Source organism: Streptomyces sp. SS8, from assembly GCF_054072955.1.
Genome location: NZ_JBSVCZ010000019.1, coordinates 1 through 114975 on the forward strand (window position 1 = coordinate 1; position 114975 = coordinate 114975).

Consider the following 114975-nt stretch of genomic DNA (forward strand, 5'->3'; position numbering starts at 1 on the left):
TCGGCCCTGGCCCGGATCAGCTCCTCCAGGCGTTCCGCGACCCGGCCCTCCAGGACCGGGCGGCGGTACTTCGGGCACCACACCACGTGGAGCCCGAGGTCGTACACATCGGCGGAGAAGTCCTCCCCACCGCGCTGAAGTGAGGCTTCCCCCGGCTGGATCCTGATGACGGTCTCCTCTATCGGTGCGTCACCGATCCCAGCATGCCCAACGCACCCCGCGCGGGTCCACCGCCCCCATTCACCCGAACGGGAAACCTCGCAGGTCAGGCAGCGGCGGTCCGCTCGGGCGCGGCGAGCCAGACGAGCCGGGCCGTGACGCCCGCCTCCCGCCCGAACCACCACACGGCCCGCTCCGGCGAGCCGAGCACGAACCGCGAGGCGCCGTCGGCGCCGCTCACCTGCGTACGCCCGTCCTCGTACACCGTGCCCCACGCGGCGACGCACCCGTCCAGCTCCCCGTCGCCCGCATCCCACACCTGGACCACGGCGAACTGCCGCGGCGCGAGGTCCACCACCATCGCCCGCAACTCCTCCTCGAAGCTCCCCGAGCCTGCGGCTCCGGGATTTCCGCGCGGTCCGGGGCCGCCGTTCTGCGGGGATACGGTGTTCATGAACGCCTCCTGCGGAAGGGGGGTGAACGCGACTGTGCGACCTGGCGGGAGCAGCCGCACCGGTCGCGGTGTGCCTCACCGTAGCGAGGTAGGTGGTATGCATTCCATCGAAGCAAAAGAATGCATACCCTTATCCACTCTCCGGGGCGACCACTGGGAACCGTGTACGAGCCAGGGAGAACGACCATGCCGCCGAGCAAGGTCCCACCGACCATCCGGCAACGACGCCTGGGCGCGGAGCTTCGCCGACTGAGAGAACAGGCGGGGCTGTCCGCCACCCGGGCCGGTGAACTCCACGGCACCACCCAGGCTCGCATCAGCGGCATCGAGTCCGGCGGCTACCCGGTGAGCGCCGAACGCGTACGGGCTCTGGCCCGCTTGTACTCGTGCACGGACCAGACCCTCATCGACGCCCTCGCCTCGATGACAGGCGGACGGACACGCGGCTGGTGGGAGGAGTACCGGGAGATCCTTCCGGCCGGAGCACTCGACCTCGCCGAACTCGAACACCACACGGTCTCGATGCGCATCGCCTCGGTGATCCACGTGCCCGGCCTCCTCCAGACCGCAGAACACGCACGCGCGGTCATCAGCGATGTCGTTCCCTCGCTCGCCCCGCCCGACGTGGAGCATCGCGTCTCCTTCCGGATCAAACGGCAGACAATCCTCTACAGAGACGAGCCGGTCCCGTTGACGGCGGTAATCCACGAAGCCGCCCTCCGCATGGGCTTCGGAGGCCCGGCCGTGGCCCGCGCTCAACTCACGCACCTCATCGAGATGGGCGAGCGCGAGAACATCACCGTCCTGGTGATCCGGTTCGGTGCGGGCACCTTCCCCAGTTCGGGGCAGTCCGTCGTCCACTGCCACGGCCCCGTGCCGGAGCTGGACACCATTCAACTCGACACGGACCACGGCTCAGAATTTCTCGACGCCCACGCACAGTTGATGAAGTACCGCACCGTCGTGAGTCGTATGGAAGGCTGCGCTCTCGCCCCAGCCGATTCCCGTGACCTGATGCACCGCATCGTCCGAGAGATCTGAGAAGGAGTGCGCATGTCCAACCTTGCCTGGCAGAAGTCCACTTACAGCGGCGAGGCCGCCAACTGCGTATACGTGGCCGCGAGCGACGACGGCACCATCAAGCTGCGCGAGAGCGACGGCCCCGATGCCGTTCTGACCACTACCCCCGAAAGGCTGGCCGCCTTCATACGCAGCGCGAAGGCCGGTGAGCTCGACCGCTTCACCGAGTCCTGACCTGGGCCGGGGTGCGGTGGGGGTCGGGTGCGTGCGGGGGTCGGGGCCGGTCCGGGGCGAACATTCCGGACGGCATGATTTACGGCCGTTGCCGTGCACCATCGGGTGGAGCGCCCATTGGCCGCAAATCACTCCCCTGGCCTCCGGCATGGGGAACCCCAGAGTGTCCGGAACATCCGCCCCTCCCCGCCCCCTCCCGCCGTCGCCCGGGTGCGGCCGGTTCCCGGCTGTTCGCCGCGCGGTGCCGTGATGCTCAGCACGTCGGCTCCGGGAACGGTCCCGTCGCATCTGTCCCGAAGCCCTGGGGTGCCGACGAGCCCTGCCGCCCTACCCGTCGGCAGGCAGGAGTCGGACCAAGCCGACCCGGCTGATGGTGGCGGAGGCCGTCCGGCAGCCGAGGGCCGTCGCCCTGCGCCTGCCGCCGGGCGACCGGGGCGGGGCGCACCGCGGTCAGGCTTCCGATCCGGCGGATTCCGCCGGCACGGCCTCCCCCGCCTCCGTTCCGTCGCCGCCGCCGACGGCGCCGACGGCGCCGACGGCGCCGACGTGCCGCAGCACGACGGCGGACAGGAACGAGAGCACCAGGGCGCACACCGCGGCGACGAGCATCGCGATGTTCAGCCCGGAGGTGGCCGCCTCCCTGGCCTGGTCGAGCCAGCCGGCGGGCATCCGGTGTGCCGACGAGACCGCTCCGGCGAGGCTGTCACCCGCCACGTCGGCCACCTCGGGCGGCGTACCGGCGGGGATCTCGTCGCCGATGCGGTCGCGGTAGACCGCGGTGGCCAGGCTGCCCAGGATCGCCACGCCCAGGGCGAGACCCAGTTCCTGCACGGTCTCCGACATCGCCGAGGCCGAACCGGCCTTCTCCGGCGGCGCGGCTCCCACCACCAGGTCCGTGCCCAGGGCCGCGATCGCCCCGAGCCCGAGGTAGACGAGGCCGAAGCCGGTCACCATCAGGGCGATGCCGCCCGAGGTGTCCACCTGGGTGAGCAGCACGTATCCGACCGTGGACAGCGCCAGGGCGGCGGCCACCACGATCCCCGGCGGCACACGGCGCGCGACCAGTGGCGCCCCGATCGCGGCCAGGAACATCATCATCGCGGGCGGCCCCATCCACAGGCCCGCTTCGACGGCGGGCAGTCCCTCCACGAGCTGGAGCTGCTGGGTGATCAGCAGCATCGCGCCGCCGACGCCGACCAGGCCGACGAGCAGGACGCTCAGCGCGGCGCTGAACGTGCGGTCGGAGAACAGGCGCACGTCCAGCAGCGGGCTCGCCAGCCCGCCCTGGCGCCGGACGAACAGCACCGCGAAGACCAGGCCGGTCACCGCGGCGGTGATCACGGGAACGCCGGGGCCGTCCTCGGCGAACCGCTTCACCGCGTAGATCACCGGCAGGATCGCGGTCAGCGACAGCGCGACGCTGAGCAGGTCGAACCGGCCGCCGTGCGGCGCCCGGTACTCGGGGATCAGCAGCGGCGCGGCCACCAGCAGCACGATCGCGACCGGGACCGCGAGGAGGAACGCCGAACCCCACCAGAAGTGGTCCAGCATCACGCCGCCGACCACCGGCCCGAGCGCCATGCCGAGCGCGAAGCTCGTCGCCCAGATGCCGATGGCCAGTGAGCGCTGGCGCTGCTCGGCGAACATGTTGCTGATCAGGGCCAGGGTGGAGGGCATCAGCGTGGCACCGGCGATCCCCAGGGCCGCGCGCGCGGCGATGAGCGTTTCGGCGCTGGGGGAGTAGGCGGCCAGCACGGAGACGGCTCCGAAGGCGGCGGCCCCGGTCATCAGCAGCCTGCGGCGGCCGATCCGGTCGCCCAGCGTGCCCATGGTGATCAGGAAGCCGGCGATCAGGAAGCCGTAGGCGTCCATGATCCACAGCTCTTCGGTGCCGCTCGGGCGCAGGTCCTCCGCCAGCGAGGGGAGGGCCAGGTACAGCACGGTGACGTCGAGGCCCAGCAGCACGGTGGGCAACGAGAGGACGGCCAGGCCCGTCCATTCCCGGGCACCGGCCCTGCGTACTGTCGTTGCGCTCATGGCACTCCCATGCGTTTCGAGTCCGAGAAGGTGCCCCGTCACCATGCCGACCGTCACGCACGATTTCCTGAGGGTCACCCGGCGATACACTGCGGCCATGCGTTACGGGGTGCTCGGCCCGCTGACCGTCTGGGACGCCGAGGGGCGGCCGGTCAGGGTCCCCGAAGCGAAGGTGCGTGCCCTGCTGGCGGACCTGCTGGTCCACGGGGGCGGGCCGGTTCCGGCGGACCGTCTGATCGAGGACCTGTGGGCAGGCGCCCCACCGGGCGGGTCGGTCAACACTCTGCAGACCAAGATCTCCCAGCTGCGCCGGGTACTGGGCCGGGAGCGGGTGGTCCGCGAGCCCGCCGGCTACCGGCTGCTGCTCGCGGACGACGCGGTCGACGCGCTGCGGTTCCAGGAACTGGCCGAGCGCGCCCGCGCCCACGGGGAACCGGCGGTCAGGGCGGGCCTGTTCGCCGACGCGCTCGCGCTGTGGCGGGGCCCGGCCTACGCCGATGTGGCCGGGTTCCTGTTCGCCCGCGCCGAGATCGCCCGGCTGGAGGAGCTGCGCCTCACCGTCGTCGAGGACCGGGCCGAAGCGCGGCTGACGCTGGGCGAGCACACGGCGCTGGCGGCGGAACTGGGGGATCTGGTGGCGCGGCATCCGCTGCGCGAACGGCTGCGCATGGCCCATATGCGTGCGCTGTACCGGGCCGGGCGGCAGGGCGATGCGCTGCGGAGCTTCCAGGAGCTGCGGCGCCGGCTGGCGGAGGAGCTGGGGGTGTCGCCCGGGCCGGAAGTCTCCGCGCTGCACGAGGCGATCCTGCGCCAGGAGCCGCGGCTGGCCACGCCCGCCGTCGGGTCGCTGTCGTGCCGTACCAACCTGCCCGCTGCGCTGACCCCGCTGATCGGCCGGCGCGAGGCGGTCGAACAGGTGCGGGCACGGCTGGGTCCGGGTGCGGACACCCGCCTCGTCACGCTCACCGGTCTCGGCGGAGTGGGGAAGACGCGGCTGGCGATCGCCGCGGCGCACGGGATGGCCGAACGGTTCCCCGACGGCGTGTGGCTGGTCGAACTCGCCGGTCTGGGCGCCGCGTCGGCCCCGGACGACATCGCCGAGCGGGTCATCACGGCGCTGGGCCTGTGCGACACCGCGGCCACGGAGCCGGACCTGGACGATCTGGTGGGCTGGCTGTGCCGGGCGGTGGCCGACAGGCAACTGCTGATCCTGCTGGACAACTGTGAGCACCTCGTCGAGCCGGTCGCCGTGTTCGCCAAGGCCCTGCTGTCGGCGGTGCCCGCGGGGCACCTGCTGGCCACCAGCCAGGAGGTGCTCGGCATTCCCGGCGAGGTGGTGCATCCGGTGCCTCCGCTGGCGTTGCCGCAGGACACCGCCTCGGAGGCGGTCGCCCGGTCCAGCGCCGTCGAGCTGTTCGTGGAACGCGCATCGGCAGCGGTACCCGGCTTCGCCCTCGACGCGGACAACGCGGCGGCCGTTTCCGCCATCTGCCGTCGACTCGACGGTATTCCGCTCGCGCTGGAACTCGTTGCGCCCCGGCTGCGGACGCTGAGCCCGCAGGAGCTCGTCTCCTGTCTGGACGACCGGTTCGCCCCGCCCGAGGTCCGGGTGCGCGGGCTTCCGGCCCGGCAGCAGACGCTGCGGGGCATGCTCGGCTGGAGCTGGCAGCTGCTGACCGCGGGCGAGCGGACCGTGCTGCGGCGCCTGGCCGTACACGCGGACGGCTGCACCCTGTCGTCCGCCGGGGCGGTCTGCGCCGACCGGGACCTGGACGCCGAGCGGGTGCCCGAACTGCTGTCCCGGCTGGTGGACCGCTCGCTGGTGGCCCGTGAGGCGAACCGGTTCCGGCTGCTCGAATCGGTGGCCGCCTACTGCGCCGAACGACTGGCGGAGGCGGGCGAGGAGGCTGCCGTCCGTGCGCGGTTCGTGCGCTTCCACACCGAGTCGGCCGAACGGGAGAGCGAGCGACTGCGCGGCCCGGACCAGCGGCGCTGCCTGGAGCGCCTGGACGCGGAGACCGTCAACCTGCGCCGCGCTCTCGACCTCGCGGTCACCGGGGGTGCCGCCGGGTACGCGGTACGGCTTGTGAACGCGCTGGCGTGGTACTGGTTCCTGCGCGGGCGGCTCACCGAGGCCCGCAGGTCGCTCCAGAGGGCGCTGGCCGCCGACGGCGGGACCGCTTCGGCCGCGCGCCTGGCGGCGCGGGCCTGGCTGACCGGCTTCGAGCTGCGCATGTCCTCGGCCGGTGGGACGCCGGTCCCGGCGGGTGAGGACCCGGCGTCCGGTGTCGACGATCCTGTGCTGCGGGCCCGGTTGCAGTGGTTCGTCGGCACCGGTCTGGCCGGCCGCGGCCACCACCGCGAGGGGTGGCGGCTGGTGGAGGCGAGCCTGGCCGGTGCGCGCGCCGCCCGGGACCGCTGGGGCGAGGCCGCGGCGCTGGTCGAACTCGCGGGCCACGATCCGGCCCGGGGCGAATCCCACGCGGAACTGGGCGCCGCGCTGTTCCAGGAGGCCGGTGACCGCTGGGGGCGGCTCCGGGCCGTCCGGGCCCTGGCGCTCACGGCCGACCTCGACGGTGACCACGCGCGGACGGAGCGGCTGCACCGGGAGGGCCTCCTGGCCGCCGAGGAACTCGGGCTGTGGACCGAGGTCGTCGAGGCACTGATCTGGCTCGGCAGGACCGCCCTGGCGGGCGGCCACGCCTCGCGGGCGGCGGAACTGTACGAGCGCGCGCTGTCCGTGTCGGCCGAACGGGCCTACAGCCGGGGCGAGATCCGTGCCGAGATCGGTCTGGGGCTCGCCGCGCGTCTCCGCGGCGACCGGGAGGCCGCCAGGCGCCATCTGAACCGGGCACTGGCCAAAAGCGGTTCGTGGGGCCACGCCGCCGATGCCGCGGCCGCACTCGCGGAACCGGGCAGAGACCGCCCACCCGCAGCCGGGCGACGGCGGTAGAGGACGGGGAGGGGCGGATTTTCCGGACACTCCGGGGTCCCCCATACCGGAGGCCAGGGGAGTTATTTGCGGCCAATAGGCGCTCCACCCGACGGTGCACGGCAACGGCCGTAAATACTGCCGTCCGGAATGTTCGCCCCGGACCGGCCCCGCCCCCGCACCCGTTCAGGAGGCAGGTGCGAGGAGTTCACCGCGGCACCAACGGCCCGTGCCGGCGACCAGGAGAACCTGTTCCAGTGGCCGAAAGTTTTTCGGCCGATCCCTTTCTCCCGACCGGAACGGAGCTTGGTCGCACACGGTCGGCATTTGAGGGGGAAAACGCTTGCACCGAGCACTGGCGCATGTGTTCAATGGCGCCGCCCGAGTCCGTGTGCGGCCCTGTCGCCCGCCCCCGGACGGGCATCAGGGAAGGAAATCCAGTGACGGTACCGCAGCCCGCGACCACGCCCCCCTTGCGCACTCCGGCCGCCGTGGCGGTGGTCGTGGCGCTGGCGGTGGCCCTGTTCTCCCTGAGCACGGTGGAGACCCTGCCGGTCGGCCTGCTCCCGGTCATCGCCGGGGACCTGGACGTGTCGAGGTCGGCGGTGGGCCTGCTGGTGACCGGCTACGGCCTGGTCGTGGCGGTGGCCTCGGTGCCCCTGACGCACCTGGTCCGCAGGGTGCCGCGGCGCGCGCTGCTCATCGTGCTGCTGAGCGTCTTCGTCGCCGCGAACCTGGTCTCCGCGGCGACCCCGGGCTACTGGGTGCTGCTCGCCGCGCGGATCGCGGTCGCGCTGACCCACGCGGTGTTCTGGTCGATCGTCGCGGCCACCGCCGCCGGACTGTTCCCGCCCGAGGTGCGGGGCAAGGTGGTCGCCGGGCTGTTCTCCGGGTTGTCCCTGGCCGCTGTCGTGGGCGTGCCGGCGGGCACCTGGCTGGGTCAGCAGGCGGGCTGGCGGATCCCGTTCACGGTGATGAGCGCCTTCGGCCTGCTCGCCCTCGTCACGATCGCGGCCCTGCTGCCGCCCGTGGCTCCGGGGGGCGGTCACGCCTCGGTCGGGGCCGAACCGAGTGCCCGCCGGTTCGCGGTCCTGATGGTGACGACCGCCCTGGTGATCTGGGGTGTGTTCAGCGGCTACACCTACATCACCGCCTTCCTCACCGATGTGGCCGGATTCCCGCAGTCGGCCGTGGCCCCGGTGCTGCTGGCGTCGGGGGTGGCCGGGATCGCGGGCACCTACGCGGCCGGCGCCCTCGTGGACCGCCGCCCCCGGCACACCATGGCGTCGGCCGTGGCCCTGCTGGCGACAGCGATGTGGGGGCTGTACCTGTCCGGCGGCACCCGCCCCGCGGCGGTCTGCCTGGTCGCCCTGCTGGGGTTCTCCATGGCCGCCATGACCACCGCCCTGCAGAGCAGGATCCTCCAGGTGGCGCCCGGCAGTACCGAGATCGCCTCGGCGGCAGGATCGGCGGTCTTCAACGTCGGCATCGCCGGCGGCTCCTTCACCGGCGGTCTGCTGCTGCCCACCGGGGCCGGGGTGAGGGGGGCGATCCTGGTCGGTGGGGTGCTCACCACCGGGGCGCTCGTGGTGCTGCTGTGCGAGCCGTGGGCCGCCCGCCGCGAACCTGTCCGGGAGGGCCTCCCGGAAAAGGCCCCCGCGTTTCAGGGACCCGGCGAACGGATTCCTTCCTCCGCGTTAACCCGGGGTTGCGGAATCGGTCGCCCCGGGGGAATTCCTTTCCGATCCGGAAAACGAATGGAATGAGCACCGCCGGAGGAAGGCGTCCGCCGATAGTCTGGCGCCGCCTCGTGGATCAGCGCGGGGCAGCCGCGGGAGCGTCCGAGGGGAGGGCGTTCCGATCGCGGTTCCGGGGGTGCGGTGGAGGCAGGGGGGAATCGCCGCGCGGACGACCGCGCGTTCCGGTACACGCAGGCGCCCGAAGGCGCCGAATTCGCTTCTCCGCCGCCCCGGAATCATCGCCGATTCACCGAAGGTGAGGACGACCCGTGCGACGCATGACCTCCGTTCTTCTGGCTCTGAGCGCTCTGGTGGGGGCCTCCGCGCTGACCGCCCCGGCGGCCGTGGCCGCCCCCCAGACCGGCCGCCCGGCCGCCGCGCAGACCGCCGTACCGGCCGGCTGGGAGGTGGTCGAGGGTGACGAGGTGGCCGCTCCGAACGGCGAGCGCTCCCCCGCCGCCCAGGGGCCCGCCGCCCAGAACCTCACCGAGCAGGGCTCGGAGGCGGACGAGGTCTCCCTCATCGCGATGCAGTCGGTCCGCAACCAGCGGTTCGTGACGACCGAGAAGAACTACCCGGCCCCCAACACCGGTGCACTGCGGGCCCGTTCCGCCGAGTACGGCGGTTCCTGGGAGGGCTTCGCCTTCGAGTGGGACGACACCACCGAGACCTACGCCCTGAGGTCGCTGGCCAACAACCTGTACGTGGCGGTGGAGAAGAACTTCACCGGCAGCTCCCAGAACCTGCTGCGCGCCCGCTCCACCGGTGTGGGCGGCTGGGAGCGGTTCGTCGTGTACTACAACGAGGAGCTGGACCGCTGGGCGCTCCAGTCCACGCTGAACGGCCTCTTCGTCGCCATGGAGAACGGCTACACCGGCTCGCTCCAGTACGCCCTGCGCGCCCGTTCCGCCCAGATCGGCGGTTCGTGGGAGGAGTTCGCCTTCTACGGGCTGGAGGCCTGAGCCCCGGCCGGACGGACAGGCGCCCGTACCCCACGTCCCGGGGGTACGGGCGCCTCCGTGTGCGCACCGCCCACGGCGTACCGGCCGCCGGGGCGGGGGTCAGGCGATGCGGTCGAGGATCAGGGGGGTGGGCTCGGCCGAGGCCGTGTCGGCGATCCCGATCGCGTCGCCGGCAAGGGCTTCGAGTGCGTAGTCGAAGCGCTCGGGGGTGTCGGTGTGGAGGGTCAGCAGCGGGGCGCCGGCGGTGATCCGGTCGCCGGGCTTGGCGTGCAGCTCCACCCCCGCACCGGCCTGCACCGGGTCCTCCTTGCGGGCGCGGCCCGCGCCCAGGCGCCAGGCCGCGACGCCGACGGCGTACGCGTCCAGCTTCGTCAGGGTGCCGGAGGCGGGGGCGGTCACGGTGTGCCGTTCGCGGGCGGTGGGCAGGGGCGCGTCCGGGTCGCCGCCCTGGGCGGCGACCATGCGGCGCCAGTGGTCCATGGCCGAGCCGTCGGCGAGCGCCCGGGAGGGGTCGGCGTCCGGCAGTCCGGCGGCGGTGAGCATCTCGCGGGCCAGCGCCAGCGTCAGCTCGACGACGTCGGCCGGGCCGCCGCCGGCCAGGACCTCCACCGACTCGCGGACCTCCAGGGCGTTGCCCGCGGTCAGGCCGAGCGGGGTGGACATGTCGGTGAGCAGGGCGACGGTCTTGACCCCGTGGTCGGTGCCGAGCCCGACCATGGTGGAGGCCAGCTCCCGGGCGTCGCCCAGGTTCTTCATGAACGCGCCGGAGCCGACCTTGACGTCCAGGACGAGCGAGCCCGTGCCCTCGGCGATCTTCTTGGACATGATCGAGGAGGCGATCAGGGGGATCGCCTCGACGGTGCCGGTGACGTCGCGCAGGGCGTAGAGCTTCTTGTCGGCCGGGGCCAGTCCGTCGCCGGCCGCGCAGATCACCGCGCCGACCGAGCGCAGGACGTCCATCATCTCGTCGTTGCTCAGCAGCGCCCGCCAGCCGGGGATCGACTCCAGCTTGTCCAGCGTTCCGCCGGTGTGGCCCAGGCCGCGGCCGGAGAGCTGGGGAACGGCCGCGCCGCAGGCGGCGACCAGCGGGGCGAGCGGCAGGGTGATCTTGTCGCCGACGCCGCCGGTGGAGTGCTTGTCGGCGGTGGGGCGGGGCAGGGAGGAGAAGTCCATCCGCTCGCCGCTGTGGATCATCGCGGCGGTCCAGCGGGCGATCTCCTCGCGCTCCATGCCGTTGAGCAGGATCGCCATGGCCAGGGCCGACATCTGCTCGTCGGCGACCTCGCCTCGGGTGTAGGCGTCGATGACCCAGTCGATCTGGGCGTCGCTGAGACGGCCCCGGTCGCGCTTGGTGCGGATGACGGAGATGGCGTCCATCGGGGGGTGTCGCTCCTTGGGGGTCGGGTGCGCCGGGCGCGGGTCAGGGGCCGGTGGAGCCGGTGGGTCCGTCCGCGCCGGCGAGGTGGTCGGGGCCGAAGGCGTCGGGGAGGAGGTCGGACAGCGGCCGGACGCCGGAGGCGGTGTCGACCGCCAGGTCCGGGCCGCCGTGCTCCCACAGCAGCTGGCGGCAGCGGCCGCACGGCATGAGGATCTCGCCGCGACCGTCGCAGCAGGTGAAGGCCACCAGCCTGCCGCCGCCGGTGGCGGCCAGCTCCGAGACCAGGCCGCACTCGGCGCACAGCCCGATGCCGTAGGAGGCGTTCTCCACGTTGCAGCCGCCGACGATCCGGCCGTCGTCCACCAGCGCGGCGGCGCCGACCGGGTACTCGGAGTACGGGACGTAGGCCCGGGACATCAGCTCCCGGGCCCGCTCCCGCAGCGCCGGCCAGTCGGCCCGGCCGGCGCTGGTCGCGGGGGACTCGCTCACTACTTGCCCTCGCCCTTCCGGTAGGCGTGCCCGTTGGCCTTGGGCATCCGCAGCCGCTGCGCGGACATGGCCAGCACCAGCAGCGTGGCGACGTACGGGGCGGCGCTGACGAACTGGCTGGGCACCTGGTCCACCGAGGAGTACCAGACGAACAGCACCAGGCCGCAGACCGCCGCGACCGCGCCGGTCAGGTACTTCTTCCGGTAGATCGCCCAGGCGGTGGCCAGCACCAGCAGGATCGCCAGCAGCAGGAGCAGGGCGTGGACGTTCTGGCCGCCGCCGCGCAGGTTGAGGCTGTCGGTGTAGCCGAACAGGCCGGCGCCCAGGGCGAGACCGCCCGGCATCCAGTTGCCGAAGATCATCGCGGCGAGGCCGATGTAGCCGCGTCCGCCGGTCTGGCCCTCCAGGTAGATGTTGGAGGCGACCTCGGCGAGGAACGCGCCGCCCATGCCGGCGAAGCCGCCGGAGATCATCACGGCGATGTACTTGTACTTGTAGACGTTGACGCCCAGGCTCTCGGCCGCGATCGGGTTCTCGCCGCAGGAGCGCAGCCGCAGGCCGAAGCCGGTGTTCCACAGCACCCACCGGCTGAGCGGGATCATGGCGACGGCCACGATCGTCAGCAGGGAGAGGTTGGTGACCAGTCCGCCGAGCAGCCCGGCGACGTCGGAGACGACGAACCAGTGCTTGGCGTTGAGCGTCGCCATCGCGTCGGACAGCCCGGGGACGGTGATCTGGCCTATCGACTCGATGGGCGGGGACTGCTTGCTGGTGCCGCTCTCCATCTCGGCGAAGGTGAAGCTGGACAGGTAGCGGGTGGCGCCGACGGCGAGGATGTTGATGGCCACACCGGAGACGATGTGGTTGACGCCGAAGCTGACGGTGGCGATCGCGTGCAGCAGACCGCCCAGCGCGCCGCCGACGATGCCCATGACCACGCCCGTCCACGGGCCCCACTGGACGCCGGCCCAGGCGCCGAACCAGGTGCCCAGGATCAGCATGCCCTCCAGACCGATGTTGATCACACCGGCCCGTTCGGCCCACAGGCCGCCCAGTCCGGCCAGTCCGATGGGGACGGCCAGCCGCAGGGCGGCGGAGGTCTGTCCGACGGAGGTGATGCCGTGGGCACCGGTGATCAGCCGCACGGCGGAGACGAGCACCAGCAGGCCCGCGATCACGAGCATCCACTCGGCCAGGGTCAGCCGGCGGCGGGCGGACTTCTTCGGCTGCTGTGCGGCCGGCCGCTCGTCGAGGACGGTGCTCATGCCGACACCTCCTTGCGGTTCTTCGGACCGGTGCCGTCGCCCTCGCCTGCGGCGGCGGCCTCGGCGGCGAGCTCCTCGCCGACCTTCTGCTGCTGGCGGCGCAGGCCGTAGCGGCGCACGGACTCGTAGCTGATGACGACCGCCATCACGATCAGGCCCTGCATGATCGTGGCGATCTCCTTCTCGTAGCCGTTGTAGTCGAGCGTCGGCGACGCCTTGTCGAGGAAGGCGATGAGCAGCGCTCCGAGGGCTATGCCGAGGGGGTGGTTCCGGCCGAGCAGGGCGATGGTGATGCCGGTGAAGCCGACGCCCGCGGGGAAGTCCAGGCTGTAGGTGTGGGCGTCGCCGAGCAGGACGGGCATGCCGGCCAGGCCGGCGACCGCGCCGGAGATCAGCATGCTGGTGAGCACCATGCGCCTGGCGTCGACGCCGCTGGCGGAGGCGGCGCTGGGGCTGGCGCCGGTGGCGCGCAGGTCGAAGCCGAACCGGGTGCGGTTCAGGACCAGCCAGTACAGCAGGCCGCACAGGGCGGCGACGGCGGTGAAGCCGTAGATCTCGCCGGCCGCGCCCATGTCGATGCCGGGGAACCAGCCCGACTCGGGGATCTTCCCGGTGGTGAGGTTGTTGCCGCGCGGCTCGCCGAACTGGGCGGGCAGGACGAGGTAGGCGATGATGCTGGTGGCGATGGAGTTGAGCATGATCGTCGAGACGACCTCGCTCACCCCGCGGGTGGTCTTCAGGATGCCCGCGATGCCGGCCCAGAAGCCGCCCACCAGCATCGCGACGACCAGGATCAGCAGGACGTGCAGGGGGCCGGGCAGGGTGACCGAGGCTCCGACGACGGCGGCGGCCATGGCGGCGAGCCGGTACTGACCGTCGACCCCGATGTTGAACAGGTTCATGCGGAAGCCGACGGCCACCGCGAGCGCCGCCAGGTAGTACGTGGCGGCCTGGTTGACGATGAGCACCTGGATGTCGGCGTGCATCGCGTACTCGGCCATCAGCACGTACGGCTGGACGGGGTTGAGGCCGGAGGCGACCAGCACCACCGAGGTCAGCAGCACGGCGACGACGATGGCCAGCACCGGCCCGCCGAGGGCCAGGACCATCCGGTCCCTGTCGAACTTCTTCATCGGTCCTCTCCCCCGTCCCGGCCCGTGGCGGCGGTCCCGTCGGCGGCTGCTGCGGCGGCTTCGACCGCCGCCTCGTCGTCGAGACGGCCACAGGCGGCGCCGGTCATGGCGGAGCCCAGGGCCTCAGGGGTGATCGTGGCGGGGTCGGCTTCGGCGACCAGTCGGCCGCGGTACATCACGCGCAGGGTGTCGGACAGGCCGATCAGCTCGTCGAGGTCGGCGGAGATCAGCAGGACGGCCAGGCCGGCGCGGCGCGCGGTGCGGATCTGGTCCCAGATCTGCGCCTGCGCGCCGACGTCCACGCCGCGCGTGGGGTGGGCGGCGATCAGGAGCCGGGGGGTGTGGCTCATCTCGCGGCCCACGATCAGCTTCTGCTGGTTGCCGCCGGACAGGGAGGCCGCGGTGACGTCGATGCCGGGGGTGCGCACGTCGTACTCGGCGACGATCCGCTCGGTGTCGGCGCGGGCGGCCTTGATGTCCAGCCAGGGTCCCCTGCTGTTGGGGGGCTCGGTGACGTGCCCGAGTATGCGGTTCTCCCACAGGGGGGACTCCAGCAGCAGTCCGTGGCGGTGGCGGTCCTCGGGGATGTAGCCGACGCCGCCCTCGCGGCGGCGTCGGGTGGGCCAGCCGGTGACGTCCTCGTCGCCGAGGACGATGGTCCCGCCGTCGGCCTGGCGCATGCCGACCAGCGCCTCGATCAGCTCGGTCTGGCCGTTGCCCTCCACGCCGGCCAGGCCCAGCACCTCACCCTTGTGGATGGTGAAGGAGACACCGTCCAGGATGGTGCGGGCGCCGTCGACCGGGTCGTGGCCGGTGAGGGTGAGGCCGTCCACCCTCAGCATGGGGGTGTCGGTGACGGTGGACTCGCGGGTCTCCGGGGAGGGCAGCTCGGCGCCGACCATCAGCTCGGCGAGCTGCTTGACGGTGACGTCGCCGGGGGTGACGGAGGCGACGGTGGTGCCGCGCCGGATGACGGTGATGTCGTCGGCGACCGAGAGCACCTCGCCCAGCTTGTGCGAGATGAAGATGACGGTGAGGCCCTCCGCCTTCAGCTCGCGGAGGTTGGCGAAGAGCGCGTCCACCTCCTGCGGCACGAGCACGGCGGTCGGCTCGTCGAGGATGAGGATGCGGGCGCCGCGGTAGAGGACCTTGAGGATCTCCACGCGCTGCCGGTCTGCGACCCCGAGGTCCTCCACCACGGCGTCGGGGCGGATGCCCAGGCCGTAGGCCTCGGAGATCTCCCTGATCCGGGCGCGGGCCTTGGCGCCGATCCCGTACAGCTTCTCGCTGCCCAGGACGGTGTTCTCCGCGACGGTGAGGTTGTCGGCCAGCATGAAGTGCTGGTGGACCATGCCGATGCCGCGGGCGATGGCGTCGCCGGGGTCGGAGAAGGCGACCTCCTGGCCGTCGACGGCGACGGTGCCCTCGTCCGGCTTCTGCATGCCGTAGAGGATCTTCATCAGGGTCGACTTGCCGGCGCCGTTCTCGCCGACGATGGCGTGCACGGTCCCCTTGCGGACGGACATGTGGATGTCGTGGTTGGCGACGACGCCGGGGAAGCGCTTGGTGATCCCGGTCAGTTCGACGGCGGGAGGACTGCTGGACGCGTTGATGGTGCACTCTCCTCGGGCTAAGGAGTGGCTCGTAGGGAGCACGGCGGGGGCGGGTGGCCACGGGGCGGGCCGGGGGCCGTGCGGGTGAGGGCGACGCTACCGCCTCGACGGTTGACTACGCGCGTAGAGCGTTTTCCGTGCGGTGGGCCCGGCCGGAAGGGGGCCGCCGCCGCGGGCGGTGCGGTCCTCCTCCGGCCGGGCCCGTGCCGGGGGCTGTGCCGGGGCCGCGCCGTCCGTGCGGGCGGCGGCCGGACGTCCCGGGGGACGCCCGGCCCCGCTCTCACTCCGGCGCCGGGCCGGATCGGCCGGGCGGGGAGGGTCAGGACCCGGCGCTGACCTTGATCTCGCCGCCGACGATGCCCTCCCGGGCCTTCTTCACGGCCTCCTGCAGCTCGGTCATCTCGGTGAAGGCCGGGTTGGAGTCGGACAGGTTCACACCGCCGGACTCCAGGTCGAAGCGGCTCTCACCGCTCATCGGCTCACCGTTCTGGACGGACTCGACCAGGTTGTAGACCGCGCCGGAGACATCCTTGGTCATGGAGGTAAGGATGTTGTCCTTGTACTTGGCCAGCGTCTTCTGCTCGTACTGGTCGGAGTCGACGCCGATGACCCACTTGTCCTTGGCGGCGACCGCCTCGATGACGCCCTGGCCCGCGAGGCCGGCGGCGTGGTAGATCACGTCGGCCTTGTCGTCGAGCTGGCCGCGCGCGGCCTCCTTGCCGAGGTCCGGCTTGGAGAAGCCGTCCATGTTCGGCGGCTGGGTCAGGTACTGGGTCTTGACCTTGATGGACTTGTCGGTGTCCTTCACGCCCTGGACGAAGCCCGCCTCGAACTTCTTGATCAGCGGGACCTCGACGCCGCCGACGAAGCCGACGACCTTGGACTCGGTGGCCTTGGCCGCGGCCACGCCCGCCAGGTAGGAGCCCTCCTCCTCGCTGAAGACGAGATTGGCGACGTTGTCCGCCTGGACGGTGTTGTCGTCGATCAGGCCGAAGGTGGTCTTCGGGAACTTCTCGGCGACCTCCTCGATCGGCTCGGCGTAGGCGAAGCCCACACCGATCACGGGGTTGTAGCCCTGGCGGGCAAGGTCGGTGAGGCGCTGGACCTTGTCGGCGTCCGACTCGCCGTCGGAGGGCTCGACGTCCTCGCCGCCGATGCCGAACTCCTTCTTCGCCTTCTCGAAGCCGGCGTAGGCGGCGTCGTTGAACGACTGGTCGCCACGGCCTCCGACGTCGTAGGCGAGGGCTATGCCCTTGCCCTTCTTGGCGGAGTCGGAGGAGTCCGAGGAGCCGGACTCGGTGGATGTGCCGCCACACGCGGTGGCGCTGAGGGCGAGGGCCGCGGCGGTGCCGACCGCGGCAGCGAGCTTGCTTACCCGGCGCAAGAGGACTTCCCTTCGCTCGAAGCGCCTCCGTTGGCGCTGGCTTCCGCCGCATCGTAACGCGCGTAGATGCCAGGAAAAGGGCTCTTGCGGAGCCGTTATCAGTTCGGTGTTAACGGGTGGTGCCCGCACCCTTGTGGAGGGTGACGCGGAGGCGTCCCGCGGGATGCCGGGCATCGCGGGCACCGGACGGCGGGGCGGGCCGCAGGCGGTGGCGCCGGGGCCGGGTCCTTCCGCCCGGCCGCCTCCCACCTGCGCTTTCCCGCCCGCCGCGGAGGCCGGACGGCGAAGGCGGCGGGCCCGGGAGCGTGACGGCCGGAGAGCGGGGACGCCCCGCCGGCCGCCGTCCGGGAGACGGCGTGAGACTGGTCACGTGGACCGGGCCGGGCAACCTCCCGCGCAGCCGCGGCTCTTGGGCCGTACACCCCGCCCGGCCTCCCCCGCCCGGCCTCCTCCGTGCGGCCGGCGCCGTACGGCCCCGCGCGCTCGCGTCCTACTCGCGCTCGGCGTCGAGCAGGGCGGCGGCCGTGAACAGCTCGACGCCCGCCGCGATGGCGCTCTCGTCGACGTCGAAGTCGCCCTGGTGCAGGTCGCGCGGCGCGCGGTCGCCCGGCGGGCGCACTCCGAGGCGGGCCATCGCGCCGGGGACGTGCTCCAGGTACCAGGAGAAGTCCTCGCCGCCCAGGCTCTGCTCGGTGTCCTCGACCGAGTCGTGGCCGCGCCGGGAGACCATGGCGTCGCGCAGCAGCTCGGCGGTGGCCCGCTCGTTGACCACCGGGGGGACGCCGCGGATGTAGTTGAGCTCGAACTTGGCGCGGTGCAGCGTGGCGACCTCGTCGATCGCCGCGTGCACCAGGTCGGGCGCGACCCGCCAGGCGGGCAGGTCCAGGCAGCGGATGGTGCCGGACAGCTCGGCGTGCTGCGGGATGACGTTGGGGGCGTGGCCCGCCTCCAGCCGTCCCCAGGTCAGGGCGAGCCCGGCGCGGGTGTCCACGCGGCGGGCGAGCACCGCCGGGACCTCGGTGACGATCTTGGCCGCCGCCGTGACCAGATCGGTGGTCAGGTGCGGGCGCGCGGTGTGACCGCCGGGGCCGTCGAGGGAGAGCTCCAGCCGGTCGCAGGCGGAGGTGATGGGGCCGGCGCGCAGGCCGATGCGCCCGGCCTCGACCTTGGGGTCGCAGTGGACGGCGAGGATCCGGCCCACCCCTTCCAGCACCCCGGCCTCGATGGCGTCGGTCGCGCCGCCCGGCAGCACCTCCTCGGCGGGCTGGAACAGCAGCCTCACCGAGTGCGGCAGCCCGCCGCGGCGCGCCAGGTCGGCCAGGACGATCCCGGCGCCGAGCACGGCGGTGGTGTGGACGTCGTGGCCGCAGGCGTGCGCCCGGTCGGGGACCGTCGAGCGGTAGGGGACGGTCTTGGTGTCGGGGATGGGGAGCGCGTCGATGTCGGCGCGCAGCGCCAGCATCGGGCGCACGCCCGCCTTGGCGTCCGCCCCGCCGGGGTGGACGTCGCAGATCAGTCCCGTGCCACCGGGGAGCACCCGGGGGGTGAGCCCGGCCTTCTCCAGCCGCTCCCGGATGGCGGCGGTGGTCCGGAACTCCTGATGGCCCAGCTCGGGGTGCATGTGCAGGTCCCGGCGGAAGGCGATGAGCTCGGCACGGAGGGCCTCCGGCACGGCGCCGGGCAGCGGCGTCTCACCGGTGGTCCGGATACTGGACTCTGGCGACAACAACTGGCTCACCCTGTCGAGGGTAAGCCCAGGTGACAGCCGTGTGCAGAGAGAACGGTGAAAGTTCACCCTCCGCAGGGGAGAAAAAACGAATCAGCGGTCGCATACGGCCTGGTGCGGATGGGTATGCCCTTCGATTCTGCTCCACCCGTTCTCCAGTCCGGCATCCGGGACGGGGGCGTGTTCACGAGGCGGGCGGGGCCGACGGCAGCCGCCGCACCCCCCGCGCGGTGCCGGTGACGCCCGAGAGGAACCCCCGGGCGCGCGGCGAGGCGCCCTCCGTCAGCCAGGCCGGGTCCACGTCGCAGACCGCGACCGTCACCCCGGTGCCGGCCAGGGCCAGCGGGAGGGTGTGGACGACGGTGGAGGGGAAGCTCACGATGGTGCGGCCGATGGGGCCGCGGCGGGCCACCAGTTCCAGCGGGAGGTCCGGCCGTACGATCTCCAGCCCCGTCCCGGCCGCTATCCGGTGCAGCTTCTCCGCGCTCTCGCGGCGGTGGGCGAAGTAGCGGGTGGCGCCGTGCTCCCGGGTCAGGGAGGCGACGGCCTCCAGATAGCGTTCGGGGTCCACCACACCGGTCTCGACCAGCGAGGTGCCGACCAGATCGGTGCCGCCGGTGAGCGCGGGCGGGCCGAAGCGGGCGCGGGTCCAGGCGAAGTCGTTGCGGGTGACCGAGACGTGCTCGGGCGCCTCGACCGGCATCGAGCTGAACACCTCGACCCGCTGCCGCGCCGACGGCGTCATCCGGCGGCGGGCGGAGGCGGAGACGGGCGCGAAGAGCGCGGCGCGCGCTCCCCCCGCCCCCTTGCGGTGCCAGCGCACCAGGCGCTCGCCGCGGGCGAGCTGGGTGACGAACTCCATGGTGGCCGTACCGTCGTCGACCACCACCACACCCCGCGGGCCCCCCGGCGCGGCCGGTCCCCCCGGTGCGGCTCCCCGGGTGCGGGCCAGGGAGAGCAGCAGCTGCACATACCGCGAGAACGGGTCGCCCACCACGATCCGCGCGGCGCGGCGCAACGGGCCCAGCAGGGAGGCGACCGTCCTCAGCGGCGCGCCCGCGCCGCCGCGCGCCTCCTCCCAGCGGACCGCGATCCCCTCGTCGCGCGCCAGCTCGGCCATCCGCCGCAGCTGGCCGCGCGTCATCGCCTCCCGCGGCGGCAGCACGACCACGGTGAGGCCGCCGTCCTCCTCCGCGCCCCGTGCGGTGTGGGCCCACTCCAGGACGTTGAGGAGCTGCACCGGGCTCTCGACGAAGGCGAGGGTGCCCGAGCGGCGCCCGGTGCGCCCGAGGACTCCCGGAGCGCGGCCGGGGCGCGCCCCCCGACGCGCCTCGGCCGTGCCCGGCCTGCGGGCCGGCTGCGGCGGGACCCCGCCCGGGGTCCCGCCGGGGACTGCGCCTGCGTTCACCCTGGATCGCCCCGTCAGCCCGTCGTTCCCGTCAGACCGCTGCCGGCTCGCGGCCGGCGGCGGACTCCTCGGCCTCGGCCACGACGCCCTTGACCCGGCGCAGCTTCTTCATCGGCCCGATCTCGCTGTCGTAGACCTTCTTCACACCGTCGCCGAGGGACTCCTCGATGGTGCGGATGTCGCGCACCAGGCGCTGCAGGCCCTGCGGCTCGACGGAGGCGGCCTGGTCGGAGCCCCACATCGCGCGGTCCAGGGTGATGTGGCGCTCGACGAAGGCGGCGCCCAGCGCGACGGCGGCCAGCGTGGTCTGCAGGCCCGTCTCGTGGCCGGAGTAGCCGATCGGCACGTTGGGGTACTCGGCCTGCAGGGTGTGGATCATCCGCAGGTTGAGCTCCTCGGCCTTGGCCGGGTAGGTGCTGGTGGCGTGGCAGAGCACGATGTTCTCGCTGCCCAGCACCTCCACCGCGTGCCGGATCTGCTTCGGCGTGGACATGCCGGTGGAGAGGATGACGGTGCGGCCGGTGGCGCGCATGGCGCGCAGCAGCTCGTCGTCGGTCAGGGAGGCGGAGGCGACCTTGTAGCAGGGCACGTCGAACTTCTCCAGGAAGGCGACGGACTCCACGTCCCACGGGGAGGCGAACCAGTCGATGCCCCTCTTCTTGCAGTAGGCGTCGATGGCCCGGTAGCCCTCCTCGTCGAACTCGACGCGGTGGCGGTAGTCGATGTAGGTCATCCGGCCCCAGGGGGTGTCGCGCTCGATCTCCCACTGGTCGCGCGGGGTGCAGACCTCCGGGGTGCGCTTCTGGAACTTCACGGCGTCGCAGCCGGCGTCGGCCGCGGCGTCGATCAGGGCGAACGCGTTCTCCAGGTCGCCGTTGTGGTTGATGCCGATCTCGCCGGTGACGTAGACCGGGTGGCCCGGGCCCACGGTCTTGGCGCCGAGGGTACGGAGGCGGGGGCTGGTCATGCTCAAGACAGTTCCTTTCCGAGGATCCACGAGGCGATCTCGCGGATCGCACCGGCCCCTCCGGGAGTGGAGGTGACCGCGCGGGCTGCGCCGCGTACGACGTCGTGGGCACTGGCCACGGCGACGGGCCAGCCGACCAGGCCGAAGCACGGCAGGTCGTTGACGTCGTTTCCGACGTAGAGCACGCGCTCCGGCGCGATGCCCTGCTCCTCGCACCACTGCTTGAGGGCGAGGTCCTTCCGGTCGACGCCGTGGAGCACGGGGATCCGCAGCTTGCGGGCCCGCGCGGCGACCACCGGGTTCTCCTCCGTGGACAGGATCAGCAGCGGCAGTCCGGCGCGGCGCAGGGCGGCGATGCCGAGCCCGTCGCCGCGGTGGACCGCGACCGTCTCCCGTCCGTCGGAGTCGACGTACACCCGGTCGTCGGTCTGGGTGCCGTCGAAGTCGAGTACGACCGCGTCGACGTCGTCGCGGGCCGGAAGTGCGCCGGGGCGCCCGTCCGTCCCGCCGTCGAGCAGCGGTGCGAGCGCGCGGGCGCGGGCGAGGTCGTGCGGGTCGTCGACCTCCAGCACGCGCGCCGGGTCGGTGCGCACCAGTTCGGTGCGGCCGAAGAAGCGGTGCCCGGCCGCGCGGAAGCCGTCGGCGCGCATCGCGTACGCGGCGCCGGTCTCCAGCAGGTCCTGCGGCCGGTCCTGGCGGCGCGGGCGGTGGGCCTTGTCGTGGTTGACGCCGTGCCCGTCGCCCGCGGCGCCGTCGAAGTCCCCGGCGTCCCCGTCGCGCCAGACGAAGCCGTGGAAGGGGGCGACGGTCAGCGCGCTGTCGGCGCCGCCGGCCACCGCGGCGGCCACGCCCTCGACGTCCTCGCGGGTGAGGAAGGGGCTGGTGCACTGCACCAGCAGCACCACCCCGGCCGCCCGTCCGTGCCGCTCGGCGTGGACGTCCATGGCGTGCAGGACGGCGGCCTCGCTGGTGGCGGTGTCGCCCGCTATGTCCGCGGGCCGCCGCACGACCTCGGCGCCCGCGCCGCGGGCGGCCTCGGCGATGGCCTCGTCGTCGGTGGAGACGACCGTGTGCGTCACGCCCCGCGCCGCCAGGCACTCCCGTACCGCGCGCACCACCAGCGGCACTCCCCCGACGGTGGCGAGGTTCTTGGCGGGCACGCCCTTGGATCCGCCGCGGGCGGGGATCACGGCGAGGACCACGGGGCTGCCGGGGGCATTGGGGGTGCTGGGGGACACGGGGGCGGCTCCTTGCCGGTCTGGGGTTCGCGGGGTGTCGGGCGCGCTCACAGCTCCCCCATCCGGCGGATGACCGGCGCCACGCGCTGGACGCCGTGGCGGTACGCCCCGCGCGCCGCGTCCCGCACGGCCGCCCGGACGGCCCGGCGCAGCCCGGAGGCGGGCCGGCCGGCCGGCGCTCCCGGCCGGGGCGCGCCCGAGGGGTCGAGCCCGTGGCGGGCGAGGATGCCGGGGAGGTAGCCGGGGGCGGTGGCGGGCGTGTAGTAGGGGTCGACCGGCGGCAGGGCGGGGCGGGCCAGGAGCTGCGCGACGCGCTCGCGGGCGGCGTCGAAGGCCGCCTCGTAGGGGCCGGCGGCGACGACGCCGTGGCGGGCCGTCCACGCCGGGTCGGCCTTCGGCAGCAGCCCGGAGTCGAGCCGGTCCCAGGAGGTCAGGCAGCCCGAGCCGATGAAGTGGTGGTTGCCCAGTGCCTCGCGGACGCCGAGGTCGGTGAGGATTGCGGTGGGGATGCCCCGGTGCAGCGACTCCAGGGCGGCGGTGGAGCTGACGGTGACCAGCAGGTCGGTGCGGTCCAGCACCTCGCCCATGTGGCCGTAGACCAGGCGGCAGTTGTCCGGCAGCCCGCCGGGGATCCGCGCCGCGAGCTTCTGGTAGGGCTGCTCCTCGATGTGCGTGGTGTGCTCGCCCGGCCTGCTGCGCAGCTTCACCAGCACCTCGCGGCCGGGGTGGCGGCGGGCGTGCCCGGCGGCGCGGCGCAGCAGGTACTCGCGGTCGGCGCGGGAGGCGGGGACGGAGGGCTGGACGGCGAAGACGACCGTGTACGGCCGCTCGTCCGACTCCCGGTACGGCTCGCCGCCGAGGAAGGGCAGCGCGCACTCCACGACGGCGCCGGCGTCCGCGCCGACCCCCTCGTAGACCGCGCGGAAGCGCTCGGCGTCGTGGGCGGAGTTGGCCAGGACGACGTCCGCGCCGTGGCGCAGCAGCAGCCCGTCGGCGAGCTTCTCGTAGACGACGCCGACGTAGCCGGTGACGGTGACCGGGCGGCGCCCGTCCCCGCCGAGGCGGTGGGACAGCCCGTGCAGCATCGCCTGGACGGTGCCGCCGACACAGGAGAGCACCACCACGTCGTAGGTGTCGCGGCCGGCCTGACCCAGGAACTCCGCGGCCGTCACCTCACGCAGCGAGGCGGCGCGCACGCCCACCTCGTCGAGCTGGCGGGCGGTCGGGGTGGCCCGGCCGCGCAGCAGCAGTCCGTCGATGCGCGCGCCGGGGACGATGCGGTGCGCGGTGAGCGCACCCCATTTCCAGCGGGTGTCGGAATCGGCGAGAACGGCGATACGCGTTGTCGTGTCCGGGGAATCCGAAGCGGTACGTGATGGCACGTCGAAGACGCTAGAAAGACATTCCGATTCTCGGCCCAACGCGAATACAACAGACGGTTAACAGCACACCGACGGAAGGCCAACCAGCCTTCCGGAAAACGGGGTTCACCGTTCCGCCACCGCGATTTCACCCTCCCGTACGTCCCTGGACAGCACCGATGGCGGTCGGACCCCTAACCTCTGCGGAGTGGTCAAGCTCTCCGTCATCGTGCCGTTCCGCAATGTTCGGCCGTACGCCCCCGACACGCTCCGGAGTCTGCACGCCAACTCGGCGGACTTCGGAAAGGGGGACATCGAATTCATTCTGGTCGACGACTTCTCGACCGACGGCACCTCGGAACTCCTGGAACGCGCGGAAAAGGAAATCCCCGGCTCGGTCGTCGTACGCCACCGGGCGCAGGGCGGCGTGGCCCGCGCCCGCAACACCGGTCTGGACGCGGCGCGCGGACGGTACGTCACCTTCCTCGACGCCGACGACTGGGCCGCCCCCGGCCACTACCGCGAACTGCTCGCCGCCGCCGAGGCGCTGGGCTGCGACTTCCTCCGTACCGACCATGTGCGCAGCACCGGCCGCCGGCGCACCCTGGTCCGGGCGCCCGAGGGCCGCCGGGGCACCGTGCTGGATCCGCGCGACGCCATCCTCCCCGCGCACCGCACCACCGCCGTCGACTACGCCTACGCCTGGGCCGGCGTCTACCACCGGCGGCTGCTGGACCGCGGCCTGCTGCGCTTCGACGACGGTCTGCACACCGCCGAGGACCGGCCCTGGATCTGGCGGCTGCACCGCGAGGCGGCCTCCTTCGCCGTGGTCGGCCTGACGGGCGTCTTCTACCGGCGCGGGGTGGCCACCTCGCTCACCCGGACCGGCGACGAGCGGCAGCTCGACTTCCTGCGCGCCTACGACCTGCTGGTGGAGGAGACCTCCCGGGACCGGGAGGCCGACGCGCTGCTGCCGAAGGCCGTGCGCACCTACTGCGCGGTCATCCACCACCATCTGACCGGCGACCGCTTCGAGCCGCGGCTGCGCCGCACGCTGCGTGCCCGCTGCGCGGCGGCCCTGCGCCGGATGCCCGGCGAGCTGGTGTCGCAGGCGCTGGACTCCATGGACGCCGAGCGCGCCGCGCGGCTGCGCCGGCTGCGCCGCCGCCCCGCCGCGTCCCCGACGGGGGCCGCCCGATGACCGCGAGCCGCCGGAACCCCTCTCCCGTGCGGCTGCTGGTGGCCTCCACCCCGCACGGCGCGGCGCTGCTGGCCGCCGCGGCGGACGCGGGCCTGCTGGGGGCGGCACGCGAGCGGCTGCTGCTGGTCGCGAACACCGCCCCGGTCCCCGAGACCGTCCCCGCCCCGGACGCCCTGCCCGGCTTCCGGCCGCTGCGCGACCGCTTCGGCCGGGTGCTGTCCTGGAACGCCGCCCTCGCCCCCCTCCACCCCGCCGCCTGGGCGCCGCGCCCCGACGACGCGCCCCTGTGGGAGAGGCAGTTGCGCTCCCTGTGGGGGCTGGGCGACGCGGCGGTCGAGCTAGTGGTGGAGCGCGTCGAGGCGGGCCCCGGGCATGCGCTGGCCCGGATCTTCCCCGACGCGCCGCTGACGGTGTACGCCACCGGGCTGTCCGCCTACGGGCCCACCCCCGGCAGGCTGGACCCGCTGGTGGGCGCCCGGGCGCGGCGGCTGCTCCACCCCGGCCTGGTGCCCGGTCTGCGGCCGCTGCTGCTGGCGGAGTTCGGCGTCGAGGCGGAGACGGTGCCCGGCGAGGCGCTGCGGGCCGTCGCCGCCCGGGCGGCGCGGGAGCTGCCGGACACGGGCGCGCCCGAGGGCTCGGTGGTGCTGCTCGGACAGGACCCGCACGCTCCCGGCGCGCTCCCTCCGGGTGAGGAGGAGCGGGTGTACGGGCGGCTGCTGCGCGGTCTGCGGGAGGCCGGTCACCGCGCGGTGGTCCTCGCGCCCCACCCCGCCGACCCCGCGCACCGGGTGCGGGGGCTCGCGCGGCGGGCGGCGGAGCTGGGCCTGGAACTGTACGAGCCGCAGAGCGCGCAGCCGGTGGAGGCGCTGTACGAGCGGCTGCGCCCGGCACTGGTGACCGGGCGCTCGTTCGGGGCGCTGCTGGCCGCGAGCGTCGTCCACGGCCTGCCCGCCTCCCACGGCGGTACGGCCGTCCCCTTGGCCGGCGCGGGCGCGTACGAGGGGGGCGGGCCGGTCGCGGCGGTGATCGCGGACGCGCTGCTGCCGGGCGGGGCCGCTCCCGCCCGGCCGACCGGCATCCCCGATCCGGCCGGCACCGCCGAACTGGCCGATCTGGCCGATCTGGCCGATCTGGCCGATCTGGTGCGGGCGGTGGCGTTCTGTGCGCAGCCGCGGGTCGATCCGGGACTGCGCGGCGAGACCGAGCGCTTCCTGGCCAACCACCCCGAGGAGCACGTCCGGCGCTGGTTCCCGCGCCGTCTGCTGGCCTCCCTCGCCCTGCCCGGCGGGCTCCCCGCCGGGCTGGGGCCGGTCGTCCGCAGTCCGGCGGTGCGGCGCGCGGCGCGGCGGGCCCGCGCGCTGGGGCGGCGGGCGCGCCGGTGAACGGGCCGTGCGGAAGGCGCCCTTCCGGGAACCGGCGCGGGGACGCGTACCGGGGCTCCTACGGCCGCCGCGGCCCGTGTCGTTCGTCACAGCCGCACGCCCGCCCGGACCCCGGCGGTCCCATCACCGCAGGGTGGACGGTGTGTCGGGGACGGCTTCGCCGCCGGTGCCCGGCCGCGGGGTGATCTGCGTCTCTGTTTAAACGGCACGGGTCCCCTCATGCTGGAGATCCACGACGCCCATTCGCGGCGATCACGGACACAGAGGCACCAAAGGCGCACCGGCGCCCGCACACCGGCGCGCCACGAGGCGAGACGAGGCAACCACCATGGGCCACACGACGGCGGCGACCATCCCGGCACTCCGGCTCCGTACCGGCGGCCCCTCCGAGGAGGACCGCGAGAAGCTGGTCGAGCAGGTGCTCGGCTGGACGCTCACCGTACTGGTCTCCGTGATCGTCACCGGGCTCGGCCTGCTGTAAGGCGCCCCCGGCACATGGAGAACGCCCCCGGTGGAGGACCACCGGGGGCGTTCTCCATGTGTGCGGTGGCCTGAACCCGGCCGTGCCGCGCCGTCTCCCGACGTGCTCAGAAGGCGTCGGTGGGGACGTAGGCGCCCCACACCTCCCGCAGGGTGTTGCAGACCTCGCCGACGGTGGCGCGGGCCCGCAGCGCCTCCTTCATCGGGTACAGCACGTTGTCGCTGCCCTCGGCCGCCTTGCGCAGCTCTGCCAACGCCCCGTCCACGACCGCCTGGTCGCGCTCGGCGCGCAGCCGCGCCAGCCGCTCGGCCTGCTGGGCCTCGATGGCCGGGTCCACCCGCAGCGGCTCGTACGGCTCCTCCTCCTCCAGCTGGAAGCGGTTGACGCCGACGACGACGCGCTCGCCGGAGTCGGTCTCCTGGGCGATGGCGTACGCGCTGCGCTCGATCTCGCCCTTCTGGTAGCCGTGTTCGATGGCGCTGACCGCGCCGCCCAGCTCCTCGACCTTGCCCATCAGCTCCAGCGCGGCGGCCTCGACCTCGTCGGTCATCGACTCCACCACGTACGACCCGGCGAAGGGGTCGACGGTGGCGGTCACGTCCGTCTCGTAGGCCAGCACCTGCTGGGTGCGCAGCGCCAGGCGGGCGGACTTGTCGGTGGGAAGGGCGATGGCCTCGTCGTAGGAGTTGGTGTGCAGCGACTGGGTGCCGCCGAGCACCGCGCCCAGGCCCTGGACGGCCACGCGCACCAGGTTCACCTCGGGCTGCTGCGCGGTGAGCTGCACGCCCGCGGTCTGGGTGTGGAAGCGCAGCATCATCGACTTGGGGTTCTTGGCCCCGAACTCCTCCCTCATCACCCGCGCCCAGATCCGGCGGGCGGCGCGGAACTTGGCCACCTCCTCCAGGATCGTGGTGCGCGCGACGAAGAAGAACGACAGGCGGGGCGCGAAGTCGTCCACGTCCATCCCTGCCGCCACCGCCGTGCGCACGTACTCGATGCCGTCGGCGAGGGTGAAGGCGATCTCCTGCGCGGGCGTCGCCCCGGCCTCGGCCATGTGGTAGCCGGAGATGGAGATGGTGTTCCAGCGCGGGATCTCGGCCCGGCAGTACTTGAAGATGTCCGCGATCAGCCGCAGCGAGGGCTTGGGCGGGAAGATGTAGGTGCCGCGGGCGATGTACTCCTTGAGCACGTCGTTCTGGATGGTGCCCGTCAGCTTCTGCGACGGCACGCCCTGCTCCTCGGCCACCAGCTGGTAGAGCAGCAGCAGTACGGCGGCGGGGGCGTTGATCGTCATCGAGGTGGAGACCTCGCCCAGCGGGATGCCGTCGAACAGCACCCGCATGTCGTCGATCGAGTCGATCGCCACGCCGACCTTGCCGACCTCGCCGTGCGCGATGGGGGCATCGGAGTCGTGGCCCATCTGGGTCGGCAGGTCGAAGGCGACCGACAGGCCCATGGTGCCGTTGGCGATCAGCTGCTTGTAGCGGGCGTTGGACTCCACCGCCGTGCCGAAGCCGGCGTACTGGCGCATCGTCCACGGCCGCCCGGTGTACATCGTCGGGTAGACGCCCCGCGTGTACGGGTACGAACCGGGCTCGCCCAGCTTCGTCTCCGGGTCCCAGTCCCGGAGTGAGTCGGGTCCGTAGACCGGCTCGATCGGCAGCCCGCTCTCGCTGAGCCGGTCCTTGCCGGTCCCGCGGCCAGTCTCGCGTGCCATGTTCGGTGCCTCCCGCTTCGTCGCCCTGTCCGATACGGACTGTAGCGATCGGCTGGAGAGCGGCGGGAGAGCCACAGCCTGGGACCTTGCTCACAAACGAGCGGGGTGGTGCGCGGAAGGGCCCGCGCGGGCGACGCGCGCGGAACCGCCGGGGGGTGGTCCGGCGTCCGCGGTTCGGGCAGTCTGGCTGCCGGGAACGTACACAGGTGGGGAAAGCCGGTGAAGGTCCGGCGGAGCCGAGGGGGTTTCGATGTCCTGGGGGGATTCCACACGGCGCGGGCCGGCGGGCCGTGCCGCGCTCGCCGCGGCGGCGGCTGTGCTGCTGGGGGCGGGGTGCACGGCGCAGCAGACGGGCGCTCAGGCGCAATCGCCCGCGGCGCTCACGGCGTCGCCGCCCGCGCCGTCCGCGGCGCGGAGCACACCCGCGCCCGATCCGACACCGACGCCCACGCCGACGCCCACGCCGTCCGCGAGTGAGGAGGGGGAGCGGCCCACCCCGACACCGCCGGCCACCCCGCCGGTGTCCGCCTCGCGGCCCCCGGCGCCGCCCGGGACGCCGACGGCCTCCACCGCGCCGCCCGCGCCGGCGCCGATGATGCGGGAGGGCGCGCAGGGCGAGAAGGTCCGTGAACTCCAGGCGCGGCTGCGCCAGGCAGGGCACTTCGACCTCAACCCGACCGGCTACTACGGCCCGGTCACCACCGCCTCCGTGTCCGCCTTCCAGAAGCGGCGGGGTCTGACGGCGGACGGGCAGGTCACCCGGGCCACCTGGAACGACCTGACGGCGCGGACGAGGACCCCCACCCGGGCGGAGCTGTACCCGCCCACCACCCGGCCGGTGTCCGATCCCGATCCCAGGTGCCTGAAGGGCCGGGCGCTGTGCATCAGCAAGGAGAGCCGGACGCTGGCCTGGATGATCGACGGGAAGATCGTCTCCGCCATGGACGTGCGCTTCGGCTCGGAGCTCACCCCGACCCGCGAGGGCGAGTTCGGCGTGACCTTCAAGAGCCGGGACCACCACTCCACGCTCTACGACACCCCGATGCCGTACGCGATGTTCTTCAGCGGCGGCCAGGCGGTGCACTACTCCGCGGACTTCGCCGCCAACGGCTACAACGGGGCCTCGCACGGCTGCGTCAACGTACGGGACAGGGAGAAGATCGCCGCGCTCTTCGAGCAGGTGAGGGTGGGCGAGAAGGTGATCGTCTACTGACGTCTCCGGCGCCCCTCCCGAGCGGGGCGCGGGCCGGTGCGAACCGGGGTGAAGAGGCGCGGGCGGGGCCGGGGGAACGTGCCCCGCCCGCGCTACGCGCATCCCGCAGGTACGGGGGGAACCTTGGGTGGCGCGCTCGCCGATGACCAGTCGGCTTGTTCTGTACTGCGTCCGTGGCCCGAAAAGTGTCACACCCGCCGGGTGGCGGCTCCGGTGAGGCCGGTCACACGGCCGCCGGGGCGTCTTCAGGGGCGCGTTCCGGCACGTGTTCCGGCGCGTCTTCCGGCGCCTGGCCGGCGCGTGTTCCGGGGGTCGGCCCGGCCGGGGTCAGGAGGCGGAACCGGCCGGACCGGTGCCCGCGGAGACGGCCGGAGCGTCCGGGAGCCGTCCGGGGGCCGTGGGGCCGGTCGTCCCGATCCCGGCGGGGAAGGTGTCGCCGTCCTCGGTGTCGGGCAGCGTGTCGCCGCTCTCCTCGGGGACGGCGTCCCCGCCCTCGGTGCCGTCGCCGGTGCCGCCCTGGCCGCCGTCCGTGGCGGGGCGCTCGGAGTCGCCCGTGCCGGAGGAGCCGCCCGACGACCCGCCGGACGACCCGCCCGAGGAACCCCCGGAGGAGCCGCCGGACGACCCGCCCGACGACCCGCCGGCCGCCGCACCGGAACGGCCGCAGTAGCCGTCCACCTTCTCCGTGCCTCCCGCAGCCCGCTCCAGTTCGGCGCGTTCCCGCCGGCCCAGCTCACCGCCCAGCAGCTTCTCGCACAGTTCCCGCGGACGCTCGTCCACCCGAGGCTGCCCGGAGCCGGCTTTCCCGGCCCGGTCGCCGGTGCCGTCCGTTCCCGGGGCCGGCGAGCCGGTCTCCGCCGGCCGCCCGTCGGGGCCGGTGCCGGCCGGATCGCCTTCGCCCGGGACTCCCTGGCCGCCGAGCTCCTCGTCCTCTCCCGCGCCGTGCTCCCCTCCGCCGCCGTTCTCGGGCCGGCCGGAGAGCGAGTCGGCGGTGCCGGCCGGCGGCGGGAGGAGCCCGTCCGGCTCGGTGGACACGCTCGTCGACGGGGCGGGCGAGCCGTTCCCCTCCCCGAACGGCGCGGGCAGCATCCCGCTGCCGGCCGCGATGGCGACCCCGCCGAGCACCCCGCCGAGCGCCAGCCCGGTGATGCCCACCCGCAGGGGGCGGCCGAGCGACCGCAGCCGGCTCCGGCGCCCGGCGGCGCCCGCTCCCGCCGCGGACCGTGCGCGGGCCGCCCGGAAGGCCGCCAGCGCGGCGGCCTCCCCGGGCAGCTCACCGTCGTCACGTGCGCCGGGCACGGCGGTGCGGCCCGCTGTGGCGGCAGCGGCCGCGGGGACGGCGGCGAGTCTGTCGAGCGCCTCGGCCAGTGCCGGCGCGCCCGGTTCGTCCGCGTACGGCGAGGGGTGGGCCGACCGGCCGCGCAGCAGACGCTCCGCGGCCTCCTTGTCCAGCCAGCTGTACCGGTCCTCGGCCCTCACGTTTCCCTCAGCGTCCGTCTGGCCTTTTCCGTCACACTCCGTGCGGTTCCGGCCCTGGGTACGGGCACCCCTTCACCGGCTCCTTCCTCCCCCTCCAGCAGTTCCGCGAGCTTCCGCAGACCCCGGTGCGCGGCGGTGCGCACCGCGCCCGGCCTCTTGCCCAGCACCTGTGCGGCCCCCTTGGCGTCGAGGCCGACGACCACCCGGAGCACGACGGCCTCGGCCTGGTCGCGCGGCAGCCGGGAGATCAGGGCCATGGTGTGCCCGGTGCCGATCGACTCCAGGGCCTCGTCGAAGGTGTCGGATCCGGCGGGCAGCACCGCCAGTTCGTTGTCGTCGTCGACCGGGCTGGAGACCGGCCGCCGCCCCCGCGCCCGGATGTGGTCGAGCGCGCGGTTGCGGGCGATCCGCGCCGTCCAGCCGCGGAAGCGGTCGGCGTCCCCGTCGAACCGGTCGATGTCCCGGGCGATCTGCAGCCACGCCTCGGAGGCGACGTCCTCCGCGTCCGCGTCCGGCACCAGCGTCCGCACGTATCCCAGCAGGCGGGGATGCACGGCGCGGTAGACGGTACGGAAGGCGCATTCGTCCCCCTCGCGCGCCGCCCGCACCGCTGCGGTGAGTTCCGCGTCTTCCCCCTGCACGCCTTAGTCCTGCCCCACTTCGCGATGTAGCGCTCGCCCGCGCCCCTGGCCTGGCGCGGTCCCGCCGTGATGCTTCGATCTGCGTCTATGCGAAGCAGAACGCTACGACCTAGTGTGCGCTCCCGTCCATGCGGACGGGTCGGTAGTTACCGAGTTGAAGGCGGCGGGGAGGGCACGCGAACGGGCGGCGAAGACGGGGCGGAGGGAGTGTGGGGAAGAGGGCGGGCGGGGGAGTAACAGTTTTCGGCCTCCCGGCGCTGATGGGTTTGACGGACCTCGCTCGGCGCGGCGGTCCGTGCTCGACGACGGCCGGGGTCTCTCCTGTGGGGGGTGGCGACCCCGGCCGTCTTCGTACCCCCGGCCCGGCCACGGGCGGCCTGTAACGGTTGAGTACCTGCCTCTCCCCCGGAGTGACGTTTCCTCTACGGTGAGCGCCTACCGAAGGGTCCCGTGACGGACGCGGGGCGAGCGAGTCTCCGGACGAACGATCCAGACGACAAGGGGCGGGACACTTGAGTCCGCGAAGAACACGAGCGCGTAGAACATTGAGTCTGAAGAGGCGCACCTGGCTGACCCTGGGCGCCGTCGCGGTGGGCGGAGCCGGTGTGGTGACCGTCGCCGTGGCCAACCCGCCCGAGGGCAAGGGGAACCCCGTGACCGCGTCGCCGGTCAAGGTGTACTCCGTGAGCCTGAAGACCAGGGGCGAGGGGCACAGCGGTGTGACCCGCCGCGACACCAAGCCGTTCAGCCTGCTGGGCATCTCCTGGCCCCGGGCCACCGCGGAGATCGGCGGCCGGGCCGAGGTGCGCACCCGCGACATCGAGACCGGCCGGTGGACGCCGTGGCAGGAACTGGACCTGGACATCCACGTCCCCGAGGGCGAGGAGGGCCGGGAGGCCACGGCCCGCGGTGCGACCGCGCCCCGCTGGGTCGGCCCCTCCGACGGCGTCGAGGCCCGGGTGGTCTCCGCCGACGGGCAGACCAGTGACGAGTTCCCCGCCGGGATGCGGCTGGATCTGGTCGACCCGGGCGTGACGCCGCGCGAGGCGAAGGAGGCGAACGCGGCCGACCTCGGCCCGGCGGCCTTCGAGACGGCCGTGGACACGGGCATGCGGCCCGCCGCCTACGTCGCCGAGGACCCGGCGCCCACCGCCACCGCGAGCGACCCGGCCGGCGCCACCTCGGCCTCGCCCACCGAACCGGAGCCCACCCAACCGGAGCCCACCGGGACGGAGTCCACCGCTCCGGGCACCACCGAGCCCACTCCCACCGGGACGGAGTCCACCGAGCCGGGCGCCCCCGAGAGCCCGACGGCCGACCCGTCGCCGGAACCGACCGTGCCGACCGCGCCCGATTCCACGGTCACCCGGCCGCCGATCGTCTCGCGCGCCGCCTGGGGCGCGGACGAGTCCATGGTCGAGGAGCCCTCGGCGTACCTGGAGGACGGCATCAAGGCCGCCTTCGTCCACCACACGGCGCTCGAGGACATCAACTACACCTGCTCCGACTCGGCCGCGATCGTGCGGTCGCTGATGACGTTCCACGTCAAGAGCAACGGCTGGAACGACCTGGGCTACAACTTCCTGGTCGACAAGTGCGGCACGATCTTCGAGGGCCGCCACGGCGGCGTCGACCTGCCCGTGGTGGGCGCGCACACCTACGGCTTCAACAGCTACTCCACCGGCATCGCGGTGATCGGCAACTACGCCGCGGGCGACGTGCCCACCCCCGACGTGACCGGCGCCGTCGCCAGGGTCGCCGCCTGGAAGCTCGGCCAGTACGGCGTGGACCCCACCGGCAGGGTGACGCTCACCGCCATGGGGAACACCGGCGTGTGGAAGGAGGGCGAACAGGCCACCCTGCGCACCATCTCCGGCCACCGCGACGGCTACAACACCGCCTGCCCGGGCCAGACGCTGTACGAGGAGCTGCCGGAGATCCGGCGCTTCGCCGCGAGCCCGGCCGCGAGCTCCGCCGCCCCCACCGCCGACTTCAACCGCGACGGCATGGGCGACATGGCCGTGGGCACCCCCCGCGCCGCCGTGGGCGGCAAGGCCAAGGCGGGCACCGTCAGCGTGGCGCCCGGCGGCGTGGACGGCCCGGTGGCCTCCGCCAGGATCACCCTCTCCCAGTCCAGCCCGGGTGTCCCCGGCGCCTCCGAGGCCGGTGACAGCTGGGGCGCGGCGGTCGCGTACGGCGACGTCAACGGCGACGGGCACGCGGACCTGGCGGTCGGCGCGCCCGGCGAGGACGACACGGTGGGCAACACCGACTCCGGTGCGGTGACCGTCCTGTACGGTCCCGGCTTCACCAAGGCCAAGTGGCTGGAGGCGGCCGCCGCGGACCGCACCGGCGGGGCCCGGTTCGGCTCGACCGTCGCCGTCGGCGACTTCGACAGCGACGGCACCGCCGACGTCTTCACCGCCTCCGCCCACGGTCCGGCCAAGTGGTGGGCGTTCGACGTCGCCGGCGGCACCGTGCGCAAGGGCACCCTGAAGACCGGCACCACCGGCACCATCGACTCGCTGGCCTCCACCACCGGCGACTTCAACCGCGACGGCTACACCGACGTGGTGCTCAACCACCGGGACTCCGGCGGCACCGGCCGGCTCACGCTCCTGAACGGGTCGGCCGACGGCCTGACCTACGTGGGCATGTCGTCCGTCAAGGGCGGCCGTTCGGTCGCCGCGGCCGACATCGACGGCGACGCGTACGCGGACCTGATCGTCGGTCAGCCGTACGCGGCCGAGTCCAGCGCCTTCCGCGGCGGCCAGATCACCGTGCTGCCCGGTTCGCCCGACGGGCCGACCACCACCGGCCGGAAGGTGTTCCACCAGGACACCTCCGGCGTCCCGGGAGGCGCCGAGGCCGGCGACGCGATGGGCTGGTCGGTCTCGGCGGGCGACGTCAACGGCGACGGGCACGCCGACGTCCTCGCCGGCCTGCCCTTCGAGGACCTCACCCGCGACGGTGCCAGCCGCAAGAACGCGGGCATGTCGATCCTGCTGTACGGCACCTCCTCGGGGCTGAGCTCCTCCGGCGCCATGAGCCTGCACCAGGACACCTCCGGTGTCTCCGGGGTCTCCGAGACCGACGACCGGCTCGGGGCGGGCGTCCTGCTCGCCGACATGTCCGGCTGGGGACGGGCGGACCTGGCCGTCGGCGCTCCGGGGGAGAACTCCTTCGACGGGACGATCCTCCAGTTCGACGCCGGCAGCCGGGGCGTCTCCACCTCGGGCGCCGTCTACTACAGCCGCTCGGCCATGGGCACGCCCTCGGGCGCCTGGCTGGGCTATCCGCTGGCTCCCTGAGCGAGCGGACGGTGCGCCGCCGTTGAAAGGCGGCCGTTGAAAGACGCCCGGACGGCCGGGCGGCCGCCGGGCGGCCCGCGGCGGAAACGGCGAGGGACCGGACGGGAGTTCCCCGTCCGGTCCCTCGCCGTTTCCGCCTTCTCCCGGGCGCGGCAGGGGTGTTCGCCTTCGCCCCGCGCCGGATCCGCACGGGCGGGGCCCGCGTGAGGCCGCCGTGTCGACGCGCCGCGCGGGAGCGTGGAAGGATCCCGTCCGTGAGTGATGCGGCGGATTGCGGCGACCGGCTCCACCCGGAGCACACCGGGGATCTGAACGCTGCGATTCTCGGTGTGCGGCGGGGCGACGAGGCCGCCTTCCGCGCCGTCTACCGCCGCCTCAACCCCGAACTCCTGCGCTACGCGGCCGTCATCGTCGGCCAGGACGCGGAGGACGTCGTTGCCGAGACGTGGTTACAGATAGCCCGGGACGTGCTGAGCTTCGAGGGGGACGGCGCCTCCTTCCGCCGCTTCGCCCTCGCCGTCACCCGGAACCGGGCCCGCGATGTCCTGCGTCGCAGGAGGAGGCGTCTGCGGGAGATCACCGTACCGACCGACGAGTTACCCGAACCGCGCGCGTCCGGCGCCCCCGGCGGGGAGGCCGCCCCGGACACCGCGGAGGTGGCCGGGGCGAAGCTGTCGACACGTGAGATCGTCTCCCTCATCGGCACTCTGCCCGTTCCGCAGGCCGAGGCGGTACTTCTGAGAGTGGTTCTGGATCTGGACACGAAGAGCACGGCCGAGATCCTCGGCAAGCGGCCGGGGGCGGTGGCGATGGCCCTGTCACGAGGTCTGAGGAAACTGGCCAGGCTGGTGGAACGGCCCGAGGCAACGGCGGTACGGAGGTGAACGAACCGATGCGGGACGGGGAGGAAGGCGCCCGTGTGACCGAGGCCGCGCTGCGCCGTCTGATCGCGGAGGGCTCCCGGACCGGCTCCGGTCCGCGGGGCTCCGGCGACCCGCCGTCGGACGACGGTCTGCGCGCCCTCGCGGCCGTTCTCGGCGCCGCGGTGCCGCCGGTGCCGCCGCCGGGCTCCGGTGCGCTCAAGGGCGAGGAGGAGGCCCTGGCCGCCTTCCGGGCGGCCCGCGAGGAGCGGGCGGCCGCCGCCACCGGAGCGGCCGCCGGCCTGCGGGGCCGCCTGGCCCGGCTGACACGGCGTCTGGGCCGCACCCGTACGGGTGCGCTCGGCGTGGTCGCGGCCGCCGTCCTCGGCAGCGGGGTCGCGGTGGCCTCCGGCGGGGTTCCGTTCCTGCCCGGGGGCGGTCCCGGCGGCACGCCCAGTGCCTCCCGGGCCCCGGACACCGCCTCCACTCCCCCCGTCCCCGCGTCCCCGAAGGCCCCCACGACCGGTGAGGCCGGCCCGGCCCGGCCGCGCCACGACGGCTTCGGACCCGGCGCCGTGCCGCCCTCGAAGGCGTCGCCGCGGATCGTCGCGCTGTGCCGGGACCGGCAGCGCGACCCGGGCGGTCCGGACGGTGCCGGGCGCAAGCCGCTGGTCGCCGCCGCGGGCGGACGCGACCGGGTGGCCGAGTACTGCGAGGCGGTCCTGGAAGGCCCGGCGGCGCGGCCCTCCCCCGCCGACGGCGGCCGGGGCGGCGCGGAAGGGAACGGCGGGAGCGCCGGCAATGGCGGCAACGGTGCGACGCCGGACATCCCGAACCGGCCCGACCGGGCCACCGGCGGCAACGGCGAGACCGGCAACGGCCAGGAGAACGCCGACCCCGGGACCCCCGGAAGCGGCAATGGGAACGGCGGCGACCGGGGCAGCGGAAACGCCGGCGGCCGGGGCGACGCCGGCCGGAACGGCGACCGCCCCGGCGCTCCCGGCAACGGTGACGGCACCGGCGGAACCGGCGGCCGGGACACCGGGAACCCCGGCACGGGCAGCGGCACCGGAACCAGCGGCCGGGGCAGCGGGAACGGGGCCGGCGACGGAACCGGGAACGGCGGCGGCCCCCGGGCCGAAGCCGCGCAGGCCCGCGGTGCCACCGCGGGCCGCCCCGAGCCCGCCCCACCGCGGAACGCCGTCCGCTGACCCCGCCCCGGGGCGCTCCGCGCACCGGGCGGGGCACCCCGTAGGGTCGGGCCATGGATCTCCGACTGCCCTGGCCCCGCGGACGGCTGGTCGCGGCGGCCGCCGCCGTCGCCGTCCTCTTGGGGGGCGGTGTGTGGGCGGCCCTCCCGGACGACGCCCCCGCCGTGCGCCACACCGAGTACAGGCTCACCCTGCCCGAATCACCGGACGACGGCGGGAGCGGTGGGGACGGCGGGGACGGTGAGGACACCGTCCGGATCGACACCTCGTACTTCACCTCCGGCGACCCCGGCATCCGCCGCCCCGCGGTCCTGCTGGGCCACGGCTTCGGCGGCAGCAAGGCCGAACTGCGCGGCCAGGCCGAGGAACTGGCCCGCTCCGGCTACGCGGTGCTGACCTGGTCGGCCCGCGGCTTCGGCGCCTCCACCGGCCGGATCGGGCTGAACGACCCCGACCGCGAGGTCGCCGACGTCAGCGCCCTGATCGACTGGCTGGCGAAGCGGCCCGAGGTCCGCCTCGACGGCGAGGGCGACCCCCGGGTGGGCGTGGCCGGCGCCTCCTACGGCGGCGCGGTCTCGCTGCTGGCCGCCGGGTACGACGAGCGGGTCGACGCCGTCGCCCCGCGCATCACCTACTGGGACCTGTCCGAGGCCCTCTTCCCGGACGGCGTCTTCAAACAGCTGTGGACCGGGATCTTCTTCACCACCGGCTCCACCGTCGCGGGCGACGGCGCCCCCACCGCCGGGCCGGCCTCCGAGCGGGCGGGCTGCGGCCGGTTCGCCACCGAGCTGTGCGAGATGTACGAGCGGGTCGCCGTCGCCGGAGAACCGGACGAGGAGGCCCGCGAGCTGCTGCGCGAGCGCAGCCCGGCGGCCGTCGCCGACCGGATCGACGTACCGGCGCTGATCCTCCAGGGCCGCGCCGACTCCCTCTTCCCGCTCGGCCACGCCGACGCCATGGCGAAGGCGATCCGCGCCAACGGCGCGCCGGTGGCGGTGGAGTGGATCGCGGGCGGCCACGACGGCGGACCCGACGAGACCGAGCGGCTGGACGACCGCACCCGCGCCTGGTTCGACCGCCACCTCAAGGACGAGGAGGGGACGGACACCGGCCCGGCCTTCCGCGTCACCCGCACCGGCGGCATGGACACCACCGACGGCGAGACACGGCTGCGGGCCGCCACCGCCGAGCGCTACCCCGGCCTGGCCTCCGGCGCCCGGACCGTGGAGCTGCGGGGGCGTGAGCAGACCTTCGCCAACCCGGCCGGCGGCGGCCCGCCCGCCGTCTCCGCCGTACCCGGTCTGAGCGCCGTGGGCGGGCTGTCGGACCTGGGGGTCGGCCTGTCGGTGGACTACCCCGGCCAGCACGCCCGCTTCGAGTCGGCGCCGCTTCCCGAGGCCGTCCAGGTCACCGGCGCGCCCTCGGTGCGCGTGGAGGTCGCGTCCTCCTCCGGGGAGGCGGTGCTGTTCGCCAAGGTCTACGACGTGGGCCCGGGCGGGCGCCAGACGCTGCCCTCCCAGCTCGTGGCGCCGCTGCGGGTCACCGTGGCCGGGGAGGGCCGGAGCGTGGAGGTGCGGCTGCCGGCGATCGACCACCGCTTCGAGGCCGGGCACCGTATGCGGGTGGTGCTCTCCGCCACCGATCTGGCCTACGCCTCGCCGGTCGAGCCCGCCGCCTACACCGTCTCCCTCGCGGAGGACGGGCTGAGCGTGCCGACCGCGCCCGGTCTGGCCGTCGAGGCGGCCGGCACCCCGTGGTGGGTGTGGGGCATGCCGGCGGCCGGTGCTGCCGCGGCGGTGGTGCTGCTGCTGACCGGACGCCGCCGCAGGACCGCACCGGCCGCGCCGCCCGCGTCCACCGGGACCACCGAGCCCGCCGCACCCGCCGCCGTACCGGAGAGGGACCCCGCACGCGAGGACGTACCGCTGGAGATCACCGGCCTGTCCAAGCGGTACGCGGGCTCGGCCGACCGCTACGCGGTGCGCGATCTGTCCTTCCGGGTGGAGCGCGGCCAGGTGCTCGGCCTGCTCGGCCCCAACGGCGCGGGCAAGACCACCACCCTGCGGATGCTGATGGGCCTGATCACCCCCGACAGCGGCGAGATCAGGGTCTTCGGCCACGCCATCCGCCCGGGCGCGCCCGTGCTGTCGCGGGTCGGCGCGTTCGTGGAGGGCGCGGGCTTCCTGCCGCATCTGTCGGGCCGGGCCAATCTGGAGCTGTACTGGCGGGCCACCGGCCGCCCCGAGGAGGACGCGCACACCGAGGAGGCGCTGGAGATCGCCGGGCTCGGCGACGCCCTGGAGCGCGCGGTGCGCACCTACTCGCAGGGCATGCGGCAGCGCCTGGCGATCGCCCAGGCCATGCTGGGCCTGCCGGACCTGCTGATCCTGGACGAGCCGACCAACGGCCTGGACCCGCCGCAGATCCGCGAGATGCGGGACGTGATGATCCGCTACGCGGCGGCCGGCCGTACCGTGATCGTCTCCAGCCATCTGCTGGCCGAGGTCGAGCAGACCTGTACGCATCTGGTGGTCATGGACCGCGGCGAGCTGGTGCGGGCGGGCCCGGTGGAGGAGATCACCGGCTCCGGCGACACCGTGCTCGTCGGGGTGCGGGGCCCGGTGCCCCAGGCGCTGCCGGAGAAGGTGGCGGCCCTGCCCGGTGTGGGTTCGGCCGTGGCCGTCGACGAGGGGCTGCTGGTGCGGCTCGACGGCGCCACCACCACGCAGCTGCTGACCGAGCTCCTGCGGCTGGATGTGCCGGTGGAGCGCGCCGGGCCGCACCGCCGCCTGGAGGACGCCTTCCTCACCCTGATCGGAGGAGAGCGATGACCGCCACCGCCCCCACTCCCCCTCCCGCGCCCGCACCGGACCCGTCCGGCGCGGATCCGTCGGGCGCCGCACCCGGCTACCGCCCGCGGCACACCCTGCCGCTGCGGGTGGAGGCGGTGCGCCAGCTGCGGCGCCGCCGCACCCTGGTGACCGGCCTGGTGCTGGCCGCGCTGCCGTTCGTGCTGATCGCGGCCTTCGCGATCGGCGGCGAGCCCGAGCGCGGCGGCCGGCGCATCAACCTGATGGACACCGCCACCGCCTCCGGGCTGAACTTCGCCGCCATGGCGCTGTTCGTCTCCGCCGGTTTCCTGCTGGTGGTGCCGGTGGCGCTGTTCTGCGGCGACACGGTGGCCTCCGAGGCGAGCTGGTCCTCGCTGCGCTATCTGCTGGCGGCCCCCGTGCCGCGCTGGCGGCTGCTGCTGAGCAAGCTGGCGGTGGCGCTGGCGTTCAGCGCGGCGGCGATGGCGCTGCTGCCGCTGGTGGCGCTGGCCGCGGGTTCGGCGGCGTACGGCTGGGGTCCGCTGGAGCTGCCCACCGGCGGCACGCTGCCCGAGGGCGAGGCGCTGGGCCGGCTGACGCTGGCGGTGGCGTACGTCTTCGTCGGCCAGCTGGTGACGGCCGGGCTGGCGTTCTGGCTGTCCACGGTCACCGACGCGCCGCTGGGCGCGGTCGGCGGCGCGATCGGGCTGACGATCGTGGGCAACATCCTGGACGCGGTCACGGCGCTGGGCGACTGGCGGGAGCTGCTGCCCGCGCACTGGCAGTTCGCCTGGGCCGACGTCTTCCAGCCGGAACTGGAGACGGGCGGGATGCTGCGGGGCGCCTCGGTGTCCGTGGCGTACGCGCTGGTGCTGTTCGCGCTGGCCTTCCGCCACTTCCGCACCAAGGACATCGTCTCGTGAGCCGCCCGGCCGCCTGAGCCGCCTGCCGCACGGGCCCCTCTCCTACGTCACCCGGTCCGCCAGGGCCCGGAAGTCCTCCCACTCCAGGGCGGGCGGGGAGGGGTCCCACAGCTTCTGCGCCACGGCCCGCAGCGGCATGCGCACGCCCCGGGCGACCTCGGCCGTCGTCTGCGCTTGCGACAGGTCGCACCAGACGGCCAGCATCCCGCCCACCACCCGGTCCGGCCCGGTCAGCTCCGCCGGTTCGGGCTCGGTGCCGCGCAGTACGGCCGGGGTCCACTCCTGGTAGATCCGCTCCCCGGTCGGATAGGTGAACTCGTTGGGCTCGCCGAGGACGTAGTAGAGGTACTCGTCGTTGAGGTTGACCACCTCCCAGCCCTCGCGCAGGTACTCCCCGGGCGGCCGGGCGCCGATCTCCTTGCCCGTCCAGTAGGCCACCTGCCTGGGGCGGCTCGGTTCGACGACTCCGCCGGCGTGCTGCCCGTCGTTCCACACCTGGGGTGTGAAGCCCGCCTTCCGCACGGTCTCGGCGCGGTCGTTGAGCCAGGCCGTGGCCAGGTCCCGCACCCGGGCCCGGGAGCCGTGCTCGCGGCGGGCGGCCTCGGCCAGCTCCGGGTGGGCGGCCTCGGGATCGGAGCGCATCAGCGCCCGGTACTCGTCGCCGCCCAGGTGCCAGTAGGGGCCGGGGCCCGTCTGGTCGCGGAAGAGGGGGGCGTACTCGCGCAGCAGGTCGTCCACCAGGCGTGCCGAGCGCGGGTCGGAGATGTCGATCGCGCCGGGGGCCGGGTCGCCGTCGGCGTCGCGCAGCTGGAGATCGGGGTGGGCGTCGAGCACCGCGCCGAGGTGGCCGGGCGAGTCGATCTCGGGGATGACGGTGATGTGCCGGGAGTTGGCCAGCTCGACGATCCGGCGCAGTTCGTCCTTGGTCAGGTGGGGGTCGGAGACGACCTCGGGGTGGGAGTCGCTCTCCACCCGGAAGGCCTGGTCGTCGGAGAGGTGGAGCTGGAGCTGGTTGAGCTTGAGGTCGCCCATCTCGCGGATGCGGTCCTCGATCCACGCCGCGTCGAAGTGCTTGCGGGCGATGTCGAGCATGAAGCCGCGCTGCGGGCGGTCGGGCCAGTCGCGGATGGTGCCGCGGGGGATCGAGCCGCCGCCGCGGAGGGCCTGCAGGAGGGTGCGGGTGCCGTGGAAGACGCCGGCGTCGGTGCGGCCGGTGACGATGACCCGGCCGGTGTCGGCCCTCAGCACATAGCCCTCGCGGCCTCCGTACCCCTTGTCGGAGTTGGCGGAGTCCAGTCTCAGTTCGACGTCCCCGGGTCCGGCCGGTCCGCCGGAGTGCTCCACGTCCAGCTCCCCGGCGAGCAGCTCGGCCTCGTCGGCGAGCGGTCCGCCGGGGTCGGCCACGACGCGGGTGCCGGGGGCGGGCTGCCAGCCGATGCCGGGCTCGGGCTCCCACCGGCGTACGGCGGGGACGGTGGCGGGGGCGGCGGGCAGGGTGACGGCCGGTACACCGGGGGCCCTGCGGGGGCCCTCGCCCGGCTCCGCGCCGCCGTCCCCCGCGCCGTCCGGGAGTACCAGCAGGGTGACGGCCGTGACGGCGGCGGCCGCCGCGGCCACGATCGCGATGGCGGCGGTCTTCCTGCGGGGATTGCGTCTGCGCCTGCGTCCCATGAGGTGACCGTATTGCTCCTTTCCAGTCCTCGTCCGTCAACCATGCGCCCGGAACTCGTCTCGTCCGGGTGAAAAGAATCTTCCCGCCGACCGCCTTCTCCCACTTATCGTTACCGTGACGTCATCCCCCGTCACACGATCACCCCGGCCGTCCGGCCACCCTCGCCACCCCGGCCGCCCGCACCGTCACCCGCACTCCTGTCCTTCCGCGACGTCCCCGACTTCTCCCCGCGCCCGAGGAGCCCATGCGCCTGCCCCCTCAGCGAAGCGAGGCAACGCCGCTCCACCGCCTCAACGACGCCTCCCCCGCCGACCTCCGAGGAGCCCTGCTCGCCTGCTGCGGCAGCCGGCGGTGGGCCGAGAGCATCGCCGCCCACCGCCCCTACCCGGACGTCGAGGCGCTGCTCGCCGCCGCCGACGAGGCCAGCTACGACCTCACCGACGAGGACCTGACCGAGGCCCTGACCGGGGAGTCCGCCGCCGGAGCCGGGCCGGGCGGCCCGCTGTACGGCGGGCGGCACATCGCCATCACCGGCCCCGGCGCGCTCGCCGCGCACACCGCCCTGCGCGCCGCCCACGCCGCGTACGAGAGCCGCTTCGGCTACGCCTTCGTGCTGTGCGTGGACGGGGTGCGCGAGGAGGAGGCGCTCGGCCACGTCCTGGCCGCGATCCGCACCCGGCTGGGCAACGAGGCCGAGCAGGAGCGCGCCGTGACCGCCGAGGAGCTGCGCCGCATCGCGCGCGGCCGGCTGCTGCGGCTGGCCCGGGACGGAGTGCCCCCGGGACGGCCCCGGCAGCCGCCCCGCCCCGCCTCGCCGGGCGCCCGCGTACCGGCCCCGGCCCGTACCACGGCCCCCGGCCGGACTCCTAGCCCGTCCGTGCCTGATTGATCACATCTGACCCCCCGGAGGAACCGCACCGACAGGACCTCGTTACCATGGCCATCGGCCGGTGGACCGTACCCGGCCGGGCCAGACCGACACCGAAGCCGGCCGGCCCCGTAAACCGCTCCCGGAGGGTATTTCCGTGCCGGCTGGAACGCTGTACCGCGGCCGGGAAGGCATGTGGTCCTGGGTGGCTCACCGAGTCACCGGCGTCCTCATCTTCTTCTTCCTGTTCGTGCACGTCCTGGACACGTCGCTCGTCCGCGTCTCCCCGGAGGCCTACGACGACACCGTGGCGGTCTACAAGACGCCCATCGTCGCGCTGCTGGAGTACGGCCTCGTGGCCGCCATCCTCTTCCACGCGCTCAACGGCCTTCGGGTCGTCGCCGTCGACTTCTGGTCGAAGGGCACCAAGTACCAGCGCCAGATGCTGTGGACCGTCATGGGCATCTGGATCGTGCTGATGATCGGGGCGCTGTACCCGGTCCTCGGGCACGCCGTGAGCGAGCTGTTCGGGAGCTGACGACATGGCCTACGACGTAGACAACCCCGCCCCCGTCATCGAGCCGCCCCGCGCCCGCACCAGCCGGACGGCCAAGAAGTTCACGCCCGGCAACTTCGAGATGCACGCCTGGCTGTTCATGCGGCTGTCCGGCATCGTGCTGGTCGTGCTGGTGATCGGCCACCTGCTGATCCAGCTCGTCCTGGACGGCGGCGTCAGCAAGATCAACTTCGCCTTCGTGGCCGGTCGCTGGGCCTCGCCCTTCTGGATGACCTGGGACCTGCTGATGCTGTGGCTGGCGATGCTCCACGGCGCCAACGGTCTGCGGACCGTCATCAACGACTACGCCGAGCGTGACGGCACCCGCTTCTGGCTGAAGATGCTGCTGTACACCGCCACGGTGTTCACCGTCCTGCTGGGCACGCTGGTGATCTTCACCTTCGACCCGAACATCCGCTAGAGCCGGGGCTGAGGCGCTTTCATCATGAAGATCCACAAGTACGACACCGTCATCGTCGGCGCCGGCGGCGCCGGGATGCGCGCCGCCATCGAGGCGACCAAGCGCAGCCGCACCGCGGTGCTGACCAAGCTCTACCCCACCCGCTCCCACACCGGCGCGGCCCAGGGCGGCATGGCCGCCGCCCTCGCCAACGTCGAGGAGGACAACTGGGAGTGGCACACCTTCGACACGGTCAAGGGCGGTGACTACCTGGTCGACCAGGACGCCGCCGAGATCCTGGCGAAGGAGGCCATCGACGCCGTCCTCGACCTGGAGAAGATGGGCCTGCCGTTCAACCGGACCCCGGACGGCACCATCGACCAGCGCCGCTTCGGCGGCCACTCCCGCAACCACGGCGAGGCCCCGGTGCGCCGGTCCTGCTACGCCGCGGACCGCACCGGCCACATGATCCTCCAGACGCTGTACCAGAACTGCGTCAAGGAGGGCGTGGAGTTCTACAACGAGTTCTACGTCCTGGACCTGCTGCTCAGCGAGGTGGACGGGGTCAAGCGCACCGCGGGCGTCGTCGCCTACGACCTGGCCACCGGCGAGATCCACGTCTTCCAGGCCAAGGCCGTCGTCTTCGCCTCGGGCGGCAACGGCAAGTTCTTCAAGGTCTCCTCCAACGCGCACACCCTGACCGGTGACGGCCAGGCCGCCGCGTTCCGCCGGGGCCTGCCGCTGGAGGACATGGAGTTCTTCCAGTTCCACCCGACCGGCATCTGGCGCATGGGCATCCTGCTCACCGAGGGCGCCCGCGGCGAGGGCGGCATCCTGCGCAACAAGGACGGCGAGCGCTTCATGGAGAAGTACGCGCCCGTCATGAAGGACCTCGCCTCGCGCGACGTCGTCTCCCGCTCGATCTACACCGAGATCCGCGAGGGCCGCGGCTGCGGTCCCGAGGGCGACCACGTCTACCTCGACCTCACCCACCTGCCGCCGGAGCAGCTCGACGCCAAGCTGCCGGACATCACCGAGTTCGCGCGCACCTACCTGGGCATCGAGCCGTACACCGACCCGATCCCGATCCAGCCGACCGCGCACTACGCGATGGGCGGCATCCCGACCAACGTCCAGGGCGAGGTGCTGGCCGACAACACCACGGTGGTGCCGGGCCTGTACGCGGCCGGCGAGGTCGCCTGCGTGTCCGTGCACGGCGCCAACCGCCTGGGCACCAACTCGCTGCTGGACATCAACGTCTTCGGCCGCCGGGCGGGCATCGCCGCCGCCGAGTACGCCGCGACCGCCGACTACGTGGACCTGCCGGAGGACCCGGCCGCGTTCGTCCAGGGCCAGGTCGAGGCGCTGCGCTCCTCGGAGGGCACCGAGCGGGTCACCGAGATCCGCAGGGCGCTCCAGGAGACCATGGACAAGAACGTCATGGTCTTCCGCACCGAGCAGACGCTCAAGGAGGCCGTCGAGGAGATCGCCTCCCTGCGCAAGCGGTACCGGAACGTGTCCGTCCAGGACAAGGGCAAGCGGTTCAACACCGACCTGCTGGAGGCCATCGAGCTGGGCAACCTGCTCGACCTGGCCGAGGTGACGGCCGTCTCCGCGCTGGCCCGCAAGGAGTCCCGCGGCGGCCACTACCGCGAGGACTACCCCAACCGCGACGACGTCAACTTCATGCGCCACACCATGGCGTACCGCGAGGTGGGCGACGACGGCACCGAGTCGATCCGGCTGGACTACAAGCCGGTCGTGCAGACCCGCTACCAGCCGATGGAGCGTAAGTACTGATGGCCACTCCCGTCATGGAGAAGTCCCAGGCCGGTGCCGGCGGCACGGCTGCGGACTCCCCCTACATCACCGCGACCTTCCGGATCCGCCGGTTCAACCCGGAGGTCTCCGACGAGGTCACCTGGCAGGACTTCGAGCTGGAGATCGACCCCAAGGAGCGCGTCCTGGACGCCCTCCACAAGATCAAGTGGGAGATCGACGGCACGCTGACCTTCCGGCGCTCCTGCGCGCACGGCATCTGCGGCTCCGACGCGATGCGCATCAACGGCCGCAACCGGCTGGCGTGCAAGACGCTGATCAAGGACATCAACCCGGACAAGCCGATCACCGTCGAGCCGATAAAGGGGCTCACGGTCCTCAAGGACCTGGTGGTCGACATGGAGCCGTTCTTCCAGGCCTACCGGGACGTGATGCCCTTCCTGATCACCAAGGGCAACGAGCCGACCCGCGAGCGCCTGCAGTCCGCCGAGGACCGCGAGCGCTTCGACGACACCACCAAGTGCATCCTGTGCGCCGCGTGCACCTCCTCGTGCCCGGTGTTCTGGAACGACGGCCAGTACTTCGGCCCGGCGGCGATCGTCAACGCGCACCGCTTCATCTTCGACTCCCGCGACGAGGGCGGTGAGCAGCGCCTGGAGATCCTCAACGACCGCGAGGGCGTCTGGCGCTGCCGCACCACCTTCAACTGCACGGAGGCCTGCCCGCGCGGCATCGAGGTCACCAAGGCCATCCAGGAGGTCAAGCGCGCGCTGATCACGCGCCGCTACTGACGTCCCCCTCCGGGCCGCCCGCCACGGGCGGCCCGGGGCACGAAGGCGCCCGGCCGGGGAGACCCGGCCGGGCGCCTTCGCCGTGCGCACGCCCTCTGCCGGTCAGGCCGTGAAACGGCCGAGGGCCGGCATCGTGACCAGCAGGGCCGCCAGCACTCCCAGGCCGGCGCCGGCCACCCGGCCGTATCTCCGCGACGCGAGCACCCCGGCCAGCGTTCCCAGGGTCACCAGCGGCACCGCGTACTGCGCGACGGCGATCAGGGCGCCGTCGAAGCGCAGGGGGCCGCGTACGCCGTCCTGGCAGGAGCCGCAGGCGATGGCGATCAGCGGCCCGATCACTCCCGTGAGGAAGCCCGTTACCAGTACCACCACCGCGAGCCCGGCCGACGCGGCCCAGTCGGCCGCGGTGCGCCCGGGTCGGCCGAGGGCAGGGGAGGACGAGGAGGAAACGGTGTCGGTGTTCTCCATGCGGTGGACGCTAACGGCCCTTCCGGGGCACGGCATGCGTCCTCGTACTCAGAAGCAGGCGGGGTTCCGGGCCTGGGCGGGTCAGGCCTGTACGGAGGCGAGTTCGACGACGGTGATGTCGGATTCGGCGCCCACCCGCACCGGCGGGCCCCAGGCGCCCGCGCCGCGGCTGACGTAGAGCTGGGTGTCGCCGTAGCGCTCCAGGCCGGCGAGGGTGGGGTTGGCCAGGCCCGCGAGGTAGTTGCCGGGCCACATCTGGCCGCCGTGGGTGTGGCCGGAGAGCTGGAGGTCGACGCCGTGGTCCACCGCGTCGTGGATCATGACCGGCTGGTGGGCCATGAGGACCACCGCGCGGGAGGGGTCCCGGTCGCCCAGCGCCCGCGTGAAGTCCGGGCCCTCGCCCTCGCTCTCGCCCGCGAGGTCGTTGACTCCGGCCAGATCGAAGTGGCGCAGCTCGCGGCGGGCGTTCTCCAGCGGCTGAAGGCCCAGCTCACGGACGTGGTCGATCCACTCGCCCGCATCGCCGAAGTACTCGTGGTTGCCGGTGACGAAGTAGGAGCCGTCGCGCGAGCGGAGCCGCGACAGCGGCTCGGCGGCGCTGCCGAGCTCGGCGACGGTGCCGTCCACCAGATCGCCGACGACGGCGACCATGTCGGCGTCGGCCCGGTTGATGGTGTCCACGATCCGCTGGGTGTGGGAGCGGCCCAGGACGGGGCCGAGGTGGATGTCGCTGACGACGGCGATGCGGTAGCCGTGGGCGGCCCGGGGCAGCTTGGCCAGGGGGACGGTGACGCGCTTGAGCTTCGGGCCGCGCATCACGCCGTACGTGCCGTAGCCGACCGTTCCGGCCGCCGCGACGCCCGCCGCGGCGGCCACGGTGCGGGCCACGAACAGCCGGCGCGACGGACCGGCCGGCGGGCGCTCCCCGGAACCGGCGCCGGCCGCGGTCGCGGTCCCGGGGCCGGGCTCCGCGCCGTCGCGGTCCGCGACGGCCGTACGCGCCTTCCCGGCCGCCGCACCGCCGCCCGCGCCCTCCTCGGCGGACGCGGCGGCGGAGGCGTCGGGGCGCGGCGCCGTCGCGGCGCCGCGCCCGGTGCCCTCCCCGGTCTCCTCGGCGCCGTTCCCGCTCGCGGGCGAGGCCGCCCGCCGCGCGTCCCGCCGCTCCAGGAAGCGGCGCAGCAGCGGCCGCACCGCCTCCCCCGCGAACAGGGCCAGCGTCAGGTAGAGCACCATGGCGAGCCAGAGGAGCCCCGGCCAGGCGAGGATCTGCTTCAGCGGGAAGGGCACGTCCGCCCGTCCGGCGATCTGCGCCGCGACGGTGATCAGCGGCAGCAGGACGAGCAGGGGCGTGCCCACCCGTCTGTACCAGGTGCCGCGCGCCGCCACGTCGCGCACCAGACGCCGCCACAGGTACCAGTGCACCGCCGCCAGGACGGCGATCACCAGCACCAGGACGCCCACGAACACCACGGCCATGCCCCGCTCCACTCTCCTGCCCCGTTGTCTGTCCTCAGCCGAACGTACCGGCGGCCGTCATGCGTTCCTTCGGCCGTCAGCCGTCGCGTGAGGCGCGCAGCGCCCGCAGACCGCGCAGCCCGATGACCCCGATGGCCGTGCCCAGCACCAGCGAGACCACGGCCAGCACCAGGTGGATCCAGAAGTACGCGGTCGGGTCGCCGGCGTCGTCGAACGCCAGGCCGCTGCTGTCCTTCCACAGGTTCCTGGTGAAGTTGGTCCACACGAACCAGCTCCACGCCCCGAAGGCGAGCAGGAACCACGAGACGGGGCGAGAGAGTTTCACACCTACAAGTATGTCTATCGGCCCAACGGAATCACTGACAGGGGCGTCTCCCGCCACCGCGATGGTCCTCTCGGAGGTTCCCCGCCGTCGCCGAGCCGATACGTTCGCTCCGTGTCGAAGACTCACCGAGTAATCGCCCGCGCGCGCCGAGTGCGCAGCGCCCGCGGCCTCACCGCCGCCACCGCTCTCCTCCTGCCCTGTCTCCTCACGGGTGCTCCGGCCGCGGCGCACGCCGTGTCGGACAAGCCCAGGGAGCCCTCCCCGCCCGCGCGGATGTCCGCCGTCGGCGGGGAACGCCTCGGCCTTCCCGGTGTCCAGATAGAACCGCGGGCCGGGGCCGGCACCCCCGAACTGCCCGACTCGATCACCTCGCGCGCGTGGATCGTCGCGGACGCCGAGACCGGCGACGTGCTGGCGGCGAAGAACGCGCACTGGCCGCTCGCCCCGGCCAGCACCATCAAGATGCTCTTCGCCGACACCCTGCTCCCGAAGTTCGACAAGGACCGGGTTCACCGCGTCTCGCGGGAGGAACTGCTCCGGGTCGGCCCGGGCAGCAGCATGGTCGGCCTCAAGGAGGGGCTGACCTACACGGTCGACGATCTGTGGAAGGGCGTCTTCCTCCGCTCGGGCAACGACGCGGTGCACGCGCTGGCCGAGCTGAACGGCGGCGTGGACAAGACCGTCCGGGAGATGAACGAGCACGCCGGACGGCTCGGCGCGACGGACACCCACGTCGTCAGCCCCGACGGCTACGACGCCGAGGGGCACGTCTCCTCCGCCTACGACCTCACCCTGTTCGCCCGCTCGGGGATGCGGAAGCCGGACTTCCGCGAGTACGCGGCCACCGTCCGAGCCCGGTTCCCCGGAGACGTGGAGAAGGGGAAGGACGGGAAGAACAAGCGCGGCACCTTCGAGATCCAGAACACCAACCGCCTGCTGACCGGCGCCCCCGGCCTGGAGCCGTACGAGGGCATCGCGGGCGTCAAGAACGGCTACACCACCAACGCCGGTTCCACCTTCACCGGCGTCGCCCAGCGCGGCGACCGGGTGCTGCTGGTGACCGCCATGCACCCAGAGGGGGGCGGCCTGAGCGTCTACGAGGAGACCGCCGACCTCCTGGACTGGGGCTTCGAGGCGGCCGGGAAGACCGAGCCCGTGGGCGAGCTGGTGCCGCCCGAGGGGGCCTTGAACGGGCTCGGCAAGAACACCGACGACAGGCCCGGCAACCAGGCGGGCGGGGCCGGCGAGCAGCCCGCCGGGCCCACCACGCCCACCGCGTCCAGGACGCACGGGCCGTCGGACGGCGCCGGTACGGCGCTGATGATCGTGGCGTCGCTCCTGGTCGCGCTCGGCGCGGGTGCGTACGGGGTGCACCGGCGCTGGCCGCTGCCGGGCATGGCCGGTACGCCCCGCCCGGGGCGCGGCCCGCAGGGCCCGGCGGTCCTGGGCGGCCCGGGGAACCCCGGTGCGCTGGAGAGGATCGTGACGAGGCCGCCGGCCCCCGGGAGGCCGGAAGGCGCCGGAGGCGCCGGTGAGGCCGCGGGGGGCGGGAGCGGGGGCGGGAAGGGGAGGACCGGCTCCCCGAAGGGCGTGAGGAATCCGGAGGAGGCCCCGAAGGGGGCGGAGAACTCCGGGGAGGGGCCCGCCGCCGGGCCCGGCGGGGCCTCGCCCCCCGAGCGCCCGGCGAAGGACGCCGGGACGCCCTGAGCGGTCCGGGCGCACTGAGCGTTCCCCCGGCCCGGGAGGGCCGCGGCCGGCCCCCTGTTCCGCGCGCCGGGGCGCGTCAGAGCGAGGGGGCCGGAGGCCTGAAGAAGTCAGGCTGCGGAGGCAGGGGCAGGGGCGTGGAACCGCCGAAGGAGAACTCTCTGCGGAGCCGCCACACGCAGTCCTCGCCCTGCTCGTACAGCGCGAAGCCCGTCACCGTCCAGGCGGCCTCGAAGTCGGCCAGCTCCGCGTACGCCCGGTCCATCGCCTCCTCGGCGATGCCGTGGGCGATCGTGACGTGCGGGTGGTAGGGGAACCGGAGATCCCGGGCGAGCGGGCCGTGCTCGGCCCGGATCCGCTCCTGGAGCCACCCGCAGGCCGAGGAGCCCTCGACGACCTGGACGAAGACCACCGGCGACAGCGGGCGGAAGGTGTCCGTGCCCGACAGCCTCATCGGGAAGGACCGTCCCGCCGCCGCCACCCGGGCGAGGTGCTCCTCGATCTCGGGGCGGCACGCGGGGTCCACCTCGGTCGGCGGCAGCAGGGTCACGTGGGTGGGGATGCCATGGGCCGCGCTGTCACCGAAGCCGGCGCGCCGCTGCTGGAGCAGGCTGCCGTAGGGCTCCGGGACCGCGATCGATACACCGAGCGTGACGGTCCCCACGTGCTTCTCCTTCCTCGTCCCTGCCGTTTGCTTCTCCCCCTGGCCGTCTGCCGCGCTGTCAGTGCTTGGCGGGTACGAAGCCCACCTTCTCGTACGCCGTGGCCAGGGTCCGCGACGCGACCTCGCGTGCCTTCTCCGCTCCCCTGGCCAGCACCGAGTCCAGCGTCTCGGGGTCGTCCAGATATTCCTGGGTGCGCTCCCGGAAGGGCGTCACCCAGGCGGCGACGACCTCGGCCAGGTCGGTCTTGAGGGCACCGTAGCCCTTGCCCGCGTACTGCTGCTCCAGTTCCGGGATCCCGGTACCGGTGAGGGTGGAGTAGATCACCAGCAGGTTGCTGACGCCGGGCTTGTCCTTCTCGTCGTAGCGGATCTCGGTGCCGGTGTCGGTCACCGCGCTCCTGATCTTCTTTGCGGAGGCCTTCGGCTCGTCGAGCAGGCTGACCACGCCCTTGGGGGAGGCGGCCGACTTGCTCATCTTGACCGTCGGCTCCTGCAGGTCGTAGATCTTCGCCGTCTCCTTGAGGATGAAGGCCGAGGGGACGGTGAAGGTGTGGCCGTAGCGGCTGTTGAAGCGCTCGGCGACGTCGCGGGTCAGCTCGATGTGCTGGCGCTGGTCCTCGCCGACGGGGACGCTGTCGGCCTGGTAGAGCAGGATGTCGGCGACCTGGAGGACGGGGTAGGTGAACAGGCCGACCGTCGTGGCCTCGGCGCCCTGCCGCGCGCTCTTGTCCTTGAACTGGGTCATCCGGGAGGCCTCGCCGAAGCCGGTGAGGCAGTTCATCACCCAGGCGAGCTGCGCGTGCTCGGGCACGTGGCTCTGGACGAACAGGGTGCAGCGCTCCGGGTCGAGCCCCGCGGCCAGGAGCTGGGCGGCGGCCAGCCGGGTGGAGGCGCGCAGCTCCTTCGGGTCCTGCGGGACGGTGATGGCGTGCAGGTCCACGACGGCGTAGAACGCGTCGTGGGTGTCCTGCAGATCGACCCACTGGCGGACGGCACCGAGGTAGTTGCCGAGGTGGAAGGAGCCCGCGGTGGGCTGGATGCCGGAGAGTACACGGGGACGGTCAGTGGCCATGGCGCCATTCTCGCAGAGGGCCGCCGCCGGGATCACCCGTGTTCCGCCTCCTGTGCGGAGCCGGGCACGGGGCCGGACGAGGCCCCGCGCAAGGCCCGCGCGAGGCCCGGGTGCGGCCTTTCGGACATGGGCCGTACCGGCGTGCCGGCGCACCGGAACACGCCGCGCCGGAGGGTTTCGGTGCGAAGCGGGCGTACGACGATAGAGATAGGCATCACACGCGGCGACCGCCGCACGATCGCCGGTGCACAGTCCACTCCGCCCACCCGACACGGAGCGTTCCATGGCCACCTCGGCAGAATCGTCCGCCTCCCCAGCCTCCTCCCCCGCCCCCGCCTCTCCCGGCTCCGCCGCGCCCACCGCTTCCGCGGGCACCGCGCGTACCGCCTCCGCCGAACTGATCGCCGCCGCCGACGCGCACAGCGCGCACAACTACCACCCGCTGCCGGTCGTGGTCTCCTCCGCCGAGGGGGCGTGGATGACCGACGTGGAGGGCCGGCGCTACCTGGACATGCTCGCCGGCTACTCGGCGCTCAACTTCGGCCACGGCCACCCCCGGCTGCTGGCCGCCGCCCACGCGCAGCTGGACCGGCTCACCCTCACCTCCCGCGCCTTCCACCACGACCGCTTCGCCGCCTTCTGCACGGAGCTGGCCGGGCTGTGCGGCATGGAGGCGGTGCTGCCGATGAACACCGGCGCGGAGGCCGTGGAGACGGCGGTGAAGACGGCCCGCAAGTGGGGCTACCGGGTCAAGGGCGTCCCCGAGGGGCGGGCGCGGATCATCGTGGCCGAGAACAACTTCCACGGCCGCACCACCACGATCGTCAGCTTCTCCACCGACCCCGAGGCGCGTGCCGACTACGGCCCCTACACGCCGGGGTTCGACGTCGTCCCCTACGGCGACCTGGAGGCGATGCGGGCCGCGCTCGACGAGAACCCGGACGACACCGTCGCCGTGCTGCTGGAGCCGATCCAGGGCGAGGCGGGTGTGCTGGTGCCGCCGCCGGGCTATCTGGCGGGGGTGCGCGAGCTGACCCGCGAGCGGAACGTGCTGTTCGTCGCGGACGAGATCCAGTCGGGCCTGGGCCGCACGGGCCGGACGTTCGCGTGCGAGCACGAGGGCGTGGTGCCGGACGTGTACGTGCTGGGCAAGGCGCTCGGCGGCGGCGTCGTGCCGGTCTCGGCGGTGGTCTCCTCGGCTGATGTGCTGGGCGTCTTCCGGCCCGGCGAGCACGGCTCCACCTTCGGCGGCAACCCGCTGGCCTGCGCGGTGGCGCTGGAGGTGGTCGCGATGCTGCGGACCGGCGAGTTCCAGCAGCGGGCGGCCGAGCTGGGCGAGCACCTCCACCACGAGCTGGGTCTGCTGGCGGGCGGCGGGGTGGTCGAGGCGGTGCGCGGGCGCGGGCTGTGGGCGGGCGTGGACGTCGTCCCGTCCCTGGGCACGGGCCGGGAGATCTCCGAGCGGCTGATGGAGCGGGGCGTCCTGGTCAAGGACACCCATGGCTCGACGATCCGCATCGCCCCGCCGCTGGTGATCTCCAAGGAGGACCTGGACTGGGGTCTGGAGCGGCTCGGCGCGGTGCTGGGCTCCTGAGCGCGGGCGCGGGTGCGCGGCGCCCTCGGCAGGGCCCCCGGCGGGGTGCCTCTCGGCGGATCACCCCCGGCGGGTCGTCAGAGGACGTCGCGCAGCACCGCGCACAGCGCCTCCACCGCCGGGGAGAAGCCGTGCTCGGGCGGGGTGCCGTAGCCGACGACGAGCGCGTCGCGTCCGGAGCCGGGCGCCGGGGCGGCGGCCGCCGGGTGGCGGAAGCGCGCCAGCCCCTCCAGGGCCACCCCCGCCCGACGTGCCGCCTCCAGCACCGGTTCCTCGGCGCCCGGCGGCAGTTCCAGCACGGCGTGCAGTCCGGCCGCGATGCCCGTGACGCGTACCGCGGGGGCGTGCTCGGCGAGCGCGGCCACGAGCTGGTCGCGACGGCGCCGGTAGCGCAGCCGCATGGCGCGCACGTGCCGGTCGTACGCACCCGAGTCCAGGAAGTCGGCGAGGGTGAGCTGGTCGAGGACGCCGCAGGTCTCGGCCGTCTCGCGGCGGACGGCCAGGACGGGGCCGAGCAGCGCCTCGGGCACCACCATCCAGCCCAGCCGCAGCCCCGGCGCCAGGCTCTTGCTGGTGGTGCCGAGGTAGACCACCCGTTCCGGATCGAGATCCTGGAGCACGCCGACGGGCCGGCGGTCGTAGCGGAACTCGCCGTCGTAGTCGTCCTCCAGGACCACCGCCCCGGTGGCCCGCGCCCAGTCGACGACGGCCGTGCGCCGGTCGGGGTGGAGGGGGACGCCGGTGGGGTACTGGTGGGCGGGGGTGAGGAGGGCCGCGCGCGCCCCGGCGGCGTACAGGGCGGACACGTCGGCGCCGCGGCCGTCCACCGGCAGCGGCACGGTGCGCGCCCCGGCGCGGGTCAGCAGGCCGCGGTGGATCCACAGGCCGTAGGACTCCACCGCCACCGTGGTGCCCAGCACCTCCCCCAGCAGCGCCAGCCCGCGCACGAACCCGGCGCAGACCACGATCCGTTCGGGGTCGGCGCGCACGCCCCGCGCGCGGGAGAGGTATCCGGCCAGCGCTCGGCGCAGTTCGGGCCGGCCGCGCGGGTCGTCGTAGCCGAGGGCCGCGCTGGGCGCGGCGGTCAGGGCGCGGCGGGCGGAGGTGAGCCAGGCGGCCCGGGGGAAGGCGGAGACGTCCGGCCGCCCGGAGCGCAGGTCGTGGAGGATCCGCGGGGGCCTGCGGGCGGGGGCGGGGTGCGGGGACCGGCACGGGAGGGCGGGGCGCGCGCCCGGCGGGCCGGCCGGCGCGACCGGTTCGGCGCGCGGCGCGACACGGGTGCCCGAGCCCTGGCGGGCCGTCAGCCAGCCCTCGGCGACGAGTTCGGCGTACGCGTCGGCCACGGTGTTGCGGGCGACGCCGAGGTCGGCGGCGAGCGAGCGGGAGGAGGGCAGCCGGGCGCCGGGGGCGAGGCGGCCGGTGCGGACGGCGTCGCGCAGGGCGCGCATCAGACAGGCGCGCAGGCCCCCCGGTCCGCCGAGGTCCAGATGGAGGTCGCTGCCGGCACCGACGACCGGGCCGTCGGGGCCATCGGCCGGATTGGCCCAGGATTCCCGCATGGAAGTGGACCATACTCCTGGGCTACCGCCCGCCTAGGGTCGTCACCATGACGACAGTTCACGAACACGGCCCGCGCATGAACCTCTGGAAGCTCGTCCCCGAGGTGTACAAGGGGATGGCCGCCTTCGAGGCCGCGGCGTCGAAGGGGCTGGACCCGGTCATCGCCGAACTGGTCAAGATCCGCGCCTCGCAGCTCAACAAGTGCGCCTTCTGCATCGACATGCACCTGACCGACGCCCGCAGGATGGGCATCGACCGGCTCAAGCTGGACCTGCTCGACGCCTGGGAGGAGGCCCACGGCCTCTACACCGAGAAGGAGCAGGCCGCCCTCGCCCTCACCGAGGCGGTCACCCGGCTGGACGGCGGCACGCCGCAGGGGCACTACGTTCCGGACGAGGTCTACGAGCGGGCGGCGAAGAACTTCGAGGAGACCGAACTGGCCCATCTGATCTCGCAGATCGTCTCCATCAACGCCTGGAACCGCTTCCAGGTGGCCACCCGCGCCGTGCCCGGCTCGCTCGGGGACAAGGGCCGGGAGTGACCTCCGGCGGCCGGGGCGCGGTGGACGCCTTCCGCGCCCTCCACCACCGCGGCGCGCCCCTGGTCCTGCCAAACGTCTGGGACGCGGTGAGCGCCCGCGCCTTCGCCGGCGCGGGCTTCCCCGCGCTGGCCACCTCCAGCAGCGCGGTGGCCGCCACCCTGGGGTACGCCGACGGCGAGAACACCCCGCCCGGCGAGATGTTCGCGGCCGTCGCCCGGATCGTCCGCGCGGTGGACGTACCCGTCACCGCCGACATCGAGCGGGGCTACGGGCTGGCCCCGCGGGAGATCGCCGAGCGGCTGCTGGAGGCCGGGGCGGTCGGCTGCAACCTGGAGGACTCCGAGCCGGCCGCGCGGGGGTCGGCCGACCAGGGGCCGGCCGACCAGGGGCTGGCCGATCCGGGGCGCCAGGCGGAGCGGCTGGCCGCGGTGTGCGCGGCGGCGGACGGAAGGCTGCTGGTCAACGCCCGGATCGACACCTATCTGCGCGGCACCGGCGATCCTCTGGCGGCGGCGGTGGAGCGCGGGCGGCTGTACGCGGCGGCGGGCGCCGAGTGCGTCTACCCCATCGCCGCGCCCCCGGACCATCTGCCGGTGCTGGTGGCGGAGATCGGCGCCCCGGTCAACGCCCTGTGCCGCCCCGGCACCCCCTCCCCCGCCGAACTGGGCGCCCTGGGCGCCTCCCGTGTCACCTTCGGCGGCTCCCTCCACGCCCGAGCCTCCGCCGCCGTCGCGGAACTGGCGGCCGGACTGTACGGCGGCCAGGGGCGTCTTTGAGCCAACTTGCCGGTGGCCGTGCCGCAATCGCGGCATCGGGTTGCGCACGGCCCGCCGGTTGGTGACGATCTATCAGGAGGCGCCGAGCACCGACACCCGGCCGACCACCCCGCGGCGCCGCCCCCAGGACCCCGAAGGCGACGCCGCGCGAAGCGGGAGGCGCCGGAAAGGACACGCCGGTGGCAGCGTCCCCCCTGCGCTTACCGGGCCGTCGGCGTGCCCGGTTCCGGGAGATGCAGCGCGACTGCGAGAGGCGCCTGGCCGAGATCGGTGTCGTCCCCGGTCACGACGGCGCAGCGGACGCCTCGGACCCGGCGGGCACCACCGGCGCCGGGGGCATCACGGCCGTCTGCGAACAGGTGGGCCGCCGGCGCGGGCGCACCATCCGCCTCGTCCCGATGGAGATGGAGGAGCCACTGCTCCACGGCCTGTGGATCGCCCTGCCGGACACGGACGTCATCGTCTACCGGGCGAACACCAGCAGGCCCCACCAGGAGCACATCATCGCCCACGAGCTCTCCCACATCATCTGCGAGCACGACTTCGGCGCGCTCCCCGGGCCGGCCGTCCCGGCCCACCTCTTCCCGGAGGCCGATCCGGACCTCGTACGCAGGTCGCTGAAGCGCTCCGCCTACGACGACCGGGCCGAGCAGGAGGCCGAGATGATGGCCTCGCTCCTCCTGGCCCACGCCCGCCGCAAGGCCGCCCCCGGCCCGGAGGACGCCGACGCCCTGCCGCCCGAGGACGCCACCGTGATGGCCCGCGTGGAAAGCGTCGTCGGCCGCGGATGATCTACGACGTCCTGTCCCACCTGTGCGCCCTCGTCGGCCTCGCCGCGTTCTGCTACAAGCTCCCCGAGCTCCTGCGGCGCAGGGGCGACCCGGCCCTGTGGGCCCTGGAGATCTACTTCCTGTGCTCCGGTGTCAGCTTCCTCATCGACCTCAACTGGCTGCGCGACGACGTCTCCCGCCTGTTCGGCTACCCGAACCTCACCACGCTCCTGACGCAGGCAGCGGTGGTCGTGCTGACGGCCGCCCAGCAGGTCGTACTGGTCCACTGGTCGCACCCGCCCGAGCGGGCGGCGGTGCTGGCCCGGCGGCGCGTGCTGGCGTTCTCCGCCGCGCTGGCGGTGCTGGTCGTGCTGTTCTTCGTCGTGGAGCCCTACCGGCAGACCGCCTCCGCCGAGGGCACCCTGCTGAGCAACATGCGGGACCGCGACTACGCGGGATACCTGCTCCTCTACATCACCGTCTGCGCGGTGGGGCAGGTCGGGGCCGTACGGCTGTCCTACCGCTACGCGCGCATCGCCCGCCGCACCTGGCTGCGCGCGGGCATGTGGACGGTCACCGCCGGCGCCTCGCTCATCCTGCTGTACTGCGCCATCCGCTACACCCAGATCGCCGGCACCCAGCTCGGCCACGACATGAGCGCCTGGGAGCCCGCCTACTGGCTGGCCGGGAGCGTGGGGGCGCTGCTGCAGGTGTTCGGCTGGACGGTGCCGTCCTGGGGGCCCGCCCTCTCCGGCCGGCTGCGCGGCTATCTCTCCTACCTGCGGCTGCGTCCCCTGTGGTGGGCCCTGTACGAGGCGGTGCCGGCGATCGCGCTCGAACCGCCGCCCAGGCGGCCGCTGGACCTGCTCCCGCCGGCCGACCTCGACTACCGGCTCCACCGGCGCGTCATCGAGATCCTCGACGGCTACCACGCCCTGGGCCCGCATCTGCCGCGCGACGCGGAGCGGGGCTCCCCGGCCGGCGAGGCCCGGTTGCTGAGGGCAGCCCTCGACGCGCGGGCCGGGGCCCCGGCGGACCCCCCGTCCCCCTTACCCGCCGCGCCGCCCCCGCCGGCCGAACGCCGGGGCGGTTCGGGCGAATCCGGCGACTTCGCGCAGGAGGTGGCCTGGCTGTCCGAGGTGGCCAGGGCCTTCGCCCGGCTCCCCGCGGCCCGTCCGGCCGCCTCACGGGCCGGGGCCGGACAGGTCACCCCCGAACAGGCCGCGGCGCCGCGGGGAAGCGATCACCCCTGAGCCCTGAGCCCTGAGCTCTGGACCCCTGAACCCCTGAGCCCAGATCCCTGACTTCTACCCCCCCTGCCTCCGCCAGGACCGACCCCGCCAGGAAACCGATGGAACCCCGCCCGCCCTCCCCGCCGGACGTCCGCGCCATGACGGCCGAACTCCTCGCGCTCGACCGGACGCTGGGAGCACGCCACGCCGCCCCCGGGGCGCTGCGCTCCGTGCGGGCGGTCGAGGCGGCCGAGGCTGCTTGCGGGGCGGGCACGGCGGTCGCGGACCCGGCGGTCGCGGACCCGGCGGACCTCGCGGAGTTCTTCGAGGTCGCCGCCTGGATCCTGTTCGACGCCGAACGGCACGGGCCGTCGTACCGCCTCAACCGGCGGGCGCTCGCCCTGATCCGCCGCCTGCCCGAGGACGAACGGTCCATCGAGCTGCTGGTGCTCTCCGTGCTGAGCATGCAGCAGGCCCACCTCATGCGCCCCCGCACGTCCCTGCGCACCTCCGCGGCCGTCCTGGCCCGGCGGGACCTGCCGCCGCGGGTGGCCGCCCTGTTCCATGTGCGCCGGGCGCGCGCGTACGCCCAGCTCGGCGAGCGGGCGCGGGCGCTGCGCTCCCTGGACGCCGCCCGGGAGATGTCCGCCGACGGCCCCTCGGAGCAGGACCCCGCCTGGAGCTGGTGGTTCGACCGCGCCGAACTCGACGGTCACCACGGGCTCGTCCTGGCCGACCTGGGAGACGCGGAGGGCGCCGCGGCCCTGCTCCACTCGGCCGTCGCGTCCGACGGCGGCCCCGCCTACCGCGCCCTGTTCGCCGCCGACCTCGCCCGCGTCCTGGCCCGCGCGGGCGCGTGGCGGGAGACGGACGCCCTGCTGTCCGCCCTGGCCGAGAGCGCTCCCCGCATGGGGTCCGTACGCGCCCTGAACTCCCTGCGGCAGGCGGTCGCCGCCGTCGGTGAGGGCCGCCGGGTGCCGCGCGCGCTGCGCGGCACCACCAAAGACCTGGCCGTGCTGCTCACACGGGAACTCCCGCGTGAGCGGCCCGGCGAAGGAGAAGCCCACCCCCCGCCCACCGAGCCGACGGAGCTTCGATGACACCGCGCACCTCCCGCCCCGCCCGCCGCACCCGCCTCGCCGTCCTGCTGGCGGCCCTGCTCTGCGCGGCGGGCGCCTCCACCGCCTTCGCCACCACGCTCCAGGAGCGGGACGCCAGACCCGCCTCCGCCCGCGCCGAGGCGTCCGGGACGTACAAGTCCCCCAACACCAAGCCGTACGTGCGCACCCAGCTCTTCTTCGGCACCGGCCGCCACGGCGGCGAGCCGCCGATCACCGAGGAGCAGTTCATGGACTTCCTGAACAAGTACGTCACCCCGCGCTTCCCCGACGGCCTCACCCTCCAGGAGGGCTACGGCCAGTGGCGCGACAGGACCGGCTCCATCAACGGCGAGCGCTCCTACGAGCTGATCCTGCTCTACCCCCGTGAGAAGGCCGAGGCCCGCGACGCCGACATCGAGTACCTCCGCAACCGGTACACCAAGATGTACGAGCTGGAGTCCGTCGGCCGGGTGGACGAGCAGGTCCGCGCCGACTTCTGAGCCCCCGCCTCCCCGCCCGTGTCCCGTCCCCCGCCGGATCGTCGCCCCGGCGGGGGACGGGTTCCGGCATCGATGCCCTTGCCTGGCGCATGATGGTGGCGTCCCCCGTGAGGCAGGCAGTCCGGCACGAACGTGCACAGCCACAGAGGGGGACCAACCGTGAAAGGCCCTGTGACGACACCGCTGCCCGACCGGGGACCGTACGACATGCTCCACACCCACACGCGGATCGAGCAGACCGGGCTGCCCGAGGGCCTGCGAGCCGAGCTCATCGGAGAGGAGGTCCCCATCCCTCCGAGACCCACGAACCACCACAACTGGATCTACGCCCAGCTGCATCGCTTGCTGGACGGGGGCACTCACGACGAACTGGTGGTCACCAACACCACCACCGTCGCCCTCCCCGCGACCGGCGAGCGCTACGTCCCGGGCGCATCCGTACCGGTTCCCCCTGCCGTGCGGCACGGCGGCGGCCGCATGGGGTTCCCTCCCGTCGACGTTCCTGTCGCCAAATAAAGTTGAGCGAAGGAACCACCTTGCCTACGGTTGCCCGATGGCATCGGTCAGACAGGTCCAGATCACATTCGACTGCGCGGCACCCGAGCGCCTCGCCCGCTTCTGGTGCGAGGTGCTGGGGTACGTCGTACCGCCGCCCCCGGAGGGATTCGCCACCTGGGACGACTACAGCGGCTCGCTGCCCCCTGAGGAGCGGGATTCGTGGTTCGCCTGCGTCGATCCCTCCGGCGTGGGCCCGCGGCTGTTCTTCCAGCGCGTCCCCGAGGGCAAGACCGCCAAGAACCGGGTGCACCTCGACGTGCGGGCCGGCACCGGTCTCGTGGGCGAGGAGCGCCTGGCCACGCTCGAGGCCGAGTGCGCACGGCTGATGGCTCTCGGCGCGAAACACGTGCTGACGCAGCGCGCCGATGGCGTCAACGAGTCGTGCATCACGATGCAGGACATCGAGGGCAACGAGTTCTGCCTCGACTGACCGCTCCCCGCGAACGGATCCGCTAAGCCCCGGAACGCCCTCCCCGGCTTCCCCGGCCGGTGTCAGTCCTGCGGGTTCGCCTGCCCGTGCGCGATGTCGACGACGATCCGGTTCTCTTCGGCCTTCACCCGGAACCCCGCCCGGCCGCCGCCTTCGGGGTCCACGCCGACCCCCACGCCCATCTCTCCCTCGAAGACTCCCAGGTCGCGTATCTCGCGGATGACGGAAGCGCCTTCCCGGTCCTCGAAGGCGGCCTGCGGCGTGACTCCGACGAAGACTATCTTCAGCCGGTGCTCGCCGGTGATGCGGACCTCCTCGCCCAGCCCGCCGTGGCGCAGCGTGTCCACGTACTCGGCGAAGTAGTCCGGCGCTCCGTCCGCGAACTCGAAGCTGATCCGGTCGTACGCGTCGTGGCCGCTCACCCGTACGTCCCTGAGCGCCGGAGCGGCGGACGTGCCCGTCCACCGGCCCTCTCCCGACTTCCTTGACGCGTCCTGCGGGGCTCCCGCCGGCCGGTCGCCCACTTCCGGAGACGGTGAGGGGGCGTCGGGGCCGGAGATACTCGCGGACTTCTCAGCCGTGGCGACGGGTTCCTCCGCACCGTTCGGGCCCCCGCCGCCGCAGCCGGCCGTGAGCAGGACGGCCGCGAGGGCGGTCGCGGACAGGACGGAACGGCGCGGCATGGTGAACTCCCTGACGTGGGCGGCCGGATGAGGACGGGCGGGGGGAACCCGCAGGTGAACGGTCGCACAGGCACGAGCCTTCCCCTCGGGGCGGACGACCGTTCCAGGAACCCGCCCAGCGTAGGGGGCCGGGTGGAGTCCGGCCCAAGCCGCCGTACCGCTCCGGTCCGCCAGGGTCCGGTGGGGAGGGCGCACCCTCCTCCAGGACAGCGCTCAGGCGCCCTCCGATTCGAGCCGCTTCAGCCAGGCGTCGAGGTGCGGACAGGCGGCGCGCAGCGCGTCCAGGCCGAGGAGTTCGATCGCGTCGGGGCCGTCCACGACCTTGTGGTACTCCGGGCACGCCTTGAGGATCCGCTTCGACGGAGCCGTGTCGGGACCGTCGTTGACGAGTTCGGGGCCGCCCGCCACCTCGACCTGTGCCGCCAGTTTGTCTCCCAGCTTCGGTGATTCGAGCAGCTCCGCGAGTTCGCGGGCCGCCGCGAGCACCCACGCCTCCGTCTCGTGCAGAACGAGGAACGGCAGGAAGCGGGCATCGCCGATGCTCCGTGCCATGGCCTTCTCCACGTACGCCACCCGCGCGTACGCGTCTCCGGCAGGCATGTCGGAATATCCCGGGGTGTCGGAGGGCAGCCCGTAGAAGTCGAGCAGGGTGGTCACCGTGTCGACCGCCGAGTTCCGCAGCAGCGCCCGGATGTCACGCTCGATCCTCGACCACGTGCTCACCCCGCCGCGGTTGTGCGGCTGCCCGGCCGCGCGGCGCGTCTTGAGCACCACCGGGGTGAGCCACACACCGCGCTCACTCAGTTCGGGCTGGAGGAGCCTCGCGACGACGTTCTCCTCCGTCTGGCCCTCCACCAGCACACAGGCCTGCCGCACCCCGGTCACCCCCGCCGCTTCCGCTCGGGCCTGGGGCGCCCGCCCAGGAGGTTCTTCAGCCAGAGATCGCCCAGCGAGTAGTCGTCGAGCCAGGCGGCCAGTTCTTCCGGGTCCGGGCGCCGAAATTCCGTCGCGCCGTTGAGGCGTTCGGCGACGACGAGTTCGTCGAGCGTGAACTCGTCGAGCAGTGTGACGGACTGGGTGGCCAGGAGGACCTGGCTGTGCACCGAGGCCGTCCGGAGCGATTCCGCCAGGACTCTGATCGCAGCGGGGTGCAGGCCGAGTTCCGGTTCGTCCAGGACCAGCAGCGCCGGGGGCTGCGGCTGGAGCAGGAGCGTGGTCAGGCAGACGAACCGCAGGGTGCCGTCGGACAAGGCCTCCGCCGGGAGGACGGTGTCGGAGCCGAACTGCTTCCACCGCAGGCGCACCCGTCCGCCGGAGTCCTCGGTGAGAACGAAATCGCGGAAGAACGGCGCGACGGAACGGACCGTGCGCACGATCCTCCGGTACTCCGCCGAGTGCTCCTCCCCCAGTCTCATCAGGAAGGCCGCGAGGTTGCCGGCGTCCGGGTGCAGGGCCTCGGAGTCGGAGGCGTAACCCGCCTGCTTCACCGGCGCGTTGCGGGTGGTGTCGTGGAAGTGGTAGACGCGGCAGCCGTGCAGTATCGAGAGCGTGTGCCGGGCGACTCCCCCGACTCCGCGCGGGCCCGACTCGGCCGCCTCCGGCAGCCGGGATTCCCGGTTGCCTCTGCCGATCTCCTCTCTCCACGGCTGTTCGTAGCTGGTGGAGTCGTGGAACTCCACCACCTCGCGTTCGAAGACCAGCTCCCCTTGGGCGGCAGGCACCAGAGCCGCCTCGTAGGCGTTGCCCAGATGCCCGTCCTTCGCCTGCACTCGCAGCTCGATACGTGCGGCGGTCCCTTTCGCGCCGTCGTGCAGCATGGCTTCCGCCCCACCGCGCAGGCCGACCTCCATCCGCAGGTCCCCGTCGGCGATGCGTCCGAGCAGTTCGACCGCGTCGATGAAGTTGCTCTTGCCCGCGCCGTTGGGGCCGACGAGGACGGTGATCGGTCCCAGGGTCAGCTCGGTCGCCCTGATCGACTTGTAACCGGTGACGGCGATGCTCTCGACCCTGCGTGACATGTGCTCAATCTATCTGCGTACGACTGCTCCGACGGCTCAGACATGCGTCCTCGTCTCCCGCTCCGCATCGGGTGGGGAGGGCGTGCCCTCCCCACCCGGCAGGCGCGCGGCCGTACGAGTCAGCCGCGGTGGGCGGCCTGGACGAGGAGGACCACGGCCACGGTGGAGACGGCCACCAGGAGGGTGGTCCAGGTGCACGACTCCAGGCGCCCGCGGCGCGTGCGGTGGGACATCACGCCCGGTACCCCCTCCGGTCCGGGCAGCCGAACAGGGCCGCGTGGTCGGCGGGTTCGGTGGGTCGGGCCGGTTCGGCGATGCGGCGGGCGTGGGCGGTGAGGGCGGCGGTCTCGTACGTCCAGCCGCGCCCGGTGTCCGCCTCGGCCCGGACGCGGGCCGGGTCGTGGAAGGCCGGCGGGGCCAGGCAGCCGCGCATCCCGCGCAGTATCGCGGGCACGTCCTGCCCGAGCAGTACGCCGTGGAGCACGCGCGGCAGGAGCCGGTACGGATCCTGCTCCGGCCGTACGGTCCAGCACAGCCGGTACCAGTGCCCGGCGCCGGGGGGCGGCGCGGTGGCGGGCTCCCGCGCCTCCGGCGCGGGGTGGCACGGGCAGGCGCACACCAGGTGGCGGACGCCGGGGACACCGCTGTCGCGCGGTTCGCCGTCGGCGCAGTGCCCGTGCCGGCCGATCACACAGGACGGGGAGCGGTACTCCGTCTCGTTCACCACCGGGCACCCCCGGCCGCCGCGTGGATGTTCCGGGTGTCCAGGTCCAGGCCCATGGTCGCCAGCCACAGCACCCGCCGCCGTCGCCGCGCCACCCGCTCGCGGGCCGCATGCTCGTGCGCCGCCCGGTACGGCCGCACCAGCGCCGAGTCCGCCCCGGCCGGCGGCCGGGCCTGCTCGCGGCTGTACGGCGAGCGCGGCACCGGGATCCGTGCCACCGCCCTCGCGCCGGTCGGCGCGGGCCGGGCGGCGACCGTCCGGCGCAGGGGCGCCGGGGCCGGGATCCTGCGGTGCCGGCCACTGGCCGGAAGCAGCCGGGCGAGCAGCAGCACGAGGACGGGACAGCGTGCCCGTCCGAGGGCACGCGCGATAAGGTCGCGCACGTCATCAACTCCTGTGTAGTTGGTGGCCACGCCCCCGGACCGGTTGCGTCGGTCGCGGGGGTCTTTCCGTTCCGGCGTGAAGCAAATCACACCGCGATGCATCTAGATGTATCACGGTGTAGATAGAGCTAGCCATGCGAACTGTTGTATGACTAGCTAGCTTCAAGGCATGAGCCTTGATCCGGAGTCGGGACGCCCGCTGTACATGCAACTGGCGGATGTGATCGAAGCGAAGATCGCGAGCGGTGAGTACGCGCCGGACCGGATGATCCCGGCCCCGGCCCGCCTCTCCGAGGAGTACGGGATCGCCCAGATGACCGCGCGCCGCGCCATGCGCGAACTGCGGGAGCGCGAACTCGTCTACACAGTGCCCGGCAAGGGTTCCTACGTCGTGCCCGAGCCCAAGACCTCAGACGGCTGACCCCGTGACCGAGTTCGAGTTCGACCCGACCCAGCCGAAGTGGGAGCAGATCGCCGATGTGGTGCGGAGGCGCATCCACAGCGGCGAGTACCCGCCCCGCCATCTCATCTCCGAAGTACGGCTCGAAGCGGAATTCGGAGTCGCACGGGTCACGGTCCGGAAGGCGACGGCGGCCCTACGGGAGGAGGGCCTGATCACCACGAGGCCGGGCATGGGCTCGTTCGTCGCCGACAGGGACTGAGCGGACGGTCGGGGAGAGCGACGGACACCGGCGCGCATCCCGGGCCCGGCCGCCCAGGCGGTGTCCCACCGGGGGCCGGGCTCAGTGCTCCTGGAGGAACCGCCGCGCGGAGTGGCGGATCCAGTCGCCGACGGCCTCGCGCAGAGCAGGGCTGGCCGCGAGCAGTTCCTCGCAGCTGGGCCATGCCTCCCTCACCCGCCGGACGGTGTCGACGGCGGTCTCGGCAAGCCGCCCGCCGGAGGCGCCGAACCTCCGGTCCAGGGTCGCCTCCAGCCGGTCGAAGGTGGCGGGGCGGACCGTCTCGAAGCGTTTGCTCCCGCCGAACTTCAGCCCCATGTCCTCGGGTTCGCCGTCCGGCGCGTACGCAACGGTGGAGACGAGGTCGTAGGCCGGGGCGAGGGTGGGCACGCGACGGTCGCGGTAGATCAGGGACCAGTTCTTCAGGTGGGCGTCGCCGTTGCCGACGACGACCGAGAAGGCGATGCGCCGCACGGCCTCCCGCAGCGACTCCAGGTCGTGGCCGCGGTAGGAGACGGCGGCCACCGTCTCGAAGGTCGACTGGTACTTGTCCTGCGGGTACTTGTCGCGGACCTGCGCGAAGTCCTCGATGTGGACAAGCGACCGGGTGCCGTCCGTGTGCCGGTCGAAGCGCCGGACGGCGTAGGCCCACACCTCGTCGTTCGGCCACATCCGGCCGGGCAGGCCGTCGAGTTCGTCGCGGTGCAGCAGGCGTACGTCGGGCGCCTCCAGCCCCACCGCCTTCGCCAGGGACATCATGGCGAACTCGTTGCGGGGCACGTCCGGGTGCCGGTAGTCGGGGAACTTGACCAGCCAGTCGCCGTACTCGCCGGCTGTCGGCACGGTGAGCCTGTCCCCCTTGGCCAGCATCGAGAACTTCAGGGCGATCCCGGCCAGGGAGAAGCGCCACGGCGAGTCGGGGGGAAGTCTGTGGGAGCCACCCCGCCGCAAACCCGGCTCCAGGTTCTCCGGCCACTCCCAGCCGTCGTCCGGCCCCTCGGCGGGCAGCACCTGTACGGCTCCCGGCAGGTCGTGTCCGACCTGGGCGAGGAGTTCCATCTCCCGATCCAGCGAGACCCCCCGATCGTCGGCGATCCATTCACGCAACGGCCCCTCGGGCAGAAGGTTGGAGAACCACCGTGGGAGGCGCAGCGCCGACGCGTACGGAGCGTGCAGGTTCTCCTCGAACCGCAAGCCGAGAACAGGGCGCGCGGGATCCTCCAGGTAAGAATCGTTCACCACGAAGCGGGTATGGTCACCCTTTTGACAGAGCGTCCCGATTCGGCGTCCGTACAGGAGGACCGCGTAGTAGGTCTCCTTCAGGGCGGTCATCTTCGGTGTTTTCCTGTTCACTGTGAGCGGTGCGGCGTATCAGAGCGGTTCATCGTCACCGTTGTCCAACTCGTCGAGACTGTCGAAATCCAGCGTCTGTAGCGATGGCGTGTCCTCGTAGCCCCACTCAGCCATGCGGTCGAGGAAGGCGGAAAGCTGGTTCGCGATCTTCTCCTGCCTGATGTGCAGGAACCCTTCACGATCGCCGCTGGCGAGGAGATCGGCCGTCTCACGATCCATGACGTGGGAAGCGAGAACGGCTTCCCACGTCTGGTCGTCGAGGTTGATGGGCTGCCCCGCCAACATCACTGGAATCTCCGAGACAGGATCGGTGGCCGTGGGAAGGAACACGCGGTTGCTCGCGTACAGCTGTTGCTGAGCGGTCAGCCCGCGCGGAAAGACCACATGAGCCGCCATGGCCGCTGTCTTCTGGTCACCGAGGAGCGTCGAGAGGTCCTGGGCATCGTAAGGTTCGCCCGTCATGAGGGAACGCGGACGCAGTGACCACCACGAACTGAGAATTATCTTTGCCGCCGCCTCGTTGGTGCGGAACCGCTCGATGGTCGGGAGGGAGCGGGGGGCCTCGGCCATGGTGTCCATCAGCCCTCTGATGGAACCGTGCTCGTCGCCCTTACGGATTCGGGCACACAATACCCGGCTGACCTGCGTAAAGCTTCCCTTGAAGACCGCCGGGCCCGACACCGCCACTCTCCAGTAAAGACGTCGCAGTAGCCGCAGCGTGTTGACCTCGGGGTCGGGGAAGTGCGCGAAGAATCGGGTCAGAACGACGAGGAGGGCACGGTAGGCGAGCAGGGAGAGATGCGGAACCCCGGCCTCGTTCTGCAGGAAGGAAATCGCGCGGACCAGAGCCTCCTCACCCTCCGCGTACGCGGTGTCCTGGTCCTCGTTCCCGAACTCCGGAGCCGTTCGGCGACCGGTGGAGGTGAACTCGTTGCGAATGTCCCGCGCGGGGTCCGGTCCGCGGCGAGCCAGGATTGAGGCGAGAACTGTGTCCGTATCAATGGTGCCGAACCCGGTTCGCGAGGCCACTCGGTCTGCGATACGGGAAAGATTCAGTCGCTCCTCCGCCCCGTCCTCGGGACCCGCGTAAAGGGCGGAGAAGATCTCAGCGCGGTTGAGCCGCTTTCCGTAGTTGTTCATCCGGTCGAAGATGTCCGTCAGAATATCAAGGTCGTCCTGGCGGACCAGATATGCGGGCACCTTGTACTGGCGGAGGGCTGTGGCAACCCGCTCTGCCTCGTCGAACAGGTCGGAGACCGCCTCACCCTCAGTACGAAACCACGAAAGGAGCTTTTTCAGGTCGAAGAGTACGGGCAAGGCAATGTGTTGCGGTTCCCGTGTCTTCGGCTGAGATATGAACTTTCGTTCCGCGAGGTCGTAGTAGACGGCGAACGGGTCGTGGAGATGCCCTTCCGGATGCAACGCGTTGGCAAGACTGGTAATGCGCTGCTGGCCGTCGACAACCCAGAATGCCTCCTCGTAGGCCGGGGCGTCGATCCTGAGCGAACCGAGCGTGAAGGAACGCTCAGGCGTCCGGCGGACCCAGAGGAGCAGGTTCCCGATCGGGTACCCCTTGACGATGCTATCGAACAACCGCAGCACGTCCTTGGTGGTCCAGCGGAAGTCGCGCTGAAAGTGGGGGACGTGCACCTTGCCGCTCCATGCCTGTGCGACAAGATCACCCAACTCGTACGTCGTAGCGCTGGGCTGGGTCTCCAGACCTGCGGCTCCCATAGTCATCGCCCTTCCGATCGAGTACCGTGACCAGCTTTGTCCGACTGGTGGAGATCGGCAATCGTTTTCCAGCCTCGGGAACCAGTCTGCCGTACGGCCACGGGCCCGGAACGCGCGAGTGCGTTCCGGGCCCGCGGCCGTGGGGGCCGCCCCCTGCGGGGCCGATCCTTACGGGGCCGGCTCCTTACGGGAGCCACTTCTCCCAGGTGGACTTGTTCTCCTCGGCCCACTTGGCCGCCGCGTCCTTCGAGGACATGCCGTCGCCGGCGATCCACTTGGCGACCTGGTTCTGCTGCTCGGTCGACCAGTTGAAGTTCTTCAGGAACTGCGCGGCGTCGCCGCCGTCCTTGGCGAAGTCGGCGTTGAGGTACTTCTGCAGCGGGGTGTCGGGGTAGGCGCAGGCGACCTTCTCGGGGTCGGCGTCGCAGCCCTCGGTGTACTCGGGCAGCTTCACCTCGACGAAGTCGATCTCGGCGTTCAGCCACTGCGGCGTCCACCAGTACGTCAGGAAGGGCTTCTTCTCCTTGACGTACTTCTTGATCTGGGTGATCTGGGCGGCCTCGCTGCCCGCGTAGACCGTCTTGAGGTCCAGGTCGAGGTTCTTGATGATCGCGTCGTCGTTGGTGGTGTACGACGGCGAGCCCTCCAGGAGCTGGCCCTTGCCGCCGCTCTCGGTGGTCTTCAGCTCGTCGGCGTACTTGTTGAGGTTCTTCCAGTCGGTGACGTCGGGGTTCTCGTCCGCGAAGTACTTGGGCACGAACCAGCCGATGTGGCCGGTGACGCCGAGGTCCCCGGCCTCCACGACCGTCTTGCGCTCCTCGACGTAGCGCTTCTCCTTCTTGGGGACGCCGCCCCAGTCCTCCAGGATCGCGTCGATCTTGCCGCCGTCGAGCGCGTCCCAGGCGACCGGCTCGTCCATCTGCTGGAGCTTGGCCTTGACGCCCAGCTCCTCCTCCAGGATGTGCTTGGCGACGGCCGCGTTGGCCTCGGCGCCGACCCAGGAGGGGACGGCGATGGTGACGGTGTCGCCGCCGCCGGAGGAGGCGGAGGTGTCGGCGGCGCCGCAGGCGCTGAGCGCGACCATGCCCAGGACGGCCGATCCGGCGGCCAGGGTGGTGCGTACACGTCTGCTGTTCCTACCGGTGTTCATGCCGGGTCTCTCTTCCTGTGGTGCGTACTTGTGCGTGTGTGTGGGGGGTGGTGGGGTGTCGGGGCCTCGGGTCAGCGCCGGTCGCGGGTGGCGGCGGGCTGGGTGACGCGGTCCAGGAGCACGCCGAGGCAGACGATCGCCGCGCCGGCGGTCAGGCCGATGCCCAGCTCGCTCTTCTGCAGGCCGTAGACGACGTCGTAGCCGAGCGCGCCGCCGCCCACCAGGCCGCCGATGACGACGATGGCCAGGACGAGGACGACTCCCTGGTTGACGGCCAGCAGCAGGGCGGGCCGGGCCAGCGGGAGCTGGACGTGGCGCAGTTGCTGGCCGGTGGAGGCACCCATGGAGCGGGCGGCCTCCAGCGCGCCGGGGTCGGTCTCCCGGACGCCTTGGGCGGTGATGCGGATGACCGCGGGCAGCGCGTAGACCACGGCGGCGATGATCGCGGCGGTGCGGCCGACGTTGAACAGCGCCACCACCGGGATGAGGTAGATGAACTGCGGCATCGTCTGCATCACGTCGAGCACCGGCCGGATGGCCCGGTCCACCCAGGGCACCCGGGCGGCCAGGACGCCGATCGCGACGCCCGGCAGCAGGGTGACCACCAGTGCGGCGAGCACCTGGGAGAGGGTGTTGAGCGAGGTGGGCCACAGTCCCATCGCGCCGATCGCCGCCAGCGCGGCCACGGCGGTCACGGCGGTGCGCCAGGTGCCCGTCAGCAGGGCGAGGGCGGCGGCGGCCAGGAGCAGCAGCCACCAGGGGGTGCCCTGGAGTCCGTCGCGCAGCGGGTTGAGCACCCAGCGGGCGAAGTTCTCCGACCAGGTGACGGTGCCGCCGATGAGGGGGATGCCGGAGCCGAGGTTGTCGGTGATCCAGCCGACGGCGGTGTTGACCGGGGCGGAGATGCTCACGGTCCACTGGTCGGGCCACTCCCGGCCCAGGGCGGCCGAACCGGCCGCGGAGGCGGCGGCGACGAGCGCCGCGGCGGCGGCCCGTACCGTCCAGGCGCGCCCGCGGCTCGCGGGGGCGCGGGTGTCGTCCAGTCGCGCGCCCGCGGCGGCGGTGGTGCGGTCCAGCCAGATCGCGATGAGCACGATGGCGATGCCGGGGCCGAGCGCCTGGCCGACGTCCACCCGCGACAGGGCGGTGAAGACCTCGTCGCCCAGGCCGCCCGCGCCGATGACCGAGGCCAGGACGACCATCGACAGGCACATCATGATGGTCTGGTTCAGCCCCAGCAGCATCTGCCGGCGGGCCAGCGGCAGCCGGGCGGTGACCAGCCGCTGCCAGGCGTTCGCGCCCAGCGAGGCGGAGGCCTCCAGCGCGGCCGGGTCGGCGCCGCGCAGGCCGAGCGAGGTGAGGCGGGCCATGGGCGGTGCCGCGTAGATGACGGTGGCGATCAGAGCCGAGGGCGTGCCGATGCCGAAGAGCAGCACGAACGGCAGCAGGTAGGCGAACGCCGGCATCACCTGCATGGTGTCGAACACCGGGCGCAGCAGCCGCTCGCAGCGGTCGGAGAGTCCGGCGGCCAGTCCGAGCGCCGCGCCGATCAGCGCGGCGGCGGCGACGGCGACGGCCATCAGCGCCAGGGTCTCCATGGCGGGCGCCCACAGGTCCAGCAGGCCGATCACGGCGAAGGTGCCCAGGGCGGTCGCGGCGGTGCGCAGGGCGCGGCGGCCGAGGTCCGCGCCGCCGGCGAACCAGGCGAGGGCGGTGGCGGCGGCCGTCACGCCCGTCCAGCCGAGCCCCTGGAGGAGGGCGAGGACGCCGTCGACGGCCAGGACCGCGTTGTTGCTGATGTGCAGCAGGAAGTACAGGAACAGCCAGTGCGACTCGCGGTTGTCGACCAGCCAGGCGTCGAGCGCGTCCAGTGGTGAGCGGACGTCGTGGGTCAGGGCGTCCGGCCAGCTTCCGCTGCCCCATGCGGAGGCGGCGAGAGGGACCGCCACGAGGGCGAGGAGGGCGAGGACGAGGAGTCTTCGGGCGGCCGGGCGGCCGGGAGTGCGGGCGGTCAGGCGGCGCAGGGGGCCGGGGCGGCCCGGCGGTCCGGCGGTCCGGTCCGGGCCGGAGCCGGGTCCGGGCGCGGTGGGCGCGGTCTTCCCGGGCGCTCCGGTCTTCCCGGGCTTACCCGGTTCCGGGGTCCGGGAGGAGGGGGCGGGAGTGGCGGTCGTCATACGGCGGCCACCTCCCCGCCGGTGGTATGGGAGCCGCCGGGGTCCGGGTCCGTTTCCGCTCCCGGGGCCGTGCCCGCGTCCGGGTCCAGTCCGGCGACGACGGCCAGCAGCCGGGCGTGGTCGACGACACCGAGGGTGCGGCCGTCCTCCACCACGCGGACGTGCTCGCCGCTGCGCGCCACGGCCTCGATCGCCTCGGCGACGACCGTGCCGGGGGCGAGGGCCACGCCGGTGTCGGCCTCGCCCGCCAGCGCCGGGCGCATCGCGCGGCGCACGGAGATGACCTGCTCGCGCGGCACGTCGCGGACGAAGTCGCGCACGTAGTCGTCGGCCGGTGCGGCGACGATCTCCTCGGGGGTGCCGAGCTGGACGATCTCGCCGTCGCGCATCAGCGCGATGCGGTCGCCGATGCGCAGCGCCTCGGACAGATCGTGGGTGATGAAGACCATCGTGCGGCCCTCCTCGCGGTGGAGCCGGATGACCTCCTCCTGCATGTCGCGGCGGATCAGCGGGTCGAGTGCGCTGAACGGCTCGTCGAACAGGAGGACTTCGGGGTCGACGGCGAGTGCGCGGGCCAGGCCGACGCGCTGCTGCTGGCCGCCGGAGAGCTGGCCGGGGCGGCGCTCGCCGAGTCCGGCGAGGCCGACCTTCTCGATCATCTCGGCGGCGCGGGCGCGGCGTTCGGCCCTGCCCACGCCCTGGATCTCCAGGCCGTAGGCGACGTTGTCGGTGACGGTGCGGTGCGGCAGCAGGCCGAAGTGCTGGAAGACCATGGCGGCACGGGTGCGGCGCAGTTGCCGCAACCGGGCCCGGTCCATGGCCAGGACGTCCTCGCCGTCGATGTGGAGGGTGCCGGCGGTGGGTTCGATCAGCCGGGTCAGACAGCGCACCAGGGTGGACTTGCCGGAGCCGGACAGGCCCATGACGACGAAGACCTCGCCGCGGGCGACGTCGAAGGAGACGTCGCGGACGGCGGCGGTGCAGCCGGTGCGCTCGCGCACCTCGGCGGCGGACAGCCCGGTCAGGGAGGTGTCGCCGGGGACGCGGCCGGCCCTGGGGCCGAAGACCTTCCACAGGTTCCGGACGGAGAACACCGGGTCGCCGGCCTGCGGCGTCGCGGTGTCGGGCGTTGGCGGGTTGGCTGGGGCTGCGGTCACGCGGCACCTCCCGGTGTCGTGGTGTCGTCGGACTCGTCCTGGGGCTTGTCGCCGGGCTCGGGGCGGTCGTCGCGGAGCAGGTCGGCGGCCTTCTCGCCGACCATCAGCACGCCGATCATGGGGTTGACGGCGGGGATGGTGGGGAAGACCGAGGCGTCGGCGATGCGGACGCCGTCCAGACCGCGGATGCGCAGCTTCGGGTCCACGACGGCCAGTTCGTCGTCGGCCGCGCCCATCCGGCAGGTGCCGGCGGGGTGGTAGACGGTGTGGGCGACCTTGCGGGCGTACTCGCTCAGCTCCTCGTCGGAGGTGATCTCCGGGCCGGGGCAGACCTCCCGCTTGAGCCAGGAGTCCAGCGGCGCGGTCCTCGCTATCTCGCGGGCGATGCGGATGCCGTCGACGAGGGTGCGGGCGTCGTAGTCCTCGGCGTCGGTGAAGTAGCGGAAGTCCAGGGCCGGTTTGACCGAGGGGTCGGCGCTGGTGAGGTAGAGCCGGCCGCGGCTGCGGGGCTTGGGGATGTTGGGGGTCATCGACACGCCGTGGGCGGGGCGTTCGTAGCCCAGCCGCTCGGGGTTGTCGGTGAAGGGGATCTGGTAGAAGTGGAACATCAGGTCGGGGCCGGGGGACTCGGGGTCCCGGCGGACGAACAGGCCCGCGTCGGAGTCCATCGCCGAGTTCTCGGGGATGGGGCCGTCGGTCTCCCAGACGATGACCGACTCGGGGTGGTCCAGCAGGTTCTCGCCCACGCCCGGCAGGTCGTGGACGACCGGGATGCCCAGGGCCTCCAGGTCGCCGGCCGGTCCGACGCCGGAGTGCAGCAGCAGCCGGGGGGTGTCCACCGCTCCCGCGCACAGCACGACCTCGCACCGGGCGGTCACCAGCATCTCCTCGCCGTCGGCGGTGCGGACGTGGACGCCGGTGACGCGTCGGCCGCCCTCCCCGCCGAACCGAAGGCGGTACGCCCAGGTCTCCAGCCACAGCTCCAGGTTGGGCCGGTCGCCGGCCTCCATGTGGGGGTGGAGGTAGGCGACGGAGGCGGAGGAGCGTTTGTTGTCCTCCGGGTGGTAGGCGAGGTCGAAGAAGCCGACGCCCTCGGTGAACGGCCTGGCGTTGAAGCCCTCCACGCGCGGTACGCCGAGGGCCGCCTGCGCGGCGTCGACGAAGTCGCGGGCGATGGCGTTGCGGTCCTTCTCGTCGACGGCGACGATGTTGTTGCGCAACCGGTGGTAGTAGGGCTCCATCGCGATGGCGTTCCAGCCGCTCGCCCCGGCGTCCTCCCACTCCTGCCAGTCCGAGGGCAGGGGCTTGAAGGAGATCAGGGTGTTGTGCGAGGAGCAGCCGCCGAGCACCCGCGCGCGGCTGTGCCGGATGTGGGAGTTGCCGCGTGGCTGCTCGGTGGTGGGGTAGTCGTAGTCGAGGTCGCCGCCGAGCAGGCCGAGCCAGCGGCGCAGGGTCAGTACGTCGGGGCGGTCGACGTCGGAGGGGCCGCCCTCGATGAGGGCGACGGTGGTGCCGGGGTCCTCGGCGAGCCGGGAGGCGATCACCGAGCCGGCCGTACCGCCGCCGATCACCACGTAGTCGTAGGTGGTGTTGCTGGGCATGAAGGTGGTGCTCCTACAGGGTGTTGCGTCAGGGATGCGCGGGGAGTGAGCGGGGGCGCGTGGAGGCGCCGGGGCGCTGGCGCGGGGCGCGTCAGCCGGCGAACCAGCGCACCGGGGCGGGGCGCAGGTTCTCGTAGACGTGCTTGGTCTCGCGGTACTCCTCCAGCCCGGAGGGGCCGAGCTCGCGTCCCACGCCGGAGCGGCCGAAGCCGCCCCACTCCGCCTGCGGCAGGTAGGGGTGGTAGTCGTTGATCCACACGGTGCCGTGGCGCAGCCGGGCGGCGACCCGGCGGGCGCGGGCGGTGTCGGCGGAGAAGACGGCGCCGGCCAGGCCGTACTCGGTGTCGTTGGCCAGGGCCACGGCCTCGTCCTCGGTGCGGAAGGTCTCCACCGTCACGACCGGGCCGAAGACCTCCTCGCGCACCACGCGCATCGTGCGGTCGCAGCGGTCCAGGACCGTCGGCCGGTAGAAGTAGCCGGTGGCCGGGAGGGTGTCGGAGGGCCCCGGGCGCTCTCCGCCGCAGCGCACGACGGCGCCCTCGGCGATCGCGGAGGCGACGTACTCCTCGGTCCTGTCGAGCTGCCGCTGGGAGACGAGCGGGCCGCACTCGACGCCGGGCTCGGTGCCGCGGCCGAGCCGGATACGGCGGGCGCGGCGGGCGAGTTCGGTGACGAAGCGGTCGTGGACGGTCTCCTCCAGGATGAGGCGCCCGCCGGCCGAGCAGACCTGGCCACTGTGGATGAAGGCGGCGTTGAGGGCCTGGTCGACGGCGGTGTCGAAGCCCTCCTCGGTGGCGCAGGCGTCGGCGAAGACGACGTTGGGGTTCTTGCCGCCGAGCTCCAGGGCGACCTTCTTGACCGTGGCGGCCGCGGCGGCGGCCACCTTGGTGCCACTGGCCAGGCCGCCGGTGAAGGAGACCAGGTCCACGCCGGGGTGCTCGGACAGGCGGGCGCCGACCGGGTCGCCCGCGCCGGTGACCAGGCCCGCCACGCCCGCGGGCAGGCCCGCCTCGGTCAGCAGCCGGATCAGGTGGACGGTGGACAGCGGGGTGATCTCGCTGGGCTTGACGACGAAGGCGTTGCCCGCGGCCAGCGCCGGGGCGATCTTCCAGCTCGCCTGGAGCAGCGGGTAGTTCCACGGGGTGATCAGCGCGCAGACGCCGACCGGTTCGTGGACGACGACGCTGTGCACGTCCGGGCTGCCCGCGTCCACCACGCGTCCGCCGGAGGTGTTCACGGCCTGGTCGGCGAAGTAGCGGAAGGCGGCGGTGACGTCGTCGACGTCGACGCGGCCCTCCTCGATGGTCTTGCCCGTGTCCATGGACTCGGTGAGCGCGATCTGCTCGCGGTCCCGCTGGAGGAGGTCGGCGGTGCGCCGCAGCAGCGCCGCCCGCTCGGCGACGGGGGTGCGCGGCCAGACGCCGGCGTCGAAGGCGCGGCGGGCGGCCTCGACGGCGGCGTCGACATCCTCGGCGCCGCCCTCGGAGACGACCGCGAGCACCGTCGCGTCGGCGGGGTCGAGGACTTCCCTGGTTCTTCCGGAGAGGGCGGGGCGCCACTCCCCGTCGATGTGCATGGTCTCGATTGCCGACACGTTCCGTACTGCCTTCCTCGCATGGTGCTCTTGCCGCCCGGCGGGCCGAGCGACCCGGTCCCATGCCCCGTACCGAGGAATTCAATCTTTTAATCCATGTCGAGTGGCATGGTTCACAGAGGAAACCATGATCATCTGGTCTCTATGTGAATCAATTTAAGGCGATGAGCGGATATGGAGGGCATTGCGGGCACTACGCGGCGCATCTGCCCGAGCACAGGGGGGCGGCCCGGTGCCGGAACGCCGCAGGCCCCGGCTCGGAAGAGCCGGGGCCTGCGGGTGCGCGGGCGCTCCGGGGCGGGGCCGGAGCGGGACCGGCGCGGAGTCGGCGCGGGGCCGGATCAGATGAGGCCGAGACCGCGGACGGCCTCGCGCTCCTCCTCCAGCTCCTTCACGGAGGCGTCGATGCGCGTGCGCGAGAACTCGTTGATCTCCAGGCCCTGGACGATCTCGTACTTCCCGCCGGAGCAGGTGACCGGGAAGGAGGAGATCAGGCCCTCGGGGACGCCGTAGGAGCCGTCCGAGGGGATGCCCATGGAGGTCCAGTCGCCCTCCGGGGTGCCGTTGACCCAGGTGTGGATGTGGTCGACGGCGGCGTTGGCGGCGGAGGCGGCCGAGGAGGCGCCCCGGGCCTCGATGATGGCGGCGCCGCGCTTGGCGACGGTCGGGATGAACTCCTCGGCCAGCCACTTCTCGTCGTTCACGGCCTCGGCGGCGTTCTTGCCCGCGACCTCGGCGTGGAAGACGTCCGGGTACTGGGTGGCCGAGTGGTTGCCCCAGATGGTGAGGCGGCGGATCTCCGACACCGGGGTGCCGGTCTTCTTCGCGAGCTGCGACAGGGCCCGGTTGTGGTCCAGGCGGGTCATGGCGGTGAAGCGCTCGGCCGGTACGTCCGGGGCGGCGGCCTGGGCGATCAGGGCGTTGGTGTTGGCCGGGTTGCCCACGACCAGGACCTTGATGTCGTCCGCGGCGTGGTCGTTGATGGCCTTGCCCTGCGGCTTGAAGATGCCGCCGTTGGCCTCCAGCAGGTCGCCGCGCTCCATGCCCTTGGTGCGCGGGCGGGCGCCGACCAGGAGCGCGACGCCTGCGCCGTCGAACGCCTTGTTCGGGTCGTCGGTGATCTCGATGCCGCTGAGCAGCGGGAAGGCGCAGTCGTCCAGCTCCATCGCGGTGCCCTCGGCGGCCTTGAGTCCCTGCGGGATCTCCAGGAGGCGCAGCGCGACCGGCACGTCCGGGCCCAGCAGCTGGCCGGAGGCGATGCGGAACAGCAGCGCGTAGCCGATCTGGCCGGCGGCGCCGGTGACGGTGACATTGACGGGAGTGCGGGTCATGGCGGTCTCCGTTTACCTGACAGTGGCGGCTGGGTCTCCGACGTATCTCTACATCAAGAGACCTGGCGTCAGGCTATCCGACGGCCCCTCCCCGGGGGCAGCCGCCCGCCGGAGGGGGGGAACGGCGGGCGGCCGCGGGGGGACGTACCGCACCCGTGGGGGGTACGGGGATTCGCCTGCCCCGGATTCCCGCCGTCATGCCGTCCGGAATCGGCCAACTCCCGCCGCGCGCGGGTATCCGCGTCCGGAGGCGGCACCGCGGCGGCGAGGCGGCGGATCCGGTGGCGGATCCGGTGGCGGATCCGGTGGTGACGAGGAGGTTCCGGACCCGGTCAGCGGATCGTGAAGTGGACGATGTCCTCCAGGAAGGGGATCTCCAGCACGGGTGCGGGCTGCGCCATCAGCGCCAGCAGCACGATCGCCGTGCCCAGCACCCCGTAGGTGACCACGTCCGTGAAGCGGGAGCGCACCGCGAGCATCCCCACCGACGGCACGGCCCAGCGCAGCACGGCGCCGGCGAGCAGGGACAGGCCGACGGTCAGCAGCCCCGCGCGGAAGTGGCCGAGCGTCACCAGCAGGCCGGCGGCCGCACCGGCCAGCACGCACAGCAGCGGCCACTGCCGCGCGGGCGCGGGGGCGTCCCCGGGGGCCGCCCGCCCGCCGCCCTCGGGCCGGGCGGTGTCACGGGTGATCAGCGGGAACCGCCGGGACGGGCGCCGGCCGGCGCCCGTCCCGGCGGTTCCCCCGGTCTCCCGGGCCTCGGCCCCTCCGGTCCGCCGGGCCCCCGTCTCAGCCGACACGGTCCGCACCCGCGGCATGCTCGGCCGCCTCCACCACGTTGGCCAGCAGCATCGCCCGCGTCATCGGGCCGACGCCGCCCGGGTTCGGCGAGAGCCACCCGGCGACCTCCGCGACGTCCGGGTGCACGTCGCCGGCGATCTTCCCCGTCGCCGCGTCCCGGCTGACGCCCACGTCCAGCACGGCCGCGCCCGGCTTGATGTGCTCGGGGCGGACCAGGTGCGCCGCACCGGCCGCCGCCACCACGATGTCCGCCCGGCGCAGGTGCTCGCCCAGGTCCCGGGTGCCGGTGTGACACAGGGTCACCGTCGCGTTCTCCGAGCGGCGGGTCAGCAGCAGTCCGATGGAGCGGCCGACGGTGATGCCGCGGCCGACGACGGCCACGTCCGCCCCGTCGATCTCCACCTTGTGGCGGCGCAGCAGCTCGACGATGCCGTTGGGGGTGCATGGCAGCGGGGCCCGCTCGTTGAGCACCAGGCGGCCGAGGTTCGTCGGGTGGAGGCCGTCGGCGTCCTTGGCCGGGTCCATCAGCTCCAGGACGCGGTTGGTGTCGATCCCGCGCGGCAGCGGGAGCTGCACGATGTAGCCGGTGCAGGCCGGGTCCTCGTTGAGTTCACGGACGACCGCCTCGACGTCCTCCTGGGAGGCGGTGCCGGGCAGCTCGCGCTGGATGGAGGCGATGCCCACCTGGGCGCAGTCGCGGTGCTTGCCCGCCACGTACTTCTGGCTGCCGACGTCGTCGCCGACCAGGAGCGTGCCCAGGCCGGGCTGGATGCCGCGTGCCTTCAGGGCTTCTACGCGGGCGGCGAGTTCGGTCTTGATCGCGGCTGCGGTGGCCTTGCCGTCGAGAATCTGGGCGGTCATGGGGGCCATCCTCCCGGATACGGGGGCCCGGTCTCCAATCGCGTCCGCACCACGCCGCGCCCTGGGCACGGAGAGTGAGAAGGACGTCGCGGAACGCCTCGCTCCCCCGGCCGGCCGGACCGGAGCGTTGCGGATTCGCCACAGCTCACCGTCTTGTCTGGACAGCATCATCCTCCCCCACCAGCATGGTCGCCGGTGCCGTGCCCGCGGGGGCCGACGGGTGCGGCGCACGGGGGAGGCACGTTCTCGTACGAACCGTTCCTCGCGCAGCGGAGCCGCGGGGGCGCCGCGGTGTTCCTCCGGACGTCCCCTGGACATCCCCCAGGCCCCGACCGTCCCCGTTTCCCGTTCGCTCGTAAGGAAGAAGTTCATGAGCCACCCGCAGGACCCGTACGGCCCGCCGCCGCAGTCCGGTTACGGCCACCCGCAGCAGGGGGTTCCGCCCCAGGGCGCGTACCCCCAGCACCCGCAGTACCCCCAGCAGCCCGGCGGGGCGTACGCCTCCTACTACCCCCAGCAGCCCCACGGCGGCGGCATGCCGCCCTACGCGGGCTGGGGCGCCCGGGTCGGCGCGACCCTGCTGGACGGTCTGATCGTCGGCCTGATCCCCGGGATCCTGATGGCCGTCGGATACGGGCAGTTCCTCGGCGCGGTCATCGACGCGGCCGACAGCTGCCCGATCGGCGACACGATCTGCGCGCAGAACGCGGCCGACGTGCCCGGCAGCGCCTGGCCGCTGATAGCCGTCGGCGCCCTGCTCTCCCTGGCCGGCCAGCTGTGGCTGATCCACAGGGAGGGCAGGACCGGACAGACCCCGGGCAAGAAGGCCCTGAAGATCAGCGTGCTGCGGGAGGCCGACGGGCAGCCGCTCGGCTTCGGCATGGCCTTCGTGCGCAAGCTGGCGCACTTCCTGGACGGCGCGGCCTGCTACATCGGCTACCTGTGGCCGCTGTGGGACGACAAGAAGCAGACCTTCGCCGACAAGGTGATCAAGAGCGTCGTCGTGAAGCGGCAGCAGTAGTCCCGTCCGCCGGTTCCTCCCCCGTTCCGGCACGTCCCCGCGTTCGCCGGGGATGCGCGGGCCGGTACTGGGAAGGGTGCTCCCCGAGGGAGTGGCGCGGCCCGCCCGGCGGGCGCCGCGCGAGGGCGCGGACACCGGGGGCCGTACCGCGGGGGACCGGGGTACGGCCCCCCGGCGTCCGGTCGCCGCACAGACCGCTCGGATGGACCGGAGGAACCGGAGGAGAACGCCATGAGCAGCTCCGACCCGAACACCCCGAACGACCCCTACCGGAAGAACCCGTACGACCGGCCTCCCGGAGGGCAGCCGGGCGGGCACCAGGACCACTACGGCGGCCCGGGGGACCAGCCGCTGGCCCCGCCGCCCGGCCCGATGGGCTCCCCCGCCGGACCGCCCGGGAGGCCGCCCGGGGCGATGCCGGGCAAGGTCAACTCGTCCCGGATGATCTTCTTCATCACCGGCGGACTCCAGGCCCTCTTCTCACTGCTGGCGATCGTCACCTTCGCCGCGGCCGAGGAGGACCTGGAGGAGACCTACGGCGACCTGGGCGTGGGCACCGGGATCTACTACACGCTGTTCGTCTTCTTCCTGATCCACGCGATCGCCGGCATCGTGCTGGCCGTGAAGTTCCCGCAGGGCGGCAACGGGCTGCGGATCTGGGGCATCGCCTGGTCGGCCGTCCTGGTGCTGATCGGCCTGCTCACACTGCCGCTCGGACTGCTGTGGGTGGTGCTCGGCATCGTCTGCATCGTGCTGCTGTCCTCCGCCGAGTCGGTGGCCTGGTTCAACCGCCCGCGGGCCTGAGGGCCCCCGGGTCCTCAGGCCCGCTACGGCGGCCCGGGCACACCGCAGGCCGCGCCCCCGCCGGGGCGCGGCCCAACGTGCGTCCACCTCAGTGGAAGAAGTGCCGGGTGCCCGTGAAGTACATCGTCACACCCGCCTCCTTCGCCGCCTCGACCACCTGCTCGTCGCGGACCGAGCCGCCCGGCTGGACGACCGCCCGCACGCCCGCGTCCGCCAGGACCTGGAAGCCGTCGGGGAAGGGGAAGAAGGCGTCGGAGGCCGCGTAGGAGCCGCGGGCCCGCTCCTCGCCGGCGCGCTGGACGGCGAGCTTGGCGGAGTCCACCCGGTTGACCTGGCCCATGCCGACGCCGACGGTGGCGCCGTCCCTGGCCAGCAGGATCGCGTTGGACTTCACCGCCCGGCAGGCGCGCCAGGCGAAGGCCAGCTCCGCCAGCTCCGCCTCGCCCAGCGCCTCGCCGGTGGCGAGCGTCCAGGCGGCGGGGTCGTCGCCCTCGGCCTGGAGGCGGTCGGCGACCTGGAGCAGCGCGCCGCCGTCGACCGGCTTGTACTCCAGGCGGGCGGCCGGGGCCTGGGGGCAGCGCAGCACGCGGATGTTCTTCTTGCGGGCCAGCACCTCGACGGCGCCGTCCTCGTAGTCCGGCGCCACGATGACCTCGGTGAAGATCTCGGCGACCTGCTCGGCCATGGCCACGGAGACCGGGCGGTTGACGGCGATCACACCGCCGAAGGCGGACAGCGGGTCGCAGGCGTGGGCCTTGCGGTGGGCCTCGGCGACGTCCGCGCCGACGGCGATGCCGCAGGGGTTGGCGTGCTTGATGATCGCCACGCACGGCTCGGCGTGGTCGTGGGCGGCCCGGCGCGCGGCCTCGGTGTCCGTGTAGTTGTTGTAGGACATCTCCTTGCCGTGCAGCTGCTCGGCGCCGGCCAGACCGCCGGTGCCGTCGCTGTAGAGGGCGGCGGCCTGGTGCGGGTTCTCGCCGTAGCGCAGCACGCCGGCGCGCTGGTAGGCGGTGCCGAGGAACTCCGGGAAGCCGGAGTCGTCGGCCGGGGCGTGGTCGGTCGCGAACCAGGAGGCGACGGCCACGTCGTAGGCCGCGGTGTGCGCGAACGCCTCGGCGGCCAGCCGCCTGCGCGTCGCGAGGTCGAAGCCGCCGTCGCCCACGGCCTTCAGCACCTCGCCGTAGCGGCCGGGGTTGACGACGACGGCGACGGAGGGGTGGTTCTTGGCCGCGGCGCGGACCATCGACGGGCCGCCGATGTCGATCTGCTCCACGCACTCGTCCGGGGAGGCGCCGGAGGCGACGGTCTCCCGGAAGGGGTAGAGGTTGACGACGACGAGGTCGAAGGGCTCCACGTCCAGCTCCTCGAGCTGCCTGCGGTGGTCCTCCAGGCGCAGGTCGGCCAGGATGCCCGCGTGCACGCGCGGGTGGAGGGTCTTCACCCGGCCGTCCAGGCACTCGGGGAAGCCGGTCAGCTCCTCGACCCGGGTGACCTCCACGCCCGCGGCGGCGATCCGCGCGGCCGTCGAGCCGGTCGAGACGAGCTTGACGCCCGCCGCGTCCAGGCCGCGGGCCAGCTCCTCCAGTCCCGTCTTGTCGTAGACGCTGACCAGCGCGCGGCGGACGGGCCGCCTGGTGGCCTCGGGGGCCTCGGTGGTGGTCTCGGAGCCTTCAGTCATGACCGAGAATGACCTTTCTTGCCTCGATGCGGTAGCCGTGGCGGGCGATGCGTCGCACCGTGTCGACGAGCAGCCGCCGCTCGACTTCCTTGATCCGCTCGTGGAGCGTGGACTCGTCGTCCTCCTCCCGCACCTCGACCACGCCCTGGGCGATGATCGGGCCGGTGTCGACGCCGTCGTCGACGAAGTGGACGGTGCACCCGGTGACCTTCACGCCGTACGCGAGCGCGTCGCGCACGCCGTGGGCGCCGGGAAAGCTGGGGAGCAGGGCGGGGTGGGTGTTGATCAGGCGCCCGCCGAACCGGGCGAGGAACTCCTTGCCCACGATCTTCATGAAGCCGGCGGAGACCACCAGATCGGGCTCGTGGGCCGCCACCGCCTCGGCCAGCGCGCGGTCCCAGGCGTCCCGGCCGGCGTGGTCGCGCACGCGGCAGACGAAGGTGGGCAGCCCGGCGCGCTCTGCGCGCTCCAGCCCGGCGATGCCGTCGCGGTCGGCCCCGACGGCGACGATCTCGGCGCCGAAGGCGTCCGGCCGCTCCTCGGCGACGGCGTCGAGGAGCGCCTGGAGGTTCGTGCCCGAACCCGATACGAGGACCACGACGCGGGCCGGGGAGTGGGAGGCGAAGGAACGGGAAGCGGAAGCCACGACGAGGCTCTTCTCGGATCTCTCGGTGGGACGGTGCGGCTTTGTACGGTCGTACGAATCCGTGGGGCGGACGAATCCGGGGAACCCTACGAAGCGGCCGACCGTCAGCAACGATACCGGCACACCGGAAGGCCCCCTCGGGACGGGGGGACGGCCGCCCGGTAGCGTCAGGGCCACACATCGGCGAACGGCCCGGGGCCGGGACGACATCTAGGGGAAGACACAGAGCACATGACGGACCGACGACTCCGCGCGGCCCCTGAGAACTCGACCGGGATGACGACCGTTGCCGCCCCGGGCCCGCTCCGGCCGCGGCGCCCCGCCGGCCCGTCCCCCTCCGGCCTGCCCCTCCCCGGCCTGCCTGTCTCCGACTCGCTCTCCGGCGGCCGGCTCGTCCGCGACCGGGATGACGACAACCCCTTCGCCGCGCCGCCCGAGGGCCGCCCCGAGCGGCCCTGGCGTCCGCGCGGGTACCGGGGGTCCGACGCGTCCGGTTCCTCCGGCTCGCCGGACTCCCCGCGAGGCGACGGTGACGGGGACGGCGACGGCCGAGGCGGCGACCGGCCGGAGGGCTCCTCGCCCGACTGGGGCAGCAGGTGGAGCAGCCGCCAGCCGGGCCGTCAGAGCGGCGGCTTCGGCAGCGGTGGCCGTCCGGAGCGGAACGGCGGGCAGGGCGGCGCTCCCGGCGGTATGCGCTGGGACCCGACCGACCCCGTCCAGCGCCGGGCCCGGTACGCCCTGGTCATCGGCGGCTGGGGGCTGATCTTCGCCTTCTTCGGCTTCCCCTGGCTGGCGGTGCCGCTGGGCGCGCTGGCCGTGTACTGGGGCGTCGGCGCCATCCGCGGCAAGCCGGGCACGGGCGGCGGTACGGACGGCGGCGCCGGAGGCACCGGTGCCGGTGCGGAGACCGGCCGGGCGGCCGCCCGGCCGGAGGACGTGGCGGGCACCGACCGTTCCGCCGCTTTGGAGCCCGGCGCGGGCCGGGCGCCCGCCCCCGCCGGCCCGGAGGCCGGCCGCTCGGGCCGGCCGCAGCTGGCGGCGGCGGTGACCGGGCTGGTCACCGGGATCCTCGCGCTGATGGTCATCGCCGCGCAGTTCACCGTCCAGCTCGTCTACCGCGACTACTTCGTCTGTGTCGAGGACGCCCTCACCAGCTCCTCGCGCCAGGCGTGCGAGCGGCATCTGCCCGAGCAGCTGCGCCCGCTGTTCGGTGTTCCCGAACGCGAGGAGTGAGGCGGGGCGCGGTCGCCGATGCCACGGCGTCCGCGACGGGTGCGGGGGAGCTCAGGGACCTCCGGGGGCTTCACGGCCGCCGGAGGTCAGCGCCCGCGGGCCGGGCGCAGCCGCCAGGCCCGCATGACCAGGGCCGCGGGCACCCCCAGGGCGGCCGTCCAGCCCAGCGCCGCGGCCCCGGTGAGCCGCCAGTCCGGGCCGAGGCGGGCCAGCGCCCCAGTGCCCAGCGGGCCGCCCGCGCAGGCGGCCAGCGCCGCCATCGCCACGCCGCAGCCGCAGGCGGCCAGCACGACCGCGCAGGCGGTCGTCCGTCCGTCCAGTACCGCGGGACCTCCCGCGGCGGGTACGGCCGCGCGCGCCACGCACCACGCCGCGAACCCTCCGCCCGCCAGCGGGACCACGAACGCTACGGCCCAGGTCACGGGGGTGCCCGGCCCTTCGGCCGGTGCGGCCGCCAGCAGTGGGAAGTCCGGCAGCGGCGGCAGGCCGGTCACGGCCGCGGGGCGCACCGTGCTGCCTCCCCCGAGCGTGAACCCGGGGCCGAGGCCGTACGCCGCGCCCCAGACGGCCGCGTTGGGCGTCAGGGCCAGGGCCAGCAGCAGGACCGCGGCCAGGCCCGGCCATGTCGGGGCCCACTGCTCCGGCGCCGGGAAGGCGGCCCGCCGGGCTGTGGCCACCTGCCAGAGCAGGGCGCCCGCCGCCAGCAGTGCGCCCCCGGCGCACAGCGCCGCGGCCGACGCGGCGGCGCCGCGCAGGGCGGCCGACGCGGCGGCGCGGGTGAGCACCGACCGCTCCGTCCGCCCGCGCGTCCGGCACGCCCGGCGCAGGAGCCTCGGCGGGGCATCGGGCAGCGGCCGCCCCAGGCCCGTCCACGTCCCCGCCGCCGCGGCCGCGGCCACCACGGCGGGCAGGCGCAGCGCGGCGCCCAGCGGATCGACCCGGATGGGGCCGGAGGCCGCGTAGACGGTGACGGCCGCCGCGACCAGCAGGTACCCGGCGACGATCCAGCACGTGGCACGCCATGCCGCGCCCGTGTCCCCCGCACCGGAGCCCGCACCGGCCCCCCGACCGGCATCACGGTCGGGGACTCGTACGGGGGCTCGTACGGAGGCCGTCCCCCGGACCGCGCCGCGGGCCGTTCGGTGCAGCAGCCACACCGGCACGGCGCACAGCAGCAGGGGCACCAGCCCGACCGGTGCGGGGGAACCGCTGAGGGTTTCGGTACGGACGAGGGGGGCACCGTGTGCCACCAGCCAGAGGTCGGCGGCGATGCGCAGCGCACCGCCGGGACCGTCGTCGGGGTGGGGCGAGGTGATCCACAGCAGCATGACGAGGACCGCGATTCCGCCCAGGCCCAGACCCGCGGCCATCACACCGTCCAGAAGACGGTCGCGGGGAGGGACCGGCGCATGAGGGACGAGCGCGAGGGCATGCGGGGGCGGTGGGGAGGGCGACGCCTCGCGGCGGGTCATGGGATGCACGCCGACATGCTGCCAACAACGCCCGATTCGCCCGGGGAACAGGGAAAAAGTCGATGTGTCGCACACAGTACGCTATGCAGTTTTTTCATACAGTGCGGCGGTATGGCGTCCATACCGCCGCAATCATGACGACCCGTAGGGGGCGGCCAGCATGACCGAGACACTCTCCCTCCCCGCGCCCGCCGAGGACGCGGCCCCGGAGGCCGCCGAGCACGGGGAGCCCGCCGCCGGGCGGTCGTCCGGGCTCGCGGAGACCGCGGACCTCCCCCGCCCGGAGGCGGCGGACGGGCCGGCCGAGGCGTTCGATCTGCTGTACGCGCGCCTGGCCCGGCCGCTGCTGCGCCAGACGTATCTGCTCACCGGAGACCGGGAACCGGCCGTACGGGCCGTACGGCACGCCTTCCGGCAGGCGTGGGAGCGGTGGCCCGAGGTCGCCGTGGACCGGGATCCGGCCGGCTGGGTGCGGACGGCCGCCTACGACCACGCCCTCTCGCCCTGGCACCGGCTGGACCCCCGCCGCCGCGCGGCCCGGAGGGACGGGGCGGTGAACGGGTCGGTGAACGGGTCGGAGGGCGCGCCGGAGAGCGGAAGGCTGCCGCCGGAGGCACTGCTGGACCTGCCGCCCTCCTACCGCCGCACGCTGCTGCTGCACGACGGCCTGGGGCTGGGGCTGTCGGAGACGGCCGCCGAGAGCGAGGCGAGCACCGCCGCCACGGCCGCACGGCTGATGCACGCGCGCGAGGCGCTGGCCGAGTACGTGCCCGGCCTGCGCCGTGTCGCGCCGGACCGGCGCAGGGAGATCATCCGCTCGATGCTGGAGGAGCTGGCGGACGCCGGCTCCCTGCCCGAACTCCCGTCCGCCCGTACGGCGCGCGACGGCAGCGAGCGGACGGCGCGGCTGCGGACGGGCGCCTCGTTCGGGGCGACCGCGCTGGTGGCCGCGGCGGCGGTGCTGGCGTCCCTGGCCGGACCGCAGGCGCACGACTCCGCCCGGCAGGCGCCGCGGGAGGCCAAGGCCCCGGCCGCCTCCGGGTCCTCCACGGGCGGGCAGCAGGACCGGGCGGCCCGCTGAGACCGCCCGGGGACCCCCGAACGGCGCGGGCCCGCACCCCTTTCCAGGGGTGCGGGCCCGCGCCGTGCCGTGCCGGCCGCGTCAGCCGGCGAGCAGCTCGCGCGCCAGACGGGCGGTCTCGGACGGCGTCTTGCCGACCTTCACACCCGCGGCCTCCAGGGCCTCCTTCTTCGCCTGGGCGGTGCCGGAGGAGCCGGAGACGATGGCGCCGGCGTGGCCCATGGTCTTGCCCTCGGGGGCGGTGAAGCCCGCGACGTAGCCGACGACCGGCTTGGTGACGTTGGCCTTGATGAAGTCCGCGGCCCGCTCCTCGGCGTCGCCGCCGATCTCGCCGATCATCACGATCAGGTCGGTGTCGGGGTCGGCCTCGAACGCCTTGAGGGCGTCGATGTGGGTGGTGCCGATGATCGGGTCGCCGCCGATGCCGACGCAGGTCGAGAAGCCGAGGTCGCGCAGCTCGTACATCATCTGGTACGTCAGCGTGCCGGACTTCGAGACCAGGCCGATGCGGCCCGGCTTGGTGATGTCGGCCGGGATGATGCCCGCGTTGGACTGGCCGGGGGTGATCAGGCCGGGGCAGTTCGGGCCGATGATGCGGGTCTTGTTGCCCTTGGAGCCCGCGTAGGCCCAGAACTCGGCGGTGTCGTGGACGGCGATGCCCTCGGTGATCACCACGGCGAGCGGGATCTCGGCGTCGATCGCCTCGATGACCGCGCTCTTGGTGAACTTCTCCGGGACGAAGACGACGGTGACGTCGGCGCCGGTGGCCTCCATGGCCTCCTTGACCGTGCCGAAGACCGGCACCGAGGTGGGGGTACCTCCCGCGCCGCCAGGCGCAGGGGGCCCGTCGAAGTCGACGCTCGTGCCCGCCTTGCGCGGGTTGACGCCGCCGACGATGTTGGTGCCGGAGGCCAGCATGCGCCGGGTGTGCTTCTGGCCCTCGGAGCCGGTCATCCCCTGGACGATGACCTTGCTCTCCTTGGTGAGGAAGATAGCCATTGTTGTCGGTGTCCTCGTCCTTCGTTACTTCGCGGCCAGCTCGGCGGCACGCTCGGCCGCGCCGTCCATGGTGTCCACCTGCTGCACCAGCGGGTGGTCGGCGTCGTTCAGGATCTTGCGGCCCAGCTCCGCGTTGTTGCCGTCCAGGCGCACCACCAGCGGCTTGGAGACGTCCTCGCCCTTGGACTTCAGCAGCTCCAGGGCCTGCACGATGCCGTTGGCGACGGCGTCGCAGGCGGTGATGCCGCCGAAGACGTTGACGAAGACGGACTTGACGTCCGGGTCGCCGAGGATGATCTCCAGGCCGTTGGCCATGACCTCGGCGGAGGCGCCGCCGCCGATGTCGAGGAAGTTGGCGGGCTTGACGCCGCCGTGGTTCTCACCGGCGTAGGCCACGACGTCCAGGGTGCTCATGACAAGGCCCGCGCCGTTGCCGATGATGCCGACCTGGCCGTCGAGCTTGACGTAGTTCAGGCCCTTGGCCTTGGCGGCGGCCTCCAGCGGGTCGGCCGCGGCCTTGTCCTCCAGGGCGGCGTGGTCCGGCTGGCGGAACTCGGCGCCCGCGTCCAGGGACACCTTGCCGTCCAGCGCGATGATCCGGCCGTCGCCGGTCTTGACCAGCGGGTTCACCTCGACGAGGAGGGCGTCCTCCTTGACGAAGACGTCCCACAGCTTCCGCACGGCGTCGACGATCGCGTCGGCGACGTCGGCCGGGAACCTCGCGGCCTCGACGATCTCGCGGGCCTTGGCCTCGGTGACGCCCTCGACGGCGTCCACCGGGATCTTGGCCAGGGCCTCGGGCTTGGTGGCCGCGACCTCCTCGATGTCCATGCCGCCCTCGACGGACGCCATCGCGAGGAAGGTGCGGTTGGCGCGGTCCAGCAGGAAGGAGACGTAGTACTCCTCCGCGATGTCCGCGGTCTGGGCCAGCATCACCTTGTGAACGGTGTGGCCCTTGATGTCCATGCCCAGGATCTGGCGGGCCTTCTCGACGGCGTCGTCCGGGTCGGAGGCCAGCTTCACACCGCCGGCCTTGCCCCGGCCGCCGGTCTTGACCTGCGCCTTGACGACCGCGCGACCGCCGAGTCGCTCGGTCACCTCGCGCGCCGCCTCGGGCGTGTCGATGACTTCACCGGCCAGCACCGGTACGTCATGCTTGGCGAAGAGATCCCTCGCCTGGTACTCGAACAGGTCCACGCGCGTCCGTCCCTAGTTGTGGTGTCGCGGTTCGTTGTCAGCGTGGGCGTGCCGCGTGGCCGCGGCGTCTGCGGAGCGCGCGGCATGTCCGCCTTGCAGGTTAGTCCCGTCGGTGTGCCCGGCATAAATCGCAGCTCACACCCGTGCGGTGACAACCGTCACAGACACCGTCCTCCCGGCCCGGGTATGAGGCGCCGCGGCGGTACGGGCCCCGGCCGGCCGCCGGGGCCGTCCGGGCGGGGTTCCGGGCGGGTTCCGGACGGGCCTCCCGGCAGGGGCCGGGACCGGGCCGGGTCAGCCGAGCTGGCGGCGGACCAGCTCGTGGAAGAGGCCGCCGGTGTCGGCGAGCAGGTCCGCGGGAGCCCCCTGCTGCACCACCCGGCCGTCCGACATGACGATCACCCGGTCGGCGTCCATGACGGTCGACAGCCGGTGGGCGATGACGACGCGGGTGCAGCGCAGGGCGCGGGTGGAGGCCATGACCACGCTCTGCGCCTCGTTGTCCAGCGCGCTGGTGGCCTCGTCCAGGAAGAGGACGCGCGGCCTGCGGATCAGCGCCTGGGCGATCATCAGCCGCTGGCGCTGGCCGCCGGAGATGGTGCCGCCGCCGTCCGACAGCATGGTGTGCATGCCCATGGGCATGGCCTTGATGTCCTCGGCCAGACCGGCCATCGCGGCCGCCTCCCACGCCTCCTCCGGCGTGAACGGCTCGGCGCCGCGGATGCACTCCAGGATCGAGCCGGTCAGCGGCTGGGCGTTCTGCAGGACGACGCCGCACTGGCGGCGCACGGCCGTCCGGTCCAGGGCCGCCAGGTCCTGGCCGTCGTAGAGCACACTGCCGGAGACCGGCCGGTCGAAGCCGATGAGCAGCCGCAGCAGCGTCGACTTGCCGCAGCCGCTGGCCCCGACGATCGCGACGAACTCGCCCGGCCCGATCCTCAGGTCCACGCCGTCCAGGACCGGCGGGCCGTCGTCGCCGTAGCGGTAGGTCAGCTGCCGGGCCTCGACGGCGCCGCTCAGCTCGCCCGGCGGCACACTGCCGCCGTCCACCTCCGGCAGCTCGTTCAGGATCGGCCTGACCTGCTCGAACATCGGCAGCACCGCGGCGGCCGAGATCAGCGCGCCGGTCAGCTGGGTGGCCGAGGACAGCATCAGCGTCACGGCGGTGTTGAAGGTGAGGAACTCCGCGGCGGACATGCTGCCGCGGGCCGGTCCGGCCAGCAGCATGAACATCGCCAGCGTGCACAGCGGCAGGTAGACCGCGTTGAGGACGGAGACGGCGTTCCTGATCCGGCCGATGCGCCGCTGGAGCTCGCGGGTACGGGCGAACTCCCGCGCCCAGGCGGCGTAGGCGAAGCTCTCGGCCGCGGCGACACGCAGCTTGGGCAGTCCGCGCAGGGTCTGGAAGGCGCGGTTGTCCAGCTTGAGCCCGAGCTTCACCAGCTGCCGCTGGTAGCGCAGCTGCCACAGCCCCAGCGCCAGGAAGACCGCGGCGACGACCAGCAGCAGGGCGATCGCCGCCAGCGCCAGCGGCACGCTGTAGACCAGCAGCAGGACGAGGTTGACCGCGCCCACGGTGGTCGCCTGCAGGGCCACCGTGCTGATGCCGGAGAGCACCCGGCGGATGGCGCCGACGCCCATGGCCGCGCCGGCCAGCTCGCCGGTGGAGCGGCCCGTGAAGAACGTCGTCGGCAGCCGCAGCAGCCGGTCCCACACGGCGGGCTGGAGCGTCGCCTCGATACGGCCCTCCAGCCGCAGGACGGCGGTGTTCTGCATCAGCATGAAGGCGGCCGAGACGACGCCCGCGGCGATGAGCGCCAGGGCCGTCTGCACGATGAGCCCGGTCTCGCCGCCGGGCACGTACTCGCCGAGCACCTTGCCGGTGGCGATGGGCACCAGTGCGCCCAGGCCGACGGCGACCAGGCCGCCCAGGGCCAGGTCGCGCAGCTCGGCGCGGGTGCCGCGCACGCTGAAGCGCAGCAGTCCGGGCAGGCCCAGCGGGCGGTCGGGCAGCGGGCGGTAGAACATCACGGCACGCGGCTCGAAGCGGGCCGCGTTGGAGCTGCCGACGCGTTCGCGTTCGCCGGTGGCCGGGTCCACCGCCTCGTAGCCGCCGCGCCGCCACAGCAGCGCCACGGGCGTGCCCTCCCCGGACTCCGGCCCCGCCGGGCCCCGGGTGCGGCGGCCGACCAGGGGGCCGCTGTCCTCGCGCCACCAGCGTCCGGTGAGCCTGACGGTGCGGGTGCGCACGCCGGAGGCGATCGCGATGCGCTCGACCGGGTCCGTGCGCTCGGGGACGGCGTCCGCCCCGCCCGCGCCGCCCGGCTCGGTCAGGGTGATGCCGGCCCGCCCGGCCACCAGCCGGCAGACGGCGAGGACCGCGTCGTCGCCCGCGCGGCGCCGGGGGGTGCGTCCGGGGCGGCCGATGGAGGCCAGCAGCGCCTGGTCCGCCTGGGTGCGGGCGGCCTCGCCGGCCTCGATGCCGGCCGCGGTGCGGTCCTCGTGGGTGCGTTCCAGCTCCTCGATCCAGCGGTCCAGGGCGTACAGCAGCCGGTACTGCTGGTCGACCATGCCCTGCCACATCGCCGTGTCGACCAGCAGCGTGCCCGCGGCCTCCGCCTGGTAGGCGGCGCCGTACAGCACGCTGCCGGGGGCGACGTGCATCCACAGGACGTCGTCGTCGGCCGGGGGCCCGTGCCCGTCGGTGGGGGCGGGGCCGTCCAGCGGCGCCTCGTAGAGCACCCGCAGGCCGCGGCCGATGCCGAGCGCGAACGCCTGCTCCAGCGGGCTGAGCCGGCCGGGGGCCCCGTCCCACGGGCCGGCTGCGCCGCTCCCCCGGCCGTCGGCCGCGGTGCCCGCTCCGGCCCACTGGCCCGCCGTCCACTGCCCGGTGTCCCAGCCGTCCCCGTTCCACGAGGGTGCGGCCCGGGCGGGGTGGGGCAGCTCCCGCAGCTCGACGCGGTGCAGCCGGCAGCCCTCCAGGGGGCGGCCGACCAGGGTGTGCTCGAGGCCCTCGACCGGGCCCAGCAGCAGCGTGCCCGCCTCCAGCCGGCCCAGGAAGTGCCAGTGGCCCGAGCTCGCCGAGCCGACGGCGAACAGGTCCAGGGCCCCGTCCACGACGAGCCACAGCACGTGCGGGCCCTCCAGGGACAGGCTGCGCACGCCGGCGCAGCCGACCGCCGTGCCCAGACCGCCCAGGGCCGCGACGACGGGGTCGGCGTGCTGGGCATGGGGGGCGTGCGGGGTGTGCTGGGCACGGGGGGCGCGCGGGGTGTGCGGGATGTCGGGGACGTACGGGAGGTGGGGGGTCGTCAACTCAGTGCTCCCTGACCAGTTCGGCGTACGGCCCGCCGGCCGCGACCAGGTCCTCGTGGCGGCCGCGCTCCACGACCGCGCCCCGGTCGAGCACGACGATCTCGTCGCTGTCGCGCACCGTGCTCAGGCGGTGGGCGATCACCACGCAGGCGCAGCCGCGCCGCCGCAGGTTGTCGATGATGGTCTGCTCGGTCACCGCGTCCAGCGCGCTGGTCACCTCGTCCAGGACCAGGACGCTGGGGCGGCGCACCAGCGCCCGGGCGATCTCCAGCCGCTGGCGCTGGCCGCCGGAGAGGTTGCGGCCGCCCTGCTCGACCCGGCTGTGGATGCCGCCGGGGCGGCGGGCGACCACGTCGTACACGGCGGCGTCCTTCAGGGCCGCGACGACGGCCTCGTCCGGGATGGAGGGGTCCCACAGCGCGACGTTGTCGCGGACGGTGCCCTCGAAGAGGAAGACGTCCTGGTCGACGAAGGACACCGAAGCCGCCAGCGCGCCGCGCGGGATGTCCTCCAGCCGCATCCCGTCGATGCGGACGGCCCCCTCCCAGGGGGTGTGCAGGCCGGAGATCAGCCGGGAGACGGTGGACTTGCCGCTGCCGGAGCCGCCGACGAGCGCGACCTGCCGGCCGGGGCCGACGGTGAGCGAGAAGCCCTTCAGCAGCGGCGGGTCCAGGGGGCTGTAGCCGAAGGTGATGTCCTCCAGCTCCACATGGCCCGTCAGGCGCCGGGTGCTGGGGACGGGCTCACGCCGCGTGTAGAGCGGGTCGACGGGGAAGTTCTCCACGTCCCGCAGGCGGGCGACATCGGCCGCGAAGTCCTGGATCCGGCCCGCCACCCCGTTGAGGCGGGTGATCGGCGCGGTGAAGCTGGTCATCAGGGTCTGGAAGGCGACGAGCAGACCGACCGTCAGATGCCCCTCGACCGCCCGCAGGCCGCCGATCATCAGGATCAGCGCGCTGTTGAGCGTGGCCAGCACGGGCGCGGCGACCGCCAGCCACGCGCTGGGCACGCCCAGCCGCTGCTGCACGTCGAGGGTGGCCGCGTGCTGACCGGCCCAGCGGCGGAAGAAGCCCTGCTCGCCGCCGGTGGCCTTCATGGTCTCGATGAGCTGGAGGCCGCTGTAGGAGGTGTTGGTCAGCCGGGCGAGGTCGGCGCGCAGCTTCTGGGTGCCGGTGGAGCGCAGATGGAGCACGACGCGCATGGCCACCACGTTGAGCAGGGCCACGCCGACCCCGACGACGGTCAGCTGCGGGTCGTAGGTCCACAGCAGCGCCGCGTAGAGCACGACCACCACGGCGTCCACGCCCGCGGCGGCCAGGTCGCGGGCGAGGGTCTCGGCGACCGTGTCGTTGGACTGCAGCCGCTGGACGAGGTCGGCGGGGTTGCGCTGGGTGAAGAAGGACACCGGCAGGCGCAGCAGGTGCCGGAAGAAGCGGGCACTGGCCAGGGTGGAGGAGATGATGTGCCCGCGCAGCAGGTTGGCCTGCTGGATCCCGGTGAGGACGGCGGTGAGCGCCAGGGCGGCCGCCATCGACGCGAAGAGCACGCCCAGCAGCGAGGACTGCCCCCCGATGAGGAACATGTCGATGTAGGTGCGGCTCAGCGCGGGCACCGTCGCGCCGACGGCCACCAGCAGCAGGCTGGCGAGCACGGCCGCCAGCAGGGTGCCGCGGGTGCCGCGCAGCCGGGCGGGCATGGCGCCCAGGACGCCGGGCCTGCGGCCGCCGCCGCGGAAGCCCGCGTCGGGCTCGAAGGTGAGGACGACGCCGGTGAAACTGGTGTCGAACTCCTCCAGGGGGACGAACCGCCGCCCCTTGCCGGGGTCGTTGACGTACACGCCGCGGCGGCCCAGGCGGCGGCCCATGCCGTCGTAGACGACGTAGTGGTTGAACTCCCAGAACAGGATGGCCGGTCCGCGCAGTCCGGCGAGCGCCGCGAGGTCCATCTGCATGCCCTTGGCCCGCAGCCCGTAGCCGCGGGCGGCCTTGAGGATGTTGCCGGCCCGGGAGCCGTCGCGGGAGACGCCGCAGGCGATGCGCAGCTCCTCCAGGGGGACGAAGCGGCCGTGGTGGCCGAGCACCATGGCCAGCGCGGCGGCGCCGCACTCGACCGCCTCCATCTGGAGCACGGTGGGGGTGCGGACGGCCCTGGGGGTCCTGCCGCGTACGGCCGCCCCCGGTGCGGCGGCCCGGCCGCGCGGGGCGCGGCGGGAGCCGCCCCCGCCGCGGGCGTTGCCGTGGCCGCTGCCACGGCCGTTGCCGCGGCGGCCGCCGTTTCCGCGGCGGTGGCCGGGGGGTGGGAGCCGGACGGGCTGTTGTGCCGCCGGTGCGGACGGGGCGGGCTCGTGTGCGGCCGGGGCCGGTTCGTGCGGGGCGGTCAAGGGAGGAGCCAATCGACGGGGCGCTGCGCCGGAAGGCGGATGGCGCCGGTGACCGGTGTCCTGGATTCGAGGGCGTGCGGTGGGCCGTCGCCCGAGGACCAGAGGTAGCCGGAGCCGGTGGTGGAGGAGGGCTCCAGCTCCACCAGCACCGCCACCGGGCTGCCCTGCCGGGCGAACCGGGCGGCGAGTTCGGCGTCACCCAGGAAGGCGGCGATCCGCCGCTCCGTCTGGGGCGCCCGCCCCACCTGCCCGACCCGGCCGCGCAGTACGCCGAACTCCTCCTGGGGGGCGGACTGGACCTCAAGCTCGACCCGGGCGCCCTCGGTGACCGCCGCACCGCTGTCGCCGGGGACGTACAGCACGGCCACCAGCGGGTCGTCCGGGTCGTCCACGCGTTCCACGGTCGCCACGTCCGCGCCGGTCCTGACGACCGAGCCCACTCCGGCGACCAGGGCCGTCAGCCGGCCGCCGGCCACCGCGCGTACGGCCCGGTCGCCCTGTGCCGTGCGGACCCTGAGCAGGGGCGCGTCCGGGCGCAGCAGTTCGCCCTCCTCGGCGAGGACCTCGGTGATCTGGCCGGAGACCGGGCTCTGCAGCGTGTAACTGCCTCCGGGGCGGGCGAGGAGGCCGGGGGCGTCCAGTTTGGCGGACACCGAGCCGTTGACGGCCCACAGGCCGGCGACGGCCATGACCACGACCGTGACGGCCAGGGCGAGCCGGCCCTGGGGGCGCGCGAAGCGCACGGGCAGGTCGAGTTCCTCCGGCGACTGCAGCTTGGAGAGCGCCTTCTTCCGGAACTGCACGGGCTGCCTCCTTCGACTGCGTTCCTCGGGGGCGGGTACCGCGGTAGCCCCGGCACACGGGGCGGGCCGGGGCGCGGACGCGGGCGGACGGCGGCGCGGGGTGGTGGCGCGGGGCGCCTCCGGCGGGGCCCGGGCGGACAGCCGTGAACCCCGGAACCAGGGGGAGCTCCGGGGTTCGGTGCGGCCTCACGGCGCGTACGCGCACCTGCGGGGCCTCACGGCGCACGGGCCGGCGGCCCGTGCGGACGCCGCTGTCAGAGACCGGCGATGTTGGCCTCGGTCTGGACGCCGGTGACGCCGGAGACGCTGCCCGGGAGCGAGCCGGCGACGCCGGTCGCGGCCTGGACGGTGTTGAGGGAGGACACGGCGCCCACGACGCCGGAGACGTCGCTGAGGACGGCGCCGGCCACGCCGCCGGAGATGCTGACGACGCCGCCGGAGACGCCGTCCAGCTCGGCGTCGTCGATCTCGCGGGTCTCGAGGTGCTCGCGCATGGCGTGTTTTCCCTTCGTTCGCGGAGGAGTTTCCGGGTGGCGTGGGGCGGGCCGGCGGAAAACGCGACCCGGCCACCCCCATGACGGTCCGGCAGCCGAAAACCGGTCACCGTTCATATGACCGCCGTGGTGCGGACGATGAAAACACGCGATCGGCTGACCTGGCCAATCCCTCCGGAATCTCTTGCCGCACAGCATCTCCGACCGGGCGATCGACGTACCTTTTCGGCCACCGGACGGTTTCACGTCCTCCATGAAACGGAGAGAATGCGCCGCACGGATCACGGTTTCCGCAGGATACACCAGGACATTCCGCCCACCGCGCCGGATAAGGCATTCCGGACATGTCAAGCGACGGCGACATGGGGGAATCACCGCCCGCCCACCGTGTGAAAGTTCTACGGGTGCGGTGCGGGACTTCGTCCCGGCCGCGCCGGCCGCCGCTTTCGACCCTGACGCCCGCCGCGGAACGGAAGGGCCCGAAAAGGCCGGGGAATCGCTTTCCCGGAGCGGACGGTCCTCCCGTCGCGTGCCTGTCCGCGGATTCCCCTCGATTCCGTCACGGGAGGACCACGAAATTCCCCGCTCGGTCACTCCCCCGGTATCGGCAGGGGGCGCTCCTCGATCGCCGCCGCCATCACCTCCGGAAAGTGGTCGGGGGTGCAGGCGAAGGCGGGCGTGCCGAGCGCGGCCAGCGCCGCGGCGTGCTCCCGGTCGTAGGCGGGGGCGCCCTCGTCCGAGAGCGCCAGGAGCGTCACGAACCGCACGCCCGCGCTCGTCATCGCGGCGACCCGCTTGAGCATCTCGCCGCGGATGCCGCCCTCGTGGAGGTCGCTGATGAGGACGAGGACGGTCTCGGCGGGCCGGGTGATACGCGACTGGCAGTAGGCGAGCGCGCGGTTGATGTCGGTGCCGCCGCCGAGCCTGGTGCCGAACAGGACGTCGACGGGGTCGTCGAGCAGGTCGGTGAGGTCCACGACGGAGGTGTCGAAGACGACCAGCCGGGTGGAGACCGACCGCATCGAGGCGAGCACGGCCCCGAAGACGGAGGCGTGGACGACCGAAGCGGCCATCGAGCCGGACTGGTCGACGCACAGGACGACGTCCTTGCGCACCGCCCGGGAGGCGCGGCCGTGGCCGACCAGCCGCTCGGGCACGACCGTGCGGTACTCGGGCAGGTAGTTCCCCAGGTTGGCCCGGACGGTGCGGTTCCAGTCGATGTCCCGGTGGCGGGGGCGGCGCACCTTCGCCGACCGGTCCGCAGCACCCGACAGCGTCGCCCTGGTGCGGGCCGCGAGCCGGCGCTCCAGCTCCCCGACGACCTTGCGGACGACCGCGCGGGCGGCCTCCCGGCTCTCCTCGGGCATCGCCCTGCCCAGGGAGAGCAGTGTGCCGGCGAGGTGGACGTCCGCCTCGACGGCCTCCAGCAGCTCCGGTTCGGTCAGCAGGGCCGACAGGCCCAGCCGGTCGACGGCGTCCCGCTGCATCACCTGGACGACGGAGGCCGGGAAGCAGTCCCGGACGTCGCCCAGCCAGCGGGCCACGCCCGGTGCCGAGGCGCCCAGCCCCGCGGACCTCGGCCCCGGCCGGGCGCCGCCGTCCTCCTCGTCCCCGTAGAGGGCGGTGAGAGCGCGGTCCATGGCCGCGTCCCGGCCGGTCAGGGCGCGGCCGGTGCCGTCGGGCTCCCCACCGCCGCCCAGGACCAGCCGCCAGCGCCGCAGCCGCTCGCCGTCGTCCCGCCCGTCCGTACCGCCGGCCGCCGCGTCCGCCGTCGTGGCCGTGCCCGTGGCCGTACCCGTGGCCGTGTCCGCCGCCGTGGCCGGTTCGTTCACCGTGCGGTCGCCTCCTCCCCCTCCGCGCCGCCCCGCCCGGCGCCCTCCGCCCGATCCCCCAGCAGCAGCCGCAGGGTGGGCAGTACGGCGCCGGCCCGCTCCTGGTCCGGCTCCTCCCCGAAACCGGGGACGGCCTCCCATACCGCCGCGCCGCCCGGCGCCCGCGTACCGCGCCGGACCAGTTCGCCGACGGTGCGCCGCACCCCCGGCCCGTGCGCGGCGAACGTCCGCCGCAGCAGCGGCAGTACGCCGGTGAACGCCTCCCCCGGTATCCCCGTGAGCCAGTCGTCCACCAGGGCCAGCAGCCGCTCGTCGTGGACGAGCAGCATGCCGCCGTCCGCCAGGAACCCCTCGATCCATCCGGCCGCGTCCGGTGGCGGGACGCCCGGCGAGAGCGCCAGGCCCATCAGCCCGGCCGCCTCCTCCTCCGGGAGCCGCCCGTCGTCCAGCAGCAGCCGGACGCAGCGGCCCCGGAGCAGCCCCGGGACCGCCGGGGGCCGGTCGCGCCCGGCGAGGGTGCGCAGCACCGACCGCCAGCGCGTGAGCAGCCCCTCCCCCGCCAGCAGGACGACCGCCCGGTGGGCGGCGTCCAGATGGCCGCGCATCTCGGCCGCGGCGGCGGCGCCGAGGCCCGCGCAGGCGGGCGGCAGGCCGACGCACACCCGCTCGGCGATCCCCTCGGCGACCTCGCGCAGCGCGGCGGCGTCCGTGCCGCGCACGTCGCCGTAGCGCGCGGAGCGCACCAGCGCGGGCAGGGCCCGGGCCAGGCGGCCGACGTCGGTGTCGAGGGCGGCGCGGTCGGCGAGAGCGCGCATCACCGCGGGCAGGGCCCCGCCCAGCCCGGCGAGCAGGCAGCGTTCGGCCAGCTCGGTGGTCTCGGCCAGCGAGGCGGCGTCGCGGGCCAGCGCCTCGGCCCGGGCGCCGGCCGCGGCGGCCACGGTGGTGCCCCACACCCCGGCCTCGGCGATCCGCACCGACAGCTCCGGCCGCCAGCGCAGCCGCCAGGTCTCGCGGAAGGTGCCCGTGCCGCCGGCTCGGCCGCGCACCGGTTCGCCCCAGTCGACGCCGAGCAGCCGCAGCCGGTGCAGCAGCCTGCTGCGCGCCGCGGCGTTCTCCTCCCGCAGATCGAGCTCGAGTTCGCGCTCGCGCGCCTCGGGTCCCAGGCGCAGCGACCTCTGCAGGCGGGCGAGGTCGCGCTGGAGCGGAACGGCGGGAGCCTCCGGCGGCACCGTGCCGAGCGCGTCCCCGACGACCAGCCGGTCGTGGACGAGGGCGAGCGGCACGTCCGAGCCCTCGCACAGCACGGCCCGCACCGCGTCGAGCGTCTCGGCGAGCCCCGGCAGCGGGCGTCCGCGCAGGGCCGCCAGGGTGTCGGCGAGCCGTACCGCCTCGATGACGTGCGCCACGGACACCGAGGACACCGGGGACGGTGGGGACGCCGGGGGTTTCGAGTGCGCCGGAGCCCCGATGCGGCCCTCCTCGCGCAGCAGCCGGGCGGCCTCGGTCATCCACCGTTCGACGGGCCGGTCGGGCGCGGCGAACAGATGGCCGTACCAGCCGGGCGAGGTGATCCCCGCGCCGTAGCCGCTGCGCCGGGCCAGCCGCTCGTTGGTCCACGGCACCCAGGTGATCTCCGTCCGCACCTTCGGCAGGCCCTTCAGCAGCCGCCGGTCGGCGGTGACGGTCGTCCTCGCGGCGAGGGCCGGTACGTGCCAGGCGCCGCAGACCACGGCGACCCGGTCGCCGCCGAACCGACCGCACGCCTCCCGCAGCCGCAGCCGCATATGGGCCTCGCGCACCGCGTCGCGCCGGTGGCCCGCGCCTCCGAAGGAGGCGCCCGCGGGAGCGCCGGGGGCGCCCTCGCGGGCCTGGCGCAGGGCGGTCATGGCGTCGGCGAGGGCGGTGAAGGGCGCGTACGGATCGGCGGGGCGGGCCCCGGCGGTACGGGCCGGCCGCACACCGCGGTGCTCGACGACGTCCTCCCACCAGCGCTCGGGGTCGTCGTGGCCGGCCGCCTCGGCGAGCACCCGCAGCGGGTCCAGGCGCGGCTCCCCGGCCGGCCCGTCCTCCTTCCGCTCCCCGCCCTCGTCCCCGAGGGCCAGGGTGTGGGCCGCGGGCAGGTCGAAGAACCGCACCGGCACCCCGTGCTCCAGCGCCCAGCGGAGGGCGACCCACTCCGGGGAGAACCCGGCCAGCGGCCAGAACGCGGCGCGGCCCGGGTCGTCCACCGCATGGGCCAGCAGCGCGACCGGCGGGCGCATCTCCTCGTGCGCCGCGAGCCCCGCCACCGCGTCGGCCTCCGGCGGTCCCTCCACCAGCAGCACCGCCGGACGGTGGGCCTCCAGCGCCGCCAGGACGGCCCGCGCCGAGCCGGGGCCGTGGTGGCGCACGCCCAGCAGCAGCGGCCCCGGCGGCGGCGCGGCACCCGCCGCACCCGCGATTCCGCCCGGGGCGGCGACCGCCGCCCCGGTGCCGGGCACGCTCATGCGCCCGCCTCCCGGCAGGCCCGGTAGAAGTCCTTCCAGCCCTCCCTCTCCCGGACGACCGCCTCCAGGTACTCCCGCCACACCACCCGGTCGGCGGCCGGGTCGCGGACGACCGCGCCGAGGACGCCCGCGGCCACGTCGTCCGCGCGCAGCACCCCGTCGCCGAAGTGGGCGGCCAGGGCCAGCCCTCCGGTGACCACCGAGATGGCCTCGGCCGTCGACAGCGTGCCCGACGGCGACTTGACCCTGGTGCGGCCGTCGATGGTGACGCCGTCGCGCAGCTCTCGGAAGACGGTGACCACCCGCCGGATCTCGTCGACGCCCTCGGGGACGGCCGGCAGGTCCAGGGAGCGCCCTATCTGCTCCACGCGCCGGGCCACGATGTCCACCTCCTCCTCGGGCGTCCCGGGCAGCGGCAGGACGACGGTGTTGAAGCGGCGGCGCAGCGCGCTGGACAGCTCGTTGACGCCCCTGTCGCGGTCGTTGGCCGTGGCGATCAGGTTGAAGCCGCGGACGGCCTGGACCTCCTCGCCCAGCTCCGGTACCGGCAGCGTCTTCTCCGACAGGATCGTGATCAGGGTGTCCTGCACATCGGCCGGCATACGGGTCAGCTCCTCGACCCGCGCGACCGCGCCGCCGGACATGGCCCGCATGACGGGGCTGGGCACCAGGGCCCCGCGGCTGGGTCCCTCGGCCAGCAGCCGCGCGTAGTTCCAGCCGTAGCGGACCGCCTCCTCGGCGGTGCCCGCCGTGCCCTGGACCAGCAGCGTGGAGTCACCGCTGACGGCCGCCGCCAGATGCTCCGACATCCAGGTCTTGGCGGTGCCGGGCACCCCGAGCAGCAGCAAAGCCCGGTCGGTGGCCAGCGTGGCGACGGCCACCTCCACGATCCGGCGCGGGCCGACGTACTTGGGGCTGATGACCGTGCCGTCCGGCAGGGTGCCGCCGAGCAGGTAGGTGGCGACGGCCCACGGCGACAGCCTCCACCGCTCGGGGCGCGGCCGGTCGTCCGCCGCGGCCAGGGCGCCCAGCTCCCCGGCGAAGGCCTCCTCGGCGTGGGGCCGCAGAGCGGCCGGTGCGCTGGTGGCGGTCACGTTTCCCCCTCGCATGCGGCTTTCGCGTGTCGGTCCCACGATGCACGGGCCCACTGACAATCCCCGCGGCGATCCCGCGGCCGCCCTCCCCGGCCCGTCCGGACGCCGCCCGGGGACGACCGGAGACGGCCGGAGACGGCCGGAGACGGCCGGAAGCGGCCGGAGGCGCTCGGAGGCGGATTGTCAGTGGCGGCTCGTACGGTCGTCCACATGGTTCACCGCACAGAGAGCGAGCTTGTGTTTCCGGTCGGTGAGAACTGCGGCATCGGTGGCGACGACAACCACGCGTCCGTACGGGGAGAGCGAGGGGCACATGAGCACAGGGGGATCGCGGCGGCCTGCGGAGCGGGGGCAGGCGCCGGCGTCTGACCCCGCTCCCGCGGGAGCGGGGGCTCCCCGGCCGTGTGCCGGGGAGCCCGGAGAAGCCGGGGCAAGAGGGGAGGCCGCCGCCCGCGCCGGGGAGCGGGCGGCGGCCTCCGCCGGCCCGGAGGCGGCGCGGCGGCGCGCCGAGCGTCGGGCCGGGCGGATCGCGGCGGGCACCGCCGAGCTGGAGCACCGGCTGGCGGACCTGCTGCGCGGCGGTCTGGCGGACCTGGAGCGGTCGGCGGGGGAGGCGGGCAGCGACGTCTGGGAGGAGACGGCCGCCCGCATGGTGGACGCCCAGGCGCCCGGGCTGGCCGCCCGGGTGCGGGAGCTGGGGACCGTCCCCGGCTCGGGCCCCGGCTGGCCGTCCCGGATGCTGGAGGAGTGCGCCCTGCTGCACCTGCTGGGCCGGGGGTTCACGAACATCGGCGGGCTGCCGGAGCCGCTGGCCGCGACCGTGCGCTCCCGGGTGGGTATCACCACCCGGGCGGCCGAGGTGCTGGCCGGCCGCGACGCGGTGGTGCGCGACCACTGGCTGGTGCTGGGCCGGCACGACACCGAGGAGGGGAGGGTCGCGGCCCGCCGGGTCTGGCTGTACGGGCGGCGGACCGGGCGCACGGCACTGGTGCTGTCGTTCGCCGCCGGCGGGCTGCCGGAGCCGCCGCTGCCGGTGGGGGGCTCGGTGGACGCCGGTCTCGCCTACTACCCCGGCGCCCCGGCGCTGCGCGCCGCTCTCGGTGAGCGGTACGCGGAGCCCGGGCCGGGCGGTCGGCCGCCGGGGGCCGGCGTGCACGACGCGCTGGCCTCCTACGGCGCCGCGCTGTGCGGCGACCCCTGGCTGGAGGGCTGGCCGGCGGTCCTGGCCGGCGTGGTGCCCGTGCCGGCCGGGGAGGGCTGGCAGCTGGCCGACGAGGGCGGCTCCGCGCTGCCGGTGGCAAAGGCGGCGGGGGTGCGCTCCCGGATGTGGCGGCTCGCCGCCGTCTCGGGCGGTGAGCCGGTCACGGTGTTCGGCGAGTGCGGCCACCGGGGTTTCGTCCCGTACACCGTCTGGCCGAGCCCGGGGACGGAGGCCGTGCCGGGACCGGAGGCGGCGGCCGCCGTGCCGCTCACCTCGCCGGACGTGCCGGGCGGTGCGCGGTGAGCTGGGGGGAGCTGGTGGGCGCCGCGCTGCTGGGCGCGGAGCGGCGCACACCGCCCGGCGGCTCGGTCGAGGCGCTGCTGGACGCCGCCGCGGTGGAGACGGTGCGGCGGAGGGCCGGGCTGCGGCCCGCCCCCGCCGCGCCCCGGCCGGAGCCGGCGCCGCGGGACCCGCGTCCGCCGCTGCCGCCGGCCGCCGCCCGGCGGCTGTCCCTGCTCCTCGCCGACCGTCCCGGCACGGGCGGCGGGCGCCGGGGCACCGTGCCCGACCTCGCCGAACTGCTGCCGCAGTGGCTGGCCGCCGCGTGCGCCCACGGCTACCGTGCCCCGGCCCGGCAGCTGCCCGCCCTGCTGGACGCGGCCCGTGCGCGCACGGACCTGCGCGCGGGTGCGCTCGCCCTGGGCGGACCGCGGGCCCTGTGGCTGGCGCGCCTCAATCCGGACTGGCGGTTCGCGCTGCGCGGCCGCCCCGGGCGCGGCCCCGTTCCGCCCCCGGACGCCGCGGGGGGCGCGCAGGGCTCGGACACCGTGGACGGCGGCGCCGTACGGCGGTTGTGGGAGGAGGGCCTGTTCGCCGAGCGGTCGGCGCTGCTGCTGTCCCTGCGGCGCCGTGATCCGGCGGCGGCCCGCGAGCTGCTGGCCGGCACCTGGGCCGAGGAGCGGGCCGAGGACCGGCTGATGTTCCTGGACTCGCTGCGCGAGGGCCTGTCGCCGGAGGACGAGGAGTTCCTGGAGCGTGCGCTGGCGGACCGCAGCCGCAACGTCCGGAGCACCGCCGCCGAACTGCTGTCGGCACTGCCCTCCTCCGCGCTCGCGGCGCGGATGGCGGCCCGGGCCCGATCCTGCGTCGCGCTGGACCGTACCGGCCGGCCGGACCGGCTCGTGGTCGAGGCGCCGTACGAGTGCGACCCGGGCATGCGGCGCGACGGCGTGGTGCCCGGGGCGCCGCCGGGCCGCGGCGAGCGGTCGTGGTGGCTGGTGCAGGTGGTGGAGGCCGCGCCGCTGGACACCTGGCCGGAGCATCTGGGCGGCCGTACGCCCGACCGGATCACGGCGCTGCCCGTCGCCGACGGCTGGGAGGCGGACCTGCACGGCGCCTGGGCGCGGGCCGCCGTGCGCCTGCGGGACACCGCGTGGGCGCGGGCACTGCTGCGCGGGCCGTCCGCCCCGATGGCGGCGGCCCCGGGCGACCCGGCGAAGCTGCTGGCGCTGCTGCCGGCCCCGGAGCGGGCTCGGTGGGCGGCGGAGTTCATAGCCGCCCACGGCCTGTCCGAGGCGTTCCGGGTGCTGGGCGTCTGCGAGGTTCCCTGGGCCGGGCCGCTGGGGCGGGCCGTGGTGGACGCGCTGGAGATCGCCCGGGACGCGGGCAGTTATCCATGGAGCTTCAGCGGGGTGCTGGGCCTGGCCGAGCGCTGTCTGGACCCGGGCGAGGCCGACCGCCTCGCCCCGCTGGCCGCGGTCCCGGACGAGCCCGAGGACGGCTCACCGGGCGCGGGCGGCTACTGGGCCGAGGCGTTCCAGCGGCTGGTGGCCACGCTCCGCCTGCGCGCCACGATGCTCGCGGAGCTCGAGCCGCCGGGGGGCGGCGGCCCCGCGCGGGGGCGGGCCGACGCGGAACGCGTGTGAGCCGCGCCCGCCCCGCCACGCTCTCCCGGGGAGCGGCCCGTGCGCCGGGCCCGGTGCGCCGGGGCCGTACGCCCTTGCTGCGGGCCGCGCGTGCTCCGGCCGGGGTCAGGCGGCCACGGAACGCACGTGGGAGCGCACCCACTCCACCACCTCGCCGGTGGGCGCCCCGGGGGTGAAGATCTCTGCGACCCCCTGCTCCTTGAGCGGCGGGATGTCGTCCTCGGGGATGATGCCGCCGCCGAAGACCTTGATGTCCGCCGCGTCGCGCTCCCGCAGCAGCTCCAGGACCTTGGCGAAGAGCGTGTTGTGGGCGCCGGAGAGGATGGACAGGCCGATCGCGTCGGCGTCCTCCTGGATCGCGGTGTCCACGATCTGCTCGGGCGTCTGGTGCAGGCCGGTGTAGATGACCTCCATACCGGCATCGCGCAGCGCCCGTGCGATCACCTTGGCGCCGCGATCGTGGCCGTCGAGCCCCGGCTTGGCGACCACCACGCGGATCGGACCCGACACACCCATCACTGCCTCCCATAACGACTGCTGCCCGGCCGGCCCGCCCGACCATCTGTCAGTGGGCGGTTACCCGGTGAACGAACGTTATCGCCAGCATCCCCCACCCGGCAGTTCCCCGGTAAGGAGGGAGGGGGAAATCACACGGGAAGCCTGCCGCCACGGCCGGTTCCCCACGGGGTTCGCGGCGGCTTCCGGGGCGGTCCGCGGCTCCGCGCTCCGGCGATCCGCGTCCGCCCCGCATCAGCCGCCCCCCAAAGGGGCATACGACCATATATGCCCGGCGCGTGCCACCGGGAGGAGGTCGACGGCATGAGGGTCACCAGGGCGCTGCCCTTCCAGTCCGCCTCGTTCCTCGGCGCCCTGCCGCTGTCCCTGATCCCCTTCGCACCTCGCGAGCTGCGGGCCGCCGCGCTGGAGGCCGCCTCCCTGGCGAGCCGCACCCTGCTCTACCCCGCGGGCATGGCACAGGAACGGTGCGCACCGGCTCCCTCCACAGGCGCGGGCGAGGAGGACGAGCGGGTGTGCCCGGGGTCCCCGCCCGGGGGCAGGCGGGGGAAGGAGGGCGCGGGCGACACGGGAAGCCGTGAGGGGAGGGGCTGCCCTCCCGTTCTGCTGCTGCACGGCTTCGTCGACAACCGCTCGGTGTTCACCCTGCTGCGCCGCTCACTGGTGCGCAACGGCTGGCGCGACATCCGCGCCTTCAACTACTCCCCTCTGACCTGCGACGTGCGCTGCGCCGCGGAGCGCCTGGCGGAGTACGTCGAGGAGGTCTGCGAGAGCACCGGCAGCCGCCGCATCGACGTGGTCGGGCACAGTCTGGGCGGCCTGATCGCCCGCCACTACGCCCAGCGGATGGGCGGCGACGCCCGCGTCCGCACCCTGGTGACCCTCGGCACCCCGCACTCCGGCACCCGGGTGGCGCCGCTGATGTCGGCCCATCCGATCGTGCGCCAACTCCGGCCGGACTCCGATGTGATCGAGGAACTGGCCGGTCCCGCGCCGGGCTGCCGCACCCGCTTCGTGGCCTTCTGGAGCGACCTGGACCAGCTCATGGTCCCCGTGGAGACCGCCCGGCTCGACCACCCCGACCTGGATTCCCGCAGTGTGCGCGTGAGCGGCCTGGGGCATCTGACGCTTCCGGCGCACTGGGAGGTCGCCGCCGGGATCCGGCGGGAGCTGGCCGCGGAAGCGCCGCACCGCGGGGAACGGGCGAGGCGGGCGGAGCGGGGATCCGCCGGGGCCGCCTGACCGGCCCCGGTCCGGGCCCCTCCTCTCCGCCGCCGCTTCCCGGACGCCCTCCCGCGGATTTTTGCGCATATCCGTATCTCCGCGTCCCCGCACGGGAATTCACGGGTCTCCGGTGCCGATTCGGCGCCTTCCGGAGCCCAATTTATTCGAACTTATTTCGAACGTGTGGCCAAGTACTGATCCGTAGTCCACCGAAAGGCGACCGAATGCCCGTTTCCCGGCCGTCCGAAACCTGCCGAAGATTGTCGCCGTCGCATACCGCCGGGTACAGTCGCCGCACTGCTCCGCCCCTGTCGTCGAGGCGAAAGAGAAGTTGGTGGTGAACGACCGTCACCTGTCGGGAGTCTCGACCCCCGCCGATTCCCCCGCCGACTCCTCGTACGGCCCCTACGGCTCCCCGTACGACCAGTCCGCGTACGGCTACCAGGGCTCGCAGGACACCCCGTACGGCTACGTCACCGGCACCTCCGACGCCCTCGGCGCCGCGTACGGCGACGGCGACCCCCTCTTCGGGGCGATGCCGGGCGACATCTCCCAGTCCCCCGCCGACCAGCGGTTCTCCTCGGGCGACGGATGGGCCGGGGACACCGGGCAGCACGCCGCCTACGACGGCTACCCCGCCGGCTCCTGGACGCACGCCCCGGCGCAGCCCGCCGAGTCCCCGGACGGCAGCGGCCACGGCTGGGCGGAGACCGGCTACGGCACGGGTGTCCACACCGGCCCGGCGGCCCAGCCCGACACCCCCTGGAGCGGGGACACCGGGCAGCACGCCGCCTACGACGGCTACCCCGCCGGCTCCTGGGACGACTCCGGCTCCTACCCCACGGTGGAGCCCGGGGCCGGCGACGGACGGTTCCACGGCGAGAACGGCGAGTACGACCAGTACGGCGAGCACACCGGATACGGCGAGCACACCGACACCGGATACGGCGAGTACGACCAGTACGGCGAATACGCCGGGTACGGCGCCCACTCCCCCGCCGACGCGGACGGAACCGGCACCTTCCCCGCGCCCGAACCCGAACCCGGCCACGGACCGGCCGAGCCCGCCGAGTCCGCCGAACCCACCGACTCCACCGAGCGGCCCGGCACCTCCGACCCCCTCGACCTCCCCGGCCCGGCCGGACCGGAGGAGCACGAGGAGGATTCGCGGAGGTCCGGGCCGCCGGCACGTCCGGCCGGCTCGCGCCGCCGCCGCTCGGCGCGGCCGAAGCGCTCGGCGCTGCTCACCGTCGCCGTGCCGTCCGTCTGCGTCATGGGCGTGACCGCCGTGGCCGCCGCCTCCGTCAGCGGTGTCGGCGACGAGGCCGAGGACACCACCGCCCAGGCCGCCCCCGACGCCGTCTCCGCCGTCAAGTCCAGGGCTGCCAACAGCAAGCTCGACACCCAGCTCGCCGGACTCTCCGACGAGGCCGAGGGTTTCGCCGACCGCGCCAGCCGCACCCAGGAGCGCATCGACCTCAAGGAACGCCAGGAGGCCGAGCGCAAACGCAAGGTGGCCGAGGCTGCGCGCAAGGAGGCGATGCGCCCCAAGTTCGCGCTCCCGGTGGCCCAGCAGGGGCTCAGCGCGTACTACGGGCAGGCAGGCATCAACTGGATGTCGCTGCACACGGGCCTGGACTTCCCCGTCTCCTACGGCACCCCGGTCATGGCCGCCACCGACGGCACGGTCAGGACCCAGTGGAACAGCGCCTACGGCAACATGGCGATAGTGACCGCGCCCGACGGGACCGAGACCTGGTACTGCCATCTGAGCAGCACCCGGATCCGCTCCGGCTACGTCAAGGCCGGCGACACCATCGCCTACTCCGGCAACTCCGGGAACTCCACCGGTCCCCATCTGCACTTCGAGGTGCGGCCGGCCGGCGGCGCGGCCATCGACCCGCTGCCCTGGTTCCGTGCCCAGGGGCTCGACCCCACCTGATTCCGCCCGGCCGCGCCCGCCCCGGCCGGCGCGGGGCCGGCACCCAAGGCACCGTCAGCCGGGGCCGAGGGCCCGCGGCCGGCCCGGAGCCGGTGCGGGGCCGCGGGCCCGGAACCCCTCGGGGCCCGGGGCCCGCCCGGGGCTCCCTCAGAGCTTCTCCACCGGGGCGTACCGCAGCAGCAGCCGCTTCGGCTTGTCGCCGCCGAAGTCGATCGTCGCCTCCGCGTTGTCCCCGCTGCCCTTCACGGCCACGACCCTGCCCAGCCCGAAGCTGTCGTGCGTCACCCGGTCCCCGACCTCCAGCGCGACGGCCGGGCGGTCCTTGGCCCGGCCCGTGGCGAAGCCGCTCGGACCGCGCCGCCGCGAGGCCGCCGGGCCGGACGGGAACGACGAGGACAGCGACGACGAGAGGGAGGACGCCGTCGACGACAGCCCCCCGGCCCCGCCCCTCGCCCCGGCGCCCGGCGCGGCCATCGGCCCCGTGCGCTTCCACTCCAGGTACTGCTCCGGGATCTCCTCCAGGAAGCGGGAGGGCGGGTTGTACGCGGGCTGCCCCCATGCGCTGCGCATCGCCGAGCGCGTGAGGTAGAGCCGCTCGCGCGCCCGCGTGATGCCGACGTACGCCAGGCGCCGCTCCTCCTCCAGCTCCTTGGTCTTGCCCAGGGTCCGCATGTGCGGGAAGACGCCGTCCTCCATCCCGGTCAGGAAGACGACCGGGAACTCCAGGCCCTTGGCGGTGTGCAGCGTCATCAGCGTCACCACGCCCGATCCCTCGGTGTCCTCGTCCGGAATCTGGTCGGAGTCGGCGACGAGTGCCACCTGCTCCAGGAACTCCGCGAGCGTGCCCGGGTTCTCGCCGCGCTCCTGCTCGAACTCCAGCGCCACGGCGGCCAGTTCCTGGAGGTTCTCCACCCGGGTCTCGTCCTGCGGATCGGTGGAGGCCTGAAGCTCCGCCAGGTATCCGGTGCGCTCCAGCACCGCCTCCACCACGGTCGCCGGCCCGGCCCCGGACTCCACGACCGTGCGCAGGTCCTCCATCAGCGCGTTGAAGCGCTTGACGGCGTTGGCCGAGCGGGCCGCCATGCCGTACGCCTCGTCGACCCGGCGCAGCGCCTGCGGGAAGGTGATCCTCTCGCGCAGCGCCAGCGCCTCGATCATCGCCTCGGCCCGGTCGCCGATGCCGCGCTTGGGGACGTTGAGGATGCGGCGCAGCGGCACCGCGTCCTCGGGGTTGGCCAGCACCCGCAGGTACGCCAGGACGTCGCGGACCTCCTTGCGCTCGTAGAAGCGCACTCCGCCGACGACCTTGTACGGCAGGCCGACCCGGATGAAGACCTCCTCGAAGACACGGGACTGGGCGTTGGTGCGGTAGAAGACGGCGACGTCGCCCGCCTTCGTCTCGCCCGCGTCCGTCAGCCGGTCGATCTCCTCGGCGACGAACTGCGCCTCGTCGTGCTCGGTGTCGGCCACGTAGCCCGTGATGCGCGAGCCCGCCCCGGCGTCGGTCCACAGGTTCTTCGGGCGGCGGTTCTCGTTCCGCTCGATGACGGCGTTGGCGGCCGAGAGGATGGTCTGGGTGGAGCGGTAGTTCTGCTCCAGCAGGATGGTGGTCGCGTCCGGGTAGTCCTCCTCGAACTGGAGGATGTTGCGGATGGTGGCGCCGCGGAAGGCGTAGATCGACTGGTCGGCGTCGCCGACCACGCACAGCTCGGCGCGCCCGCCTCCGGCCGTGTCCCCCTCGTCGCCGTCCACGCCCACCAGCTCCCTGATCAGGGTGTACTGGGCGTGGTTGGTGTCCTGGTACTCGTCGACCAGTACATGACGGAAGCGGCGGCGGTAGTGCTCGGCGACGTCGGGGAACGCCTGGAGCAGGTGGACGGTCGTCATGATGATGTCGTCGAAGTCCAGGGCGTTGGCCTCGCGCAGCCGCGCCTGGTACATCGTGTACGCCTCGGCCAGCGTCTTCTCGAAGCCTCCCCCAGAGCCTCCGGCCTGGGAGGTGCCCCCAGTTGCCCGCGCCGCGAAGTCCTCCTCGTCGACCAGCTCGTTCTTCAGGTTCGACACCTGGGCGCTGAACGACTTGGGCGGGAAGCGCTTGGGGTCCAGCTCCAGATCGCGGCAGACCAGCGCCATCAGACGGCGGGAGTCGGCGGCGTCGTAGATCGAGAAGCTGGAGGTGAAACCGAGCTTCTTGCTCTCGCGCCGCAGGATGCGCACGCACGCGCTGTGGAAGGTGGAGACCCACATCGACTGCGCGCGCGGGCCGACCAGCTCCGCCACGCGCTCCTTCATCTCGCCCGCGGCCTTGTTGGTGAAGGTGATCGCGAGGATCTCCCCGGGGTGGACGCCGCGCGCGCCCAGCAGGTGCGCGATGCGGTGGGTGAGCACCCGCGTCTTGCCGGATCCGGCGCCCGCGACGATCAGCAGGGGCGAGCCGGTGTGCACCACGGCGGCGCGCTGCTGGTCGTTGAGCCCCTCCAGCAGGGCGGCCGGGTCGACGACGGGACGGGCCGCGCCGTTGCCGTAGTAGGCGTCGCGCGCCCCGCCCGCGCCGAAGGCGCCCGCGAAGAGGTCGTCGGGGACACCGTCCTCCGGCGGCGCGGACGCCTCCTCCGGCGGGGGCGGCGGCTCCTCGTCCCCGGAGGGCTCGAGGTCGGCCAGGAAGCTGTCGTCGAAGAGGCTGCTCATCGCCGTCGAGTCTAGGACGCCGTGCCGCCGGGCGGGGCGGCGCTCCTAAGATGGCGGGCATGACCGACCTCCCCGCGCCCCGCCCCCGTCCCGGCTCGGAACTGCGCGCCGGGCACACCGACCGCGAGGCGGTGGCCGAACGGCTGCGCGAGGCCGCCGGCGACGGCCGCATCGACCTGGAGGAGCTGGACGAGCGGCTGGAGAAGGCCTTCGCCGCCAAGACCTACGGCGATCTGGAGGCACTGGTCGCGGACCTGCCCGGCCAGGAGGCCGAGGGCCTGGCCCCGAGCGACCGGGAGCCGCTGTCGCTCAGGACGGTCGCCGGGGACATCCGGCAGGACGGCCACTGGGTGGTGCCGGAGCGGGTCACCGCCAAGACCACGCTGGGGCGGATCGTGCTCGACTTCACGCGGGCGGAGTGCCGCCACCGCGAGGTCCTTCTGGAGCTCGACGCGGGGATGGGCGAGATAAAGGTCGTCGTGCCGCGCGGCTGGACGGTGCGGACCGAGGGGGTCACCTCCGGAATGGGCTCCGTCCGCAACCGGGCCACCGAACCGCCCGTGCCCGGCATGCCGGTGCTGCGGATCAGCGGCGGCACCAAGGTGGGGACGATCGCCGTACGCCACCCGTACCGCTGGCCCGGGCGCCGCTCCCGCGACTGAGCACCGCCGCTCCGGCCGCTGCCGGCCCCTCCGGCCAGGGCGAACGGGCCGGCAGCGGCCGGAGACTGCCGAAACGGACGATAACCGACCGATAACGAATCGGTTTCGGGATATACCGAACACCAGTCTTCACAAGGGCCCCACCAGTGCTCTACGGTCCAGCGTCAGGCGGCCCGGACCCCTCGCCGGCGACAGCGCCGGCACGGGCGGCCTCCGCCGAGCCCGGCCGTGCGGCCGGGGCCGGGGACCCACTCCCCACGGGGTGAATCGGGCCCGCGGGCCCGTAGGGCGAAACTTCCGACGCCCGAACCCGTCAGCTAACCCGGTAGGCGGTGTTCCACGGAAGGAGCGCTCGCCTTGGCGTCGCACCGCAGACCGCGTACCCCTCTGCTGTCCCCCGCCTCCCGGCGCGGAGCGGTCGGACTCACCACCGCGGCCATCGCCTCCGCGACCCTCCTGTCCCAGGGGCCCGCCCATGCCTCGCCCGGGGACGGCAGGCCCTCCGTCGAGGAGGTCCGCGAGCGGGTGGACGCGCTGTACCGGGAGGCGGGCAGCGCGACGCAGAAGTACAACGCGGCCAAGGAGAGGACGGACGAGCAGCGCGAGAAGGTCGACCGGCTCCTGGACGAGGCGGCCGAGCGCGCGGAAAAGCTCAACGACGCCCGCCGGAAGCTGGGCGGCTACGCCACCGCGCAGTACCGCACCGGAGGGGTCTCCGGCACCGCGGTGCTGCTCCTGTCCGACAACCCCCAGGACTTCTTCGGCCAGAAGCACCTGATGGACCGGATCACCGACCGCCAGCGGCAGGCCGTCGACGACTACCGGGACCAGCAGCGCGCCGTCCAGAAGAAGCGTTCGGAGGCCTCGGCGAGCCTGGCCGAGCTCACCGACGCCCAGGAGGAGCTGGCGGACACCAGGAAGACCGTCCAGGGCAAGCTGGCGCAGGCCCGCAAGCTGCTGTCCGAGCTGACCGCCGAGGAGAAGGCGCGCCTGGCCGCCGCCGAGCGCAAGCGGCAGGAGGAGGCCCGTCGCAAGGCGGCCGCCGCCGCTGCCGAGCGCGAGCGGCAGGAGGAGGCCCGCCGCGAGGCCGCCGCCGGGAGCGAGGAGCAGGCCGAGGCTCCGGCGGACAGCGGCACGGACACGGGCACCGGCGGTGGCACCGCGGACGACTCGTACACCGCGAAGGCCGACAAGGTGCTCGCCTTCGCCGAGGCCCAGCTCGGCAAGCCGTACGTCTGGGGCGCCACCGGCCCCAACTCCTACGACTGCTCGGGTCTGACGCAGGCCGCCTGGCTCAGCGCCGGCGTCTCACTGCCGCGCACCACCTACGACCAGGTGGAGGCGGGCACCCGGATCGCCAGGGCCGACATGCGGCCGGGCGACCTGGTCTTCTTCTACGACGACATCAGCCACGTCGGCATCTACGCGGGCGGCGGCCAGATGATCCACGCGCCGAAGCCGGGCGCCGAGGTGCGCTACGAGTCCATCGACAACATGCCCTTCCACAGCGCGGTCCGTCCGGCCTGAGACGAACGGAGGGCGGCGGTGCCTCGCACCGCCGCCCTCCGCCCGCTGTACGTGCGCCGGCTACACCCACATGACGGCGATGAAGATGTTGGCGACGGTGAGCAGGCCGATGGTGCCGAACAGCGGCGCGGGCAGCCGCTCCTCGTCCCGCTTGACGTAGACCAGGCCGAGGATCGCCACCAGCAGGGCGAGCTTCACGCCGATCTTTATGTGGTTGACGGTCTGGCCGTCCGCCTCGTTCAGGCCGACCAGGGCGATGCCCGTGACCAGCATGGTGAGGGCGCCGTGCAGCATCGCCGGGACGATGCGGGCCTCGCCGGCCCCCATGGCCTTCATCTGGGTCATGAAGCCGCCGAGCAGGGCGCCGATGCCGACGATGTGCAGGCCGACGAAGAAGTGGGTGAGTGCCTCCATGGCACGCGAGCGTATCCGGGGCTCCCCCACCGCCCTCGGCCAGGGCGCTCACCAGGCTCCCGCCACCGCGCCGGCCGCGCGGCCCCGGACCGGCCCGGCGGACCGGCGGAGGAGGACCGGACACCTCCGTCACCCCCGGGAGGCACACCGTCCGCCGGGGCGGCTCACTCGTCCGGGTGGTGAACGCGCGGCGCTCCCGGCAGCGCCTCCCCGCCCCGCCGCCACCGCGAACCGGCCTGCGCGCCCGGGAGAGCGGGGCCGGGGCGGGCCGGGAACGGGCCGGCAGCGAACCGTGGGTCAGCCGGGAACAGCCGGGAACCACCGGGAACACCGCCCCGGCCCCCTTCCCCGTAGGGCACAATTCCCTCCCGTTGCCGGAGAGTCGGCGGCTCGGGGAGAGCCGGGGAGAGGTGGGTCGACAGTGGCCGTGGACACGGCGCGGGGCGGCGGTACGGCGGGCGCGCCCCCGAAGGGGACGGCGAGGCCGTCCGGCTCGGCGGGCGGCACTCCGCCTGCCGGGGACGGCGGCTGTG

General features: G+C 73.8%; 97 protein-coding genes and 1 riboswitch (1 of these 98 only partly in view). Of the genes, 42 read left to right on the forward strand and 55 right to left on the reverse strand.

Annotation, left to right across the window (positions count from 1 at the left end):
* Together ACW69E_RS18495 and ACW69E_RS18500 are read right to left on the reverse strand one after the other, a co-directional pair.
* The coding region (locus tag ACW69E_RS18495; protein ID WP_457499469.1) for a transposase at nt 1-107 on the reverse strand (107 nt) is incomplete at its 3' end.
* Between the two features lie 158 nt (nt 108-265).
* Nucleotides 266-613: a hypothetical protein gene (locus ACW69E_RS18500; RefSeq protein ID WP_457499366.1), complete on the reverse strand. Its 348-nt coding sequence runs from the start codon at nt 611-613 to the stop codon at nt 266-268.
* A 186-nt stretch (nt 614-799) separates the two neighbouring features.
* On the opposite strand from ACW69E_RS18500, the gene ACW69E_RS18505 reads away from it, so the two are divergent.
* Nucleotides 800-1654: a helix-turn-helix domain-containing protein gene (locus tag ACW69E_RS18505; protein ID WP_457499367.1), complete on the forward strand. Its 855-nt coding sequence runs from the start codon at nt 800-802 to the stop codon at nt 1652-1654.
* Between the two features lie 12 nt (nt 1655-1666).
* Entirely contained in the window at nt 1667-1867 is a 201-nt protein-coding gene (locus tag ACW69E_RS18510; protein ID WP_457499368.1) for a DUF397 domain-containing protein, read from the forward strand.
* Nucleotides 1868-2317: 450 nt separating this feature from the next.
* Here the strand turns inward: ACW69E_RS18510 and ACW69E_RS18515 are convergent, their stop codons facing one another.
* Nucleotides 2318-3904 (reverse strand): MFS transporter, encoded by a 1587-nt coding sequence (locus ACW69E_RS18515; protein ID WP_457499369.1) that lies wholly within the window; start codon nt 3902-3904, stop codon nt 2318-2320.
* A 97-nt stretch (nt 3905-4001) separates the two neighbouring features.
* Between ACW69E_RS18515 and ACW69E_RS18520 the strand changes: the two genes are divergently transcribed.
* The 3 genes from ACW69E_RS18520 to ACW69E_RS18530 all read left to right on the forward strand — a co-directional run bounded on the left by ACW69E_RS18520 (nt 4002) and on the right by ACW69E_RS18530 (nt 9537).
* Entirely contained in the window at nt 4002-6857 is a 2856-nt protein-coding gene (locus ACW69E_RS18520) for a BTAD domain-containing putative transcriptional regulator (RefSeq protein WP_457499370.1), read from the forward strand.
* 419 nt (nt 6858-7276) lie between these two features.
* The gene (locus ACW69E_RS18525) at nt 7277-8602 is read left to right on the forward strand and encodes an MFS transporter (RefSeq protein WP_457499371.1); all 1326 of its coding nucleotides are present in this window, start codon (nt 7277-7279) and stop codon (nt 8600-8602) included.
* Between the two features lie 251 nt (nt 8603-8853).
* Nucleotides 8854-9537: a fascin domain-containing protein gene (locus ACW69E_RS18530; protein WP_457499372.1), complete on the forward strand. Its 684-nt coding sequence runs from the start codon at nt 8854-8856 to the stop codon at nt 9535-9537.
* 99 nt (nt 9538-9636) lie between these two features.
* Here ACW69E_RS18530 and ACW69E_RS18535 read toward each other — a convergent pair whose 3' ends face one another.
* From ACW69E_RS18535 to ACW69E_RS18585, 11 genes are all read right to left on the reverse strand, one after another.
* Nucleotides 9637-10914, reverse strand: coding sequence for a thymidine phosphorylase (locus ACW69E_RS18535; protein ID WP_457499373.1), 1278 nt, complete (start codon nt 10912-10914; stop codon nt 9637-9639).
* A gap of 43 nt (nt 10915-10957) precedes the next feature.
* Nucleotides 10958-11404, reverse strand: coding sequence for a cytidine deaminase (locus ACW69E_RS18540; RefSeq protein ID WP_457499374.1), 447 nt, complete (start codon nt 11402-11404; stop codon nt 10958-10960).
* Complete coding sequence (locus ACW69E_RS18545) at nt 11404-12669, reverse strand: ABC transporter permease (RefSeq protein ID WP_457499375.1); 1266 nt, start codon at nt 12667-12669, stop codon at nt 11404-11406. Before ACW69E_RS18545 ends, ACW69E_RS18540 begins: the two co-directional genes overlap by 1 nt.
* Nucleotides 12666-13802: an ABC transporter permease gene (locus tag ACW69E_RS18550; RefSeq protein ID WP_457499376.1), complete on the reverse strand. Its 1137-nt coding sequence runs from the start codon at nt 13800-13802 to the stop codon at nt 12666-12668. The genes ACW69E_RS18545 and ACW69E_RS18550 overlap by 4 nt, the downstream gene beginning before the upstream one ends.
* Nucleotides 13799-15328, reverse strand: coding sequence for an ABC transporter ATP-binding protein (locus ACW69E_RS18555; RefSeq protein ID WP_457499470.1), 1530 nt, complete (start codon nt 15326-15328; stop codon nt 13799-13801). The genes ACW69E_RS18550 and ACW69E_RS18555 overlap by 4 nt, the downstream gene beginning before the upstream one ends.
* A gap of 406 nt (nt 15329-15734) precedes the next feature.
* Nucleotides 15735-16799 carry a BMP family lipoprotein gene (locus tag ACW69E_RS18560; protein ID WP_457499377.1) on the reverse strand — a complete coding sequence of 355 codons (1065 nt, stop codon included), beginning with the start codon at nt 16797-16799 and terminating at the stop codon, nt 15735-15737.
* A gap of 490 nt (nt 16800-17289) precedes the next feature.
* The gene (locus tag ACW69E_RS18565) at nt 17290-18537 is read right to left on the reverse strand and encodes an amidohydrolase (protein WP_457499378.1); all 1248 of its coding nucleotides are present in this window, start codon (nt 18535-18537) and stop codon (nt 17290-17292) included.
* Between the two features lie 172 nt (nt 18538-18709).
* The gene (locus ACW69E_RS18570; RefSeq protein WP_457499379.1) at nt 18710-19933 is read right to left on the reverse strand and encodes a hypothetical protein; all 1224 of its coding nucleotides are present in this window, start codon (nt 19931-19933) and stop codon (nt 18710-18712) included.
* A gap of 31 nt (nt 19934-19964) precedes the next feature.
* The gene (locus ACW69E_RS18575) at nt 19965-20900 is read right to left on the reverse strand and encodes an N-acetylneuraminate synthase family protein (protein WP_457499380.1); all 936 of its coding nucleotides are present in this window, start codon (nt 20898-20900) and stop codon (nt 19965-19967) included.
* Between the two features lie 2 nt (nt 20901-20902).
* Entirely contained in the window at nt 20903-22138 is a 1236-nt protein-coding gene (locus ACW69E_RS18580) for a cytidylyltransferase domain-containing protein (protein ID WP_457499381.1), read from the reverse strand.
* A gap of 47 nt (nt 22139-22185) precedes the next feature.
* The gene (locus tag ACW69E_RS18585; protein WP_457499382.1) at nt 22186-23520 is read right to left on the reverse strand and encodes a DUF6716 putative glycosyltransferase; all 1335 of its coding nucleotides are present in this window, start codon (nt 23518-23520) and stop codon (nt 22186-22188) included.
* 187 nt (nt 23521-23707) lie between these two features.
* Between ACW69E_RS18585 and ACW69E_RS18590 the strand changes: the two genes are divergently transcribed.
* The 3 genes from ACW69E_RS18590 to ACW69E_RS18600 all read left to right on the forward strand — a co-directional run bounded on the left by ACW69E_RS18590 (nt 23708) and on the right by ACW69E_RS18600 (nt 26563).
* Nucleotides 23708-24700, forward strand: a complete 993-nt coding sequence (locus ACW69E_RS18590; protein WP_457499383.1) for a glycosyltransferase family 2 protein — start codon at nt 23708-23710, stop codon at nt 24698-24700.
* Nucleotides 24697-26082: a hypothetical protein gene (locus tag ACW69E_RS18595; protein ID WP_457499384.1), complete on the forward strand. Its 1386-nt coding sequence runs from the start codon at nt 24697-24699 to the stop codon at nt 26080-26082. Before ACW69E_RS18590 ends, ACW69E_RS18595 begins: the two co-directional genes overlap by 4 nt.
* A gap of 328 nt (nt 26083-26410) precedes the next feature.
* Nucleotides 26411-26563, forward strand: coding sequence for an SCO1431 family membrane protein (locus ACW69E_RS18600; protein ID WP_457499385.1), 153 nt, complete (start codon nt 26411-26413; stop codon nt 26561-26563).
* Nucleotides 26564-26669: 106 nt separating this feature from the next.
* On the opposite strand, the gene ACW69E_RS18605 is transcribed toward ACW69E_RS18600, so the two are convergent.
* Nucleotides 26670-28280, reverse strand: coding sequence for an acyl-CoA mutase large subunit family protein (locus ACW69E_RS18605; protein ID WP_457499386.1), 1611 nt, complete (start codon nt 28278-28280; stop codon nt 26670-26672).
* A 357-nt stretch (nt 28281-28637) separates the two neighbouring features.
* Nucleotides 28638-28850 carry a hypothetical protein gene (locus ACW69E_RS18610; RefSeq protein ID WP_457499387.1) on the reverse strand — a complete coding sequence of 71 codons (213 nt, stop codon included), beginning with the start codon at nt 28848-28850 and terminating at the stop codon, nt 28638-28640.
* A 25-nt stretch (nt 28851-28875) separates the two neighbouring features.
* Here ACW69E_RS18610 and ACW69E_RS18615 point away from each other — a divergent pair, with 25 nt between their 5' ends.
* Complete coding sequence (locus ACW69E_RS18615) at nt 28876-29493, forward strand: L,D-transpeptidase family protein (protein ID WP_457499388.1); 618 nt, start codon at nt 28876-28878, stop codon at nt 29491-29493.
* Between the two features lie 327 nt (nt 29494-29820).
* On the opposite strand, the gene ACW69E_RS18620 is transcribed toward ACW69E_RS18615, so the two are convergent.
* Complete coding sequence (locus ACW69E_RS18620) at nt 29821-30972, reverse strand: hypothetical protein (protein WP_457499389.1); 1152 nt, start codon at nt 30970-30972, stop codon at nt 29821-29823.
* The gene (locus tag ACW69E_RS18625) at nt 30969-31613 is read right to left on the reverse strand and encodes an RNA polymerase sigma factor (protein ID WP_457499390.1); all 645 of its coding nucleotides are present in this window, start codon (nt 31611-31613) and stop codon (nt 30969-30971) included. Before ACW69E_RS18625 ends, ACW69E_RS18620 begins: the two co-directional genes overlap by 4 nt.
* Before the next feature lie 545 nt (nt 31614-32158).
* On the opposite strand from ACW69E_RS18625, the gene ACW69E_RS18630 reads away from it, so the two are divergent.
* From ACW69E_RS18630 to ACW69E_RS18650, 5 genes are all read left to right on the forward strand, one after another.
* Entirely contained in the window at nt 32159-34924 is a 2766-nt protein-coding gene (locus ACW69E_RS18630; RefSeq protein WP_457499391.1) for an FG-GAP-like repeat-containing protein, read from the forward strand.
* 254 nt (nt 34925-35178) lie between these two features.
* Complete coding sequence (locus ACW69E_RS18635; RefSeq protein ID WP_457499392.1) at nt 35179-35808, forward strand: RNA polymerase sigma factor; 630 nt, start codon at nt 35179-35181, stop codon at nt 35806-35808.
* Nucleotides 35809-35843: 35 nt separating this feature from the next.
* The gene (locus ACW69E_RS18640; protein ID WP_457499393.1) at nt 35844-36995 is read left to right on the forward strand and encodes a hypothetical protein; all 1152 of its coding nucleotides are present in this window, start codon (nt 35844-35846) and stop codon (nt 36993-36995) included.
* Between the two features lie 53 nt (nt 36996-37048).
* Nucleotides 37049-39826, forward strand: coding sequence for an alpha/beta fold hydrolase (locus tag ACW69E_RS18645; RefSeq protein ID WP_457499394.1), 2778 nt, complete (start codon nt 37049-37051; stop codon nt 39824-39826).
* Entirely contained in the window at nt 39823-40728 is a 906-nt protein-coding gene (locus ACW69E_RS18650; protein ID WP_457499395.1) for an ABC transporter permease, read from the forward strand. The genes ACW69E_RS18645 and ACW69E_RS18650 overlap by 4 nt, the downstream gene beginning before the upstream one ends.
* 42 nt (nt 40729-40770) lie before the next feature.
* Here ACW69E_RS18650 and ACW69E_RS18655 read toward each other — a convergent pair whose 3' ends face one another.
* Nucleotides 40771-42399 (reverse strand): family 20 glycosylhydrolase, encoded by a 1629-nt coding sequence (locus ACW69E_RS18655; protein ID WP_457499396.1) that lies wholly within the window; start codon nt 42397-42399, stop codon nt 40771-40773.
* Between the two features lie 245 nt (nt 42400-42644).
* On the opposite strand from ACW69E_RS18655, the gene ACW69E_RS18660 reads away from it, so the two are divergent.
* The 5 genes from ACW69E_RS18660 (at nt 42645) to ACW69E_RS18680 (ending at nt 46794) form a co-directional block, all read left to right on the forward strand.
* The gene (locus ACW69E_RS18660) at nt 42645-43289 is read left to right on the forward strand and encodes a 2-oxo-4-hydroxy-4-carboxy-5-ureidoimidazoline decarboxylase (protein ID WP_457499397.1); all 645 of its coding nucleotides are present in this window, start codon (nt 42645-42647) and stop codon (nt 43287-43289) included.
* Nucleotides 43290-43425: 136 nt separating this feature from the next.
* Entirely contained in the window at nt 43426-43806 is a 381-nt protein-coding gene (gene sdhC / locus ACW69E_RS18665; RefSeq protein WP_093661581.1) for a succinate dehydrogenase, cytochrome b556 subunit, read from the forward strand.
* Between the two features lie 4 nt (nt 43807-43810).
* On the forward strand, nt 43811-44245 hold the full coding sequence (locus ACW69E_RS18670; protein ID WP_457499398.1) for a succinate dehydrogenase hydrophobic membrane anchor subunit: 435 nt from the start codon (nt 43811-43813) through the stop codon (nt 44243-44245).
* A gap of 24 nt (nt 44246-44269) precedes the next feature.
* Entirely contained in the window at nt 44270-46024 is a 1755-nt protein-coding gene (gene sdhA / locus ACW69E_RS18675; protein WP_457499399.1) for a succinate dehydrogenase flavoprotein subunit, read from the forward strand.
* Complete coding sequence (locus tag ACW69E_RS18680) at nt 46024-46794, forward strand: succinate dehydrogenase iron-sulfur subunit (protein ID WP_457499400.1); 771 nt, start codon at nt 46024-46026, stop codon at nt 46792-46794. The genes sdhA and ACW69E_RS18680 overlap by 1 nt, the downstream gene beginning before the upstream one ends.
* Nucleotides 46795-46896: 102 nt before the next feature.
* On the opposite strand, the gene ACW69E_RS18685 is transcribed toward ACW69E_RS18680, so the two are convergent.
* The 3 genes from ACW69E_RS18685 to ACW69E_RS18695 form a co-directional block, all read right to left on the reverse strand.
* The gene (locus ACW69E_RS18685; RefSeq protein WP_457499401.1) at nt 46897-47262 is read right to left on the reverse strand and encodes a hypothetical protein; all 366 of its coding nucleotides are present in this window, start codon (nt 47260-47262) and stop codon (nt 46897-46899) included.
* An 81-nt stretch (nt 47263-47343) separates the two neighbouring features.
* Entirely contained in the window at nt 47344-48738 is a 1395-nt protein-coding gene (locus tag ACW69E_RS18690; RefSeq protein ID WP_457499402.1) for a metallophosphoesterase, read from the reverse strand.
* 76 nt (nt 48739-48814) lie between these two features.
* Nucleotides 48815-49063 (reverse strand): SCO4848 family membrane protein, encoded by a 249-nt coding sequence (locus ACW69E_RS18695; protein WP_457499403.1) that lies wholly within the window; start codon nt 49061-49063, stop codon nt 48815-48817.
* A 111-nt stretch (nt 49064-49174) separates the two neighbouring features.
* Here ACW69E_RS18695 and ACW69E_RS18700 point away from each other — a divergent pair, with 111 nt between their 5' ends.
* Entirely contained in the window at nt 49175-50770 is a 1596-nt protein-coding gene (locus ACW69E_RS18700; protein ID WP_457499404.1) for a D-alanyl-D-alanine carboxypeptidase, read from the forward strand.
* Nucleotides 50771-50846: 76 nt separating this feature from the next.
* Here the strand turns inward: ACW69E_RS18700 and ACW69E_RS18705 are convergent, their stop codons facing one another.
* Both ACW69E_RS18705 and trpS read right to left on the reverse strand, forming a co-directional pair.
* A complete protein-coding gene (locus ACW69E_RS18705; RefSeq protein WP_457499405.1) occupies nt 50847-51431 on the reverse strand; it encodes a 2'-5' RNA ligase family protein in 585 nt (194 codons plus the stop codon).
* A gap of 58 nt (nt 51432-51489) precedes the next feature.
* Nucleotides 51490-52503 (reverse strand): tryptophan--tRNA ligase, encoded by a 1014-nt coding sequence (gene trpS, locus ACW69E_RS18710; RefSeq protein WP_457499406.1) that lies wholly within the window; start codon nt 52501-52503, stop codon nt 51490-51492.
* Between the two features lie 283 nt (nt 52504-52786).
* On the opposite strand from trpS, the gene rocD reads away from it, so the two are divergent.
* Complete coding sequence (gene rocD, locus ACW69E_RS18715; RefSeq protein WP_457499407.1) at nt 52787-54097, forward strand: ornithine--oxo-acid transaminase; 1311 nt, start codon at nt 52787-52789, stop codon at nt 54095-54097.
* A 77-nt stretch (nt 54098-54174) separates the two neighbouring features.
* Here rocD and pdxR read toward each other — a convergent pair whose 3' ends face one another.
* The gene (gene pdxR, locus ACW69E_RS18720; protein ID WP_457499408.1) at nt 54175-55656 is read right to left on the reverse strand and encodes a MocR-like pyridoxine biosynthesis transcription factor PdxR; all 1482 of its coding nucleotides are present in this window, start codon (nt 55654-55656) and stop codon (nt 54175-54177) included.
* A gap of 47 nt (nt 55657-55703) precedes the next feature.
* On the opposite strand from pdxR, the gene ACW69E_RS18725 reads away from it, so the two are divergent.
* The 8 genes from ACW69E_RS18725 to ACW69E_RS18760 all read left to right on the forward strand — a co-directional run bounded on the left by ACW69E_RS18725 (nt 55704) and on the right by ACW69E_RS18760 (nt 61564).
* Complete coding sequence (locus ACW69E_RS18725) at nt 55704-56198, forward strand: carboxymuconolactone decarboxylase family protein (protein WP_457499409.1); 495 nt, start codon at nt 55704-55706, stop codon at nt 56196-56198.
* Nucleotides 56195-56974, forward strand: a complete 780-nt coding sequence (locus tag ACW69E_RS18730; protein WP_457499410.1) for an isocitrate lyase/PEP mutase family protein — start codon at nt 56195-56197, stop codon at nt 56972-56974. Before ACW69E_RS18725 ends, ACW69E_RS18730 begins: the two co-directional genes overlap by 4 nt.
* A gap of 179 nt (nt 56975-57153) precedes the next feature.
* Nucleotides 57154-57765, forward strand: coding sequence for a toxin (locus tag ACW69E_RS18735; protein WP_457499411.1), 612 nt, complete (start codon nt 57154-57156; stop codon nt 57763-57765).
* Nucleotides 57762-58997, forward strand: a complete 1236-nt coding sequence (locus tag ACW69E_RS18740; protein ID WP_457499412.1) for an MAB_1171c family putative transporter — start codon at nt 57762-57764, stop codon at nt 58995-58997. The genes ACW69E_RS18735 and ACW69E_RS18740 overlap by 4 nt, the downstream gene beginning before the upstream one ends.
* Nucleotides 58998-59095: 98 nt before the next feature.
* Nucleotides 59096-60076 carry a DNA-binding protein gene (locus ACW69E_RS18745; RefSeq protein ID WP_457499413.1) on the forward strand — a complete coding sequence of 327 codons (981 nt, stop codon included), beginning with the start codon at nt 59096-59098 and terminating at the stop codon, nt 60074-60076.
* A complete protein-coding gene (locus ACW69E_RS18750; RefSeq protein ID WP_457499414.1) occupies nt 60073-60576 on the forward strand; it encodes a DUF3574 domain-containing protein in 504 nt (167 codons plus the stop codon). Before ACW69E_RS18745 ends, ACW69E_RS18750 begins: the two co-directional genes overlap by 4 nt.
* 171 nt (nt 60577-60747) lie before the next feature.
* Nucleotides 60748-61092: a hypothetical protein gene (locus ACW69E_RS18755; RefSeq protein ID WP_457499415.1), complete on the forward strand. Its 345-nt coding sequence runs from the start codon at nt 60748-60750 to the stop codon at nt 61090-61092.
* A 37-nt stretch (nt 61093-61129) separates the two neighbouring features.
* Nucleotides 61130-61564, forward strand: coding sequence for a VOC family protein (locus ACW69E_RS18760; RefSeq protein ID WP_457499416.1), 435 nt, complete (start codon nt 61130-61132; stop codon nt 61562-61564).
* Between the two features lie 62 nt (nt 61565-61626).
* Here the strand turns inward: ACW69E_RS18760 and ACW69E_RS18765 are convergent, their stop codons facing one another.
* The 5 genes from ACW69E_RS18765 to ACW69E_RS18785 form a co-directional block, all read right to left on the reverse strand.
* On the reverse strand, nt 61627-62247 hold the full coding sequence (locus ACW69E_RS18765; protein WP_457499417.1) for an AMIN-like domain-containing (lipo)protein: 621 nt from the start codon (nt 62245-62247) through the stop codon (nt 61627-61629).
* A 213-nt stretch (nt 62248-62460) separates the two neighbouring features.
* Complete coding sequence (locus ACW69E_RS18770) at nt 62461-63132, reverse strand: DUF4276 family protein (RefSeq protein ID WP_457499418.1); 672 nt, start codon at nt 63130-63132, stop codon at nt 62461-62463.
* On the reverse strand, nt 63129-64265 hold the full coding sequence (locus ACW69E_RS18775; protein WP_457499419.1) for an AAA family ATPase: 1137 nt from the start codon (nt 64263-64265) through the stop codon (nt 63129-63131). Before ACW69E_RS18775 ends, ACW69E_RS18770 begins: the two co-directional genes overlap by 4 nt.
* A 232-nt stretch (nt 64266-64497) precedes the next feature.
* A complete protein-coding gene (locus tag ACW69E_RS18780) occupies nt 64498-64989 on the reverse strand; it encodes a hypothetical protein (RefSeq protein WP_457499420.1) in 492 nt (163 codons plus the stop codon).
* On the reverse strand, nt 64986-65372 hold the full coding sequence (locus tag ACW69E_RS18785; RefSeq protein WP_457499421.1) for a hypothetical protein: 387 nt from the start codon (nt 65370-65372) through the stop codon (nt 64986-64988). Before ACW69E_RS18785 ends, ACW69E_RS18780 begins: the two co-directional genes overlap by 4 nt.
* A 169-nt stretch (nt 65373-65541) precedes the next feature.
* Here ACW69E_RS18785 and ACW69E_RS18790 point away from each other — a divergent pair, with 169 nt between their 5' ends.
* Both ACW69E_RS18790 and ACW69E_RS18795 read left to right on the forward strand, forming a co-directional pair.
* Nucleotides 65542-65793 carry a GntR family transcriptional regulator gene (locus ACW69E_RS18790; protein WP_457499422.1) on the forward strand — a complete coding sequence of 84 codons (252 nt, stop codon included), beginning with the start codon at nt 65542-65544 and terminating at the stop codon, nt 65791-65793.
* A gap of 4 nt (nt 65794-65797) precedes the next feature.
* Nucleotides 65798-66034: a GntR family transcriptional regulator gene (locus ACW69E_RS18795; protein WP_457499423.1), complete on the forward strand. Its 237-nt coding sequence runs from the start codon at nt 65798-65800 to the stop codon at nt 66032-66034.
* 81 nt (nt 66035-66115) lie between these two features.
* On the opposite strand, the gene ACW69E_RS18800 is transcribed toward ACW69E_RS18795, so the two are convergent.
* The 10 genes from ACW69E_RS18800 to ACW69E_RS18845 all read right to left on the reverse strand — a co-directional run bounded on the left by ACW69E_RS18800 (nt 66116) and on the right by ACW69E_RS18845 (nt 79808).
* The gene (locus tag ACW69E_RS18800; RefSeq protein WP_457499424.1) at nt 66116-67384 is read right to left on the reverse strand and encodes a type II toxin-antitoxin system HipA family toxin; all 1269 of its coding nucleotides are present in this window, start codon (nt 67382-67384) and stop codon (nt 66116-66118) included.
* 39 nt (nt 67385-67423) lie between these two features.
* Entirely contained in the window at nt 67424-69091 is a 1668-nt protein-coding gene (locus tag ACW69E_RS18805) for a DUF262 domain-containing protein (RefSeq protein WP_457499425.1), read from the reverse strand.
* A 232-nt stretch (nt 69092-69323) separates the two neighbouring features.
* Nucleotides 69324-70289 carry an ABC transporter substrate-binding protein gene (locus tag ACW69E_RS18810; protein ID WP_457499426.1) on the reverse strand — a complete coding sequence of 322 codons (966 nt, stop codon included), beginning with the start codon at nt 70287-70289 and terminating at the stop codon, nt 69324-69326.
* Between the two features lie 71 nt (nt 70290-70360).
* A complete protein-coding gene (locus tag ACW69E_RS18815; RefSeq protein ID WP_457499427.1) occupies nt 70361-72463 on the reverse strand; it encodes an ABC transporter permease subunit in 2103 nt (700 codons plus the stop codon).
* Nucleotides 72460-73620, reverse strand: a complete 1161-nt coding sequence (locus ACW69E_RS18820) for a quaternary amine ABC transporter ATP-binding protein (RefSeq protein WP_457499428.1) — start codon at nt 73618-73620, stop codon at nt 72460-72462. The genes ACW69E_RS18815 and ACW69E_RS18820 overlap by 4 nt, the downstream gene beginning before the upstream one ends.
* Nucleotides 73617-75221 (reverse strand): GMC family oxidoreductase, encoded by a 1605-nt coding sequence (locus ACW69E_RS18825; RefSeq protein ID WP_457499429.1) that lies wholly within the window; start codon nt 75219-75221, stop codon nt 73617-73619. The genes ACW69E_RS18820 and ACW69E_RS18825 overlap by 4 nt, the downstream gene beginning before the upstream one ends.
* Before the next feature lie 91 nt (nt 75222-75312).
* Nucleotides 75313-76797, reverse strand: coding sequence for an aldehyde dehydrogenase family protein (locus ACW69E_RS18830; protein ID WP_457499471.1), 1485 nt, complete (start codon nt 76795-76797; stop codon nt 75313-75315).
* Between the two features lie 359 nt (nt 76798-77156).
* On the reverse strand, nt 77157-78146 hold the full coding sequence (locus ACW69E_RS18835; protein WP_457499430.1) for a malate dehydrogenase: 990 nt from the start codon (nt 78144-78146) through the stop codon (nt 77157-77159).
* Between the two features lie 332 nt (nt 78147-78478).
* Nucleotides 78479-78964 (reverse strand): DUF3017 domain-containing protein, encoded by a 486-nt coding sequence (locus ACW69E_RS18840; protein WP_457499431.1) that lies wholly within the window; start codon nt 78962-78964, stop codon nt 78479-78481.
* Entirely contained in the window at nt 78936-79808 is an 873-nt protein-coding gene (locus tag ACW69E_RS18845; RefSeq protein ID WP_457499432.1) for a bifunctional methylenetetrahydrofolate dehydrogenase/methenyltetrahydrofolate cyclohydrolase, read from the reverse strand. The genes ACW69E_RS18840 and ACW69E_RS18845 overlap by 29 nt, the downstream gene beginning before the upstream one ends.
* Nucleotides 79809-80178: 370 nt before the next feature.
* Between ACW69E_RS18845 and ACW69E_RS18850 the strand changes: the two genes are divergently transcribed.
* Entirely contained in the window at nt 80179-80829 is a 651-nt protein-coding gene (locus tag ACW69E_RS18850; protein ID WP_457499433.1) for an RDD family protein, read from the forward strand.
* Nucleotides 80830-81060: 231 nt separating this feature from the next.
* On the forward strand, nt 81061-81633 hold the full coding sequence (locus ACW69E_RS18855) for a hypothetical protein (protein WP_457499434.1): 573 nt from the start codon (nt 81061-81063) through the stop codon (nt 81631-81633).
* Nucleotides 81634-81721: 88 nt separating this feature from the next.
* Here ACW69E_RS18855 and purH read toward each other — a convergent pair whose 3' ends face one another.
* Nucleotides 81722-83311: a bifunctional phosphoribosylaminoimidazolecarboxamide formyltransferase/IMP cyclohydrolase gene (gene purH, locus ACW69E_RS18860; protein ID WP_457499435.1), complete on the reverse strand. Its 1590-nt coding sequence runs from the start codon at nt 83309-83311 to the stop codon at nt 81722-81724.
* Nucleotides 83304-83957 carry a phosphoribosylglycinamide formyltransferase gene (purN, locus tag ACW69E_RS18865; protein ID WP_457499436.1) on the reverse strand — a complete coding sequence of 218 codons (654 nt, stop codon included), beginning with the start codon at nt 83955-83957 and terminating at the stop codon, nt 83304-83306. Before purN ends, purH begins: the two co-directional genes overlap by 8 nt.
* 276 nt (nt 83958-84233) lie before the next feature.
* Between purN and ACW69E_RS18870 the strand changes: the two genes are divergently transcribed.
* Nucleotides 84234-85190 (forward strand): hypothetical protein, encoded by a 957-nt coding sequence (locus ACW69E_RS18870; protein WP_457499437.1) that lies wholly within the window; start codon nt 84234-84236, stop codon nt 85188-85190.
* An 86-nt stretch (nt 85191-85276) separates the two neighbouring features.
* Here the strand turns inward: ACW69E_RS18870 and ACW69E_RS18875 are convergent, their stop codons facing one another.
* On the reverse strand, nt 85277-86662 hold the full coding sequence (locus ACW69E_RS18875; RefSeq protein ID WP_457499472.1) for a cell division protein PerM: 1386 nt from the start codon (nt 86660-86662) through the stop codon (nt 85277-85279).
* A 160-nt stretch (nt 86663-86822) separates the two neighbouring features.
* On the opposite strand from ACW69E_RS18875, the gene ACW69E_RS18880 reads away from it, so the two are divergent.
* Nucleotides 86823-87743 carry a hypothetical protein gene (locus ACW69E_RS18880; protein ID WP_457499438.1) on the forward strand — a complete coding sequence of 307 codons (921 nt, stop codon included), beginning with the start codon at nt 86823-86825 and terminating at the stop codon, nt 87741-87743.
* Nucleotides 87744-87824: 81 nt separating this feature from the next.
* Here ACW69E_RS18880 and sucD read toward each other — a convergent pair whose 3' ends face one another.
* From sucD to ACW69E_RS18925, 9 genes are all read right to left on the reverse strand, one after another.
* Nucleotides 87825-88742 carry a succinate--CoA ligase subunit alpha gene (gene sucD / locus ACW69E_RS18885; RefSeq protein WP_457499439.1) on the reverse strand — a complete coding sequence of 306 codons (918 nt, stop codon included), beginning with the start codon at nt 88740-88742 and terminating at the stop codon, nt 87825-87827.
* A gap of 24 nt (nt 88743-88766) precedes the next feature.
* A complete protein-coding gene (gene sucC / locus ACW69E_RS18890) occupies nt 88767-89939 on the reverse strand; it encodes an ADP-forming succinate--CoA ligase subunit beta (RefSeq protein WP_457499440.1) in 1173 nt (390 codons plus the stop codon).
* A gap of 294 nt (nt 89940-90233) precedes the next feature.
* Nucleotides 90234-93137, reverse strand: a complete 2904-nt coding sequence (locus ACW69E_RS18895; protein ID WP_457499473.1) for an NHLP bacteriocin export ABC transporter permease/ATPase subunit — start codon at nt 93135-93137, stop codon at nt 90234-90236.
* Nucleotides 93138-93255: 118 nt separating this feature from the next.
* Nucleotides 93256-95373 carry an NHLP family bacteriocin export ABC transporter peptidase/permease/ATPase subunit gene (locus ACW69E_RS18900; RefSeq protein WP_457499474.1) on the reverse strand — a complete coding sequence of 706 codons (2118 nt, stop codon included), beginning with the start codon at nt 95371-95373 and terminating at the stop codon, nt 93256-93258.
* A 257-nt stretch (nt 95374-95630) separates the two neighbouring features.
* The gene (locus ACW69E_RS18905) at nt 95631-96437 is read right to left on the reverse strand and encodes an HlyD family efflux transporter periplasmic adaptor subunit (protein ID WP_457499441.1); all 807 of its coding nucleotides are present in this window, start codon (nt 96435-96437) and stop codon (nt 95631-95633) included.
* Between the two features lie 254 nt (nt 96438-96691).
* Complete coding sequence (locus tag ACW69E_RS18910; protein WP_457499442.1) at nt 96692-96931, reverse strand: hypothetical protein; 240 nt, start codon at nt 96929-96931, stop codon at nt 96692-96694.
* A 590-nt stretch (nt 96932-97521) separates the two neighbouring features.
* A complete protein-coding gene (locus tag ACW69E_RS18915) occupies nt 97522-98763 on the reverse strand; it encodes a VWA domain-containing protein (protein WP_457499443.1) in 1242 nt (413 codons plus the stop codon).
* On the reverse strand, nt 98760-101249 hold the full coding sequence (locus ACW69E_RS18920) for a DUF5682 family protein (RefSeq protein WP_457499444.1): 2490 nt from the start codon (nt 101247-101249) through the stop codon (nt 98760-98762). The genes ACW69E_RS18915 and ACW69E_RS18920 overlap by 4 nt, the downstream gene beginning before the upstream one ends.
* Nucleotides 101246-102358, reverse strand: coding sequence for an ATP-binding protein (locus ACW69E_RS18925; protein WP_457499445.1), 1113 nt, complete (start codon nt 102356-102358; stop codon nt 101246-101248). Before ACW69E_RS18925 ends, ACW69E_RS18920 begins: the two co-directional genes overlap by 4 nt.
* Before the next feature lie 298 nt (nt 102359-102656).
* Between ACW69E_RS18925 and ACW69E_RS18930 the strand changes: the two genes are divergently transcribed.
* Complete coding sequence (locus tag ACW69E_RS18930; RefSeq protein WP_457499446.1) at nt 102657-103847, forward strand: hypothetical protein; 1191 nt, start codon at nt 102657-102659, stop codon at nt 103845-103847.
* Nucleotides 103844-105469 carry a DUF5691 domain-containing protein gene (locus ACW69E_RS18935; protein ID WP_457499447.1) on the forward strand — a complete coding sequence of 542 codons (1626 nt, stop codon included), beginning with the start codon at nt 103844-103846 and terminating at the stop codon, nt 105467-105469. Before ACW69E_RS18930 ends, ACW69E_RS18935 begins: the two co-directional genes overlap by 4 nt.
* Nucleotides 105470-105574: 105 nt before the next feature.
* Here the strand turns inward: ACW69E_RS18935 and ACW69E_RS18940 are convergent, their stop codons facing one another.
* Nucleotides 105575-105985 (reverse strand): cobalamin B12-binding domain-containing protein, encoded by a 411-nt coding sequence (locus ACW69E_RS18940; RefSeq protein ID WP_237880616.1) that lies wholly within the window; start codon nt 105983-105985, stop codon nt 105575-105577.
* A gap of 303 nt (nt 105986-106288) precedes the next feature.
* Between ACW69E_RS18940 and ACW69E_RS18945 the strand changes: the two genes are divergently transcribed.
* Together ACW69E_RS18945 and ACW69E_RS18950 are read left to right on the forward strand one after the other, a co-directional pair.
* Entirely contained in the window at nt 106289-107227 is a 939-nt protein-coding gene (locus tag ACW69E_RS18945) for an esterase/lipase family protein (protein ID WP_457499448.1), read from the forward strand.
* A gap of 319 nt (nt 107228-107546) precedes the next feature.
* Entirely contained in the window at nt 107547-109151 is a 1605-nt protein-coding gene (locus ACW69E_RS18950; RefSeq protein ID WP_457499449.1) for a peptidoglycan DD-metalloendopeptidase family protein, read from the forward strand.
* 147 nt (nt 109152-109298) lie between these two features.
* On the opposite strand, the gene pcrA is transcribed toward ACW69E_RS18950, so the two are convergent.
* Nucleotides 109299-111839, reverse strand: a complete 2541-nt coding sequence (gene pcrA, locus ACW69E_RS18955) for a DNA helicase PcrA (RefSeq protein ID WP_457499450.1) — start codon at nt 111837-111839, stop codon at nt 109299-109301.
* Nucleotides 111840-111898: 59 nt separating this feature from the next.
* Between pcrA and ACW69E_RS18960 the strand changes: the two genes are divergently transcribed.
* Nucleotides 111899-112501: a DUF1707 SHOCT-like domain-containing protein gene (locus ACW69E_RS18960; RefSeq protein WP_457499451.1), complete on the forward strand. Its 603-nt coding sequence runs from the start codon at nt 111899-111901 to the stop codon at nt 112499-112501.
* A gap of 204 nt (nt 112502-112705) precedes the next feature.
* A riboswitch (cyclic di-AMP (ydaO/yuaA leader) is annotated at nt 112706-112848 on the forward strand.
* A 10-nt stretch (nt 112849-112858) separates the two neighbouring features.
* Nucleotides 112859-114028 (forward strand): NlpC/P60 family protein, encoded by a 1170-nt coding sequence (locus ACW69E_RS18965; protein WP_457499452.1) that lies wholly within the window; start codon nt 112859-112861, stop codon nt 114026-114028.
* 60 nt (nt 114029-114088) lie between these two features.
* Here ACW69E_RS18965 and ACW69E_RS18970 read toward each other — a convergent pair whose 3' ends face one another.
* The gene (locus tag ACW69E_RS18970) at nt 114089-114442 is read right to left on the reverse strand and encodes a hypothetical protein (RefSeq protein WP_237880682.1); all 354 of its coding nucleotides are present in this window, start codon (nt 114440-114442) and stop codon (nt 114089-114091) included.
* Between the two features lie 421 nt (nt 114443-114863).
* Here ACW69E_RS18970 and ACW69E_RS18975 point away from each other — a divergent pair, with 421 nt between their 5' ends.
* Nucleotides 114864-114975 carry the 5' portion of a hypothetical protein gene (locus ACW69E_RS18975; protein ID WP_457499453.1) on the forward strand. Its footprint extends 1223 nt past the window's final position, so 112 of the gene's 1335 nt are visible here — the first part of the coding sequence; it begins with the start codon at nt 114864-114866; the stop codon falls past the right edge of the window.

Excerpts from the sequence above, each read along its gene's own strand:
- ACW69E_RS18500 (WP_457499366.1), bottom strand. The coding sequence starts at position 613 with ATGAACACCGTATCCCCGCAGAACGGCGGCCCCGGACCGCGCGGAAAT.
- ACW69E_RS18505 (WP_457499367.1), top strand. The coding sequence starts at position 800 with ATGCCGCCGAGCAAGGTCCCACCGACCATCCGGCAACGACGCCTGGGC.
- ACW69E_RS18510 (WP_457499368.1), top strand. The coding sequence starts at position 1,667 with ATGTCCAACCTTGCCTGGCAGAAGTCCACTTACAGCGGCGAGGCCGCC.
- ACW69E_RS18515 (WP_457499369.1), bottom strand. The coding sequence starts at position 3,904 with ATGAGCGCAACGACAGTACGCAGGGCCGGTGCCCGGGAATGGACGGGC.
- ACW69E_RS18520 (WP_457499370.1), top strand. The coding sequence starts at position 4,002 with ATGCGTTACGGGGTGCTCGGCCCGCTGACCGTCTGGGACGCCGAGGGG.
- ACW69E_RS18530 (WP_457499372.1), top strand. The coding sequence starts at position 8,854 with ATGACCTCCGTTCTTCTGGCTCTGAGCGCTCTGGTGGGGGCCTCCGCG.
- ACW69E_RS18535 (WP_457499373.1), bottom strand. The coding sequence starts at position 10,914 with ATGGACGCCATCTCCGTCATCCGCACCAAGCGCGACCGGGGCCGTCTC.
- ACW69E_RS18545 (WP_457499375.1), bottom strand. The coding sequence starts at position 12,669 with ATGAGCACCGTCCTCGACGAGCGGCCGGCCGCACAGCAGCCGAAGAAG.
- ACW69E_RS18550 (WP_457499376.1), bottom strand. The coding sequence starts at position 13,802 with ATGAAGAAGTTCGACAGGGACCGGATGGTCCTGGCCCTCGGCGGGCCG.
- ACW69E_RS18555 (WP_457499470.1), bottom strand. The coding sequence starts at position 15,328 with ATGTCCGTCCGCAAGGGGACCGTGCACGCCATCGTCGGCGAGAACGGC.
- ACW69E_RS18575 (WP_457499380.1), bottom strand. The coding sequence starts at position 20,900 with ATGACCAGCCCCCGCCTCCGTACCCTCGGCGCCAAGACCGTGGGCCCG.
- ACW69E_RS18595 (WP_457499384.1), top strand. The coding sequence starts at position 24,697 with ATGACCGCGAGCCGCCGGAACCCCTCTCCCGTGCGGCTGCTGGTGGCC.
- ACW69E_RS18600 (WP_457499385.1), top strand. The coding sequence starts at position 26,411 with ATGGGCCACACGACGGCGGCGACCATCCCGGCACTCCGGCTCCGTACC.
- ACW69E_RS18605 (WP_457499386.1), bottom strand. The coding sequence starts at position 28,280 with ATGGCACGCGAGACTGGCCGCGGGACCGGCAAGGACCGGCTCAGCGAG.
- ACW69E_RS18615 (WP_457499388.1), top strand. The coding sequence starts at position 28,876 with ATGCGGGAGGGCGCGCAGGGCGAGAAGGTCCGTGAACTCCAGGCGCGG.
- ACW69E_RS18645 (WP_457499394.1), top strand. The coding sequence starts at position 37,049 with ATGGATCTCCGACTGCCCTGGCCCCGCGGACGGCTGGTCGCGGCGGCC.
- ACW69E_RS18650 (WP_457499395.1), top strand. The coding sequence starts at position 39,823 with ATGACCGCCACCGCCCCCACTCCCCCTCCCGCGCCCGCACCGGACCCG.
- ACW69E_RS18655 (WP_457499396.1), bottom strand. The coding sequence starts at position 42,399 with ATGGGACGCAGGCGCAGACGCAATCCCCGCAGGAAGACCGCCGCCATC.
- ACW69E_RS18660 (WP_457499397.1), top strand. The coding sequence starts at position 42,645 with ATGCGCCTGCCCCCTCAGCGAAGCGAGGCAACGCCGCTCCACCGCCTC.
- ACW69E_RS18670 (WP_457499398.1), top strand. The coding sequence starts at position 43,811 with ATGGCCTACGACGTAGACAACCCCGCCCCCGTCATCGAGCCGCCCCGC.
- sdhA (WP_457499399.1), top strand. The coding sequence starts at position 44,270 with ATGAAGATCCACAAGTACGACACCGTCATCGTCGGCGCCGGCGGCGCC.
- ACW69E_RS18680 (WP_457499400.1), top strand. The coding sequence starts at position 46,024 with ATGGCCACTCCCGTCATGGAGAAGTCCCAGGCCGGTGCCGGCGGCACG.
- ACW69E_RS18685 (WP_457499401.1), bottom strand. The coding sequence starts at position 47,262 with ATGGAGAACACCGACACCGTTTCCTCCTCGTCCTCCCCTGCCCTCGGC.
- ACW69E_RS18690 (WP_457499402.1), bottom strand. The coding sequence starts at position 48,738 with ATGGCCGTGGTGTTCGTGGGCGTCCTGGTGCTGGTGATCGCCGTCCTG.
- trpS (WP_457499406.1), bottom strand. The coding sequence starts at position 52,503 with ATGGCCACTGACCGTCCCCGTGTACTCTCCGGCATCCAGCCCACCGCG.
- rocD (WP_457499407.1), top strand. The coding sequence starts at position 52,787 with ATGGCCACCTCGGCAGAATCGTCCGCCTCCCCAGCCTCCTCCCCCGCC.
- pdxR (WP_457499408.1), bottom strand. The coding sequence starts at position 55,656 with ATGCGGGAATCCTGGGCCAATCCGGCCGATGGCCCCGACGGCCCGGTC.
- ACW69E_RS18725 (WP_457499409.1), top strand. The coding sequence starts at position 55,704 with ATGACGACAGTTCACGAACACGGCCCGCGCATGAACCTCTGGAAGCTC.
- ACW69E_RS18740 (WP_457499412.1), top strand. The coding sequence starts at position 57,762 with ATGATCTACGACGTCCTGTCCCACCTGTGCGCCCTCGTCGGCCTCGCC.
- ACW69E_RS18745 (WP_457499413.1), top strand. The coding sequence starts at position 59,096 with ATGGAACCCCGCCCGCCCTCCCCGCCGGACGTCCGCGCCATGACGGCC.
- ACW69E_RS18750 (WP_457499414.1), top strand. The coding sequence starts at position 60,073 with ATGACACCGCGCACCTCCCGCCCCGCCCGCCGCACCCGCCTCGCCGTC.
- ACW69E_RS18760 (WP_457499416.1), top strand. The coding sequence starts at position 61,130 with ATGGCATCGGTCAGACAGGTCCAGATCACATTCGACTGCGCGGCACCC.
- ACW69E_RS18765 (WP_457499417.1), bottom strand. The coding sequence starts at position 62,247 with ATGCCGCGCCGTTCCGTCCTGTCCGCGACCGCCCTCGCGGCCGTCCTG.
- ACW69E_RS18775 (WP_457499419.1), bottom strand. The coding sequence starts at position 64,265 with ATGTCACGCAGGGTCGAGAGCATCGCCGTCACCGGTTACAAGTCGATC.
- ACW69E_RS18790 (WP_457499422.1), top strand. The coding sequence starts at position 65,542 with ATGAGCCTTGATCCGGAGTCGGGACGCCCGCTGTACATGCAACTGGCG.
- ACW69E_RS18800 (WP_457499424.1), bottom strand. The coding sequence starts at position 67,384 with ATGACCGCCCTGAAGGAGACCTACTACGCGGTCCTCCTGTACGGACGC.
- ACW69E_RS18810 (WP_457499426.1), bottom strand. The coding sequence starts at position 70,289 with ATGAACACCGGTAGGAACAGCAGACGTGTACGCACCACCCTGGCCGCC.
- ACW69E_RS18815 (WP_457499427.1), bottom strand. The coding sequence starts at position 72,463 with ATGACGACCGCCACTCCCGCCCCCTCCTCCCGGACCCCGGAACCGGGT.
- ACW69E_RS18825 (WP_457499429.1), bottom strand. The coding sequence starts at position 75,221 with ATGCCCAGCAACACCACCTACGACTACGTGGTGATCGGCGGCGGTACG.
- ACW69E_RS18830 (WP_457499471.1), bottom strand. The coding sequence starts at position 76,797 with ATGCACATCGACGGGGAGTGGCGCCCCGCCCTCTCCGGAAGAACCAGG.
- ACW69E_RS18835 (WP_457499430.1), bottom strand. The coding sequence starts at position 78,146 with ATGACCCGCACTCCCGTCAATGTCACCGTCACCGGCGCCGCCGGCCAG.
- ACW69E_RS18840 (WP_457499431.1), bottom strand. The coding sequence starts at position 78,964 with ATGCCGCGGGTGCGGACCGTGTCGGCTGAGACGGGGGCCCGGCGGACC.
- ACW69E_RS18845 (WP_457499432.1), bottom strand. The coding sequence starts at position 79,808 with ATGACCGCCCAGATTCTCGACGGCAAGGCCACCGCAGCCGCGATCAAG.
- ACW69E_RS18850 (WP_457499433.1), top strand. The coding sequence starts at position 80,179 with ATGAGCCACCCGCAGGACCCGTACGGCCCGCCGCCGCAGTCCGGTTAC.
- ACW69E_RS18855 (WP_457499434.1), top strand. The coding sequence starts at position 81,061 with ATGAGCAGCTCCGACCCGAACACCCCGAACGACCCCTACCGGAAGAAC.
- purH (WP_457499435.1), bottom strand. The coding sequence starts at position 83,311 with ATGACTGAAGGCTCCGAGACCACCACCGAGGCCCCCGAGGCCACCAGG.
- ACW69E_RS18870 (WP_457499437.1), top strand. The coding sequence starts at position 84,234 with ATGACGACCGTTGCCGCCCCGGGCCCGCTCCGGCCGCGGCGCCCCGCC.
- ACW69E_RS18875 (WP_457499472.1), bottom strand. The coding sequence starts at position 86,662 with ATGACCCGCCGCGAGGCGTCGCCCTCCCCACCGCCCCCGCATGCCCTC.
- ACW69E_RS18880 (WP_457499438.1), top strand. The coding sequence starts at position 86,823 with ATGACCGAGACACTCTCCCTCCCCGCGCCCGCCGAGGACGCGGCCCCG.
- sucD (WP_457499439.1), bottom strand. The coding sequence starts at position 88,742 with ATGGCTATCTTCCTCACCAAGGAGAGCAAGGTCATCGTCCAGGGGATG.
- ACW69E_RS18900 (WP_457499474.1), bottom strand. The coding sequence starts at position 95,373 with ATGGAGGCGGTCGAGTGCGGCGCCGCCGCGCTGGCCATGGTGCTCGGC.
- ACW69E_RS18910 (WP_457499442.1), bottom strand. The coding sequence starts at position 96,931 with ATGCGCGAGCACCTCGAGACCCGCGAGATCGACGACGCCGAGCTGGAC.
- ACW69E_RS18920 (WP_457499444.1), bottom strand. The coding sequence starts at position 101,249 with ATGAGCGTGCCCGGCACCGGGGCGGCGGTCGCCGCCCCGGGCGGAATC.
- ACW69E_RS18925 (WP_457499445.1), bottom strand. The coding sequence starts at position 102,358 with ATGCGAGGGGGAAACGTGACCGCCACCAGCGCACCGGCCGCTCTGCGG.
- ACW69E_RS18930 (WP_457499446.1), top strand. The coding sequence starts at position 102,657 with ATGAGCACAGGGGGATCGCGGCGGCCTGCGGAGCGGGGGCAGGCGCCG.
- ACW69E_RS18940 (WP_237880616.1), bottom strand. The coding sequence starts at position 105,985 with ATGGGTGTGTCGGGTCCGATCCGCGTGGTGGTCGCCAAGCCGGGGCTC.
- ACW69E_RS18945 (WP_457499448.1), top strand. The coding sequence starts at position 106,289 with ATGAGGGTCACCAGGGCGCTGCCCTTCCAGTCCGCCTCGTTCCTCGGC.
- pcrA (WP_457499450.1), bottom strand. The coding sequence starts at position 111,839 with ATGAGCAGCCTCTTCGACGACAGCTTCCTGGCCGACCTCGAGCCCTCC.
- ACW69E_RS18960 (WP_457499451.1), top strand. The coding sequence starts at position 111,899 with ATGACCGACCTCCCCGCGCCCCGCCCCCGTCCCGGCTCGGAACTGCGC.
- ACW69E_RS18970 (WP_237880682.1), bottom strand. The coding sequence starts at position 114,442 with ATGGAGGCACTCACCCACTTCTTCGTCGGCCTGCACATCGTCGGCATC.